Annotated in this window: 102 protein-coding genes (2 of these 102 only partly in view); 60 read left to right on the forward strand and 42 right to left on the reverse strand. The window is 59.5% G+C overall.

Annotated features, from left to right (window positions below; translation table 11 throughout):
* Together QZR14_RS02285 and QZR14_RS02290 are read right to left on the reverse strand one after the other, a co-directional pair.
* On the reverse strand, positions 1–580 hold the 5' portion of the coding sequence (locus tag QZR14_RS02285; RefSeq protein ID WP_311995796.1) for a homoserine kinase. It extends 374 nt beyond the left edge of the window; 580 of the gene's 954 nt are visible here — the first part of the coding sequence; it begins with the start codon at positions 578–580; its stop codon lies off the left edge, out of view.
* 61 nt (positions 581–641) lie between these two features.
* Complete coding sequence (locus tag QZR14_RS02290; protein ID WP_311995797.1) at positions 642–938, reverse strand: DUF2782 domain-containing protein; 297 nt, start codon at positions 936–938, stop codon at positions 642–644.
* Positions 939–1,012: 74 nt separating this feature from the next.
* Between QZR14_RS02290 and polA the strand changes: the two genes are divergently transcribed.
* Positions 1,013–3,817 carry a DNA polymerase I gene (gene polA, locus QZR14_RS02295; protein ID WP_311995798.1) on the forward strand — a complete coding sequence of 935 codons (2,805 nt, stop codon included), beginning with the start codon at positions 1,013–1,015 and terminating at the stop codon, positions 3,815–3,817.
* A 425-nt stretch (positions 3,818–4,242) separates the two neighbouring features.
* On the opposite strand, the gene yihA is transcribed toward polA, so the two are convergent.
* Positions 4,243–4,887: a ribosome biogenesis GTP-binding protein YihA/YsxC gene (gene yihA / locus QZR14_RS02300; protein ID WP_123455004.1), complete on the reverse strand. Its 645-nt coding sequence runs from the start codon at positions 4,885–4,887 to the stop codon at positions 4,243–4,245.
* A 191-nt stretch (positions 4,888–5,078) separates the two neighbouring features.
* Here yihA and QZR14_RS02305 point away from each other — a divergent pair, with 191 nt between their 5' ends.
* The 7 genes from QZR14_RS02305 (at position 5,079) to QZR14_RS02335 (ending at position 12,396) form a co-directional block, all read left to right on the forward strand.
* Positions 5,079–5,384 carry a c-type cytochrome gene (locus QZR14_RS02305; RefSeq protein ID WP_250605525.1) on the forward strand — a complete coding sequence of 102 codons (306 nt, stop codon included), beginning with the start codon at positions 5,079–5,081 and terminating at the stop codon, positions 5,382–5,384.
* 30 nt (positions 5,385–5,414) lie between these two features.
* A complete protein-coding gene (locus tag QZR14_RS02310; RefSeq protein ID WP_311995799.1) occupies positions 5,415–6,026 on the forward strand; it encodes a c-type cytochrome in 612 nt (203 codons plus the stop codon).
* A 189-nt stretch (positions 6,027–6,215) separates the two neighbouring features.
* A complete protein-coding gene (locus tag QZR14_RS02315) occupies positions 6,216–6,857 on the forward strand; it encodes a thiol:disulfide interchange protein DsbA/DsbL (protein WP_311995800.1) in 642 nt (213 codons plus the stop codon).
* A gap of 14 nt (positions 6,858–6,871) precedes the next feature.
* Positions 6,872–7,750: an endonuclease/exonuclease/phosphatase family protein gene (locus QZR14_RS02320; protein ID WP_311995801.1), complete on the forward strand. Its 879-nt coding sequence runs from the start codon at positions 6,872–6,874 to the stop codon at positions 7,748–7,750.
* Complete coding sequence (locus tag QZR14_RS02325; protein ID WP_311995802.1) at positions 7,747–9,822, forward strand: GGDEF domain-containing protein; 2,076 nt, start codon at positions 7,747–7,749, stop codon at positions 9,820–9,822. The genes QZR14_RS02320 and QZR14_RS02325 overlap by 4 nt, the downstream gene beginning before the upstream one ends.
* Before the next feature lie 101 nt (positions 9,823–9,923).
* Positions 9,924–10,706: an N-acetylmuramoyl-L-alanine amidase gene (locus QZR14_RS02330; RefSeq protein ID WP_311995803.1), complete on the forward strand. Its 783-nt coding sequence runs from the start codon at positions 9,924–9,926 to the stop codon at positions 10,704–10,706.
* 76 nt (positions 10,707–10,782) lie between these two features.
* Positions 10,783–12,396: an EAL domain-containing protein gene (locus tag QZR14_RS02335; protein ID WP_250605896.1), complete on the forward strand. Its 1,614-nt coding sequence runs from the start codon at positions 10,783–10,785 to the stop codon at positions 12,394–12,396.
* Here QZR14_RS02335 and QZR14_RS02340 read toward each other — a convergent pair.
* Complete coding sequence (locus tag QZR14_RS02340) at positions 12,393–14,183, reverse strand: KinB sensor domain-containing domain (RefSeq protein WP_311995804.1); 1,791 nt, start codon at positions 14,181–14,183, stop codon at positions 12,393–12,395. The two genes, QZR14_RS02335 and QZR14_RS02340, sit on opposite strands and share 4 nt — an antisense overlap.
* 10 nt (positions 14,184–14,193) lie before the next feature.
* Positions 14,194–15,540 (reverse strand): sigma-54-dependent response regulator transcription factor AlgB, encoded by a 1,347-nt coding sequence (gene algB / locus QZR14_RS02345; protein WP_047297450.1) that lies wholly within the window; start codon positions 15,538–15,540, stop codon positions 14,194–14,196.
* 428 nt (positions 15,541–15,968) lie between these two features.
* Here algB and QZR14_RS02350 point away from each other — a divergent pair, with 428 nt between their 5' ends.
* The 5 genes from QZR14_RS02350 (at position 15,969) to QZR14_RS02370 (ending at position 20,436) form a co-directional block, all read left to right on the forward strand.
* Entirely contained in the window at positions 15,969–16,253 is a 285-nt protein-coding gene (locus tag QZR14_RS02350) for a hypothetical protein (RefSeq protein ID WP_127925304.1), read from the forward strand.
* A gap of 72 nt (positions 16,254–16,325) precedes the next feature.
* Entirely contained in the window at positions 16,326–16,490 is a 165-nt protein-coding gene (locus tag QZR14_RS02355) for a DUF1328 domain-containing protein (protein ID WP_003177151.1), read from the forward strand.
* Between the two features lie 2 nt (positions 16,491–16,492).
* Entirely contained in the window at positions 16,493–16,957 is a 465-nt protein-coding gene (locus QZR14_RS02360; protein ID WP_250605531.1) for an inhibitor of vertebrate lysozyme family protein, read from the forward strand.
* Between the two features lie 701 nt (positions 16,958–17,658).
* On the forward strand, positions 17,659–18,990 hold the full coding sequence (gene gltP, locus QZR14_RS02365; RefSeq protein WP_034152229.1) for a glutamate/aspartate:proton symporter GltP: 1,332 nt from the start codon (positions 17,659–17,661) through the stop codon (positions 18,988–18,990).
* A gap of 216 nt (positions 18,991–19,206) precedes the next feature.
* A complete protein-coding gene (locus tag QZR14_RS02370) occupies positions 19,207–20,436 on the forward strand; it encodes a nucleoside recognition domain-containing protein (protein WP_311995805.1) in 1,230 nt (409 codons plus the stop codon).
* A gap of 115 nt (positions 20,437–20,551) precedes the next feature.
* Here QZR14_RS02370 and QZR14_RS02375 read toward each other — a convergent pair whose 3' ends face one another.
* The 10 genes from QZR14_RS02375 to QZR14_RS02425 all read right to left on the reverse strand — a co-directional run bounded on the left by QZR14_RS02375 (position 20,552) and on the right by QZR14_RS02425 (position 31,859).
* Positions 20,552–21,175 carry an ABC-type transport auxiliary lipoprotein family protein gene (locus QZR14_RS02375; RefSeq protein WP_250605533.1) on the reverse strand — a complete coding sequence of 208 codons (624 nt, stop codon included), beginning with the start codon at positions 21,173–21,175 and terminating at the stop codon, positions 20,552–20,554.
* Positions 21,172–22,110, reverse strand: a complete 939-nt coding sequence (locus QZR14_RS02380; RefSeq protein WP_250605534.1) for an MlaD family protein — start codon at positions 22,108–22,110, stop codon at positions 21,172–21,174. The genes QZR14_RS02375 and QZR14_RS02380 overlap by 4 nt, the downstream gene beginning before the upstream one ends.
* Position 22,111: 1 nt before the next feature.
* A complete protein-coding gene (locus QZR14_RS02385) occupies positions 22,112–22,915 on the reverse strand; it encodes an ABC transporter ATP-binding protein (RefSeq protein ID WP_007911797.1) in 804 nt (267 codons plus the stop codon).
* Positions 22,912–24,060, reverse strand: a complete 1,149-nt coding sequence (locus QZR14_RS02390; protein WP_311995806.1) for an ABC transporter permease — start codon at positions 24,058–24,060, stop codon at positions 22,912–22,914. The genes QZR14_RS02385 and QZR14_RS02390 overlap by 4 nt, the downstream gene beginning before the upstream one ends.
* 54 nt (positions 24,061–24,114) lie before the next feature.
* Positions 24,115–25,143 (reverse strand): DUF5924 family protein, encoded by a 1,029-nt coding sequence (locus QZR14_RS02395; RefSeq protein WP_311995807.1) that lies wholly within the window; start codon positions 25,141–25,143, stop codon positions 24,115–24,117.
* A gap of 183 nt (positions 25,144–25,326) precedes the next feature.
* Complete coding sequence (locus tag QZR14_RS02400) at positions 25,327–26,706, reverse strand: M16 family metallopeptidase (RefSeq protein WP_311995808.1); 1,380 nt, start codon at positions 26,704–26,706, stop codon at positions 25,327–25,329.
* A 177-nt stretch (positions 26,707–26,883) separates the two neighbouring features.
* On the reverse strand, positions 26,884–28,542 hold the full coding sequence (locus QZR14_RS02405; protein ID WP_311995809.1) for a Na/Pi cotransporter family protein: 1,659 nt from the start codon (positions 28,540–28,542) through the stop codon (positions 26,884–26,886).
* Positions 28,543–28,911: 369 nt separating this feature from the next.
* Positions 28,912–29,679 carry a TerC family protein gene (locus tag QZR14_RS02410; protein WP_007911817.1) on the reverse strand — a complete coding sequence of 256 codons (768 nt, stop codon included), beginning with the start codon at positions 29,677–29,679 and terminating at the stop codon, positions 28,912–28,914.
* Positions 29,680–29,764: 85 nt separating this feature from the next.
* Positions 29,765–31,072 carry a CitMHS family transporter gene (locus QZR14_RS02415; RefSeq protein ID WP_007911819.1) on the reverse strand — a complete coding sequence of 436 codons (1,308 nt, stop codon included), beginning with the start codon at positions 31,070–31,072 and terminating at the stop codon, positions 29,765–29,767.
* A 460-nt stretch (positions 31,073–31,532) separates the two neighbouring features.
* On the reverse strand, positions 31,533–31,859 hold the full coding sequence (locus QZR14_RS02425) for a DOPA 4,5-dioxygenase family protein (protein WP_311995810.1): 327 nt from the start codon (positions 31,857–31,859) through the stop codon (positions 31,533–31,535).
* An 83-nt stretch (positions 31,860–31,942) separates the two neighbouring features.
* Here QZR14_RS02425 and QZR14_RS02430 point away from each other — a divergent pair, with 83 nt between their 5' ends.
* Complete coding sequence (locus tag QZR14_RS02430; protein WP_250605539.1) at positions 31,943–32,608, forward strand: NAD(P)-dependent oxidoreductase; 666 nt, start codon at positions 31,943–31,945, stop codon at positions 32,606–32,608.
* A 72-nt stretch (positions 32,609–32,680) separates the two neighbouring features.
* Here the strand turns inward: QZR14_RS02430 and QZR14_RS02435 are convergent, their stop codons facing one another.
* Positions 32,681–33,631 carry a choline sulfate utilization transcriptional regulator gene (locus QZR14_RS02435; RefSeq protein WP_311995811.1) on the reverse strand — a complete coding sequence of 317 codons (951 nt, stop codon included), beginning with the start codon at positions 33,629–33,631 and terminating at the stop codon, positions 32,681–32,683.
* Between the two features lie 114 nt (positions 33,632–33,745).
* Between QZR14_RS02435 and betC the strand changes: the two genes are divergently transcribed.
* The 3 genes from betC to QZR14_RS02450 all read left to right on the forward strand — a co-directional run bounded on the left by betC (position 33,746) and on the right by QZR14_RS02450 (position 38,018).
* The gene (gene betC / locus QZR14_RS02440) at positions 33,746–35,260 is read left to right on the forward strand and encodes a choline-sulfatase (RefSeq protein WP_311995812.1); all 1,515 of its coding nucleotides are present in this window, start codon (positions 33,746–33,748) and stop codon (positions 35,258–35,260) included.
* 16 nt (positions 35,261–35,276) lie between these two features.
* Positions 35,277–36,197 carry a choline ABC transporter substrate-binding protein gene (choX, locus tag QZR14_RS02445; protein ID WP_311995813.1) on the forward strand — a complete coding sequence of 307 codons (921 nt, stop codon included), beginning with the start codon at positions 35,277–35,279 and terminating at the stop codon, positions 36,195–36,197.
* A 252-nt stretch (positions 36,198–36,449) separates the two neighbouring features.
* A complete protein-coding gene (locus QZR14_RS02450) occupies positions 36,450–38,018 on the forward strand; it encodes a SulP family inorganic anion transporter (protein ID WP_250605542.1) in 1,569 nt (522 codons plus the stop codon).
* Positions 38,019–38,134: 116 nt separating this feature from the next.
* On the opposite strand, the gene aroE is transcribed toward QZR14_RS02450, so the two are convergent.
* Positions 38,135–38,956 (reverse strand): shikimate dehydrogenase, encoded by an 822-nt coding sequence (aroE, locus tag QZR14_RS02455; RefSeq protein WP_311995814.1) that lies wholly within the window; start codon positions 38,954–38,956, stop codon positions 38,135–38,137.
* A 9-nt stretch (positions 38,957–38,965) separates the two neighbouring features.
* Positions 38,966–39,880, reverse strand: coding sequence for an oxygen-dependent coproporphyrinogen oxidase (hemF, locus tag QZR14_RS02460; protein WP_250605544.1), 915 nt, complete (start codon positions 39,878–39,880; stop codon positions 38,966–38,968).
* Positions 39,881–40,030: 150 nt separating this feature from the next.
* Here hemF and QZR14_RS02465 point away from each other — a divergent pair, with 150 nt between their 5' ends.
* Positions 40,031–41,008: an NADPH:quinone reductase gene (locus QZR14_RS02465; protein ID WP_250605545.1), complete on the forward strand. Its 978-nt coding sequence runs from the start codon at positions 40,031–40,033 to the stop codon at positions 41,006–41,008.
* Between the two features lie 64 nt (positions 41,009–41,072).
* Here the strand turns inward: QZR14_RS02465 and QZR14_RS02470 are convergent, their stop codons facing one another.
* The 4 genes from QZR14_RS02470 to QZR14_RS02485 all read right to left on the reverse strand — a co-directional run bounded on the left by QZR14_RS02470 (position 41,073) and on the right by QZR14_RS02485 (position 44,807).
* Positions 41,073–41,747 (reverse strand): hypothetical protein, encoded by a 675-nt coding sequence (locus tag QZR14_RS02470; protein WP_311995815.1) that lies wholly within the window; start codon positions 41,745–41,747, stop codon positions 41,073–41,075.
* 240 nt (positions 41,748–41,987) lie between these two features.
* The gene (locus QZR14_RS02475; protein ID WP_250605547.1) at positions 41,988–42,545 is read right to left on the reverse strand and encodes an L-threonylcarbamoyladenylate synthase; all 558 of its coding nucleotides are present in this window, start codon (positions 42,543–42,545) and stop codon (positions 41,988–41,990) included.
* A 55-nt stretch (positions 42,546–42,600) separates the two neighbouring features.
* A complete protein-coding gene (dprA, locus tag QZR14_RS02480) occupies positions 42,601–43,701 on the reverse strand; it encodes a DNA-processing protein DprA (RefSeq protein ID WP_250605548.1) in 1,101 nt (366 codons plus the stop codon).
* 80 nt (positions 43,702–43,781) lie between these two features.
* Positions 43,782–44,807 carry a LysM peptidoglycan-binding domain-containing protein gene (locus QZR14_RS02485; RefSeq protein WP_311995816.1) on the reverse strand — a complete coding sequence of 342 codons (1,026 nt, stop codon included), beginning with the start codon at positions 44,805–44,807 and terminating at the stop codon, positions 43,782–43,784.
* A 160-nt stretch (positions 44,808–44,967) separates the two neighbouring features.
* Here QZR14_RS02485 and def point away from each other — a divergent pair, with 160 nt between their 5' ends.
* The 5 genes from def to QZR14_RS02510 all read left to right on the forward strand — a co-directional run bounded on the left by def (position 44,968) and on the right by QZR14_RS02510 (position 49,679).
* Positions 44,968–45,474 (forward strand): peptide deformylase, encoded by a 507-nt coding sequence (gene def, locus QZR14_RS02490; RefSeq protein WP_016984087.1) that lies wholly within the window; start codon positions 44,968–44,970, stop codon positions 45,472–45,474.
* A gap of 57 nt (positions 45,475–45,531) precedes the next feature.
* On the forward strand, positions 45,532–46,491 hold the full coding sequence (fmt, locus tag QZR14_RS02495) for a methionyl-tRNA formyltransferase (protein WP_311995818.1): 960 nt from the start codon (positions 45,532–45,534) through the stop codon (positions 46,489–46,491).
* On the forward strand, positions 46,488–47,798 hold the full coding sequence (gene rsmB, locus QZR14_RS02500) for a 16S rRNA (cytosine(967)-C(5))-methyltransferase RsmB (RefSeq protein WP_311995819.1): 1,311 nt from the start codon (positions 46,488–46,490) through the stop codon (positions 47,796–47,798). Before fmt ends, rsmB begins: the two co-directional genes overlap by 4 nt.
* Before the next feature lie 22 nt (positions 47,799–47,820).
* On the forward strand, positions 47,821–49,197 hold the full coding sequence (gene trkA, locus QZR14_RS02505; protein WP_007911861.1) for a Trk system potassium transporter TrkA: 1,377 nt from the start codon (positions 47,821–47,823) through the stop codon (positions 49,195–49,197).
* A gap of 167 nt (positions 49,198–49,364) precedes the next feature.
* Positions 49,365–49,679, forward strand: coding sequence for a tetratricopeptide repeat protein (locus QZR14_RS02510; RefSeq protein WP_311995820.1), 315 nt, complete (start codon positions 49,365–49,367; stop codon positions 49,677–49,679).
* 1 nt (position 49,680) lies between these two features.
* On the opposite strand, the gene QZR14_RS02515 is transcribed toward QZR14_RS02510, so the two are convergent.
* The 3 genes from QZR14_RS02515 to QZR14_RS02525 all read right to left on the reverse strand — a co-directional run bounded on the left by QZR14_RS02515 (position 49,681) and on the right by QZR14_RS02525 (position 51,479).
* On the reverse strand, positions 49,681–49,920 hold the full coding sequence (locus tag QZR14_RS02515) for a PilZ domain-containing protein (RefSeq protein ID WP_311995821.1): 240 nt from the start codon (positions 49,918–49,920) through the stop codon (positions 49,681–49,683).
* Between the two features lie 73 nt (positions 49,921–49,993).
* Positions 49,994–50,881: a lysophospholipid acyltransferase gene (locus QZR14_RS02520; RefSeq protein ID WP_064389687.1), complete on the reverse strand. Its 888-nt coding sequence runs from the start codon at positions 50,879–50,881 to the stop codon at positions 49,994–49,996.
* Positions 50,882–50,921: 40 nt separating this feature from the next.
* Positions 50,922–51,479 carry a DNA-3-methyladenine glycosylase I gene (locus QZR14_RS02525; protein ID WP_250605554.1) on the reverse strand — a complete coding sequence of 186 codons (558 nt, stop codon included), beginning with the start codon at positions 51,477–51,479 and terminating at the stop codon, positions 50,922–50,924.
* Between the two features lie 81 nt (positions 51,480–51,560).
* On the opposite strand from QZR14_RS02525, the gene glyQ reads away from it, so the two are divergent.
* From glyQ to QZR14_RS02545, 4 genes are all read left to right on the forward strand, one after another.
* Entirely contained in the window at positions 51,561–52,514 is a 954-nt protein-coding gene (glyQ, locus tag QZR14_RS02530; RefSeq protein WP_003187265.1) for a glycine--tRNA ligase subunit alpha, read from the forward strand.
* On the forward strand, positions 52,511–54,565 hold the full coding sequence (glyS, locus tag QZR14_RS02535; RefSeq protein ID WP_311995822.1) for a glycine--tRNA ligase subunit beta: 2,055 nt from the start codon (positions 52,511–52,513) through the stop codon (positions 54,563–54,565). The genes glyQ and glyS overlap by 4 nt, the downstream gene beginning before the upstream one ends.
* A gap of 4 nt (positions 54,566–54,569) precedes the next feature.
* A complete protein-coding gene (gene gmhB, locus QZR14_RS02540; protein WP_311995823.1) occupies positions 54,570–55,109 on the forward strand; it encodes a D-glycero-beta-D-manno-heptose 1,7-bisphosphate 7-phosphatase in 540 nt (179 codons plus the stop codon).
* A gap of 83 nt (positions 55,110–55,192) precedes the next feature.
* Positions 55,193–55,972, forward strand: coding sequence for a lysophospholipid acyltransferase family protein (locus QZR14_RS02545; RefSeq protein ID WP_250605557.1), 780 nt, complete (start codon positions 55,193–55,195; stop codon positions 55,970–55,972).
* 169 nt (positions 55,973–56,141) lie between these two features.
* Here QZR14_RS02545 and QZR14_RS02550 read toward each other — a convergent pair whose 3' ends face one another.
* The gene (locus QZR14_RS02550) at positions 56,142–57,674 is read right to left on the reverse strand and encodes a sensor histidine kinase (protein ID WP_250605558.1); all 1,533 of its coding nucleotides are present in this window, start codon (positions 57,672–57,674) and stop codon (positions 56,142–56,144) included.
* A 169-nt stretch (positions 57,675–57,843) separates the two neighbouring features.
* On the opposite strand from QZR14_RS02550, the gene QZR14_RS02555 reads away from it, so the two are divergent.
* The gene (locus QZR14_RS02555) at positions 57,844–58,563 is read left to right on the forward strand and encodes a response regulator transcription factor (RefSeq protein WP_250605559.1); all 720 of its coding nucleotides are present in this window, start codon (positions 57,844–57,846) and stop codon (positions 58,561–58,563) included.
* A 70-nt stretch (positions 58,564–58,633) separates the two neighbouring features.
* On the opposite strand, the gene gyrB is transcribed toward QZR14_RS02555, so the two are convergent.
* From gyrB to dnaA, 4 genes are read right to left on the reverse strand one after another with little or no spacing between them, the layout of a single operon-like run.
* Positions 58,634–61,051, reverse strand: coding sequence for a DNA topoisomerase (ATP-hydrolyzing) subunit B (gene gyrB, locus QZR14_RS02560; RefSeq protein WP_007960764.1), 2,418 nt, complete (start codon positions 61,049–61,051; stop codon positions 58,634–58,636).
* Positions 61,052–61,056: 5 nt separating this feature from the next.
* Entirely contained in the window at positions 61,057–62,160 is a 1,104-nt protein-coding gene (recF, locus tag QZR14_RS02565; protein ID WP_038359568.1) for a DNA replication/repair protein RecF, read from the reverse strand.
* 14 nt (positions 62,161–62,174) lie between these two features.
* Positions 62,175–63,278: a DNA polymerase III subunit beta gene (gene dnaN / locus QZR14_RS02570; RefSeq protein ID WP_007911887.1), complete on the reverse strand. Its 1,104-nt coding sequence runs from the start codon at positions 63,276–63,278 to the stop codon at positions 62,175–62,177.
* A 39-nt stretch (positions 63,279–63,317) separates the two neighbouring features.
* Complete coding sequence (gene dnaA / locus QZR14_RS02575) at positions 63,318–64,844, reverse strand: chromosomal replication initiator protein DnaA (RefSeq protein ID WP_250605565.1); 1,527 nt, start codon at positions 64,842–64,844, stop codon at positions 63,318–63,320.
* A gap of 566 nt (positions 64,845–65,410) precedes the next feature.
* Between dnaA and rpmH the strand changes: the two genes are divergently transcribed.
* From rpmH to glmU, 19 genes are all read left to right on the forward strand, one after another.
* Positions 65,411–65,545 carry a 50S ribosomal protein L34 gene (rpmH, locus tag QZR14_RS02580; RefSeq protein ID WP_003213577.1) on the forward strand — a complete coding sequence of 45 codons (135 nt, stop codon included), beginning with the start codon at positions 65,411–65,413 and terminating at the stop codon, positions 65,543–65,545.
* 16 nt (positions 65,546–65,561) lie between these two features.
* Positions 65,562–65,963 (forward strand): ribonuclease P protein component, encoded by a 402-nt coding sequence (gene rnpA, locus QZR14_RS02585; RefSeq protein WP_042704971.1) that lies wholly within the window; start codon positions 65,562–65,564, stop codon positions 65,961–65,963.
* On the forward strand, positions 65,956–66,201 hold the full coding sequence (gene yidD / locus QZR14_RS02590) for a membrane protein insertion efficiency factor YidD (RefSeq protein WP_010465488.1): 246 nt from the start codon (positions 65,956–65,958) through the stop codon (positions 66,199–66,201). Before rnpA ends, yidD begins: the two co-directional genes overlap by 8 nt.
* Before the next feature lie 2 nt (positions 66,202–66,203).
* A complete protein-coding gene (gene yidC, locus QZR14_RS02595) occupies positions 66,204–67,886 on the forward strand; it encodes a membrane protein insertase YidC (protein ID WP_250605566.1) in 1,683 nt (560 codons plus the stop codon).
* 81 nt (positions 67,887–67,967) lie between these two features.
* Entirely contained in the window at positions 67,968–69,338 is a 1,371-nt protein-coding gene (gene mnmE, locus QZR14_RS02600; protein WP_250605567.1) for a tRNA uridine-5-carboxymethylaminomethyl(34) synthesis GTPase MnmE, read from the forward strand.
* A gap of 551 nt (positions 69,339–69,889) precedes the next feature.
* Positions 69,890–71,788, forward strand: a complete 1,899-nt coding sequence (mnmG, locus tag QZR14_RS02605) for a tRNA uridine-5-carboxymethylaminomethyl(34) synthesis enzyme MnmG (protein ID WP_311995824.1) — start codon at positions 69,890–69,892, stop codon at positions 71,786–71,788.
* On the forward strand, positions 71,785–72,429 hold the full coding sequence (gene rsmG / locus QZR14_RS02610; RefSeq protein WP_311995825.1) for a 16S rRNA (guanine(527)-N(7))-methyltransferase RsmG: 645 nt from the start codon (positions 71,785–71,787) through the stop codon (positions 72,427–72,429). Before mnmG ends, rsmG begins: the two co-directional genes overlap by 4 nt.
* An 18-nt stretch (positions 72,430–72,447) precedes the next feature.
* On the forward strand, positions 72,448–73,245 hold the full coding sequence (locus QZR14_RS02615; RefSeq protein ID WP_007911909.1) for a ParA family protein: 798 nt from the start codon (positions 72,448–72,450) through the stop codon (positions 73,243–73,245).
* A 9-nt stretch (positions 73,246–73,254) separates the two neighbouring features.
* A complete protein-coding gene (locus QZR14_RS02620) occupies positions 73,255–74,127 on the forward strand; it encodes a ParB/RepB/Spo0J family partition protein (protein WP_311995826.1) in 873 nt (290 codons plus the stop codon).
* 148 nt (positions 74,128–74,275) lie between these two features.
* Positions 74,276–74,683, forward strand: coding sequence for a F0F1 ATP synthase subunit I (locus QZR14_RS02625; RefSeq protein WP_003229783.1), 408 nt, complete (start codon positions 74,276–74,278; stop codon positions 74,681–74,683).
* 16 nt (positions 74,684–74,699) lie between these two features.
* Positions 74,700–75,569, forward strand: coding sequence for a F0F1 ATP synthase subunit A (atpB, locus tag QZR14_RS02630; RefSeq protein WP_007911917.1), 870 nt, complete (start codon positions 74,700–74,702; stop codon positions 75,567–75,569).
* 133 nt (positions 75,570–75,702) lie between these two features.
* A complete protein-coding gene (gene atpE, locus QZR14_RS02635) occupies positions 75,703–75,960 on the forward strand; it encodes a F0F1 ATP synthase subunit C (protein ID WP_003097235.1) in 258 nt (85 codons plus the stop codon).
* Positions 75,961–76,019: 59 nt separating this feature from the next.
* Positions 76,020–76,490, forward strand: coding sequence for a F0F1 ATP synthase subunit B (locus tag QZR14_RS02640; protein WP_003229781.1), 471 nt, complete (start codon positions 76,020–76,022; stop codon positions 76,488–76,490).
* Between the two features lie 12 nt (positions 76,491–76,502).
* Entirely contained in the window at positions 76,503–77,039 is a 537-nt protein-coding gene (locus QZR14_RS02645) for a F0F1 ATP synthase subunit delta (RefSeq protein WP_007911956.1), read from the forward strand.
* Positions 77,040–77,060: 21 nt separating this feature from the next.
* Positions 77,061–78,605 (forward strand): F0F1 ATP synthase subunit alpha, encoded by a 1,545-nt coding sequence (gene atpA, locus QZR14_RS02650; protein ID WP_007911958.1) that lies wholly within the window; start codon positions 77,061–77,063, stop codon positions 78,603–78,605.
* Positions 78,606–78,655: 50 nt separating this feature from the next.
* Complete coding sequence (gene atpG, locus QZR14_RS02655) at positions 78,656–79,516, forward strand: F0F1 ATP synthase subunit gamma (protein WP_008084419.1); 861 nt, start codon at positions 78,656–78,658, stop codon at positions 79,514–79,516.
* Between the two features lie 27 nt (positions 79,517–79,543).
* A complete protein-coding gene (gene atpD / locus QZR14_RS02660) occupies positions 79,544–80,923 on the forward strand; it encodes a F0F1 ATP synthase subunit beta (protein ID WP_016772406.1) in 1,380 nt (459 codons plus the stop codon).
* Between the two features lie 45 nt (positions 80,924–80,968).
* Complete coding sequence (locus QZR14_RS02665; protein ID WP_007954164.1) at positions 80,969–81,394, forward strand: F0F1 ATP synthase subunit epsilon; 426 nt, start codon at positions 80,969–80,971, stop codon at positions 81,392–81,394.
* A gap of 118 nt (positions 81,395–81,512) precedes the next feature.
* A complete protein-coding gene (gene glmU, locus QZR14_RS02670; RefSeq protein WP_311995827.1) occupies positions 81,513–82,880 on the forward strand; it encodes a bifunctional UDP-N-acetylglucosamine diphosphorylase/glucosamine-1-phosphate N-acetyltransferase GlmU in 1,368 nt (455 codons plus the stop codon).
* Between the two features lie 141 nt (positions 82,881–83,021).
* On the opposite strand, the gene idi is transcribed toward glmU, so the two are convergent.
* Together idi and shc are read right to left on the reverse strand one after the other, a co-directional pair.
* Entirely contained in the window at positions 83,022–84,578 is a 1,557-nt protein-coding gene (gene idi / locus QZR14_RS02675) for an isopentenyl-diphosphate Delta-isomerase (RefSeq protein WP_311995828.1), read from the reverse strand.
* Positions 84,571–86,511, reverse strand: a complete 1,941-nt coding sequence (gene shc / locus QZR14_RS02680) for a squalene--hopene cyclase (RefSeq protein WP_311995829.1) — start codon at positions 86,509–86,511, stop codon at positions 84,571–84,573. Before shc ends, idi begins: the two co-directional genes overlap by 8 nt.
* Before the next feature lie 195 nt (positions 86,512–86,706).
* Between shc and QZR14_RS02685 the strand changes: the two genes are divergently transcribed.
* The 5 genes from QZR14_RS02685 (at position 86,707) to QZR14_RS02705 (ending at position 93,128) form a co-directional block, all read left to right on the forward strand.
* The gene (locus QZR14_RS02685; RefSeq protein WP_064116539.1) at positions 86,707–87,483 is read left to right on the forward strand and encodes a DeoR/GlpR family DNA-binding transcription regulator; all 777 of its coding nucleotides are present in this window, start codon (positions 86,707–86,709) and stop codon (positions 87,481–87,483) included.
* 2 nt (positions 87,484–87,485) lie between these two features.
* Positions 87,486–89,318 carry a glutamine--fructose-6-phosphate transaminase (isomerizing) gene (gene glmS, locus QZR14_RS02690; RefSeq protein ID WP_311995830.1) on the forward strand — a complete coding sequence of 611 codons (1,833 nt, stop codon included), beginning with the start codon at positions 87,486–87,488 and terminating at the stop codon, positions 89,316–89,318.
* Between the two features lie 75 nt (positions 89,319–89,393).
* Positions 89,394–90,320: a LysR family transcriptional regulator gene (locus QZR14_RS02695; protein WP_311995831.1), complete on the forward strand. Its 927-nt coding sequence runs from the start codon at positions 89,394–89,396 to the stop codon at positions 90,318–90,320.
* 105 nt (positions 90,321–90,425) lie between these two features.
* Positions 90,426–91,052: a glutathione S-transferase family protein gene (locus QZR14_RS02700; protein WP_250605573.1), complete on the forward strand. Its 627-nt coding sequence runs from the start codon at positions 90,426–90,428 to the stop codon at positions 91,050–91,052.
* A gap of 45 nt (positions 91,053–91,097) precedes the next feature.
* The gene (locus QZR14_RS02705; protein ID WP_311995832.1) at positions 91,098–93,128 is read left to right on the forward strand and encodes a pyridoxamine 5'-phosphate oxidase family protein; all 2,031 of its coding nucleotides are present in this window, start codon (positions 91,098–91,100) and stop codon (positions 93,126–93,128) included.
* A gap of 62 nt (positions 93,129–93,190) precedes the next feature.
* Here the strand turns inward: QZR14_RS02705 and QZR14_RS02710 are convergent, their stop codons facing one another.
* Genes QZR14_RS02710 through QZR14_RS02745 form a run of 8 tightly spaced genes read right to left on the reverse strand, consistent with a single transcriptional unit; the run spans position 93,191 to position 102,179 of the window.
* A complete protein-coding gene (locus QZR14_RS02710; protein WP_311995833.1) occupies positions 93,191–94,321 on the reverse strand; it encodes a glycosyltransferase family 4 protein in 1,131 nt (376 codons plus the stop codon).
* Positions 94,322–95,452: a glycosyltransferase family 4 protein gene (locus tag QZR14_RS02715; protein WP_311995834.1), complete on the reverse strand. Its 1,131-nt coding sequence runs from the start codon at positions 95,450–95,452 to the stop codon at positions 94,322–94,324. It abuts the gene before it with no gap.
* Positions 95,436–96,803 carry a glycosyltransferase family 4 protein gene (locus QZR14_RS02720; RefSeq protein WP_311995835.1) on the reverse strand — a complete coding sequence of 456 codons (1,368 nt, stop codon included), beginning with the start codon at positions 96,801–96,803 and terminating at the stop codon, positions 95,436–95,438. Before QZR14_RS02720 ends, QZR14_RS02715 begins: the two co-directional genes overlap by 17 nt.
* Positions 96,800–98,053 (reverse strand): ABC transporter ATP-binding protein, encoded by a 1,254-nt coding sequence (locus QZR14_RS02725; protein ID WP_250605578.1) that lies wholly within the window; start codon positions 98,051–98,053, stop codon positions 96,800–96,802. Before QZR14_RS02725 ends, QZR14_RS02720 begins: the two co-directional genes overlap by 4 nt.
* A complete protein-coding gene (locus QZR14_RS02730; protein ID WP_134176489.1) occupies positions 98,053–98,850 on the reverse strand; it encodes an ABC transporter permease in 798 nt (265 codons plus the stop codon). Before QZR14_RS02730 ends, QZR14_RS02725 begins: the two co-directional genes overlap by 1 nt.
* Positions 98,851–100,293 (reverse strand): mannose-1-phosphate guanylyltransferase/mannose-6-phosphate isomerase, encoded by a 1,443-nt coding sequence (locus tag QZR14_RS02735; RefSeq protein WP_311995836.1) that lies wholly within the window; start codon positions 100,291–100,293, stop codon positions 98,851–98,853.
* Positions 100,294–100,296: 3 nt separating this feature from the next.
* Positions 100,297–101,268, reverse strand: a complete 972-nt coding sequence (gene gmd, locus QZR14_RS02740) for a GDP-mannose 4,6-dehydratase (RefSeq protein WP_250605581.1) — start codon at positions 101,266–101,268, stop codon at positions 100,297–100,299.
* Positions 101,265–102,179 carry a GDP-mannose 4,6-dehydratase gene (locus tag QZR14_RS02745; RefSeq protein WP_250605582.1) on the reverse strand — a complete coding sequence of 305 codons (915 nt, stop codon included), beginning with the start codon at positions 102,177–102,179 and terminating at the stop codon, positions 101,265–101,267. Before QZR14_RS02745 ends, gmd begins: the two co-directional genes overlap by 4 nt.
* 427 nt (positions 102,180–102,606) lie before the next feature.
* Here QZR14_RS02745 and QZR14_RS02750 point away from each other — a divergent pair, with 427 nt between their 5' ends.
* The 6 genes from QZR14_RS02750 (at position 102,607) to QZR14_RS02775 (ending at position 110,910) form a co-directional block, all read left to right on the forward strand.
* Positions 102,607–104,184, forward strand: coding sequence for a glycosyltransferase (locus tag QZR14_RS02750; RefSeq protein WP_311995837.1), 1,578 nt, complete (start codon positions 102,607–102,609; stop codon positions 104,182–104,184).
* Complete coding sequence (locus tag QZR14_RS02755; protein WP_311995838.1) at positions 104,178–105,479, forward strand: glycosyltransferase; 1,302 nt, start codon at positions 104,178–104,180, stop codon at positions 105,477–105,479. The genes QZR14_RS02750 and QZR14_RS02755 overlap by 7 nt, the downstream gene beginning before the upstream one ends.
* Positions 105,476–106,630 (forward strand): acyltransferase family protein, encoded by a 1,155-nt coding sequence (locus tag QZR14_RS02760; protein WP_311995839.1) that lies wholly within the window; start codon positions 105,476–105,478, stop codon positions 106,628–106,630. The genes QZR14_RS02755 and QZR14_RS02760 overlap by 4 nt, the downstream gene beginning before the upstream one ends.
* Positions 106,624–107,463 carry a class I SAM-dependent methyltransferase gene (locus QZR14_RS02765; protein ID WP_311995840.1) on the forward strand — a complete coding sequence of 280 codons (840 nt, stop codon included), beginning with the start codon at positions 106,624–106,626 and terminating at the stop codon, positions 107,461–107,463. Before QZR14_RS02760 ends, QZR14_RS02765 begins: the two co-directional genes overlap by 7 nt.
* A gap of 137 nt (positions 107,464–107,600) precedes the next feature.
* Positions 107,601–108,785 carry a DUF3142 domain-containing protein gene (locus QZR14_RS02770; protein ID WP_311995841.1) on the forward strand — a complete coding sequence of 395 codons (1,185 nt, stop codon included), beginning with the start codon at positions 107,601–107,603 and terminating at the stop codon, positions 108,783–108,785.
* Positions 108,772–110,910 (forward strand): hypothetical protein, encoded by a 2,139-nt coding sequence (locus QZR14_RS02775; RefSeq protein ID WP_250605588.1) that lies wholly within the window; start codon positions 108,772–108,774, stop codon positions 110,908–110,910. Before QZR14_RS02770 ends, QZR14_RS02775 begins: the two co-directional genes overlap by 14 nt.
* Here the strand turns inward: QZR14_RS02775 and QZR14_RS02780 are convergent.
* Positions 110,907–111,536 carry a LysE family translocator gene (locus QZR14_RS02780; protein WP_311995842.1) on the reverse strand — a complete coding sequence of 210 codons (630 nt, stop codon included), beginning with the start codon at positions 111,534–111,536 and terminating at the stop codon, positions 110,907–110,909. The genes QZR14_RS02775 and QZR14_RS02780 overlap by 4 nt on opposite strands.
* 144 nt (positions 111,537–111,680) lie before the next feature.
* Between QZR14_RS02780 and QZR14_RS02785 the strand changes: the two genes are divergently transcribed.
* Entirely contained in the window at positions 111,681–112,154 is a 474-nt protein-coding gene (locus QZR14_RS02785) for an Lrp/AsnC family transcriptional regulator (protein ID WP_007960832.1), read from the forward strand.
* Positions 112,155–112,331: 177 nt separating this feature from the next.
* On the opposite strand, the gene lpdA is transcribed toward QZR14_RS02785, so the two are convergent.
* Entirely contained in the window at positions 112,332–113,732 is a 1,401-nt protein-coding gene (gene lpdA / locus QZR14_RS02790) for a dihydrolipoyl dehydrogenase (protein ID WP_311995843.1), read from the reverse strand.
* 211 nt (positions 113,733–113,943) lie between these two features.
* On the opposite strand from lpdA, the gene hflK reads away from it, so the two are divergent.
* Positions 113,944–115,343 carry the 5' portion of a protease modulator HflK gene (gene hflK, locus QZR14_RS02795; protein WP_311995844.1) on the forward strand. The gene runs 562 nt beyond the window's last position, so 1,400 of the gene's 1,962 nt are visible here — the first part of the coding sequence; the start codon lies at positions 113,944–113,946; its stop codon lies beyond the right edge, outside the window.

The raw sequence follows: 115,343 nt of genomic DNA on the forward strand, positions 1-115,343 counted from the left end.
ACAGGTCGGCGTGAATGTTCGCCCGAGGCAGCGCGAGAATCTTGTCTTTGCGCTCGGTGATCTCCTCCAACGCCTTGTGCAGCAGCGCACGCGGCTCATCGCTCAGGTGCGAGAGCAATTCGCAGCCCTCCTTCAACATCCAGTCCAGGCCACGATCGGTCTTGCGCTTGATCATGCGCTCGCCCTGGGTCGCCAGGTGCAGATGTGCCTGCAACTCGCCGACCTGCGCGCAATGCTGAGCATTGGCGACCTTGATGTGCTTGCCGGACAGGCGCGGCTGCAGCAGCGCCGGTTTGCCCTTCAGCTCACGCAGCGCCACGCCGTCGGTGGTGCGCAGCGCGTACGGCACCGGCAGATCGGCTTCGTGGAGCACATCGAGCAGCTCGATGAAGAACGGCATCTCCTGCACCGGGCCGCGTTCGACCAGGGTCAGGACGAACTCGCCCTGCTCCAGGCTGATAAAAAAATTGGTGTTTTCGCTGCCGGCGGCGATCCCCTGGAAATCAAGCAGACGGCCAAGCCCGTAAGGGGCGAGAAAGGTTTCCAGCTCGGGCCGAGCCAGGGGAGTGAACACAGACATGGTTAAAAACTGCTCAGTTCAGGCGTCGCGCTCAGGCGACGCCGATTAAAAGTCGGGAAACTTACTTCCAGGTAAAGATTTCCCACGACGGAATACGCAGATCCGGCTGGTCGGAGCGGATGTAATTCGCATCCGTACCATCGGCGCGCACCAGGAAATACGGTTTGCCACCCTTCGGCGTGACCTTGATCGCATAGACGAAGCCACTGCGGCTGTATTCCTGGATGACCTTGTCACCTTCCGTGTGCGTGTTGATAGTAACTTCTGGCTCCGAAGCGGGCGCATCATCCGCCGCCATCGCGGCCAACGGTGAGGCAGCAATCAGACCGACCAGCAGCAAGCGATTTAACGTACGCATGATAACCTTGTCCCTTTGTCGTCAACGGTCCCGCTATTCTAGCGCCGGACCCGCCGAAAAGGTTGATCCTGCTCATGAGCCAAGCCCCCCTCGTCCTGGTGGACGGTTCGTCTTACCTGTACCGCGCTTTTCACGCGCTGCCACCACTGACCACCTCCAAAGGCCTGCCGACCGGTGCGGTCAAAGGCGTGCTGAACATGCTCAAGAGTCTGCGCAAGCAGTACCCGGACAGCCCGTTCGCCGTGGTGTTCGACGCCAAGGGCGGGACATTTCGCGATGAGATGTACGCCGACTACAAAGCCAACCGCCCCAGCATGCCCGACGACATGCGCGTACAGATCGAGCCGCTGCACCAGAGCGTGATTGCCCTCGGTTTCCCGCTGCTGTGCGTGGAAGGCGTCGAAGCCGACGACGTGATCGGCACACTGGCGCGCAGCAGCGCGGCGGCGGATCGCCCGGTGATCATCTCCACTGGTGACAAGGACATGGCGCAATTGGTCGACGGCCACATTACCTTGGTCAACACCATGTCCGGTAGTTCGATGGATGTGGAAGGCGTGAAGGAGAAATTCGGCGTCGCTCCCGAGCAGATCATCGATTATCTGGCGCTCATGGGCGATTCTTCCGACAACATCCCGGGTGTTCCGGGCATCGGCCCGAAGACTGCGTCCGGTTTGTTGGTCGGGGTCAATGGCGGCCTGACCGAGCTGTACGCCAATCTCGACATCGTTCCGACCCTGCCGATTCGCGGCGCGAAAACCCTGCCGGCCAAGCTCGAAGAGCACAAGGAGATGGCCTTCCTCTCCTATCAACTGGCGACTATCAAGGTCGACGTGCCGTTGGACATCGAACTCGACGACCTGCAGATGGGCACAGAAGATCCGGCCAAGCTCTACGAGTTGTACACCCTGCTGGAATTCAAGAGCTGGCTGAACGACCTCGATCGCGACGCCAAGCGCCTGGAGCTGAGTGCAGCCGCTGAGCCTGCGCCGGCTGGCGATCTGTTCAGTGCACCCGCAGAAGAAGCCCCTGCCGTTCCGACCGAAGCTGCGTATGAAACCATCCTTGATCAGGCGCGTTTCGACGTCTGGCTGGAAAAACTGAAGAACGCCAAGCTGTTCGCCTTCGACACCGAAACCACCGGTATCGACGCGCAGCAGGCGCAACTGGTCGGTCTGTCGTTCGCCGTGCAGGCCAACGAAGCCGCGTACATCCCGCTGACCCACTCGTACATCGGCGTGCCGGAGCAGCTGGATCGCGACACCGTGCTGCGCGCGCTCAAGCCGATTCTCGAAGACCCGAACAAACTCAAAGTCGGCCAGCACGCCAAGTTCGACATGAACATCCTGGCCAACTGCGCCATCGGCGGCGACCAGAACAACGGCATCACCGTGCGCGGCATCGCCTTCGACACGATGCTTGAGTCCTACGTGCTCAACTCCACCGCCACCCGCCACGACATGGACAGCCTCGCGCAGAAGTACCTGGATCACACCACCGTGAGCTTTCAGGACATCGCCGGCAAAGGCGCCAAACAGCTGACTTTCGACCAGATCGCGCTGGAACAGGCCGGGCCATATGCCGCTGAAGACGCCGACATCACTCTGCGTCTGCATCAGACCCTGTTCGAAAAACTCAGCGCGATCCCGAGCCTGGCCAGCGTGCTGACCGATATCGAAATCCCGCTGGTGCCGGTGCTGGCGCGCATCGAGCGCCAGGGGGCGTTCGTCGATGCGGAACTGCTCGGCATCCAGAGTATTGAGCTGGGTAACAAGATGGTGGCGCTGGAGCGTGAAGCGTTCGAAATCGCCGGCGAAGAGTTCAACCTTGGCTCGCCGAAGCAACTGGGCGTGATCCTCTACGAAAAGCTCGGTCTGCCGGTGCTGAAGAAAACTGCCAAAGGCCAGCCGTCGACCGCCGAAGAAGTGTTGGCGAAACTCGCCGAAGACGATCACCGCTTGCCGAAGGTGCTGATGGAGCACCGCTCGATGAGCAAACTGAAAAGCACCTACACCGATCGCCTGCCAGAGCAGATCAACCCGCGCACCGGACGTATTCACACCTCTTATCATCAGGCTGTGGCGTCGACCGGGCGCTTGTCTTCCAGCGATCCGAACCTGCAGAACATCCCGGTGCGCACCGCTGAAGGCCGGCGCATCCGTCAGGCGTTCGTCGCGCCAAAAGGCTACAAACTGCTGGCGGCGGACTATTCGCAGATCGAACTGCGGATCATGGCGCACCTGTCCAAGGACGAAGGCCTGATGAACGCCTTCCGCAACAACCTGGACGTGCACACCGCCACCGCTGCCGAAGTGTTCAAGGTCGAGCTCAACGAAGTGACTTCCGACCAGCGCCGTGGCGCCAAGGCGATCAACTTCGGCCTGATCTACGGCATGGGTGCGCAGAAGCTCGGCAAGGACATCGGCGTCGACACCAAGACTGCCAAGGCTTACATCGACACCTACTTCGCCCGTTATCCGGGCGTGCGCGAGTACATGGATCGCACGCGCGCCCAAGCGGCGGATCAGGGGTATGTCGAGACGTTCTTCGGTCGTCGCCTGTACCTGCCGGAAATCAACTCGAACAAGCCGCAGGAACGCGCCGCCGCCGAACGTACGGCGATCAACGCGCCGATGCAGGGCACGGCCGCCGACATCATCAAGAAAGCCATGGTGGCGGTGGATAACTGGCTGGCGACGTCCGGGCTGGACGCCAGAGTCATCCTGCAAGTACACGATGAATTGGTGCTGGAGGTTCGTGAGGACCTGGTTGAACAGGTCAGTGCCGAGATCCGCGTACACATGAGCGAAGCGGCGAAACTGGATGTACCGCTGCTGGTCGAAGTGGGTGTGGGCAACAATTGGGATGAGGCTCACTAAGCCATTTGAAGACGGTTTTGCCGCGATACAACGTCGCGGCAACGCAGGTAAAACCTGCTTATTTCGAAAAGCGCTTGGGATTATTCCAAAGCTTTTTGAAAAAAATCTGAACTAATCTGGAAGGACACTACTCAGAGATACTGAATGGCTGGTGAAGCCCTTCGATGCTCCTATGTTGTGTTAAGTGTTGGCAGATATCTGAACCCCGCCCTAGCGGTTCGGAACTTAAACCCCGGAATTTCTCCCTCCCCAATGAAATCCGGGGCTTTTTTTGCCCAAAATTTGTCTGTAGCGCGTTCATGCTGCCTTGAAAGCACAGCTCAAATGCTCATTTAGGTCCCCTAAAGTCGAGCGCGACCCCGGCCGCTTTTCACTGCCCTTTCGCCTTGCCTGAACACACTACAAACAAATTTCCATATCCCGACTTACTCGGCTGCCGCCTCGGCGCCTTTGTCTGCCAGTTCCATCCAGCCTGCCAACACAGTGTAGGCCTCTTCCAGGCCCATGCGTTTTGGCGCGGAGAAGAGCTGGATGGTGACCAGGTCACCCCAACCCTTGCGGATTTCCGACTGCACTTTGAGCAGGGTGTTCTTGGCTGCGCCGTAGGTCAGCTTGTCGGCCTTGGTCAGCAGGATGTGCATCGGCATGCCGGCAGCTACGGCCCAGTCGAGCATCAACAGGTCGAAGTCGGTCATTGGATGACGGATGTCCATCATCAGAATCAAACCCTTCAAACTCTCCCGGCCACCGAGGTAAGCCTCGAGGTGACGCTGCCAGTGTTGCTTGAGCGGGATCGGTACTTTTGCGTAACCGTAGCCCGGCAGGTCGACCAGACGCCGATCATCGTCTAGCTTGAAGAAGTTCAACAGCTGTGTGCGACCCGGGGTTTTCGAGGTGCGCGCCAGGCTGGCGTGAGTCAGGGTGTTCAGTGCGCTGGATTTGCCGGCGTTGGAACGACCGGCAAACGCCACTTCGAAGCCTTCGTCGTCAGGGCATTGATCGACTTTGGCGGCACTGAGCATGAACGTGGACTGTTGGCACAGGCCGAGGATGGGATTCTTGAGTTGCATAGGATTTCCGATGTGGGCGGCGCCGGGATTGGGCGCGGAACGCGGTGTCGCTTCCGTTTCAGTGACGCCAGTATATAATGCCGCAGATTTTGTGTGTGCTTTGTCCCAGCGAAGGATGAAGTTCACGAGAGCGACAGACCTTGATTGCGCATTAGAACGCAGAACGCTCTCAACCCTGAAAAGGTCGTTTTATGACGAAATGGCTGCTGGCTGCCGGAGTCTTGATGCCGCTTTACAGCGCACAGGCTACACAGGATCCGGAAGCTGTGTACAACCGTGTTTGTGGTGCCTGTCATTCCGGCCAACTACCCATGGCGCCCAAAAGAGGCGATCAGGAAGCTTGGACGCCGAGGTTGGCGAAAGGTATGGGGACGCTGGTGCAACACGTGACCCAGGGTTTCAAGGCGATGCCGCCGCGTGGTTTGTGCATGGACTGCAGTGCCGAGGATTACCAAGCCATCATCCTGTGGATGAGCGCGAGTAAGCCCGGTCCATAACTTAACCCTTAGCCGTAGTTGGATTAGCTGATGAACAAATTGATCGTGAGTCTGCTGTTGACCGTGGGAATCTCGGGCTTCGCCCATGCTGCCGGTGATGCCGCAGCAGGCCAGGCAAAAGCCGCCGTCTGCGGAGCCTGCCATGGCCCGGACGGGAACAGCATGGCGCCAAACTTTCCGAAACTGGCCGGCCAGGGTGAACGCTACCTGACCAAGCAGTTGCACGACATCAAGTCGGGCAAGCGCACTGTTCTGGAAATGACCGGCCTGCTGACCAACCTGAGCGATCAGGACCTGGCCGACATCGCCGCCTACTTCGCCAGCCAGAAAGGCAGCGTCGGCGCCGCCGATCCGAAGCTCGTCGCACGCGGTGAAGCTTTGTTCCGTGGCGGTAATCTGGACAAGAAAGTGCCAGCCTGCACTGGCTGCCATTCGCCGAATGGCGCTGGCAACGCCGCCGCCGGCTTCCCGCACCTGGGTGGTCAACACGCTCAATACATCGCCAAGCAACTGACCGACTTCCGCAAGGAAGAAGGCGGCCGCACCAACGATGGCGACACCATGACCATGCAGACCATCGCCAAACGCCTGAGCGACGAAGACATCGCCGCCGTCGCCAGCTACATTCAGGGTCTGCACTAAGACCGCACTGGGCAGCGACGGATCTCGCGCAACGTTAACGCTCGATTAATCCGTCGCAGCAAGTATAAAAAGGGTGGCTTTGGCCGCCCTTTTTTGTGGCCGCTGCCGTTACACTACAGAACTCATGCCCGCCAGGATCTGTCTGAAAACAGGTCGCGCGAGGCGACCCAAATTGTCCAGGAGTAAAGCATGCGTAATCTGATCATCAGCGCCGCTCTCGTCGCTGCCAGCCTGTTCGGCGTGACCGCTCAAGCCGCCGAAGCCCCAGCCGCCCCTTACGTCGAGCTGGCCAACCCGGTACCGGTTGCAGAGCCTGGCAAGATCGAAGTGGTCGAGCTGTTCTGGTACGGCTGCCCGCACTGCTACGCCTTTGAGCCAGTGATCAACCCTTGGGTTGAGAAACTGCCGTCCGACGTCAACTTCGTACGTATTCCGGCCATGTTCGGCGGCCCATGGGACGCTCACGGCCAGATGTTCCTGACCCTCGAAGCCATGGGTGTCGAGCACAAGGTTCACGCAGCCGTTTTCAACGCGATCCAGAAGGAACACAAGAAACTGACCGACAAAAACGACATGGCTGACTTCCTCGCCACACAAGGCGTGGACAAGGACAAGTTCCTCGCCACTTTCGACTCGTTCGCCATCAAAGGTCAGATCGTCAAGGCCCGCGAACTGGCCAAGAAGTATGAGATCACTGGCGTGCCAACCATGATCGTTAACGGCAAGTACCGTTTCGACATCGGCTCTGCCGGTGGTGCCGAGCAAGCGCTGAAACTGGCTGATCAACTGGTCGCCAAAGAACGAGCGGCAACCAAGGCTGCGACCAACTAAGCGCGGCAGCCGCCATGCGCCGCTGGAAGTCTGAACGCACCGTTGGCCTGCATGATCCGCAGGTCAACGAGCATCACCTGGCATCGACGGGCCTGCCCGCAGACCAGCGTCTGCGCTTGCTCAGTTTCAATATCCAGGTCGGCATCAGCACCGAGCGCTATCGGCATTATCTGACTCGCAGCTGGCAGCACCTGCTGCCGCACAACGGGCGCTCAGGCAACCTGCAAAAGATTGGTGACTTGTTGGGTGACTTCGATCTGGTCGCCCTGCAGGAAGCCGATGGCGGCAGCCTGCGTTCAGGCTACGTCAATCAGGTCGAACATCTGGCGCAGCTCGGCTCCTTCCCTTATTGGTATCAACAACTCAATCGCAACCTCGGTCGACTGGCCCAGCACAGCAATGGCGTGCTCAGTCGCCTGCGCCCGTGGGCGATCGAAGATCACCCGTTGCCCGGCCCGAAAGGTCGCGGCGCGATCCTCCTGCGTTTCGGCGAAGGCCCGGAAGCGCTGGTAGTGGTGATGATGCACCTGGCCCTTGGCGCGCGAACGCGCAGCCTGCAACTGGCCTATATTCGTGAGCTGATCGGTGGTTATAAACATCAGATTTTGATGGGCGACATGAACACCCATGCCAGCGATCTGCTACAACAGTCACCGTTACGCGATCTCGGCTTGCTCGCCCCGCAGGTGGAAGCGACATTCCCCAGCTGGCGCCCTCAGCGTTGCCTTGATCATATTTTGCTCAGCCCGACCCTCACCCTGGAAAAGGTCGAAGTGCTGGCACAACCGATTTCCGATCACCTGCCGGTCGCGGTAGAGATTCGTCTGCCGGGTTCGCTCACGGCCGATGCATTGCCCGCGTTGAGTCCTGCCCCTCGCGGAACCCCTGAATGAGCGACGACGCCCAGCGCTGGAAAGAGAAGTACCTCAAAAGCATCGAACAGCAAGACAACCTTGAACGGCGCTGGGCCGCCAGGCTCGACTTGCTGCGGCGCGGCCTGGTGCGCAGCACACTCGCGGCTGAGGGCACCGACAAGGTCGTGGATCAATGCATGAAAGAGATGCGCGATGTGGTGCGCACCGACGACATGGACGCCGGCCTCGCCGCCCTGCTACCGCGCCTGGAAAAAGCCGTGCTCGATTCCGAGCAGCGCCGCGAAACCCGCATCGATCAAGTCAGCACCGCGCTGACGTCGCTGGTCACGCAGTTGCAGGCGTTGCCGCTGCCCCGTGAGGTCGCCCAGCCACTGAAGAAATTCGCCAAACAGCTGGATAGCCGCGTCGGCTCGGCGCGGGAAATGCCGCTGTTGCTGAGTGAACTCAGTGGTTTGCAGGGCAAGGCATTGAGCCAATTGGAGACGCCGGCAGAACCGGGACGTCCGGGATTGTTGCAGCGCCTGTTTGGCAGTCGCGATAGCGAAGAAGCACAAGTGACAGAATCGCCCGCGCAGGTTCCAGCCGCGCCGACGGCGCAACCGCTGGCTGCACCGCCCCCCGCACCGGAAACCGCACCGCCCGCGCCTGTCACGGCGATGGAGCCGGTATCGGCAGCTCCCGCCATCCAAGCAGCTGCACCTGTTGTCGAGCCAACAACGCCAGCCGCCCCAACACAGTTGGAACAGGCAGACGTGGTTGCCTTTGTGCCGCCCACGGTCGTCAATGAAGTCATCAGTGAACCGGCCGAACCGGCGGCAGAGCGCTTCGAACCCGAACCTGTTTTCGCCCCGGCTTCAGCGCCGGCTCAACCGCCGACCGCTGAGGCGATCAACCCCGATGAACTGATCTACCCCGGTGATCCATCGCCACTGATCCTCGACAGCCTGCCCCTGCCCGAACCCATCGCGCAGGCGCTGGCGGCCATTGACCCGGAACAAGCCGAACACGACATCCTGTTCGCCCTGCCGGACACTCCGGAGCCGTCCTACAGCTCCGTGGCCAAACACATCGAAGATACCCTGATCGGCCTGCTCGACGACCTGACCCTGCCTGAACGCCACCGCCCGCAAGCCGAAGCCATGCGCGAACGGCTTAAACACGGGTTGAACTGGTACGAACTGATCCCGATCCTCGACGATCTGGCGACGTTGATGCTGGCGATCACCGACAGCGGCCAACACGAATTCGAAGCCTATCTGCAGCAACTCAACGAACGCCTTGAAGCGTTCCAGAGCAATCTGCAAGCCGCCAGTGCAGGCCATGCCGACAACAGCTCGGCGGCGAAAGCCATGGACACGCAAATCCGCGAGCAAGTCGACGGCCTGCAGACCAGCGTGCAGGAAGCGGCGGACCTGGAAGACCTCAAGCACGTGCTGGAGAATCATCTCGAGGGCCTGCTCGGCACCATGGACCAGCACCAGAAACAGCGCGACGCCCGCGAGCAGGAAGTCGCCACGCGACTGAAAAGCCTGTCCGAGCGCGTGGCGCATATGGAGCAGGAAGCTCAAGGCTTCCGCGAACACCTGGAAGTACAACGCCAGAAAGCCCTGATCGACCCGCTCACCGGCCTGCCCAACCGCGCCGCGTGGAGCGAACGCCTCGAGCATGAAATCAAGCAGTGGCAACAGCACGGCAATACCCTGAGCCTGGCCATGCTCGACCTTGATCACTTCAAGCGGATCAATGACAACTATGGCCATCTGGCTGGCGACAAGGTGCTGAAAATCATCGCCACCGTGCTGCGCAAACGCCTGCGCGGCTCGGATTTCATTGCCCGGTTCGGTGGTGAGGAGTTCGTTCTGCTGATGCCGGCGACGCCACCAGCGGTCGGCGCCAAGCTGCTGGAAACCCTGCGCGCGGCTATTGAAGCCTGCCCGTTCCACTTCAAGGGTGAGCGCGTGACAATCACGATCTCCATGGGGCTGGCGACATTCCGTGCGGGAGAACACAGCGATCTGGTGCTCAAAAGAGCCGATCAGGCGCTGTACCGGGCGAAAAACGCCGGACGCAACCGAGTCGAGCTGGGCTGAGCAAATTGTTCCATTTTGTTTAAATCCGCCCGCTGACCGTCGACGCGCAAGGCAGTACGTTACACTGTTGCATTACTGTCTTGCGTGTACTGCCCTTTGCCATGAAATTATTTGCCCTCCTCACGTCGCTGCTCGTTCTGGCCGGTTGTGCCAGTGGCCCGCGTTACAACACCAGCCATCCTTCGGCCAATTACGACAGCCGCATCCAATTCGTGATCGTGCATTACACCTCGGCCTCACTGGAGCGCTCGCTGCAATTGCTGACCCACGGCGAAGTCAGCAGTCACTACCTGATCGGCGACGACAAGGGCGGCACCGTTTACAAACTGATGGACGAAAACCAGCGCGCCTGGCACGCCGGCGAAAGCCAGTGGCAAGGCCGCACCTGGCTCAACTCCAGCTCGATCGGCATTGAAATCGTCAATCCGGGTTTCAAGGACACCCCCACCGGGCGCCTGTGGTACCCGTATAGCGAAGCGCAAATTCAATCGCTGATTGCCCTGCTCAAAGACATCAGCAAACGCAATGGCATCAGCCCGCGCCATATCATCGGCCACAGCGACATCGCGCCACTGCGCAAACTCGATCCAGGGCCATTGTTTCCATGGAAGCGACTCGCCGCCGAAGGCTTGGGCATATGGCCGAACGAACAGGCCGTTGCGCGCCAGCAAATGCTGTTCAACAACAGCGAACTGCCGAGCATTGGCTGGTTCCAGGCGCAGTTGGCGCACTTGGGGTATGACACGCCGCAGACCGGCGAACTTGACGTTGCGACGCGTCATGTCATCGCCGCCTTCCAGATGCACTTCCGCCCTGCGCGCTTCGACGGCACGCCGGATGCACAAACGGCCGCGTTGCTGCTGGTACTCAATCAGACAAAATAATGACGCCCGCCCGACGGTCAGGGCGAAATTGCAATCAGCAGCTATAACTCATTGGTAATTCTTCGGATATTCCATGATGGTTGCTACCCGAGAGACGCTGCGTAGCTGGTTTTATCGCCCCTGGTTTTTGGCGATGATCGCGGCTGTCCTCAGTGCCAGCCTGCTGATCGCCGGCGGTATGTTCGTGGCGATGCGTCAGGTCGAGCAAAGCGAAAGTCAGCAAATGAACGCGCAAGGCGAACGCTTCCTCGCCCGCCTCGAACAGTTGTTCGGCCAGTTGCGTGAAAGTCTCGATGACCTGGAGGCGCAGCCATTGCGCAGTTGTGACGATGAAATGATCGCCACGCTGCAGCAAGTCACCTTCAACTATCGCTTCGTTTACGAAGCGGCTTATATGGACGCTTCGCGGATCTGCTCCAACCGTCCGCGCCAGGAAGGCCTGTCGGGCGTTCGAGCGCCTGATATCAAAGGCCCGACCTACAGCTATTGGCTGAACACCACCACCGAACCCGATGAAAACCGTGCGGCGTTGATGCTGGGGCGCGGCAATTTCCGCGTGGCCACCTCGCGCGGACACCTGACCGACATGGTCGACCTGTCGCCCGGCAGCAGCCTGCTGGTGGTGCTCGACCATGGCACCCGCGCCATCCCGGTGCTGGGCACGGCGCAAGCCTGGCCGCCCACAGAACACTGGCCCCCGAAGAGTCGCGATGCCCTGCAAGTCACGCAGACCCGGCTGATCTACCGCATGCCCACCGACAACCCGGAATATCAGCTGGTGCTGATCACCCCCAGAACCGGCATGCACATTCCGGCTGTCTGGTGGTGGATCATCCCGGCGTGTCTGCTGCTCGGCGCCTTTGTCGGGTTTTTCGTGTTTTTACTGGTGCGCCAGCGTCAGTCTCTGGATGCCGAACTTCACGGTGCGATCCGCCGCGGCGAGCTGCAGGTGCTCTATCAGCCGATCTTCGACCTCGACAGCCGCAACTGCGTCGGCGCCGAAGCCCTGCTGCGCTGGCGTCGCCCCGACGGCACGCTGACCAGCCCCGACCTGTTTATCCCCATGGCAGAAAACACCGGGCAGATCCGGCAGATGACCGACTTCGTCCTGCAGCGCTTGCTCGAGCAACTGGGCCAGTTGCTGCGGGCCAATCCGCAGTTGTACATCTCGGTCAACCTGGCGGCCTGCGACGTGATGGTGCCGCGCATCGGCCAGGTCATGGCGCGGCTGCTTACCCTGCATCGCGTGGCCGCGAAACAGATTGCCTTCGAGGTCACCGAACGTGGCTTGATTGATGTGGTGGTGGCACGGGAAAACCTGCAAGCCTTGCGCGACGTTGGTCATCAGGTGTTGATCGACGACTTCGGCACCGGCTATTGCAGCCTCGCCTACCTGCAAACCTTGCCGGTCGATTGCCTGAAAATCGACAAAGCGTTCATTGATGCACTGGGCCATGACGCGGCCAGCAGCGGCGTCGCCCCACACATCATTCACATGGCCCAAGCGCTGGATCTCAAGGTGATTGCCGAAGGCATCGAACTCGAATCCCAAGCGCAATTGCTGCGCAGTGAAGGCGTGAAATTCGGTCAGGGCTGGCTATTCGCCCATGCGCTGAGCGCGGTGCAGTTCATCGAACTGATCACCCGTGGCCGGCGCCTCGCCGGACGGCGCATGGATGATGAAGCCTAGACGGCGAGCGCCATATAAAACTGCGTGCCCTGCCCCGGCCGCGAGTAAACGCCCATGCGTCCGCCATGCAGCTGGACGATTTCCTTGCACAGCGCCAAGCCCAGGCCGGCACCGCCCTTCTTGCGTCCAACCTGCACGAACGGCTCGAATATCCGCCCCTGCTGGCCGTAGGCAATACCTTCGCCGTTGTCTTCGACGCTGATAATCACCCGCTCGCCATGCCGACGTGCCTGCAAGCGGATCTGACCGGCGCGGGCGGTATGGCGCAAGGCGTTGTCGATCAGGTTGTCGAGGACGCGATCAAGCTGCGCCTGATCAGCCTGCAAACGCGGGAGTGGCCCCTGAACTTCGACATTCAGGACGATGCCCTTGGCTGCCGCCGAATCGGCAAAGCGCAGCTGCGCCTGCTCCAGCAAATCTTCGATGGAACACGGCGCCAGTGTGAGCTTCTGCAGACCGTTCTGATAACGCGAGAAGTTGAGCAAGTCGTTGATCAATTGCATCAGGCGCTGCATTTCTTCATTCACGGTGTCGAGCAAATCGGCTTCGCGGGAGTCTGCAGGAAACTTCGCCCGTTCGCGGAACAGGCCGAATGCCATGTGCATGCCGGTGACCGGCGTGCGCAGTTCGTGTGAGGCTCGCAAGACGAATTCACTGCGTACCCGTTCGAAGGCGCGCTGCTCGGTGACATCGTGCAACACCATCACCGCGCCGAGGATATGGCCCTGGGTGTGGCTGACCGGGGTCAGGCTGTAGGTCAGCAGGCGGGATTCGCCGTCGACCTCGATACTCAGATCTTCCGGCGCCCGCTCCAGGGTGCCCCCGCGCAGTACAAGTTGCAGCTGCGCATCCAGCTCCGGGCGCTCCAGCGCCGTCCCCAGTCCTTGGCCGAGACGGTCATCTTCCCAGCCCAATTGCCGCTGAGCGACAGGATTGAGGTGCTCCAGATGCCCTTGCCGGTCGATCATCAGCAAGCCGTCATCGATGCTGTCGAGTACCGCCTGCAAGCGCTGCTGACCGGCGAGCAATTCGTCGACATTGGTCGCCTGATGCTCGCGCAGTGCCTCGGCCATCAGGCCAAAACGTTTAGTCAGCAGGTTCATTTCCATCGCCGAGGATATCGGCAGGGTCACTTCAAAATTGCCTTGGCCGATATTGTCCGCGGCTTTCGCCAGCGCCTCGATCGGAGCGCCGAAACGCCGGGCAATGCCGTGAGCCGTGATGAAACCGATGATCAGCACCGCCAGCCCGACAAAGCCCAGCAGACCGGCGATCAGCAACGCGCGGTCGCGTGCCTCATGCTGTACCGCGTTGATGTTATCCAGTGCATGTTTGTGTTCGGCGATCAGCCCGTTGCGCAGTGTATTGAAGCGCTCTCTGAAGTCGGCGCTGCTGCTCATCGAACTGGCGGGGTCACGCGACAGATCGAACGATTGCAGGAAGTTCAGGTAATCCGCTTTGGCCTGACTGAACCCGTACTGCCGACCATCACCTTCTTGCTCTTGGGCAATGCCTTCGTCGAGCAGTTGGAAGTAATGCTGTTTCGACGCTTCGAACGCTACCGGGTCGGGCTTTTCAGCCATCATGATGATCAGTTGATCACCCAGGGTCTGGCGCAATTTGAGCCCCAGATCCAACGTGACGAAGTTGCTGCGCACCAAGGTTTCTTGCGTTCCCGCCATCTGCATCACGCTGACCAGCCCGAGCAGCAGCCCGAGCAAGGCCACGGTGATGAGCGCGGAAATACTCAGGAACAAACGGGTCCGCAACTTCATCGCCAGTTTCATCGTCGGGCGCTCACAGGTTGTACTGCTTGCGCTTGCGATACAGGGTCGAGGCGTCGATGCCCAGAGTTTTCGCCGCTTGATCCAGGGTGCCGGCGGTGGCGAGCACCGCGCCGATGTGAGCTTTTTCCAACTCGTCGAGACTCAACGCCGCACCGACTCTTGGCGCATTGTTGGCCGGTTGTTCGGCCATGCCGAGGTGGCTGATTTCCACGCGTTCCTGCGGGCAAATGATGCTTGCTCGCTCGACCACGTTGCGCAGCTCACGAATGTTGCCCGGCCAGCGGTAGCCGAGCAGCGCCTCGCGTGCCTCGTCGCTGAAGCCGCGCGCCGGACGTGCGTACTCTTTAACGAAGCGGGCGAGAAAGCGATCGGCCAGCGTCAGGATGTCCTCGGCACGCTCGCGCAGAGGCGGCAGGTGCAGAGTGATCACATTGAGGCGATAAAGCAGATCTTCACGGAATCGGCCGTCACGGACCATGTCTTCGAGATTGAGGTTGGTCGCCGCGAGGATGCGCACATCAGCGCGGCGTGTAACCGGATCACCTACCCGCTCGTATTCCTTGTCCTGAATAAAACGCAGCAACTTGGGTTGTAATGTCAGCGGAAAATCGCCGATCTCGTCAAGAAACAGCGTACCGCCGTCAGCCTGATTGACACGACCGAGCGTGCTTTCGCTGGCACCGGTAAACGCCCCTCGACTGTGGCCAAACAGCTCGCTTTCCATCAGCTCAGCGGTCAACGACGGGCAATTGATGGTCACGCAGGATTTTTTCTCGCGCTTGCTCCAGCCGTGAATCGCTCGAGCCAGCTCACCTTTACCGGTGCCGGACTCGCCGAGGATAAGGATGTTGGCGTCGGTGCCGGCGACTTGGCGAGCAGTTTCGAGCACGACTTTCATCGCCGGGCTGTGGGAATCGAGACCGTCCTTCGGTTTGCGGATCTCGCCTTCGAGGGCTTCGAGGCGCGCCGACAGTTGGCGCACTTCCAGTTGCTTGGCAGTAGCCAGACGCAACTGGTCCGGGCTGCACGGTTTGACCAGATAGTCGGCGGCGCCGGCCTGGATCGCATCGACAGCGGTATCCACGGCCGAATGCGCGGTGACGATCACTACGCGCATCCACGGCGCCTGAATGCGCATTTGCGCCAGCACGTCGAGACCGTTGTCTTCGCCCAGACGTAAATCAAGGAAGCACAGGTCGAAGACCTGGCGTTGCAGCAGCGCCTCGGCTTGAGCCGCGCTGTTAGCAGTGGCGACCGTATAGCCCTCGTCTTCAAGGCAATAACGGAAGGTACGCAGGATGGCGGATTCGTCGTCCACCAGCAGAATGCGGCCTTGATGCTCAGTGGCAGATTCCATTTTTCCTACGCTCCATAGTGATTGGTCTTGGGTTAGTCCCGGAAAAATCGGGCAAGTTGCATGGTTGATTCTGAACGATGCCAGCCATAGGAGGGTAGCTCTCTCCTGCCTTTACGGCCAATACGTTGATTTTGTTGTTTTTTTAAACAAATGCCGATTTGCAGGGCATTCCCTGCGTACTTTTCTGACATCTGCGCCCTGCTCTCAATTCCATAAGAATGAAATCTCCTACGAAAAAATCGTGCATTGCGCACGATCCCGGATGCCCCATCGTGCAGGATGCGTCGCAAACGTTTTTTCCATCACACATAAATTATTGATTTTATTGAATATTTTTCAAATAAAAACCTGGCATGCAGGCTGCAATACCTCATTCAGCCCGGGCAGAAATGAATTGCCCAACCCAACAAGAGAGTGAGGAACCCAGGATGACTCGCCAACGTGCCGCCCAAGTGCGTATCTCGCCACTGCACATCCAGCAAGGCCTGTTTGGCGTACTGGCGCTGTTGATCACTCTGATTGCTTGCCAGCAATACCTGCGCTGGGAAAACAGTCAGCAGGTTGAGCCGTTGATCTCGATCCAGCACAGCACGCAAACGCACTTCAGCGCCGTCAGCAGCAGCCAGGCCGAGAGTGCCTCGATGCGCATGATGGATGTCGATCAGGCACAGCCACTGGATCAGCTGCCGCGTGAAGAGCGCTGGGTTTTCTAAAGAACACATGAATTCGGGCGCGCGGCGCCAGAACACGTAACACCCCTAAATAGAGAAGTAAGGAGAATCACCATGTTGAGCTGGGCAATTACATTCTTGATCATTGCCATCATCGCTGCAGTACTGGGCTTCGGTGGTATCGCGGGCACCGCCACGGGTATCGCCAAGATTCTCTTTGTCGTGTTCCTGGTGATGTTCATCGCTTCCTTCTTCTTTGGCCGTCGCGGCCGAGGTTAACGATGACTGTGTTTAAGACACTGGCAGCCGCCTTGCTTCTGGGCGGTAGTGCCATGGCGATGGCGGCCAATGATGGCCAGGCGCGGGTCAACGAGCTGCTTGCGTCTGACGCGCAGTACCGTGAAACCTGGGAAGGTGTGATCAAAAAGGAAGAGCGGGTACCGGAATGGGTAGTCAATCTATCCGGCACATCCGAGCAACAAATGAACGCGGTTACTGAGGATGGTGACCAGTATCTGGTGGGCCCGCTCTGCGAGAGTCAGGACAAATGCCTGAACCACCGCCTCATCGTGGCGTTCAGTTTCGACAAGGATGATGCCTACGCCATGCTGGTTGATGTGCCGGAAGGCCTGCCGCAAGACAAGTCGCCGACGCGACATGCGACTTATCGCTTCTTCGGTAAACCCGACCAAGGCATGCAGGATCTGCTGATGGAAACCCTGAAGAAAGATCCGAAGTGGTACTGATTTGAACATGAAGGCAGCAGCCCTGCTGCCTTCCATTGCGCCCACCTGAGGAAGGAAGGCGCATGACCAAGGGGCCGGGACGTTCTGACTGTTGCAGGGTCGGAGTGACCTACGGGTACAGGGAGTGCCTGCGCAAGGGCCGGGTCAGGGTAAAAGCTGCGTCGCAGGTTCGCCGACCCTCAGTGGCTCGACGGACTTGCGCTGAGCTTTCCAACACGCAAAACATTGATCCAGAGCGTCCAGCTCACCCTTTCTATCGCTGACACTGCGCGCGAAAACATTACGCGGTGTTTCATGGCGACCGTATATCGACAAAGAGACCGCTTAAACAGTAGGACTTCTAGTCTTGCTTCGTAGGCTTTTTCCTAAAAATTTCGTCGATTTTTCTCGTTCAAAAAACAACCAATCTACGCTGTGATGGCCGGTTCACGGCACTTATGCCGGCCGAAATGTCACAATCGAACCGGTTGGGACGCCAGTTTCATTTAAAAAAGCTCATGCCGATTCGGCATAGGGTAGGCGTTTACGGCATTAGACGGCGCAACCTTGCATCGGAATAGTTGCGCCTTTTTTCGCCTGCCGAAGAGCCGTAAATACGCGCTTCGGGGCACCTTATACGGAGGCAGATGCATAGACTTTTCCGCTAAGAGCGTTCCAGTTCCTGCATGTGCCTGAGTCAAACGCAAGTAAGGGTAAAGATAATGAAGAAGGCAAAAATCAGCCTCGCCTGGCAGATCCTCATCGGTCTGGTTCTGGGTATTGCAATTGGTGCGTTGCTCAACCACTTCAGTGCCGAGAAGGCCTGGTGGATCAGCAACGTCCTGCAACCGGCAGGCGATATCTTTATCCGTCTGATCAAGATGATCGTGATCCCGATCGTCATCTCTTCCCTGATCGTCGGCATCGCCGGCGTGGGCGACGCCAAGAAACTCGGGCGGATTGGCCTGAAGACGATCATCTATTTCGAAATCGTCACCACCATCGCCATCGTTGTCGGCCTGCTGCTGGCCAACCTGTTCCACCCGGGCACCGGCATCGACATGAGCACCCTGGGTACGGTCGACATCTCCAAGTACCAGGCGACCGCCGCCGAAGTACAACATGAACATGCGTTCATCGAGACCATCCTCAACCTGATCCCGTCGAACATCTTCGCGGCCATGGCCCGCGGCGAAATGCTGCCGATCATCTTCTTCTCCGTGCTGTTCGGTCTCGGTCTGTCGAGCCTGCAGTCGGACCTGCGTGAACCGCTGGTGAAGATGTTCCAGGGCGTTTCGGAAAGCATGTTCAAAGTCACCCACATGATCATGAACTACGCGCCGATCGGCGTGTTCGCGCTGATCGCGGTGACCGTGGCCAACTTCGGCTTTGCCTCGCTGCTGCCGCTGGCGAAACTGGTGATCCTGGTTTACGTCGCCATCGCCTTCTTCGCCTTCGTGGTGCTGGGCCTGATCGCCAAGCTGTTCGGCTTCTCGGTGATCAAGTTGATGCGCATCTTCAAGGATGAGCTGGTGCTGGCCTACTCCACCGCGTCTTCGGAAACCGTGCTGCCGCGCGTGATCGAGAAGATGGAAGCCTACGGCGCACCGAAAGCCATCTGCAGCTTCGTGGTACCGACCGGTTACTCGTTCAACCTCGACGGTTCGACCCTGTACCAGTCCATCGCCGCCATCTTCATTGCCCAGCTGTACGGCATCGACCTGTCGATCAGCCAGCAACTGCTGCTGGTCCTGACGCTGATGGTCACCTCCAAAGGCATCGCCGGTGTACCGGGCGTTTCCTTCGTGGTGCTGCTGGCCACTCTGGGCAGCGTTGGTATTCCGCTGGAAGGCCTGGCGTTCATTGCCGGTGTCGACCGCATCATGGACATGGCGCGTACCGCTCTGAACGTGATTGGTAACGCCTTGGCGGTACTGGTAATCGCGCGTTGGGAAGGTATGTACGACGACGCCAAAGGCCAGCGCTACTGGAACTCCCTGCCGCACTGGCGCAGCAAGGAAAAACTGCCGGCAGGCGAAATCTCCAAGAACTGACACCCCCCTGTAGGAGCTGCCGCAGGCTGCGATCTGTTGATCTTGCTGTTAAAAAACAAAATCAAAAGATCGCAGCCTTCGGCAGCTCCTACAGTAGATTGAGGCCACCCGGTAAATCGGGGGGCGGCAGATCCATACGAACCCCGGAGAAATCCGGGGTTTGTCGTTTCTGGCGACACCGCTATCATTCGCGGCATTCTTCGGGGGATTTGACTGATGCTTAATGGCCTGTGGCTTGGCTTCTTTGTCGTGGCAGCAATATCTGCGCTGGTGCAGTGGCTGGTCGGCGGTAACGCCGGGATTTTCGCAGCGATGGTGGAAAGCATTTTCGCCATGGCCAAGCTCTCGGTTGAAGTCATGGTGCTGCTGTTCGGCACCCTCACCCTCTGGCTCGGGTTTCTGCGCATCGCCGAGAAGGCCGGAATCGTCGAATGGCTGGCCAAAGTCCTCGGCCCGCTGTTTCTGCGGTTGATGCCGGAGGTTCCGCCAGGCCACCCTGCCCTTGGCCTGATCACCCTGAACTTCGCGGCCAACGGCCTCGGTCTCGACAATGCGGCGACGCCCATCGGCCTGAAAGCCATGAAGGCGCTGCAGGAACTCAATCCCAGCGCCACCATCGCCAGTAACGCGCAAATCCTCTTTCTGGTGCTCAACGCCTCCTCTCTGACCCTGCTGCCGGTGACGATCTTCATGTACCGCGCCCAGCAAGGCGCGCCGGATCCGACGCTAGTGTTTCTGCCGATCCTGCTGGCGACCAGTTGCTCGACGATCGTCGGCTTCCTCTCGGTGGCATTCATGCAGCGCCTGCGGATCTGGGATCCGGTGGTGTTGGCCTATCTGGTGCCGGGCGCGCTGCTCCTGGGTGGGTTTATGGCGTTGCTCGGCACCCTTTCCGCGACGGCTTTGGCGGGATTGTCGTCGATCCTCGGCAATCTCACGCTGTTCGGGTTGATCATGCTGTTTCTGATCATCGGCGCGTTACGCAAGGTCAAGGTTTACGAGGCGTTCGTCGAAGGCGCGAAGGAAGGCTTCGATGTCGCGAAGAATCTGTTGCCGTATCTGGTGGCGATGCTGTGCGCGGTTGGCGTGTTGCGCGCATCCGGGGCACTGGACTTTGGGCTGGATGGCATTCGGCATCTGGTCGAGTGGGCCGGTTGGGACACGCGATTTGTCGATGCGCTGCCGACGGCAATGGTCAAACCGTTTTCCGGCAGCGCGGCAAGGGCGATGTTGATCGAAACGATGAAGACCTCGGGCGTTGACAGCTTCCCGGCGCTGGTCGCGGCAACGGTGCAGGGCAGTACGGAAACGACGTTCTATGTGCTGGCGGTGTATTTCGGCGCGGTGGGGATTCAACGCGCGCGGCATGCGGTGGGATGTGCGTTGCTGGCGGAGCTGGCGGGTGTACTCGGCGCGATTGGCGTCTGCTACTGGTTCTTCGGCTAAGCAAAAATCCAATGTGGGAGCGAGCCTGCTCGCGAAGGCGTCGTGTCAGTAACATCAATGTGAATGACACACCGTATTCGCGAGCAGGCTCGCTCCCACAGGGGAATGTGTCCTGTCAGTGGCTCTTGGGGGCGAGTTTCTGGCCTTGTTCGACGGCCCAGGCCACGACTTTTGCGCTCAGGCGATCACTGGCCTGGCCAAATCCGGCCACTACCGCCGGCACTTGCACATCGCTCAACGGCTGACGCTCCTCAAACCGTCGACTGGCCAGAATCCGCTGGTCGTAACCGCGCACCAGCAACGCATCGACGCGCACCACGACGCTGGCCTGTGTGCCCTGATACTCGGCCTGAAACGCCTGCAAGCTCCCGCCCAATTCCAGATCTGCAGCAAAGTTGCTGTCATCGGTACTGAGCAACGTCACCCGACCATCACGCGTAAACCCGTCGAGCAAGCGATTACGCACCAGCACCGGCGCCGGATCACTCCAGCGCGAGCCTTTGTAGCTGCTGATCACGTCACCTTGTGGAATCACCGCAATCGTCGGCCGGTTCAACGCTTCGCTGGCCTGCAACTTGTTCAACCGCAGCGACCACGGCTGAGTCGCCGCCGGACTGGCCGAGGCGGGCGCCTGGGCGGTGGGCAGGCGATAGACATCCGACGGCTCTGACTGGGGCAGAATCGAACAGGCGCTGATCAGCGTGAAGCCGGCGAGGAGGGCAAGTCGAGTCAGCTTCATGGCGTGAATTCCTTGTTCTTGTCACGGCCCAGCAGGTAGCCGCTGGGGTTGGCCTCAAGGCGTTGCGAGATGGCGCGCAGCGAGGTCAGCGTCTCACGCAGTTCGCGGATCGCCGGGGCCAGGCCATTGAGGCCCTGCATGCCGTTGTCGAGGGAGTTTTCGTTTTTGCTGAGCAAGGTGCTGATGGTGGTTGTGCTTTGTTCCAGCGACTTCATGGCTTGCTCGGCGCTGCCCAGTGCCTGTTTGCCCTGGTCGTTGATCAAGCCGTTGGCGTTGCGCATCAGCAACGAGGTCTGCTCGAGCATGCTGCCGGCCTGTTTACCGACGGTCGCCAGTTGCTGCATGGCTTGCTTGATGTCGCCGCGCTGATCGTTGATGGTGCCGGTGGTCTGCTCCAGATGGGCAAGGGTTTTGCTCACACGCTCGACGTTCTCGGCCGAGAACATCTGGTTGGCGTTCTGCAGCAGCGCAGTGATGCCGGTCATCAAATCGTTGGAGTCATTGAGCAGCCGCGAAATAGGCGAGGGCGATGCGACGATGGTCGGCAGGTTGCCGTCATGGCCGCGCAGCTTCGGGCTTTCCGGTGTACCGCCGCTGAGCTGGATGATCGACGTCCCGGTGATCCCGGCCAGCGCCAGTTTGGCCTGGGTGTCTTCCTTGACCGGCGTATCGCCGCCGAGACGAATCCGCGCCAGCACGCGCCGTGGATCTTTTGGATCAAGGCGCAGGTTGATCACATCACCGACCTTGATCCCGCTGTACTGCACCGGGCTGCCCTTGGACAGGCCACTGACCGCCTCGCTGAAGACAATCTCGTAATCCTTGAACTCGGTGTCGACGCTGGACTTGGCCAGCCACAGACCGAAGAGCAGGGCGCCTGCCACCACAATCACGGTGAACAGGCCGATCAACACATGATGCGCTCGGGTTTCCATGTCAGACCTCGTTGAGCAATTTGGCGGCGTCCAGCGCCGAGCGGCCGCGCGGGCCGTGAAAGTATTCGTGAATCCACGCGTCGTCGGTTTCCGAGACGACGTCGATAGGCCCTGCGACCAAGACCTTTTTCTGCGCCAGCACCGCCACGCGGTCGGTGATGGTGTAGAGCGTGTCGAGGTCGTGGGTCACCAGAAACACGCTGAGACCGAGCGCATCGCGCAGGGTCAGGATCAATTGATCGAATTGCGCCGCACCAATCGGATCAAGGCCAGCGGTGGGTTCATCGAGAAACAGAATGTCCGGATCCAGCGCCAGGGCCCGGGCCAGAGCGGCGCGTTTGATCATGCCGCCGGACAGCGACGCCGGGTATTTGTCCGCCGCCGACAGCGGCAGCCCGGCCAGCGCCAGTTTCACCGCGGCCAGGTGCTCGGCGTCGTTGCGACTCAGGCCGGCGTGTTCGATAAGGGGCAGGGCGACGTTCTCGGTGACGGTCAGCGAGGAAAACAGCGCGCCTTTCTGAAACAGCACGCCAAAACGCCGCTCAACCAGCGAACGCTCATGTTCGGACAGGCTCGGCAGGTTCTTGCCGAACACTTTGACCATGCCTTCGCTGGGCCGGCGCAGGCCGACGATGCTGCGCAGCAACACCGATTTGCCGCTGCCGGAGCCACCGACCACGGCGAGGATTTCTCCCTTGTACAAATCCAGATCGAGGTTCTCGTGCACGCTCTGGCTGCCGAAGCGATTGCACAGGCCACGGACTTCGATCACCGCCTCCGAGGGCGCGCGCGGTAGACGACTCACCAGCCCATCTCCATGAAGAACAGCGCAGCCACCGCGTCGAGCACGATCACCACGAAAATCGACTGCACCACCGCAGACGTGGTGTGCGCGCCGACCGACTCGGCGCTGCCACTGACCTTGAAGCCTTCCAGGCAACCAATCGCGGCAATCAGGAAAGCGAAAATCGGGGCTTTGACCAGGCCCACCAGGAAATGCTGGATGCCGATGTCCGACTGCAGCAATGACAGGAACATCGCCGGCGAAATATCCAGCGACACCGCGCAGACCACGCCGCCGCCGATGATCCCGCACAGCATGGCGAGAAAAGTCAGCATCGGCAGGGCCACCAGCATCGCCAACACACGCGGCACCACCAGCAGTTCCATCGGGTCGAGGCCGAGGGTGCGGATCGCGTCGATTTCTTCGTTGGCCTTCATCGAGCCGATCTGTGCGGTGAAGGCACTGGCGGTGCGCCCGGCCATCAGGATCGCCGTGAGCAACACACCGAACTCACGCAGAAACGAGAAGCCCACCAGGTCCACGGTAAAAATCGTCGCGCCGAAACTGGCAAGCACCGTCGCGCCGAGAAACGCCACCACCGCGCCGACCAGAAAGGTCAGCAGCGCCACGATCGGCGCAGCGTCGAGGCCGGTCTGCTCGATGTGCGCGATCATCGGCGTGATGCGCCAGCGCTTGGGCCGCAACAGGTTGCGCGCGATGGTTTCCATGATCAGGCCGACGAATCCGAGCAGTTGCAGGGTGTCCTGCCAGACCGTATCGACGGCGCGACCGATGCGCGTCAGCAACTGCACGCTGACGCTGATTTCCGGCTCCTTGATCGGCACACAGAAATCGGTCAGCGAGCAATACACGGTTTGCAGCAACGCACGGTCGGCGGAGGAGAGGGTGCAATCGGGATGTTCGGCGGATTTGCCGAGGCGCTCGGAGCCAAGCAGCTCCACTAGCAACGACGCGCCAGCGGTGTCGAGGGCGCCGAGGCTGTTCAGATCAATCGGCGTGTTGGCGTCGTACTGGCCGTGGAGCTTTTCGCTCAGTTGCTTGAGCTCGGCGTAATGGGCAAGCGTCCAGTCCCCGGTGACCCGCAGGCGGGCAGGGGTTGTCGACGTGTCCAGTTGGGCATTACCGCTGATCGAGCTGCTGGTCATAAGCTCCGTGCTTGTTCGGCCTTTATGCGAACTAACGTAATAGCACGAACCGGATTACTTTTCTTTGATCGCTGTGCTGTCCGTAACTTCGAAGCGCAGCACGCCGATCACCTGGCCATCCTCGGTCAACACCCGCACCTGCCACTTGCCCGCCGGGTTGCCGGGGAAGTTCTGCTTGTGCGTCCAGGCCCGGTAGCCTTCCTTGCGCCCGCCGTGAATGTCGAGGGCGATGCGGTCGACCTCTTTGCCGTTGAATTGCCAGACGTGATAAATCCGCTCATCCAGCCCGCGCGGCGCGTTGATTGCGGTGTAGGCGTAGAGGCCATCGCCACGAATCTGCTCGGCGCTGACCGTGTCGAGGCTGGCGCCGGGGGTGCGGTCCTGCATTTGCGTGCTGATCGCCACGTCGGTCATCCACAGCGTCGCCGGCGGCACCCACGAGCGCAGCACCCAACCGACGCCACCGATACCGACCGTGATGCACAGGATCGCCAAGGCATTGCGCACCGTGCGGATCGGGAAGATCGACGCCAGACTCGGGAACGACAACAGCACGGAAATGCCCAGCGCCCATTTGAAGCTCTGCGCGGTGGTCAGGTGCATGATCACCGGCAACGCGGTGAGCAGGGCGGCGAACAGGGTCAGGGTGTGCAACGCAAGAAACGCCCAGCGCCGTGGCGCCAGCCATTTGTAATAGAGCGGATCGACGATGGAGATCAGTGCGGCAACGCTGAGCAGGCCGGTGAAAAACAACTGGCCGCTGTTCCAGGTGGTGGTGATGAAGAAAAACGGCAGGACGAAAAACAGGCTTTCCTGATGGATCATCTGCGTCGCGTAACGCAGCAGCGGCTGGGGAATCTCGCGTTTGAACACGCGGGTGAAGAGGCCGGTGAGGGTGTTTTCCAGCATCAGCCAGATCCAGCTGAGCAGCATGATCACGGTGATCCAGCTCGCCAGGCCCTGCTGACGATCGACCATGATGAAACTGCCGACCCCGGAGATGAACCCGCCAAGCGCAATGACCCCGGGATAGCGCTTCATCAGTTCGAGAATGCGCTGGATCAGGAGCTGTATTTTCGGCATTTGGGCGGTTCACAATTTGATAGGAAAAAACCTCGACAGAGTAGCGCCCGCCGGGCGCTGTGGCGAGGCTGCCGGTCACTTTCGGTGCATTTCAGGGCCTCAAAAGATCGCAGCCTTCGGCAGCTCCTACATTTGGAACGCAATCCCCTGTAGGAGCTGCCGCAGGCTGCGATCTTTTGATCTTCAACCCCGCTTGCGGTGCAGGCGCCAGCCGATCAGGATCAGCAACACCAGGCCCAACCCACCCGCACTCAGCCACAACACTTGGTCATCACTGATCAACGGCTTCTCGATCCGCAGATACCCCGGTTGCAACAGCAACTCGCGCATCGCCTTGTTCGCTGCTTCCAGAGTCACTCCTTGCAGCTCACGCGCCGGGTTGGCGAAGCGGCCGTCCTGGTAATCGCCGAGGGCGCTCCAATAATAATCCGCCAGCGCACTGTTACCTTGCACCGCCCACGCCTGATGGGCGATCGAGGCCTGTTTGATCCGCGCGAAAGTATCCGGATCCAGGCCGTTTTTCAGCAGATCGGCCTTGAGGTCTTCGAGTACCTGAATGGCTTCGTCGACATCATCGCGATCCAGGTCGGCGTTCAGGCTCATGAAACCGACGCCGCCAAACACTTCGCGCTCGGCCCACGGCCCGTAGGACAAACCGTGGTTGAGGCGAATCTGCCGGTACAGCGCCCAGTCCAGATAATCCTTGAGAATGTCGAAGGTCTGATCGTACTGATCATCGATCACCGGCTCTGGCACCAGCCAGTGCAGCTTGGCGCTGTCGCCGATAAAGCCCCGGGTGAGGGTGCGCTGATGGGCGGCGCGGGTGCTGATGTCCGGCAACGCACGGTGTTCGCTCGGTTCCACTGCGTCGAGCGCGCCCCAGGTGCGTTCCAGATAGGCCGGCAGCAGTTTGTCGAGTTCGCCGACGACGATCAGGGTCATGTTGTTCGGCGCGTACCAGGCCTTGCGCACCTTCTCCAGTTGCTCTTGAGTCAGGTGGCCGACTTCGGCGCGTTGCGGGCACTTCAGGCCCAGTTCGACCGCGAGTTGATTACTCGCGGTGTGGCCGAGATCCTGCCGATCAAGGAAGCGTTGCAGGCGTGTGTAATGGCCGCCGTCCTCACGCTCGACCACACGTTTGGCGGCGTTGATCGCGTTGTCGTCGATGCGCGTTTGTGTGAGCAGAGCGAGCAGCAGGTCGAGCACTTTGCGCTGGTTTTTTGCCGGCGCTTCGATGACAAACGTGGTGTCAGCGTTGCTGGTGAAGGCGTTCCAGTCACCGCCCAACGCCTGCATGCGTTCTTCCAGCCCCCCTTCACCAGTGGCGTCGATGCCGCTGAACAACAAGTGTTCGAGCAGGTGCGGCAGCTCTTTGTCATCGCAGTCGAAATCGTCGAGGCCAACGCCGACCACCAGCCGGATCGCCACATGCCCGCGCTCGGTGCCGGGTTTGAGCAGCAACTGCAAACCATTGGGCAGCGCATAGCCTTCAACCTGAAAACGATCCAGGGCGAAGGCGGGCAGGGAACCGAGCAACAGACAGGCGAACAACAGGCAACGCATAACAGGCTTCCGTACGGCTGATTTGGAGATCCGTGTCGTCAGTCAGGGGCCCATCGCTGGCAAGCCAGCTCCCACAAGGATTTGCGGCGTTCACAAAACCCTGTGGGAGCTGGCTTGCCAGCGATGGGGCCCTTGAGGCTGAACTCTGTGTTACTGACTGACCCTAGCCCCAGACGTTCAAGGCGAATGCGTAATGTCGGCAATATCATCCGCCGCCAGCGCCCCGGTATCCGCCGTTTCCAGCACCACATACGCACTGCCGCAAAACAGCGAGTTGAGCCGCTTCATGTCGGCAATCAACTCCAGGTGCAGCGAACTGGTCTCGATACTCTGCACGATCTTGCGTTGCAAACGGCTGACATGCGCATGGGCCAGACGACGTTCCTGCGCGCGAAAGCGGCGTTTCTCGCGGAGCAATTGCCGGGCACTTTCGCGGTCACCGCTGAGAAAGACCGAAAGCCCCAAACGCAGGTTAGCGATCAATTGCTGCTGCAATCCGGCGAGATCCTCCAGGCCTTCTTCGGAAAACGACCGTCGCTGGGAGGTTTTCTGCTGCTGGATCTTGCGCAGCATGCGTTCGATCAGGTCGGCGGCCAGCTTCAGGTTGATAGCCAGCTCGATGATCTCGGCCCAGCGCCGGCTGTCCTGCTCGCCGAGGTCTTCGCGGGGCATCTGCGCCAGGTAGAGCTTGATTGCGCTGTACAGCGCTTCGACGTCGTCGGTCAGTCGGCGCATTTCCTGGGTGACGGCGGTCTGCTTGCCGTGCAACACATCGAGCGAGGCGTCGAGCATGTTGTCGAGCAGATCGCCCATGCGCAGGGTTTCCCGCGCGGCGTTGGCCAGCGCCAGGCTCGGTGTGACCAGCGCGGTCGCGTCGAGATGGCGTGGTTTGGCGGTGCCGTTGACCTCCTGCCGCTCCGGTAGCAGCCACGCGCAGAGGCGCGCCATCGGCCCCACCGACGGCAGCAGAATCAGGCAGCGCGCGGTGTTGTAGAGCAAGTGGAAGCCGATGACCATTTCCTGCGGGCTGAAATCGAGGCTGTCGATCCAGTGCACCAACGGGTCGAGCACCGGGATGATCAGCAGCAGGCCAATCAGCTTGTACAACAGACTGCCCAGTGCCACTTGCCGGCCGGCGGCGTTCTGCATGCTGGTGCTCATGAACGCGAGAATGCCGCTGCCGATGTTGGCGCCAATCACCAGACCAATGGCGACCGGCAAACTGATGACCGCAGCGCCAGCCAGCGTCGCGGTGAGCAGCACAGCAGCGAGGCTGGAGTAGGAAATCATCGCGAACAACGCGCCGACCAAGGCGTCGAGGAGGATGTCGCCGGTCAGCGAGGCGAAGATCACCTTCACCCCTTGGGCGTGGGTGATCGGTGCGGCGGCCTCGACGATCAATTGCAACGCGAGAATGATCAGCCCGAGGCCAATGGACACCCGGCCCATCTGCCCGAGCCGCGTCTGTTTGCGCGACAGAAAGAAAATCACCCCGAGAAAAATCAGCAGCGGCGACAGCCACGACAGGTCGAATGTCAGTACCCGCGCCATCAGCGCGGTACCGACGTCGGCCCCAAGCATGGTCGCCAGCGCCGGAGTCAGCGCCATAAGGCCCTGACCAACGAAGGAGGTGACGAGCATGGCCGTGGCATTGCTGCTCTGCACCATCGCCGTCACGACGATGCCGGCGACAAAGGCCAGCCAGCGTCTGGACATGTTCTGGCCGATCACATGGCGCAGGTTGGTGCCATACACCCGCAGGATGCCGGTTCGGACGATGTGCGTGCCCCAGATCAGCAGGGCGACGGCGGAAAGCAGATTGAGCAGGGTGAGCATGCAGACCCCCTGTAATAGCAGCGCCCCAGAGGGGCAAGTTGACGGTACCGCGCGGTTTCTACGTTTTTGATACTTAAGCTGTAGTTGGCTAACGGTCTGGGCGCCAGCATTGCACAGCTAAAGTGCTGATTGAAACAAAAGTGTCATGAACAGCGCTTCATACACTCCCATTTAAATCAACGCCGCCCCTGTGGGAGCTGGCTTGCCAGCTCCCACAGGATCCGCGGTGCCTGAATGCTGCACAAAAAAATGTGGGAGCGAGCCTGCTCGCGAAAGCGGTGGATCAGCCAACATGGTTGTCGACTGACACTCCGTTTTCGCGAGCAGGCTCGCTCCCACAGGGGTATTGCCTGCGTCTGGATTACCCGGTTATTGGCCCGGGATGTCCTTGCGCAGTTTTACCGGATCCTGCTGCTGTCTCTTCTTGGCCATTGCACCGCGCAGCTTGATGTTGATCGCTTCCACCGCCAGCGAGAACGCCATGGCGAAGTAGACGTAACCTTTCGGCACATGCACGTCGAACGACTCGGCGATCAACACGGTACCGACCACCAGCAGGAACGACAGCGCGAGCATCTTCAACGACGGGTGCTTGTCGATGAATTCGCTGATCTTGCCCGACGCCAGCATCATCACCAGTACGGCCACGACAATCGCCGCGACCATCACCGGCACATGGGACACCATGCCCACCGCCGTGATCACCGAATCCAGCGAGAAGACAATGTCGATAATCGCGATCTGGATGATGGTGTAAAGGAAGTTGCCACCCTTGCCGCCCGGGGTTTCGTCGCTTTCGTCTTCGCCTTCCAGCGCGTGGTACATCTCTTGCGAGCTCTTCCACAGCAGGAACAGACCACCGAAGAACAGGATCAGGTCACGGCCGGAAATGCCTTGGCCGAACACCTCGAACAGGTCGGCGGTGAGGCGCATGACCCAGGTGATCGACAGCAGCAACAGGATGCGGGTGATCATGGCCAGGCCAAGACCGAAGATCCGGGTGCGCTGCTGCATGTGTTTGGGCATGCGGCTGACCAGGATCGAAATCATGATGATGTTATCGATGCCGAGGACGATTTCCAGGGCGGTCAGGGTGAAGAAGGCAACCCAGATTTCGGGGTTGGTCAGCCATTCCATGTGTATTCCTTTGAGCGATTGTTAAACCGAAAAAGGTCCGGGCTTCAAACAGCGAAGCCAGGACCCGAAACGGTGAGTCGTGGGCTTATAGAGTGCTGAACACCGGGAAAGTCCCCAACAGCAGTGCAGCAATCAGGATGCAGATACAAACCAGGATCGCCCATTTCAGGGTGAAACGCTGGTGGTCACCAAAATCGATGCCGGCCAGGGCCACCAACAGATACGTCGATGGCACCAACGGGCTCAGCAAGTGGACGGGCTGACCGACGATCGAGGCACGGGCCATTTCCACTGCGGTAATCCCATAGTGGCTGGCAGCTTCGGCCAACACCGGCAACACGCCATAGTAAAACGCATCGTTGGACATGAAGAAGGTGAACGGCATGCTCACCAGCGCCGTGATCACGGCCAGGTACGGGCCGAGGAAATCCGGAATCACCGCCAACAGGCTCTTCGACATCGCATCGACCATGCCGGTGCCCGACAGGATACCGGTGAAGATACCCGCCGCAAAGATCAGCCCGACCACTGCCAGCACGCTACCGGCGTGAGCCGCGACGCGATCCTTCTGCATCTGCAGGCAAGGGTAGTTGACGATCATGGCAATACTGAACGCCACCATGAACAGCACCGGCAACGGCAACAGGCCGGCGATCAGGGTGCACATCAGGCCGAAGGTCAGGGCGCCGTTGAACCAGATCAGTTTCGGACGGCGCGCATCCGGGAATTGCGACACGCTGATTTCGCTGTGATCGATGTCGTCGCCGACCAAGTGCAATTCACCCAGACGCGCACGTTCACGTTTACCGTAGAAATAAGCGATAACCAGGATCGCGACCACACCCGCAGCCATGGCCGGGATCATCGGCACGAAGATGTCCGACGGGTCGACATGCAGCGCACTCGCGGCACGGGCAGTCGGGCCACCCCACGGGGTCATGTTCATCACGCCACCGGCGAGAATGATCAGGCCGGCCATGATTCGCGGGCTCATGCCGATGCGGCTGTACAGCGGCAGCATGGCGGCCACGCAGATCATGTAAGTGGTCGCGCCGTCACCATCGAGGGACACCACCAGCGCCAGTACGGCGGTGCCGACCGACACCTTCAGCGGGTCACCCTTGACCAGTTTGAGGATCTTGCGCACGGCCGGGTCGAACAGGCCGGAGTCGATCATCAGGGCGAAATAGAGAATGGCGAACATCAGCATCACGCCAGTCGGCGCGAGCTTGGTGATGCCTTCGAGCATCATCGGGCCGATCTTCGGTGCAAAACCGCCGAACAGGGCGAAAACGATCGGGATGATGATCAGAGCGATCAGCGCGGACAGGCGCTTGGTCATGATCAGGAACATGAACGTGATGACCATGGCGAAGCCAAGGAAAGTCAGCATGGGAATACTCCAGGCGTAGCGCGGCTAGTTAAATGAGCGGATCGGACGGGATCAGCGCAGAACGGGAAGCACCAGACGTACGGGCGGAGTGACAGCGGAGAGGCGGGCTACAGAGGACATCAGAATCACCATTGTTGTTGTTAATTGGGCCGTTCGTGCGAGGTATCACACGCGTTGGCCAACCGGTCTGTTGCCGGAAGTGGAGGCGATCCTAATCGGGGAAGCTTTCAGCTACCTTTCGCTGCAGAAAGCTTTGAATGAACGGTCAACCGGCCGTCGGATGCGAACCAGAGTCAATGAACACGGGAAGGAGAGCTCTGAGCATGAGCCAAGTGCACGGCGGCGGTTGCCATTGCGGACACATTCATTATCAGTTCAGCGGGGCGTTGCAGGACATCGCCCATTGCCCTGGCTGCATCTGGATAAGCATCTGCCGGGTGAACCCGAAGAAAAGATCTGATCAGAAAACAGACAGATTCAGCGGTCGGATCGTGCCCATCCAGATCGCGTGTTCGGTGTGGTCGAGCAAATCATCCCCGGTGTCCGGGTGCAGAAATACCACCAGGCCTTTGCGATTGAGCGCCAGCCAAGGCAACACGTCGCCGATCAACTCTGGGCCGAAGGCCAACTGGCAACTCCAGTCCGGATGCGGCCCAACCGGGCGTTCGTGAACGCGGCCCATTTTAAGTGGAAACAATTGCGCAGCCTGCTCACACAAGGCCCGCGCCTGTTCAATGGTGCCGGCGTCGAAATAGACGTGGGCGTGGTAACCCTTGATCGTTTGCATCTGAAAGCCTCGGAAATCGGTTCGAACCCTCGGCGTCGCCCGTATGTCACACGCCATACAAGGGATAACAAAAGGGATCAGCCATGAAAAATGCCGAAACCCCGGCGGTAAAAGTGGTGCTCTATGGTGCCATGAGTAGCCTGGGCAGCGCGTTGATGGCTGAACTGCTGCGCCGTCAGCATGAAGTCATCGCCATTCTCGACGATCTGACCGCACTTGCGCCGCGTCCGGGTTTGCGTACCAAAACCGGTGATTTGTTCGACCTGGAACGGGTCAACCAGAGTGTGGCCGGCAGTTCGGCGGTCATCTGCTTACTGGATGCACCGGGACTACCGTTCAGTAGCGATCAGGTTGAACGCTCGGTCGTGCTCGGACCGGTCGAACAGGTTCTGGCCGTCGACGCACTGGTCGATGGACTGCAAGCGGCGAATGTGTCGCGGCTGTTTCTGGTGGGCGACTTTGCCGTGCTCGATGAGCCGGATGTCGATGATCGCCTGCAACGCCACGCTGCCGAAGAAATCCGTGAGGCCCTACAAAGCAGTCCGCTGCACTGGACGCTGGTGAATGCGCCGCACGGCGTGGCCGGGCTGACCATCGAACATTTCAGTCAGGTCGGCGGCAATCTGGAACCAGGTCTGGCAGAACCCCTGGAGCGCTTGAATCGCGTGGCGGTAGGGATTGCCGATGAGCTGCGGCTGAATTTGCATGTGGGACAGCATGTGAATTTCGTTGCGGCTTCAGATTCGTAAAAGATCGCAGCCTTCGGCAGCTCCTACATGAGATTGGTGTAGGAGCTGCCGAAGGCTGCGATCTTCTGATCTTCAAACCGCAATCGAAGGCAATGCCAAGCCATTGAGCGATTCAGCGCTACTCGCCTGCTCCGCCATCAACCAATCGACAAACTGTTGAATCAACGCACCCCGGCGTTTGCGCTGCGGCAACACCACGTAATAACCGAGACGCGAAAGGGTCGTTTCAGCGATGGGCCGGCACAGCAACCCCTGACTCAGCAAGTTATCCACAAGGTGCCGCCAGCCAATTGCCACGCCTTGGCCGCCAATTGCCGCTTGAATCAACAGCGTGTAATTGTCGAAGCGCAATTGCCCCGGCGCCGGCGGCGAAGTAATGCCCAACTGGCGAAACAGACCGCTCCAGTCAAACCAGTTGCTGCTGTTTTCCCCACGCAGGTGCAGCAGCGGAAACTCCAGCAACGCCTGAGCGGGCAAGGGCAGGGCGCGATCCTTGAGCAATTGCGGGCTGCACACCGGGAACACTTCTTCGCTGAACAACCAGTGGCTTTCGCCTTGCTTGAAACGCCCGTCGCCAAACAGGATCGCCACATCGATATCGGTGCGCAGCATGTTGTGGTTGCGTTCACTGGTCACGAGGCTGACGTCGACCTGCGGATTGGCTTCGTGAAAGCGGTGCAGGCGTGGCATCAGCCAATAAGCGGCGAAGGCGAAATCGGTAGCGACCTGCAGCACCTCATGTTGCTGTTGTGCACTGATTGCACTTAATCCTGCATCGATATTCTGCAAACCGAGGGTCACTTGCTCGAACATGATCGCGCCCACTTCCGTCAGTTCGATGCCCCTGTAGATCCGATCAAACAGCCGTGTGCCGAGCTGTTCCTCCAACCGCTTGATCTGCTGACTGATCGCTGGTTGCGTGGTGCCAAGCTCTACCGCCGCTGCGGTAAAGCTGCGCTGGCGGGCTGCCGCTTCGAAGGCGCGCAGCAGGTCGAGGGACAGATCTCCCAAGGCGTCATACATAAGCGGTGCTTATCCTAGTCATTGTCCGGCGCGGGCTTTACCGGATACAGCATGGACTCCATGCTGGATCGCAGCAATGTCGCATAAATATTCACTATGGAATGCCGCGATCACATGAAGCGCAAGAATATTCTTTTCATCATGGCCGATCAGATGGCCGCGCCAATGTTGCCGTTCTACGGCCCTTCGCCGATCAAACTGCCGAATCTTTCCCGTCTCGCCGCCCAAGGCGTGGTGTTCGACGCCGCTTACTGCAACAGCCCATTGTGCGCGCCGTCGCGTTTCACCCTGGTCAGCGGCCAGCTACCGAGCAAGATCGGCGCCTACGACAACGCCGCCGATTTCCCCGCCGACATTCCCACCTACGCGCACTACCTGCGCCGCCTCGGCTACCGCACCGCGCTGTCCGGCAAGATGCACTTCTGCGGCCCCGACCAGTTGCATGGCTATGAAGAACGACTGACCAGCGACATCTATCCGGCCGACTACGGCTGGGCCGTGAACTGGGATGAGCCGGATGTACGGCCGAGCTGGTATCACAACATGTCTTCGGTGCTGCAGGCCGGGCCGTGCGTACGCACCAATCAACTGGATTTCGACGAAGAGGTGGTGTTCAAGGCGCAGCAATATCTGTTCGATCACATCCGCGAGGAGGGCGACCACCCGTTCTGCCTGACCGTATCGATGACCCACCCACACGACCCGTACACCATTCCCAAGGCGTTCTGGGATTTGTACGACGATAACGATATCCCGTTGCCTACAACCCCGGATCAACACGAACTCGATCCGCACTCGCAGCGTTTGCTCAAGGTGTACGACCTGTGGGACAAGCCGCTGCCTGTGGATAAGATCCGCGATGCGCGCCGGGCGTATTTCGGTGCCTGCAGCTATATCGATGCCAACGTCGGCAAACTTCTGCAAACGCTGGAAGAAACCGGGCTGATCGATGACACCATCATCGTGTTCTCCGGCGACCATGGCGACATGCTCGGCGAAAAGGGCCTTTGGTACAAAATGCATTGGTACGAAATGGCGGCCCGCGTCCCCCTGTTGATAAGTGCCCCAGGCCAGTTCGATGCCGGGCGGATTAGCGCAGCCGTGTCCACCGCTGACCTGTTGCCAACCTTCGTTGAACTGGCCGGCGGCACCTTGGAACCAGGGCTGCCGCTGGATGGCCGTTCGCTGGTATCACACCTGCAAGGGCAGGGCGGTCATGACGAAGTGTTCGGCGAATACATGGCCGAAGGCACCATCAGCCCGCTGATGATGATCCGCCGCGGCGCCTTTAAATTTATCTACAGTGAAAGCGACCCTTGCCTGCTCTTCGACGTAGATAACGATCCGCGTGAACTGGAAGAACTCAGCCAATCGCCACAGCATCGCCAGCTTTTCGACGATTTTCTCGCCGAAGCACGGGCCAAATGGGATATTCCGGCGATTCACCGGCAAGTCCTCGCCAGCCAGCGCCGTCGCCGATTTGTCGCCGACGCGTTGACCATCGGCAAGCTGAAGAGCTGGGATCACCAGCCACTGGTGGACGCCAGTCAGCAGTACATGCGCAACCACATCGACCTCGATGATCTGGAGCGCAAAGCACGTTATCCACAACCCTGCCAAAACCAATAATGTTAAGGGGAAGTCCATGCGTAAGTTATCCACAGTAGTGACGGTTGGCCTGCTCGCGCTGAGCAGCGCCTCGGCCTTCGCCGAGCCAAGCTGCGACACGGTGAAAATGGCCGACCCGGGCTGGAGCGACATCGCCGCGACCAACGCCATCACCGGGTTTCTGCTGGACGGCATGGGCTACAAGGCCAAGGTCGACACCCTCGCGGTGCCGATCACCTTTGGCGGTTTGAAGGACGGCCAGGTGGATGTGTTTCTCGGTAACTGGATGCCGGCGCAGCAGGGCTTCTACGACAAGTTCGTCGCCACCGGCGATGTCACGCAACTGGCGAAAAACCTCGACGGCACCGAATTCACCCTCGCCGTGCCGGACTACGTGTGGGACGCGGGTGTGCATAACTTTGCCGACCTGAACAAATACGCGGACAAGTTCGAGCGCAAGATCTACGGCATCGGTTCGGGCGCGCCGGCGAATATCTCGTTGCAGGAAATCATCAAGAAGAACGACTTCGACATGGGCCAGTGGAAGCTGATCGAGTCCAGCGAACAGGCGATGCTGGCTGAAGTGTCGCGAGCGGTGAAGAAACAGAAATTCGTCACCTTCCTCGGCTGGACCCCACACCCGATGAACGTGCAGTTGAAGATGCATTACCTGAAGGGTGGCGAGAAATACTTCGGCGACACCGGCAGTGTGTTCACGCTGACCCGCAAGGGCTACGCCGAGGCCTGTCCGAACGTGGGTAAATTGCTGACCAATCTGTCGTTCACTCAGGACATGGAGAACAGCATCATGGCCGATGTGGTGAACAAAAAAGTCAGCAATGCCGAGGCGGCGAAGGCGTGGATCAAGGCGAATCCGGCGGTGTTGGACAAGTGGCTGGATGGGGTGAAGACCGTCGATGGCAAGGATGCGTTGGCGGCGGTGAAAGCGAAGCTTTGATCGTGGAGCTGTTGGAATTGTGCCCGGCTTGAGATTTTTGCCCCCTCACCCCAGCCCTCTCCCCCAGAGGGGGCGAGGGGGAGCCGATATTTGTTGGATTCAAAACTGGCATTCAACTCTGAAATTGCAGGTCGGTGAATCTTGAATAAACACCTCGGTCAGTCCCCTCTCCCTCCGGGAGAGGGCTAGGGTGAGGGGCTTTTTCCCATGACACCCTGATAACCTTGAATAAAACCCCAACCGCGAGGACCCATGGCCTTTCCCAGCCGCCACTCTCTCTTCCCCTTCCTCACCTGGCTGCCGCGACAAACCCGCGCCAGCGTCGGACGGGATCTGATCGTCGGTCTCAGCGGGGCGATTCTCGCGTTACCCCAGTCGATTGCCTATGCGTTGATCGCCGGTCTGCCACCGGAATACGGCCTCTACGCCGCAATCATTCCGGTGCTGATCGCCTGCCTGTGGGGATCCTCGTGGCATTTGATCTGCGGCCCGACGGCGGCGATTTCGATTGTGCTGTTTGCCAGTGTCAGTCCTTTAGCGGTTCCGGCCTCGCAGGACTACATCACCCTGATCCTGCTGCTGACCCTGCTTGCGGGGATATTCCAGTGGCTGCTCGGTTTGCTGCGCTTCGGCGCATTGGTGAACTTCGTTTCGCATTCGGTGGTGCTGGGGTTCACCCTCGGTGCGGCAGTGGTGATCGCCATCGGGCAGTTGCCTAATCTTTTGGGACTTGAGCTGCCGGCCAAAGCCACGGCGCTGGCCAGTTTGATGGATCTGCTGCAACACCTGCGGGCTGTGGATAAACCTTCGCTGGTATTGGGTTTGGCCACGGTGGTCGTCGGTCTGCTGCTCAAACACCTGCTGCCGCGCTGGCCGACGCTGTTGATCACGCTGGTGCTGGCCAGTTTGCTGGTGTGGTTGTGGCCGGGCATGTTCGGCCACGTGCATCGGGTCAGCGCGTTTGTCGGACGCTTGCCGCCGTTCAGCGCGTTGCCGCTGGATCTGGACTTGATCCTGCGATTGCTGCCCAGTGCCGTGGCGGTGGGCATGCTCGGGCTGGTCACCAGTCTGTCTATTGCACGCTCGATTTCGGCACGGTCGCAGCAATTGCTCGATGCCAATCAGGAAGTCCGTGCGCAGGGCTTGTCGAATATTGTCGGCGCGTTCTTTTCCGGATCGCTGTCGGCCGGATCGTTTACCCGTTCGGCCCTCAGTTACGAAGCGGGCGCGTGTTCGCCATTGGCCGGGGTGTTTTCAGCGATCTGGGTGGCGTTGTTTGCGATTTTCGGCGCGGCGCTGATTGCACACATTCCTATCCCGGCGATGGCCGGCAGCATTCTGCTGATTGCCTGGGGACTGGTGGATCATCGCGGCATTCGCTCATTGCTGCGCGTCAGCCGCGCCGAATTCGTGGTCATGGCCCTGACCTGCCTCGCGACCTTGTTGCTGGAATTGCAGACGGCGATTTATGCCGGTGTGCTGGCTTCGCTGTTCTTCTACCTCAAGCGCACCTCGCAACCGCGCGTGCAGCATTGGCGTGACGGCGAAGACGATGTGTTGCGTGTCGGCGGGTCGATCTTTTTCGGCGCCAGCCATTACCTGCAAGTACGCCTGCAGCGCATGCACGGCGCACGCGTGGTGATCGAGGCGCAGCAGATCAACTTCATCGACTATTCAGGGGTGGAGATGCTGCATCAGGAGGCGCGACGCTTGCTCAGTCAGGATCGCAGCCTGACCTTGCGCCGGGCGCGGCCGCAGGTCGTGGAGGAGTTACGCAAATTGGAAGGGCCGGAGAAATGTCCGATCCGGTTTGAGGATTGACTGGCGATCGAGGTAATCCTTGTGGGAGCGAGCCTGCTCGCGAAGACTGCGGCACATCCAACATTAATGTGTCAGACAGACCGTTTTCGCGAGCAGGCTCGCTCCCACATGGGTATTTATTGGGCCAACTGGCGGCGTAGCTCGGCCAGCACGGGCGCAGTATCCGGGCGCACGCCGCGCCACAGGTAAAATGCCTCAGCCGCCTGCTCCGCCAACATCCCCAAGCCATCCATCGCCACCGCCGCGCCATGCTCACTGGCCCAGCGGCAGAATGCGGTCGGCTCTTTGCCGTACATCATGTCGTAGCACAGGGTCTTGCCCGGCTCGATCAGGCTCGGCGCAATCGGCGGCACGTCGCCGCTCAGGCTGGCCGAGGTGGCGTTGATGATCACGTCCACCGGCTCGCGCAACCAGTCGAAACCACTGGCCGACACAGGCCCGAGGTCGCAGAACAACTCGGCCAGCAGTTCAGCCTTGTCCACCGTGCGATTGGCGATGATCACCGAGGCCGGTTTCTCCGCCAGCAACGGCTCCAGCGCACCGCGCACCGCGCCACCGGCGCCGAGCAGCAGAATGCGTTTGCCGGTCAGGCTGAACCCGGCGTTCACCGTCAGATCACGCACCAGCCCGGCGCCGTCGGTGTTGTCACCGAGCAGTGAGCCATCGGCCAGTTTGCTCAAGGTGTTGACCGCACCGGCACGCTGCGCGCGCGCGGTCAGGCTGTTGGCCAGGCGATAGGCATCCTCCTTGAACGGCACAGTGACGTTGGCGCCGCGCCCTTCCCGGAAAAACGCCGTGGCGCAGCCGGCGAAATCATCGAGCGGGGCCAGCAGCGTGCTGTAGTCGAGGTGCTGGCCAGTCTGTTCGGCGAACAGCTTGTGAATCATCGGCGATTTGCTGTGGCCGATCGGGTTACCGAAAACGACGTAACGATCCATCAGATGTCCTCAGGCTTCTGCCAGCCAGTCGCGGTCTTGCAGAAAGTACTCAGTCAGGCGCGCCTCTTCGCTGCCTGGCGCAGCCTTCCAGTCATAGCCCCAACGCACTTGCGGCGGCAGCGACATCAGGATCGACTCGGTACGCCCGCCCGATTGCAGACCGAACAAGGTGCCACGGTCGTAGACCAGGTTGAATTCGACGTAACGGCCACGGCGGAATTCCTGGAACTCACGCTGCTGAGCCGTGAAGGCATCGTGTTTGCGGCGCTGCACGATCGGCAGATAGGCGTCGATGTACGCGTCACCGATGGCACGCATGAAAGCGAAACTGGTGTCGAAGTCCCACTCGTTCAGGTCATCGAAGAACAGACCGCCGATGCCGCGCGGTTCGTGGCGATGCTTGATGTGGAAGTAGGTGTCGCACCAGGCTTTGTAACGCGGGTAGACGTCCGCACCGAACGGTGCGCAAGCCTGTTCGGCGACGCGGTGCCAGTGGATGCAGTCTTCTTCGTTGCCGTAATACGGGGTCAGGTCGAAGCCGCCGCCGAACCACCAGACCGGCTCTTCGCCTTCTTTCTCGGCGATGAAAAAGCGCACATTGGCGTGGGACGTTGGCACGTGCGGGTTGTGCGGATGGATCACCAGCGACACGCCAAGGGCTTCGAAACCACGGCCGGCCAATTCCGGGCGATGGGCGCTGGCCGACGGTGGCAGACCGCTGCCGAAGACGTGGGAGAAGTTGACGCCACCCTTTTCGATCAGCGTGCCGTTCTCGATCACGCGGGTGCGACCGCCACCGCCAGCAGGCCGGGTCCAGGCGTCTTCAACGAAGCGCGTGCCGCCGTCTTCGGTTTCGAGCGCCGCGCAGATGCGGTCTTGCAGGTCGAGCAGATAGGCCTTTACGGCGTCGGTGCGGGTCGTCATGGCTTCACCTTGAATCGGGCGGCGCCCCGGCAGACGGGCGACGCAAATGGGCGCGTAGCATACCACCGCACAACAACCCGCCGCAGTTGACGAAGATCAAGCATGGGAGTTGGATAGGGGGCTTACAAAAGACCCAAGGAGAGCAGGCAGATGGCAAAGCGTATCCAGTTCCGCGCCCACGGCGGCCCCGAAGTGCTCGAATATGTTGACTACCAACCCGCCGCGCCCGGCCCCAATCAAGTGCGCGTGGCCAACAAGGCGATCGGCCTGAACTTCATCGACACCTATTACCGCAGCGGCCTGTACGCGCCGCCCGCCTTGCCGTCCGGTCTGGGAGCGGAAGGCGCGGGCATCGTCGATGCCGTAGGCAGCGACGTCACCCGGTTCAAGGTCGGTGATCGAGTGGCGTATGGCAGCGGCCCGTTGGGTGCCTACAGCGAATTGCATGTTTTGCCCCAAGACAATCTGGTGCACCTGCCCGACGAAATCAGTTTCGAAACCGCTGCCGGGGTCATGCTCAAAGGCCTGACTGTGCAATATCTGCTGCGCCAGACCTACGAGCTCAAGGGTGGCGAAACCATCCTGTTCCACGCGGCGGCCGGCGGTGTCGGTTCGCTTGCCTGCCAATGGGCCAAAGCCTTGGGCGTGAAGCTGATCGGCACCGTCAGCTCCAGCGAGAAAGCCGAACTGGCCAAGGCCAATGGCGCTTGGGCAACCATCGATTACAGCCATGAAAACGTTGCGCAACGCGTGCTCGAATTGACTGACGGCAAGAAAGTCCCGGTGGTCTATGACGGCGTCGGCAAGGACACCTGGCTGACCTCTCTCGACAGCGTGTCGCCACGCGGCCTGGTCGTGAGCTTCGGTAATGCTTCCGGCGCGGTGGACGGGGTGAACCTGGGCATTCTTGCCGCCAAGGGCTCGCTGTACGTGACCCGGCCGACACTGGCCACCTACGCCAACAATGCCGAGAACCTGCAGCGAATGGCCGATGAGCTGTTCGAGATGATCATCAGCGGCAAGTTGAAGGTGGATGTCAGCCAGCGTTATCCATTGGCTGATGCGGCGAAGGCACAAACCGAACTGTCCGCTCGACGCACCACTGGTTCCACCGTCCTGCTGCCTTGATACCTCCCGGCATCTTGCCAGTCAGGGTTTCACCACCCTGGCTGGCAGGACGGTTCGAGCGTGTTCAAAACCTTGGTGGATGATTCGCCAACGGTTTTTGCGCCCAATGACCGACAGCCGTGGGATCAGGCTGTTGAACCGCTGCGAGGACTTGCCGCCACTCGGCTGATAACACCCAGTAATCACCACGTGCGCGCTGTTCTATAGGCAAGGGGTTGGAGGCGACCGGCATCAGACCGAAACGCTGGTACAGGCGCAACTGCGAGGCCCTGCACAACGCAGTGACACCTTGATAGCCCTGTTTTATAGCCCACTCGGCAGCGGCCGCCAGCAGACTGTTGACGGCAATGGGTTGTTGGCTGGGTGCAAGCGAGATCAAGCGACTGAATTCGACATGGCGTGACAACGCCACCGTGGGCGAAACATGTTGCTGCGCCAGCGATGCCCACTCGAACGGCGCCGGAGTGGCCCTCAATACCGCCTGCAGTTGCTCGTGCCGATACAGCAGAAAGTGGGTACTGCGCGACCGTGTCGCCAGCCGGGTTTCGAGCATCCGCGCCCTGGATGTCAGCATGTAATGCTGCAGCCGAAGCCGAAATTGCCGTTCGATAAACCGATCGAACACCTGGGTATCCGACCCCGCTTCAAGCATCACGATACGACATCCTTCCTGGTGACTGTTTAACGTCACCTGGAGCGCCTGCAGGTAATCCGTGAGTTGCAAATCCGTAGTGTCCATTCTTTCTCCGCAGACCTTAACTTATCGAAGTGTTTCGAGTGCAGGGAAAGGATGGTTGTTTTTGGCGATACCGCCACGAAACGCGGTCTGATAATCAGGTGGGAAAATTCAGTTAATTCAGCCAGTTGAGGATTCTTCCGACGCAACAAACAGCGTCACTGCAGGATAAATCGCAGGCACGTGTAGTACTCCTCGCCGTCAAGGCGAGGAGTACTCTCGTTACAAATGTTCGAGGCTGGATCAGTCGGGACGAATGACTTTGCCGGTCGCCAGATCGCGGATCACGCTGGGGTTCTTGCGCCCACCCAGTTGCCCGCCCAGTATCAGATCGATCTGCCCACGGAAATACTGCTCGACACGCAATCGGGTGCGCGCCGCCGGGCGTCCCTGCGGGTTCGCAGAGGTCGAAATCAATGGCCCGACCATCGAGCACAGATCGCGCACTTGCGGATGATCACTGACCCGCAGCGCCACGGTGTCATGCACCCCGGTCACCCATTCCGGCAACAGATTCTGGTGCGGCACCAGCCAGGTATTTGGCCCCGGCCAGGTGCTGGCCATGCGGTCGATCCATTCTTGCGGGAAGTCTTCGAACAGGAAGTCGAACTGGCGAATGTTGTCGGCAACCAGAATAAGGCCTTTGACCACCGAACGATTCTTGATCGCCAGCAACCGATCCACAGCCTCTTCGTTCCACGGGTCGCAACCCAGCCCCCAGACGGCTTCGGTTGGATAGGCAATCACCGCCCCGGCGCGAATCTCTCGTGCGGCTTGTTGCACACGCCAACTGTTAACCATGAAAAAACTCTCCGCAAACAGGTTTCGCGCAGTTTACCGATCTTCCTTGTAAAACCTAGCGTGTCCTGGCCAACCAGCGACCGTTTTCGCACACCGCACGGCCATCCATTTCCAGTTCGGTGAGTGCCGCCAGCACTTTGGGCAACGCCCAGCCGCTGCTGTCGGCCAAGCCTTCGCTGGTGTGCGGGGCGGCGTGGAGCAGGCTGAGCAACGGGTGATCAACGTTCGCCGTGTCAGTGGATAGCGGCAGATGCTGCCAGCCGCGCAGGGCTTCAAGGATGTGCTCGATGGTTTCCACCAGCACCGCGCCATCGCGAATCAATTGATGGCAACCGCGCGCCCCGGGGTGATGAATCGAACCGGGAATGGCATAAACCTCACGCCCCTGTTCGGCCGCCAGCCGCGCGGTGATCAGTGAACCACTGGCCACGCTGGCCTCAACCACCAACACACCGAGGGACAAACCGCTGATAATGCGGTTACGCCGAGGGAAGTTGCTCGCCGTCGGCCCGGCATCCAGCGGAAACTCCGAAAGCACTGCGCTGCCGGACGCAATCATCGCTTCAGCCAGGTGCCGATTGCGCTGTGGATAAAAATTTTCCAGGCCCGTGCCGAGCACACCCACCGTCAACCCGCCAACATCCAGCGCAGCCTGATGCGCAGCGGCATCAATGCCCAGCGCCAGACCGCTGGTGATGACAAAACCGGCCCCGGCAAGACTGCGGGAAAACGCCGCCGCCGTGTCCATGCCCGGACGCGAAGCGCGACGGCTGCCAACCATCGCCAGTTGCGGTTTTTCCAGAATCTGCGGGTCTCCGGCAACGAACAACAGGGGTGGCGGGTCGGGAATCTGCGCCAGCAGCGCCGGGTAATCCGCCTGGTCCCACATCAACAAATGATGCCCCGGCCGCTCTAGCCAGCGCATTGCGTGGCTAGCGCCATCGCGAACCGTGGGACAGCGCCGCGCTTCAGCACTTGCCACGGGCAAACCCAGCGAGCGCCAGGCACTGGCCGGTGCGCTGATGGCTTTGGAAGCCGAGCCGAAGGCTTCGAGCAATTTGGCAAAACGCTTCGGACCGACATCCGGCAAGCGATGCAGGCGCAAACGCGCTTCCAGTTCCGCCGGGGAAACCGGCGTACAGACAGGCAACATCATGGATCTTCCTTGATCGTTATAAGCCCCGAACCATTCGGAACAAGCTGTGGATAACTCTGTTGGTAACTTGTGAAGCAAGCTTACGGATTGCGAACCTTGTCGAGCACCGCCAGCGAGCGCGATGCGTTGAGGACGAGGCCGTAGCTGAGTTTGTCGTAAGTGCGGAACACCATCAGTAAACCGGCGCGTTCATCGGGAATTTTCAGCGGCTGGCCGGTGATGCGGTCACGCACGGTTTCACCGGTTTTCATCACCGCCAGTACGTTGCCCTCGGCCAGACCATCGCGCTTGCCTTTGTTCAGGGTGACCACGTCCATCACGCCGATCTGGGTGACACCGCGCGGGACATCGATGATCACACCGTTGATGCTGGTGGTTGGCGCGCTGGGCATGAAGGTCGAATTGATCGAGCGCTCCTCGCCACTGAACAAGCGGTCGCCGAGGCGTACTTCCTGAGTGGTGCGTTGCAGGGCGAGGGTGGCAACGTCGCCTTCAGTGGCGACGATTTCGCCGCCGCCGATGTCATCGGCGTTGATCCCGAGGAACTCCTTGGTCTGCGGATCGGTGTAGACCTTGCCCTGACGGAAGATGCCGTAGACGGGTTGATCCGGGTCGAAATGGCCGCGCGCGAAGATCCGGTCGCCAGTGCCGCTGAGCACGCGTTCGGCGTCACCCGCGACGATGTACGGCGCCTTGTCGAAATCCTCGACCTTGTCGACGATGCGGTTGCTCAGCAGGAAACTGTTGATCGATTTCAATGGAATGCTCGGAATCGCCTCGGCCACCGGGCTGGTGCGAATACGTGGCGAGAGCTTGATGGTGCCGCGCGACTCGCCGCGATTGAGCGTCAGTTGCGGCTGGCCGTTGACGTAGCTGAGGGTCAGCGTGTCGCCGGGATAGATCAGATTGGGGTTTTCAATCTGCGGATTGGCCCGCCACAGTTGTGGCCACTCCCAGGGCTCGCGCAGGTATTTGCCGGAAATATCCCAGAGGGTGTCCCCCGAAACCACCGTGTATTGCTGTGGAAAACCATCCCTGAGTTGCACTTGCCCTTGCGCCACGCCGGCCGAAGCCAACAGCAGCAGGGCGAGTAGTGTTTTCCTCATGCAGTGAATCCCTTTATCATGTGCGTTCGCGTGAACCGTCAGAGCCCCCGTGGCTCGCTTGTGCAAAATGCACAAGCTACGCTTCACAACGGTAGCCTGCATCTTCGGACCTGCCAGGCCATCGCCCGACTTTACTCAACGTGTGCAGCAATCAAAGCCTATGGCCATTTTAAACATCCTCGAATTCCCGGACCCGCGTCTGCGCACTATCGCCAAGCCTGTGGCTGTAGTGGACGACGAAGTGCGTCAGTTGGTCGATGACATGTTTGAAACAATGTATGAAGCGCCGGGCATCGGCCTTGCCGCGACCCAGGTCAACGTGCACAAACGTATCGTCGTGATGGACCTTTCCGAAGACCGTACCGAACCGCGGGTGTTCATCAACCCCGAGTTCGAATCGCTGACCGACGAAATGGACCAATACCAGGAAGGCTGCCTGTCGGTACCGGGTTTCTACGAAAACGTCGACCGCCCGCAAAAGGTCAAAATCAAGGCGCTGGACCGCGACGGCAAGCCCTATGAACTGATCGCCGAAGGCCTGCTCGCGGTGTGCATCCAGCACGAATGCGACCACCTCAACGGCAAATTGTTCGTCGATTACCTGTCCACGCTCAAACGCGACCGGATCAAGAAGAAACTGGAAAAGCAGCACCGCCAGAACGCTTGATGCCCCTCTTCAAAGGCTTGCTGCGGCAAGCCTTTTTCTTTTTATGAGACGCCCTTCATGACTGAGCCACTGCGCATCGTTTTTGCCGGCACCCCGGAATTCGCCGCCGAACACCTCAAGGCCCTGCTGAACAGCCCTTACGAGATCGTTGCGGTCTACACCCAACCGGATCGTCCGGCCGGTCGCGGGCAAAAACTGATGCCCAGCCCGGTCAAACAGTTGGCCTTGGAAAACAATATCCAGGTGTTGCAGCCGCCGACGTTGCGCAACCCTGACGCGCAGGCTGAACTGGCCGCACTGAAGCCGGATTTGCTGGTGGTGGTCGCTTATGGCCTGATCCTGCCGCAAGTGGTGCTGGATATCCCGCGTCTGGGCTGCATCAACAGTCACGCCTCGTTGCTGCCACGCTGGCGCGGTGCGGCGCCGATCCAGCGCGCCGTGGAACACGGTGACGCGGAAAGCGGCGTCACTGTGATGCGCATGGAAGCCGGCCTCGACACCGGACCGATGCTGCTCAAGGTCGTCACCCCGATCACTGGCGCAGACACCGGCGGCACGCTGCACGACCGCCTCGCCGAAATGGGCCCGCCTGCCGTGGTGCAAGCGATTGCCGGTCTGGCTGCTGGCACCCTGGAAGGCGAAGTGCAGAACGATGAGCTCGCCACTTATGCACACAAGCTGAACAAAGACGAAGCACGCATCGACTGGAGCCGTCCGGCGGTTGAGCTGGAACGCCTGGTGCGCGCCTTCAACCCATGGCCGATCACCCACAGCACCCTCAACGGTGAAGCGCTGAAAGTCCTGGCGGCAACACTTGCCGACGGTAAAGGCGCACCGGGTGAAATCCTCAGCGCCAGCAAGGATGGTCTGATCGTCGCCTGCGGCGAACAAGCGCTGTGCCTGACCCGCCTGCAATTACCCGGCGGCAAGGCGCTGAACTTCAGCGACCTGTTCAACAGCCGCCGGGAGAAATTCGCCGTCGGCACGGTGCTCGGCGCAGCGGTGGACGCGCAATGAATCCGCGTCTGGCCGCCGCCAAGGCACTCGCCGCCGTGCTCAGCGGCAAGGCTTCGCTGAACAGTTCTCTGCCGACGCAACTGGACAAGGTCGAGGATCGCGATCGCGGTTTCACTCAGGATCTGGCGTTCGGCACTGCGCGCTGGCAGCCACGCCTGTCGGCGCTGGCGGAAAAACTTCTGCAGAAACCATTCAAGGCTGCCGACGCCGATGTCGAGGCGTTGCTGCTGGTCGGCCTCTACCAATTGCTCTACACCCGCGTCCCGGCCCACGCTGCCATCGGCGAAACCGTCGGTTGCGCCGACAAGCTGAAAAAGCCTTGGGCCAAGGGCCTGCTCAACGCCGTGCTGCGCAATGCCCAGCGCGAAAGCACGACGATTTTCGCCGAGCTGGAACGTGACCCAGTGGTGCGCACCGCTCACCCGCGCTGGCTGCAAAAGTCCCTGAAAGCCTTCTGGCCAGAACAGTGGGAAACCATCTGCGAGGCGAACAACGCGCATCCGCCGATGATTCTGCGGGTCAACCGCCGCCATCACAGCCGCGACGCCTATCTCGCTCTGCTGACTGAGGCTGGAATTGCCGCGACGCCATGTGTGTACAGCCGCGACGGCATCATCCTCGAAGCGGCTGCCGACGTGCGCAGTCTGCCGGGTTTCGCCGAAGGCTGGATCAGCGTGCAGGACGAAGCTGCGCAACTGGCTGCCGATCTGCTCGATCTGGCGCCGGGCCAGCGCGTGCTCGATGCCTGTTGCGCGCCCGGTGGCAAGACCTGCCACATCCTCGAAGCCGAACCGGCGCTCGCCGGGGTGGTGGCGGTGGACCTCGAAGCCAAACGTCTGGTGCGGGTCAAAGAGAATCTTGAACGCCTCGGTCTGAGCGCCGAACTGATCGCCGCCGACGGTCGCGACACCGAGAAATGGTGGGACGGCAAACCGTTCCAGCGCATCCTGCTCGACGCACCGTGCTCGGCCACCGGCGTAATCCGCCGTCATCCGGACATCAAGCTGACCCGTCAGCCGGACGACATCGTCGCCCTCGCGCAGCTGCAAGGCGAACTGCTCGACGCGATGTGGAAAACCCTCGACGTCGGCGGCATCCTGCTTTATGCCACCTGCTCGACGCTGCCGACCGAGAACACCGAAGTCATCGCTGCGTTCCTTGAGCGTACCCCCGGCGCCCGCGAACTGGATCTGGCCACGTCGGCCGGGCTCAAACAGCCCCATGGTCGCCAATTGCTGGCCCAGCAGGGTGGCCATGACGGGTTCTACTACGCCAAGCTGATCAAGATCGCTGCCGCGCGCAGCTAAACGGATTTAACGGAGTGACTGGATGAAAATCATCATCCTCGGTGCGGGACAGGTCGGCGGTTCGCTGGCAGAACATCTGGCCAGCGAGGCCAACGATATTACGGTAGTCGACACCGACGGTGAGCGCCTGCGCGACCTCGGCGACCGCCTCGACATCCGCACCGTGCAGGGCCGGGGCTCGCTGCCGTCGGTGCTGCGTCAGGCCGGCGCCGACGACGCTGACATGCTGGTGGCGGTGACCAACAGCGACGAAACCAACATGGTCGCCTGCCAGGTCGCCCACACGCTATTCCACACGCCGACCAAGATCGCCCGGGTGCGCGAAGCGTCTTATCTGAATCGCGAAGAGCAACTGTTCCAGAACGAAGCGATTCCGGTCGACGTGCTGATCAGCCCCGAGCAAGTGGTGACCAACTACATCAAGCGCCTGATCCAGCATCCGGGCGCCTTGCAGGTGATCGACTTCGCCGAAGGCGCGGCGCAACTGGTAGCGGTGCGCGCCTATTACGGCGGGCCGCTGGTGGGTCAGCAACTGCGCCAGTTGCGTGAACACATGCCGAATGTCGAAACTCGTGTGGCAGCGATTTTCCGCCGTGACCGACCGATCCTGCCCCAGGGCGATACGGTGATCGAGGCCGATGACGAAGTCTTTTTCATCGCCGCCCGTGAGAATATTCGCGCGGTGATGAGCGAAATGCGCCGCCTCGACGAAACCTACAAACGCATCGTTATCGCTGGCGGCGGGCAAATCGGTGAACGTCTGGCCGAGGCCATCGAAAGCCGTTATCAGGTGAAGATCATCGAGATGAGCCCGGCGCGCTGCCGTTATCTCTCCGATACGCTCGACAGCACCGTGGTGTTGCAGGGCAGCGCTTCGGACCGGGATTTGCTGCTGGAAGAGAACATTGCCGACGCCGACATCTTCCTCGCCCTGACCAACGACGACGAAGCCAACATCATGTCGTCGCTGCTGGCCAAACGGCTGGGGGCGAAGAAGGTCATGACGATCATCAACAACCCCGCCTACGTCGATCTGATTCAGGGCGGCGATATCGACATTGCCATCAGCCCGCAACTGGCGACCATCGGCACCCTGCTGGCGCACGTGCGCCGTGGCGATATCGTCAGCGTGCACTCATTGCGTCGCGGTGCCGCAGAAGCGATCGAGGCGATTGCCCACGGTGATGCGAAGTCGAGCAAGGTGATCGGCAAACCGATCGAGAAGATCGGCCTGCCGCCCGGCACCACCATCGGCGCGGTGATCCGCAACGAACAAGTGATCATCGCCCACGATGACACCGTGATCGAAGCGGGCGACCATGTGATTCTGTTCCTTGTGGATAAAAAGCATATTCGCGATGTGGAGAAGCTGTTTCATGTGGGGTTGAGCTTCTTCTGATCCTGAATGAGCGGTGCCTTCATTGGCCCCATCGCTGGCAAGCCAGCTCCCACAGGTTTTTCGGTTGTTCACAAATGTGATGTGCACCCGAGATCCTTGTGGGAGCTGGCTTGCCAGCGATGGCGGTACCGCAGATCTTTCTGACGCACTAGAAAAGGAACCCACCGATGCTCGAATCCCTGGAAAAAATGCTCGCCAAGGGTGTGGATAACTCGCTGCTGCGCTTCGGCCTGGGCAAGGGCTATCTGGATCTTGGGGAAAACGCCAAAGCCGCCGAGCACTTCCAGCGCTGTGTCGGCTTCGATGCGAAGTACTCGGCAGCCTGGAAGCTGTTGGGCAAGGCGCATCTGGCGCTGGGCGAGCACGCCGCCGCACGGCAGGTGTGGGAACAGGGTCTGGAAGCGGCCCGCGCCCATGGCGACAAGCAGGCCGAGAAGGAAATGTCGGTGTTTCTGAAGAAGCTCGATCGTCAGGCGCAATAAGTCAAAGGTAGCGGAGACCGATACCGTCGGCATCCACCGTCACCACTTCCATCCGCACCCGCGGCGCGCTTGTGGGTAGCCCCTGCACCTGACCGTAAACCACTGCGCCCTTGGGCAAAGAAGCCAGAACCGGATGCTGCACAAACACCCCGGTAGGCGACAGGTTGCGCGTCTGCCCAAGGCATTCGCCGAAGCTGTCGTGGGTGATCTTGATGCGGAAGGATTTGCGTTGTTCGGACATCTTGTTGCGCCCTTTGATGAACGGTTGTGGATAACCTCAGCAGAGAAGTTATCCACAGATCATGCCAATCAGCTCAATACCAGCGTTCTTCGCCTGGCGGACGCTTCTTGAAGCGCTTCATGCTCCACATGTACTGGCTCGGATACGCCGCGACATAACGCTCGACGACTTTACTCATCGCTGCGCAGGATTCGGCGGTGTCAGTGCTGTACATGGCTTCTGGCGCGGCTTCGAGGATCACTTTGTAGCCAGAACCGTCGGGCAGGCGCAGCGCATGCAGAAACACGCCAACCGCTTTGCCACCGGCCAACATGTTCGGCACGAATTTGCTGGTCAGCGCCTGAGTGGCGAAGAACGGCACAAAGATCCCGGCGGATTCGGCCGGTTCCGGGTCGGCAGGAATGCCCACTGCACCACCTTTGCGCACTTCCTTGATGACGCTGAGGATGCCTTCTTTGGTCGACGCGGCGACTTTGTTGCCCAGTTGCACGCGCTGCTTGCGCAGTAACTCATCCACAGCCTTGAGTTTCGGTGGACGGTAGAAAATGATCGGTTTGCACTGGCTGCAATAGAAGTGGTTGAGCACTTCCCAGTTGCCCAGGTGGCTGGTGATGCCGACCACGCCTTTGCCTGAAGCCAGTGCATCCTTGAGGATGTCGAGGCCTTCGACTTCGCGCACCAGATCAATGGAACGCTGTGCCGGCCAGATCCACGCGCAGGCGCTTTCGGTCAGCGACTTGCCGATGTCTTTCAGGCTCTGCCCGACCAGACGCTCACGTTCGGCCGGGTCCATCTGTGGAAAACATTTCGCAAGGTTGATCCGCACCACGTCGCGGGAGCGGTTGGGGGTTTTCCACATGATCCAGCCGATTGCCGAACCGACGGCCTGCACGGCCCGCCATGGCAGCAAGGCAAACAGCCGCAGAGCGCCTACCAGCAAGGCGCCTTTAAACTTTTCCACAGGTCACTCCTGATCTTGTGCGGTGCGCGAGGCGGCCATTCTAACCGCCGTTGGCGAGCTGCGCGTAGCGGTCGCAGTCCTGGGTGTGGTCCATGACCATGCCCGAGGCCTGCATCAGTGCGTAGCAAATGGTCGGGCCGACGAACGTGAACCCGGCCTTTTTCAGGCCTTTGCTCATCGCCAACGCTTCGGGGGTGATCGCCGGAACTTCGCTGCGATCCTTGAAATGATTGATGACCGGTTGGTCGCCGACAAACGACCAGAGAAACGCCACCGGGTCCTCCAGCGCCAGCCAGGCTTGGGCATTACGGCGGGCGGCGTTGAGTTTGAGGCGGTTGCGGATGATACCGGGGTCGAGCATCAATTCGTCGATTTCGGCGTCGCTCATCTGCGCCACGCGCTGTACGTCGAAGCCGAACAGCACCTCGCGGTAACGCTCGCGCTTACGTAGCACAGTGATCCAGGACAGCCCGGCCTGGAACCCTTCGAGCAAAAGCAACTCGAACAAACCCTGCGCATCGCGTAGCGGCGTGCCCCACTCCTGGTCGTGATAAGCCATGTACAGCGGATCTTCGGTACACCAAAAGCAGCGTGGCATAAGGCTCCAGGGGGCGTGCGCAGCAATGAATCGGGTATACTCCCGCTCTTTAAATCGCAGCCCAAGAAACAGGTGAATTTCGTGAGCCAGCCTACGCCAGCCGTGCGTACCTTCCAAGACTTGATCCTCGCGCTCCAGCAATACTGGGCCGAGCAAGGTTGCGTGGTACTTCAGCCCTACGATATGGAAGTAGGCGCCGGCACTTTCCACACCGCGACCTTCCTCCGCGCCATCGGCCCGGAAACCTGGAACGCCGCCTACGTGCAGCCAAGCCGCCGTCCGACTGACGGCCGTTACGGCGAAAACCCGAACCGTCTGCAGCACTACTATCAGTTCCAGGTCGTGCTCAAGCCGAACCCGGACAACTTCCAGGAACTGTACCTGGGCTCGCTCAAGCATGTTGGCCTGGACCCGCTGGTCCACGACATTCGCTTCGTCGAAGACAACTGGGAATCGCCAACCCTCGGCGCCTGGGGTCTGGGCTGGGAAGTCTGGCTCAACGGCATGGAAGTGACTCAGTTCACTTATTTCCAGCAAGCCGGCGGCATCGAGTGCTACCCGGTCACCGGTGAGATCACCTACGGTCTCGAGCGTCTGGCCATGTACCTGCAAGGCGTGGACTCGGTCTACGACCTGGTCTGGGCTGACGGCCCGTTCGGCAAAGTGACCTACGGCGACGTGTTCCACCAGAACGAAGTGGAGCAGTCCACCTACAACTTCGAACACGCCAACGTCGACAAACTGTTCGAACTCTTCGACTTCTATGAAAGCGAAGCCAAGCGCCTGATCGAACTCGACCAGCCGCTGCCGTTGCCGAGCTACGAAATGGTCCTGAAGGCTTCGCACACCTTCAACCTGCTGGATGCGCGCCGGGCAATCTCGGTGACCGCGCGTCAGCAATACATTCTGCGCGTACGCACCCTGGCGCGTTCCGTTGCGCAAGCCTACCTGCTGGCACGCGCCAAGCTGGGCTTCCCGATGGCGACCCCGGATCTGCGTGACGAAGTACTGGCCAAGCTGGAGGCTGCACAATGAGTGCGCAAGATTTTCTGGTTGAACTGGGCACCGAAGAACTGCCACCGAAAGCCCTGAACACCTTGGCTGAAGCGTTCCTCGCCGGTATCGACAAGGGCCTGCAAGCCGCTGGCCTGAGCTACGAAAGCAAAACTGTCTACGCCGCACCACGTCGTCTGGCTGTATTGATCACCGCGCTGGCGACCCAGCAACCGGATCGCAGCATCAACCTCGACGGCCCGCCGCGTCAGGCCGCGTTCGACGCAGAAGGCAATCCGACTCAGGCAGCCCTGGGCTTCGCCAAGAAGTGCGGCGTCGATCTGAGCGAAATCGATCAGAGCGGCCCGAAACTGCGTTACAGCCAGAGCATCGCCGGCAAGCCGACCGCGAGCCTGCTGCCGACCATCGTCGAAGATTCGCTGAACGACCTGCCGATCCCGAAACGCATGCGTTGGGGTGCGCGCAAGGAAGAGTTCGTGCGTCCGACCCAATGGCTGGTGATGCTGCTCGGTGACCAGGTCATCGACTGCACCATCCTCGCGCAAAAGGCTGGCCGTGATTCCCGTGGTCACCGTTTCCATCATCCGGAAAGCGTGCGCATCGGTTCGCCGTCGAGCTATCTCGCTGACCTGCGTGCCGCTTATGTATTGGCCGACGCCAACGAGCGTCGCGAAATCATCAGCAAGCGCACCGAAGAACTGGCGACCCGTCAGGAAGGCACGGCAATCGTTCCGCCGGCACTGCTCGACGAAGTGACCGCGCTGGTTGAATGGCCGGTGCCGCTGGTGTGCTCGTTCGAGGAACGCTTCCTAGACGTGCCGCAAGAAGCCCTGATCACTACCATGCAGGACAACCAGAAGTACTTCTGCCTGCTGGATGCCGACGGCAAGTTGCTGCCACGTTTCATCACTGTGGCCAACATCGAAAGCAAAGACCCGCAGCAGATCATCGCCGGTAACGAGAAAGTGGTTCGCCCACGTCTGACCGACGCCGAGTTCTTCTTCAAGCAAGACAAGAAGCAGAAGCTCGAAGCCTTCAATGATCGCCTGAAGAACGTGGTGTTCCAGGAAAAACTCGGCAGCGTCTACGACAAGGCCGAGCGCGTATCGAAACTGGCTGCGTACATCGCCGCGCGCATTGGTGGCAACGCCTCGTGGGCGGCTCGCGCTGGCCTGCTGTCGAAGTGCGACCTGGCCACCGAAATGGTCGGCGAGTTCCCGGAGATGCAAGGCGTCGCCGGCTATTACTACGCACTGAATGACGGCGAGCCGGAAGACGTCGCGCTGGCGCTCAACGAGCAGTACATGCCACGCGGTGCCGGTGCTGAACTGCCGGCGACCCTGACCGGTGCAGCCGTCGCGATCGCTGACAAGCTCGACACCCTGGTCGGTATTTTCGGTATCGGCATGCTGCCAACCGGCAGCAAAGACCCATATGCCCTGCGTCGTGCAGCACTGGGTGTGCTGCGTATCCTGATCGAGAAAAAACTCGACCTGGACCTGAACGACGCCGTGGCTTTCGCCGTGACTGCGTTCGGTGCCAAGGTCAAGGCTGCCGGCCTCAACGAAGCCGTGCTGGAGTTCATCTTCGACCGTCTGCGTGCGCGTTACGAAGACGAAGGCGTCGATGTCGCCACCTACCTGTCGGTACGTGCCCTGAAGCCGGGTTCGGCGCTCGACTTCGACCAGCGTGTGCAAGCGGTGCAAGCTTTCCGCAAACTGCCGGAAGCGGCAGCGCTGGCGGCGGTGAACAAGCGTGTGTCGAACCTGTTGAGCAAAGTCGAAGGCTCGGTGCCGACCGTGGTCGAAGCCAAGTATTTCGACAATGCCAACGAGTTCTCGCTGTACTCGGCGATCCAGCAAGCGGATCAAGCGGTGCAGCCAATGGCCGCCGCGCGTCAGTACAACGAATCGCTGGCACGTCTGGCTGCCCTGCGCGAGCCGGTGGACGCGTTCTTCGACGCCGTCATGGTCAATGCCGAAGACGCCAAGGTCCGGGCCAACCGTTACGCGCTGCTGGCGCGTCTGCGTGGCTTGTTCCTCGGTGTTGCCGACATCTCGCTGCTGGGTTGAGGGATTGCTGTTGAAACTGCTGATTCTCGATCGGGACGGAGTGATCAATTACGACTCCGACGCTTACATCAAGTCGGTGGAGGAGTGGATTCCACTGCCCGGCTCGATCGAGGCGATTGCGCAGTTGAGCAAGGCCGGCTGGACGGTGGCGGTGGCCACCAACCAGTCGGGCATTGCTCGCGGTTACTACGACCTCGCCATCCTCGACGCCATGCATGCGCGTCTGCGTACGCTTGTAGCGGAGCAGGGCGGTGAAGTCGGTTTGATCGTGTATTGCCCGCATGGGCCGGACGAAGGTTGCGATTGCCGCAAGCCGAAACCGGGGATGTTGAAAACCATTGCGGCGCATTACAACGTGACGCTGGCCAATGTCTGGTTCGTTGGCGACAGCCTTGGTGACCTGGAGGCTGCCAAAGCCGTCGATTCACAGCCAGTTTTGGTAAAGACCGGAAAAGGCGCAAAGACTCAGGGCAAAACCCTGCCGGTTGGCACTCTGATTTTTGACGATCTGGCGGCGATTGCCGCAGAACTTATCCACAACTAGGGTACTTCTGAAATTCCTGACCAGGGATTGATCGGGAGTGCGCTTGAACACTCGGGCATTGCCCCGTAACGGTAAACGTCACTATGTCGATACTGCGGGCCATCAGAATTTTTCTCTTTTACCTGCTGCTGGGCACCACCTCCCTGCTGTGGTGCACCTTGAGTTTTTTTATCGCGCCGTTTTTGCCATTCAAGGCGCGTTATCGTTTTATCAACGTGTACTGGTGCCGTTGCGCCTTGTGGTTGACCAAGGTGTTTCTCGGTATCCGTTACGAAGTCAAAGGCGCGCAAAACGTGCCTGACCGTCCCTGTGTGATTCAGTCGAACCACCAGAGCACTTGGGAGACGTTCTTTCTCTCTGCCTATTTCTCGCCGTTGAGCCAGGTGCTCAAGCGCGAATTGCTTTACGTACCGTTCTTCGGCTGGGCCATGGCCATGCTGCGGCCGATCGCGATTGATCGCGACAACCCGAAAGCGGCGCTGAAACAAGTCGCCGCCAAAGGTGATGAGCTGCTCAAGGACAACGTTTGGGTGCTGATCTTTCCGGAAGGTACTCGCGTTCCTTATGGCACTGTCGGCAAATTCTCCCGCAGTGGCAGCGCATTGGCGGTAAATGCGACGCTTCCGGTACTGCCGATTGCACACAATGCCGGCAAATTCTGGCCGAAAATCGGCTGGGGCAAGAAGTCTGGCGTGATCACCGTGGTCATCGGCGAGCCGATGTACGCTGAAGGCACTGGCCCTCGTGCCATCGCCGAGCTGAACGATCGCGTGCAAGCCTGGAACGAGAAGACCCAACGGGAAATGGGTTCACTGCCACCAGCCCCACAAGCACCGGCAGCAAGCGATCAGATCGCTGTCTGAGATTTTGTGGATAACCTGTGTACGGTTTTGTTGAAAAAGCCTGAATATTTAAATTAACTTATTGATTTACTTATATATTTCTCAAGCTAATAAAACACCGTAAAAGGTGCATAAGTTTTTTTTCGGATGTAAAAAAACCGGCTCATATAGCCGGTTTTTTTGTGCCTTTTCACTCGGGGATCAGCGGTAACTCGAGCAAAAATGTGGTGCCTTGATCGACCACGCTCAGGCATTCGATTTTGCCGCCATGGTGATCGACCACCGCTTTGACCATCGACAAGCCAAGGCCCACCCCGTCGATCCCTTGTGCCGAGGAAAAGCGTCGGTACTGGCTGAACAGATCAGGCAACTCATGTTCGGCGATGCCTTTGCCCTGGTCGGTCAGTTCGCAACGTAGCCACTCTTCGTGACAACTGACCCGCAGTTGAATCGTCGTGTCTGCCGGGCTGTACTTGATCGCATTCTCCAGCAGGTTGAACAACGCACGCGTCAGTAATCCCTGATCAGCCATGATCAGCCGCTCCTGGGATGGCTCATCCATGTCATGCAGCAGTTCGATGCGTTTCTGTTGGGCGATGGGCAATGCCTGATCCAGTACGTCCAGCACCAACATCGCGAACAGGCTGGGCTGGAACTGATAGGCCTCGGACTCGGCTCGCGCCAGCAGGACGAAACCGTCGGTCAGATCCAGTGCGCGACGCACTTGCCGCTCAATCTGTTCGAACAACGGCGAATCTGCCCCGGCCTGATGGCGGTGAACGTCAAGCAGGGCAAGGATGGCCGAATGCGGGGCACGCAGATCGTGGGAAAGAAAGCGCAGCAACACTCCACGTTGTTCCTCGGCAGCACGTTCGGCACTGAGATCAGTGAGGCTGAGCAGCCAACCAATCGGCGTGTCTCCGTCCACCGGGAGCAGGGCGGCACGCTCCAGACGCAGGCTGCGCTCCTTGTGATCGCGAAACTCCAACAGCGGAATGGCCGACAATGACGGGCGCGGCTCTGTGGACAACTCCGGGTAACCGAGGCGCGCCAGTTGCTCGAGGACATCATCCCCCACCAGGTTGTGATCGAATAGCTGGCGAGCCTTGCGATTGCCCAGCAGGATCTGGCCTTTGGGATCGCTGATCAGTGTGGCGACGGGTAAGTATTCCAGACCGTCGGCAATAAAGCGCCGGGTATCACGGGTGCGACTCATGGCCTGTTCCAGTGCCATGATCTGGCCCTGCAAGCGATCAGCCCCGGTGAATTGCGCGCGACGCCGTTCGGGAAACACTTTCGGCTCGCTGTCCAGCCGCGCCAGCTCCCAGCCGAAATATGTCAGCACCACACTGAGACGCCGCCAGTTCCAGATCAAATAGCCGAACAACATCCCCAGCACGGCCGGTGTCGGCGACCACCAGCGGCGCATTTCCGCCAGTCCGGCACTGATCAGAAGCGCGCACGCCATGCCGATCAGCGTTAACCAAAGTGCCCATCGTGGTCGCCACAGCAACAACCCGAGTACACAGGCCACCAACCCTACCGATAACAGCGCCCCGGTCATGGGCGACACATCGTGCAAGTTGAACTGCGCGCGATACGACAACAGCGCAGTCAGCGGCAACAGCACTAGACTTATCCACAACCACTCGCGCACCAACTGTCGAAACAGTCGCTGCACCTGGCTCGGCTCACGGCTTTCGCGCCGACGATGTTTGTTCATGGGGAAAAAGGGCAGGGCAGGGTGAATGGTTTCATGGGTCACAGGTCTGAGACGTAGACCTGAAGAATCATAGCGGACGTCGACCAATGGCGGACCGCTTACTTTCACGGCACTGGCCGAGCGACTATGGTTATCGCCCAACTGCCCAAGCAACAAGGAACTACCGCGAATGCGCGTTGCGATATTGGACGACGAACCCGCCGAGCTGCGCCGGGTCGAGCAAACCCTGCAGCAAATGGCCGACGCCGGCGATCAGCCGTGGTCGCTGCACAGCTTTGAGCGTGGCGAAGACTTGCTGCGCCAGTTGCGCCGGGAAACCTTCGACCTGCTGATCCTCGACTGGCAACTGCCCGACCTGACCGGCCTGGCCCTGCTGCGCTGGACCCGCGAACACATGGAAGCACCGCCGGCGGCGATCATGCTGACCAGCCGTGATGGCGAGAGCGATATCGTCCAGGCCTTGAACGCTGGCGCCGACGATTATGTGAGTAAACCGTTCCGCCCCAATGAACTGAAAGCCCGCGTCGCCGCAGTACTACGTCGCCATAGCCAGCCACGCAGCGCCGCGACCGAAGTGCTGAGCTTCAATGACCTGACGTTTGATGATGCAGAACTGACCGTCACCCGCGAGGGCAAGCCCATCGTTATGACAGAGCGTGAGTATCGACTTGCCCGCTGCCTGTTCAGCAATCTGGGCCGGCCGTTGTCGCGCGAATATCTGTACGAACGGTTCTGGCCGCATGAGGAGATGGCGTCGTCGCGACCATTGGATACGCATATCTATCGGCTGCGTAACAAGCTGGGGCTGACGGCGGATCGGGGTTGGCAGTTGCTGACGATTTATGGGTATGGGTATCGGTTGGAGAGTGTGGCGGCGGCGCCAGAATAAAAATCAAAGATCGCAGACAATAAAAAGGCCAACGCAATGCGTTGGCCTTTTTGTTTGGTGCAAACCGGGATCAGAAATCCAGGTTGGACACCGCCAGCGCATTGCTCTCGATGAAGTCACGGCGAGGTTCGACCGCATCACCCATCAGGGTGTTGAAGATCTGGTCTGCGCCAATGGCGTCTTCGATGGTGACCTTCAGCATGCGGCGCACGCTTGGGTCCATGGTGGTTTCCCACAGCTGATCCGGGTTCATTTCGCCCAGACCTTTGTATCGCTGAATGGTGTGGCGCTTGGTGCTTTCGGCCATCAGCCAGTCCAGGGCTTCCTTGAACTCGGTGACCGCTTTCTTGCGTTCGCCTCGCTGGATGTACGCGCCTTCGTCGAGCAGGGTGCTCAGTTGAGCGCCGAGGGTGACGACGGTTTTGTAGTCGTTGCTGCCGAAGAAGTCGCGGTTGAAGGTGACGTAGTTCGACAAGCCGTGGGAGATCAGTTCGACCTCTGGCAGCCACACACCACGTTCACGGTCTTCACGCAGGCTGGCCTTGTAGACCAGACCCGACTTCTCGACGGTGCGCAGACGGACTTCGTACTGGGCCAGCCAGTCCTGCATCTTGGCGTGATCGCCAAGCATTTCCAGACTCACGGCTGGCAGGTAGATGAAGTGCTCGGTCAGCTCCTGCGGGTACAGGCGCGACAGACGCTTGAGGGTCTTCATCACCATGCGGAAGTCGTTCACCAGACGCTCAAGCGCTTCACCGGAAATACCCGGGGCTTCTTCGTTCAGGTGCAGGCTCGCATCCTCCAGGGCCGACTGCGTCATGTACTCTTCCATGGCGTCGTCGTCTTTGATGTATTGCTCTTGCTTGCCTTTCTTGACCTTGTACAGCGGCGGCTGGGCGATGTAGATGTAGCCGCGCTCGATCAGCTCAGGCAACTGACGGAAGAAGAAGGTCAGCAGCAGGGTACGGATGTGCGAACCGTCGACGTCAGCATCGGTCATGATGATGATGTTGTGATAGCGCAACTTGTCGATGTTGTACTCTTCGCGACCGATACCGCAGCCCAGCGCGGTGATCAAGGTGCCCACTTCCTGGGAAGAGATCATCTTGTCGAAGCGTGCTTTCTCGACGTTGAGGATCTTGCCCTTCAACGGCAGGATTGCCTGGGTCTTGCGGTTACGTCCCTGCTTGGCAGAGCCGCCCGCGGAGTCACCTTCCACGAGATACAGTTCGGACAGTGCCGGGTCTTTTTCCTGGCAGTCAGCGAGCTTGCCCGGCAGGCCGGCGATGTCCAGCGCGCCTTTGCGGCGGGTCATCTCACGGGCTTTACGCGCCGCTTCACGGGCACGGGCAGCGTCGATCATCTTGCCGACGACCAGCTTGGCTTCGTTCGGGTTTTCCAGGAGGAAGTCGGAGAAGTACTTGCCCATCTCCTGCTCGACCGCAGTCTTCACTTCGGAAGACACCAGCTTGTCTTTGGTCTGCGAGCTGAACTTCGGATCCGGTACTTTCACCGAAATGATCGCGGTCAGGCCTTCACGGGCATCGTCACCGGTGGTGGCGACTTTGTGCTTCTTCGCCAGACCTTCCTGCTCGATGTAGTTGTTCAGGTTACGCGTCAGAGCGGAACGGAAGCCCACCAGGTGGGTGCCACCGTCACGCTGCGGAATGTTGTTGGTGAAGCACAACAGGTTCTCGTTGAAGCTGTCGTTCCATTGCAGGGCGATTTCCACGCCGATGCCGTCTTCACGCTGGATGTTGAAGTGGAACACCTGGTTGACCGCAGTCTTGTTGGTGTTCAGGTATTCAACGAACGCACGCAGGCCGCCTTCGTACTTGAACAGCTCTTCCTTGCCGCTGCGCTCATCCTTGAGGACGATGCCGACACCGGAGTTGAGGAAGGACAGTTCACGAATGCGCTTGGCCAGGATGTCCCAGCTGAAGTGAATATTCTTGAAGGTTTCGCTGGAAGCCTTGAAGTGGATCTGGGTACCGGTGGTTTCGCTATCGCCAACGATGGCCATCGGCGCCTGAGGTACGCCGTGGACGTAGGTCTGTTCCCAGATCTTGCCGCTGCGGCGAACGGTCAGTACCAGCTCTTCGGAAAGAGCGTTCACTACCGACACACCTACACCGTGCAGACCGCCGGATACTTTGTAGGAGTTATCGTCGAACTTACCGCCAGCGTGGAGGACGGTCATGATGACCTCGGCGGCGGAAACGCCTTCCTCTTTGTGCACGTCTACCGGGATGCCACGGCCGTTGTCTTTAACGGTGATGGACTCATCCGGGTGGATGATGATGCTGATGTCGTCGCAGTGGCCAGCAAGGGCTTCGTCGATCGAGTTGTCGACCACCTCGAACACCATGTGGTGCAGACCGCTGCCATCGTCGGTGTCACCAATGTACATACCGGGACGTTTGCGTACGGCATCCAGGCCTTTCAGCACTTTAATGCTCGTTGAGTCGTACGTATTTTCTTCGCTCAATGCCTTCACTCCCGATGGTCGTGGGTCTGGGTGATACGGCCCTGTTCCACGTGGAACAGAGCGACTGGCGTTTCCGTCTGCCAGCCTTCCCTCAATAATTCGTGATCTACACAGGTGATGAACACCTGGCAGCGTAAGTCTTCCAACAAGCGGCACAGCGCGCGACGGTGGCCCTCGTCCAACTCGGACGGCAAGTCATCCACCAGATAAATACACTGACCGCGGCGGGCCTGGCTGACCAGGTGCCCTTGAGCAATCCGTAATGCACAGACCACCAACTTCTGCTGACCCCGGGACAAAATGTCCGCGGCGTTGTGTGCGCCCAATCTAAGACGCAAATCAGCTCGTTGCGGTCCGGCCTGGGTATGGCCCATTTGCTGGTCCCGTTGCACGGAACCGGCCAGTACGGCGCTCAATTCCCGGTCTTTGTCCCAGCCTCGGTAATAGCTGAGCGTCAAACCTTCGAGCTCAACCAGTTCGCTCAAGGTTTGTTCAAAGACTGGTTTCAAGGCTTTGATGTAAGCGCGGCGGTATTCATCGATTTCAGCGCTGGCCTGGCACAGTTCCCTGTCCCAAACCGCTTGCGAAACGGCGTCAAGTGTACCATGCCGCAGCCAGGAGTTTCTCTGGCGCAAGGCCTTCTGCAAACGCTGCCAAGTGGCCATGAAGCGCGGCTCGACGTGGAACACGCCCCAATCGAGAAACTGACGACGAATCTTCGGCGCACCTTCAAGCAGGCGGAAGCTGTCCGGGTTAATCAACTGCAGGGGCAGGATCTCCGCGAGCTGCGCAGCACTGCGGGCGTTCTGGCCGTCGATGCGGATCTGGAACTCGCCCTGACGGTCTCGGGAAATCCCCAGCGCACTGTGTCCGCCTTCAGCCAGTTCAACCTGACCAAAAACGGTACAGGCGAGCTGTTCGTACTGAATGACGGGTAATAGCCGCGTGCTGCGAAACGAACGGGCAAGCCCCAGCAGATGAATGGCTTCCAGAACACTGGTTTTGCCGCTACCGTTGGCGCCGTAAAGAATGTTGATGCGGGGGGAGGGGGAGAAGGTCACCGGGTGCAGATTACGCACCGCGGTGACCGAAACACGACTTAAGGACATCCAGAGTCAGCTGATTACAGACGCATCGGCATGACAACGTAAGCCGAATCGTCGTTGTCGGACTCTTGCACCAGCGCACTGCTGTTGGAGTCGGACAGGATCAGACGAACCTGCTCGGTGGTCATCACGCCCAGCACGTCGAGCAAGTAGCTCACGTTGAAGCCGATCTCCAGGGAGCCGCCGTTGTATTCAACGCCCACTTCCTCTTCCGCCTCTTCCTGCTCCGGGTTATTGGCCTGGATCTTCAGCTGACCGCTAGCCAGCTGCAGACGGATACCGCGGTACTTCTCGTTGGACAGAATCGCGGTACGGCTGAACGCTTCACGCAAGGCCTGACGATCGCCCAGCACCAGTTTGTCGCCGCCCTTCGGCAGAACACGCTCGTAGTCCGGGAACTTGCCGTCGACCAGTTTCGAGGTGAAGGTGAACTCGCCAGTGGTCGCACGGATGTGGTGCTGACCCAACACGATGCTGACGTTGCCATCCGGCTCGGTGAGCAGGCGGGCCAGTTCAAGGATACCCTTGCGCGGCACGATCACCTGATGGCGATCCGGCTGGCCGATATCGGCTTTCATCGAGCACATGGCCAGACGGTGGCCGTCGGTGGCCACGGCGCGGATGATGCCTTCGGACACTTCCAGCAGCATGCCGTTGAGGTAATAACGCACGTCCTGCTGAGCCATGGCGAAGCTGGTGCGTTCGATCAGGCGACGCAGCTTGCTTTGCTCAAGGCTGCAAGTCAGCGAGCCCGGACCTTCTTCAACGGTCGGAAAATCGTTGGCTGGCAGAGTCGACAGGGTGAAGCGGCTACGCCCAGCCTTCACTACGAGCTTCTGCTCGTCGACCTTGATGTCGATCAGCGCGTCGTTGGGCAGGCTTTTGCAGATATCCATCAGCTTGCGCGCAGGCACGGTGATGGACCCTGTTTCAGCCGGCTCTTCAAGTTGCACACGACCGACCAGTTCGACTTCGAGGTCGGTACCGGTCAGCGACAGTTGCTGGCCTTCGACAACCAGCAGCACGTTGGAGAGTACCGGCAAGGTCTGTCGGCGCTCGACGACGCCTGCGACCAGTTGCAGGGGTTTCAACAGGGCTTCGCGTTGAATGGTGAAATGCATGGTCTAGTCCCTTGCCTTAATAAGCTGCGCTGGTGTTCATCAAGTGGTCAGTGTACGCAGCAGGTTCTTGTAGTCCTCGCGGATGTCCGCGTCGGATTCCTTAAGTTCGTTGATCTTGCGGCAGGCGTGCAACACGGTCGTGTGGTCGCGGCCGCCAAACACATCGCCGATTTCCGGCAGGCTGTGGTTGGTCAGCTCCTTGGACAAGGCCATGGCCACCTGACGCGGACGAGCCACCGAGCGCGAACGGCGCTTGGACAGCAGATCCGAGATCTTGATCTTGTAGTACTCGGCGACGGTGCGCTGAATGTTATCCACAGAGACCAGTTTGTCCTGCAGCGCCAACAGGTCTTTCAAGGATTCGCGAATCAGCTCGATGGTGATGTCGCGGCCCATGAAGTGCGAATGGGCGATCACGCGTTTCAGCGCGCCTTCCAGTTCACGGACGTTGGAGCGAATGCGCTGGGCAATGAAGAACGCGGCGTCATGCGGCAACTCGACTTTGGCCTGATCGGCCTTCTTCATCAAGATCGCCACGCGGGTTTCCAGTTCAGGCGGCTCGACGGCAACCGTCAGGCCCCAGCCGAAGCGGGATTTGAGGCGTTCTTCAAGGCCTTCGATTTCTTTCGGATAGCGGTCACTGGTGAGAATGACCTGCTGGCCACCTTCAAGCAGGGCGTTGAAGGTGTGGAAGAACTCTTCCTGCGAGCGCTCTTTACGGGCGAAGAACTGAATATCGTCGATGAGCAAAGCATCCACCGAACGATAGAAACGCTTGAACTCGTTGATCGCGTTCAGTTGCAGCGCCTTGACCATGTCCGCCACGAAGCGCTCGGAATGCAGGTACACGACCTTGGCATTCGGGTTCTTCTTTAATAGATGGTTACCCACCGCGTGCATCAAGTGGGTTTTACCCAGGCCGACGCCACCATAAAGGAACAGTGGGTTGTAGCCGTGCTTGGGGTTGTCCGCTACTTGCCATGCCGCTGCGCGGGCAAGCTGGTTGGATTTACCTTCAACGAAGTTTTCGAAGGTGAAGGTGCGGTTCAGGTAACTGGTGTGCTTGAGCGCACCCTCGACCTGCACGGTGCGTTGTTCGGCGCGAACCGGGGCTTGCTGCGAAGCGGCACCGGACATCGGATCGAAACTGTCGCGAGACGGTTCATCGCTGACTTCCGGGCTTTTCTGCGTCGAGCGCTTGGCCGCCGGCGCAGGCGTCTGCGTGGGTGCCGGCGTGCTGACAGGCGCGGCATTTGCCTGGGCCTGGGAAACCTGCGCGGCGGCGAGCGGAGCATTCGGCGCCGCACGCGGAGCCGAACTGCGTTTGCTGCCTATTAATAAGGAGAGCGCCGGCGCCATGCCGTTGCCATGCTCATCCAGCAGTTCAAGGACACGGCCCAGGTACTTTTCGTTGACCCAGTCCAGCACAAAACGGTTCGGTGCGTAGACGCGCAACTCGTCGCCTTCGGCTTCGACCTGTAGTGGACGGATCCAGGTGTTGAATTGTTGGGCAGGCAGCTCCTCGCGCAAAAGCTCCACGCACTGCTGCCAAAGTTCCACTGACACGGATATCCCCTAAGTTGAAAGCCGGTGAGGCAAAAACAAGCGGCCATTGTAGCGGCGAGCCGTCCACTTATCCACATGCAGGTTGCCCGGTGACCATGATTTATCAATGCGTTAAATCGAAAAAAGGCGACCAACGGTGTGTGAATAAGCTCTGTGGATAACCGCCTCTAAGGGCACTGGACAACTGGGGGTTGAACTCGGTGGATAACCTGCCTGTGGATAACACGCCTTTCCACACACAGGTTATCCGATAGCGCAGCACAGGCTGAGCACGGTTTTCCACTGTAGTTGTCATTCTCTGTACATCAGGCTGTATAAGGCGTGATGCCACTTATCCACAGAAGAGGGCAGGCCTAGCTTTTACAAGCTTTACAGAAAAGCTTTAAATAATTCCCTTCTTTATTTTTATGTTTGGCAGACAGCCGTTCAGTCAGATACAGCCTCGAGATCTATTTATAAGGAAACGTTGGTTGGAAATTGACCTGAAGGCATGCTTTCTCTAGAATCCCCGGTCTCTTAAAACGGGGGCCATTCCGGCCCGTTGTGGACGAACCAGGTAACACGACATGAAACGTACTTTCCAACCAAGCACTATCAAACGCGCTCGTACCCACGGTTTCCGTGCTCGCATGGCTACCAAGAACGGCCGCGCAGTCCTGTCGCGTCGTCGCGCCAAAGGTCGTGCGCGTCTGGCAGTTTGATAATCCGGTACTGGAGGTGAGTCAGGACTTCAGTCGGGAAAAGCGTCTGCTTACTCCCCGGCATTTCAAGGCAGTCTTTGACTCCCCTACCGGCAAGGTTCCGGGGAAAAATCTCCTGCTCCTTGCACGCAACAACGATCTTGATCACCCCCGTCTCGGGCTGGTTATCGGGAAAAAGAGCGTAAAGCTCTCCGTTGAGCGCAATCGTCTCAAACGTTTGATGCGCGAATCGTTCCGTCTGCACCAGGATTCACTGGTCGGCTGGGACATCGTTATCGTCGCGCGCAAAGGTCTGGGCGATGTAGAAAACCCCGAATTGATTCAGCATTTCGGCAAGCTCTGGAAGCGTCTGGCACGCAGCAAGCCAGTTCCAGAAGTCAAAACCGAAACTGTAGGGGTAGACAGTCCAGATGCGTAAACTGGCCCTCGTTCCGATCCAGTTTTATCGCTATGCCATTAGTCCTTTGATGGCCAGCCACTGTCGTTTCTACCCCAGTTGTTCCTGCTACGCGTATGAAGCCATCGAAAATCATGGCCTTCTGCGCGGTGGCTGGCTGACCTTTCGTCGTTTAGGTCGCTGTCATCCGTGGAATCCCGGTGGTTATGACCCGGTTCCACCTATCCCTACCTCCCGTTCTTCTTCGATGGCCGAGTAATCATGGATATCAAACGCACGATCCTGATCGTCGCCCTGGCAATCGTGTCCTACGTTATGGTTCTTAAATGGAACCAGGACTATGGCCAGGCTGCCCTGCCGACTCAGAATGTTGCTTCCAGTACGACTACATCCGGTTTGCCGGACACCGCCACTGGCAATAATGCTGCCGCCAGTGACGATATTCCGCGCGCCGCTAGCGATACCAGCGCACCTGCCGAAACTCCGGTAGCCGCCAGCAAGGATCTGATCCAGATCAAAACCGACGTGCTCGATCTCGCGATCGATCCACAGGGTGGCGACGTTGCGCAGCTGACCTTGCCTTTGTATCCACGTCGTCAGGATCGTCCTGATGTACCGTTCCAGCTGTTCGATAACGGTGGCGAACGTGTTTATCTGGCACAAAGCGGTCTGATTGGCACCAACGGCCCGGATGCAAACCCGGCCGGTCGTCCGGTTTACTCCTCGGAGAAGAAGACTTATCAACTGGCTGACGGTCAGGACCAACTGGTCGTCGACCTGAAGTTCAGCAAGGACGGCGTCAATTACATCAAGCGTTTCACTCTGAAACGCGGCCTGTATGACGTAGCCGTTTCCTACATTGTGGATAACCAGAGCGCTCAGCCCTGGAATGGCGCGATGTTCGCGCAGTTGAAGCGCGATGCTAGCGCTGATCCTTCGTCCACCACCGCGACGGGCACCGCGACCTACCTGGGCGCCGCCCTGTGGACAAGTTCGGAGCCGTACAAGAAAGTGTCCATGAAGGACATGGACAAGGCACAGCTCAAAGAAACCGTCACCGGTGGCTGGGTAGCCTGGCTGCAACACTACTTCGTGACCGCGTGGATTCCGGCCAAGGGCGAAAACAACATCGTCCAGACCCGTAAAGACAGCAAAGGCAACTACATCATCGGTTACACCGGTCCTACATTGACCGCTGCTCCGGGTGCCAAAGTTGAAACCAGCGCTGTGCTGTACGCCGGTCCGAAAAGCCAGGCTGTGCTGAAAGAGTTGTCCCCAGGTCTGGAACTGACTGTCGACTACGGCATTCTGTGGTTCATTGCCCAGCCAATCTTCTGGCTGCTGCAACACATCCACGCCATTGTCGGTAACTGGGGCTGGTCGATCATCTTCCTGACCATGCTGATCAAGGGTCTTTTCTTCCCTCTGTCGGCTGCCAGCTACAAATCGATGGCGCGCATGCGTGCCGTTGCGCCGAAACTGGCTGCTCTGAAAGAGCAACATGGCGATGACCGGCAGAAAATGTCGCAAGCCATGATGGAGCTGTACAAGAAAGAGAAGATCAATCCACTGGGCGGCTGCTTGCCGATCCTCGTGCAGATGCCGGTTTTCCTTTCGCTGTACTGGGTTCTGCTGGAAAGCGTGGAAATGCGCCAGGCGCCGTTCATGCTGTGGATCACTGACCTGTCGATCAAGGATCCGTTCTTCATTCTGCCGATCATCATGGGCGCAACCATGTTCATCCAGCAGCAGCTGAACCCGACTCCGCCGGATCCGATGCAGGCGAAGGTCATGAAAATGATGCCAATCATCTTCACCTTCTTCTTCCTGTGGTTCCCAGCAGGTCTGGTGCTGTACTGGGTTGTGAACAACTGCCTGTCGATTGCACAACAGTGGTACATCACGCGTAAGATCGAAGCGGCGACGAAAAAAGCCGAGGCGTAACTTGCACTGTGGATAACACCACTCAAAACGCCCCCTAGTGGGGCGTTTTGCTATCTGCCACTTTTGTCTGGATTCCGGTTTATGAGCACACCTCGTGAAACCATTGCCGCCGTCGCCACCGCTCAAGGTCGCGGCGGGGTGGGCATCGTCCGTATTTCCGGGCCGTTGGCCAGTGTTGCAGCGCAAGCCATCAGCGGCCGTGAACTGAAACCGCGTTACGCCCATTACGGGCCGTTTTTCAGTGACGACCAGCAAGTGCTCGATGAAGGTCTGGCGCTGTATTTCCCGGGGCCAAACTCGTTCACCGGCGAAGACGTGCTGGAACTGCAGGGCCACGGCGGCCCGATCGTGCTGGACATGCTGCTCAAGCGTTGCCTGGAATTGGGCTGTCGCTTGGCCCGTCCGGGGGAATTCAGTGAACGTGCCTTCCTCAATGACAAACTCGACCTGGCCCAGGCCGAGGCGATTGCCGATTTGATCGAGGCCAGTTCTGCACAGGCTGCGCGCAATGCCCTGCGTTCATTGCAGGGCGCGTTTTCCCAACGTGTGCATAACCTGACCGAACAACTGATCGGTCTGCGCATCTACGTCGAAGCCGCGATCGACTTCCCGGAAGAAGAAATCGACTTCCTCGCCGACGGCCATGTATTGAGCATGCTCGATAAAGTGCGCGATGAGTTATCCACAGTACTGCGCGAGGCCGGGCAGGGTGCCTTGCTGCGTGATGGCATGACCGTGGTAATTGCCGGTCGTCCGAATGCCGGCAAATCCAGCCTGTTGAATGCTTTGGCCGGTCGGGAAGCCGCCATCGTCACCGAGATTGCCGGCACCACGCGGGATATCCTGCGCGAACATATCCACATCGACGGTATGCCGTTGCATGTTGTGGACACTGCCGGTCTGCGCGACACCGATGATCAGGTAGAAAAGATCGGCGTCGAGCGGGCACTGAAGGCCATCGGTGAAGCGGATCGCGTGTTGCTGGTCGTCGATGCGACAGCGCCAGAAGCGTTGGACCCGTTCGCCTTATGGCCGGAATTTCTTGAAGTACGCCCCGATCCGGCGAAGGTCACTCTGATTCGTAATAAAGCTGATCTTACGGGCGAGGCCATTGCCCTGGAAGTCAGCGATGACGGCCACGTGACCATCAGCCTGAGCGCCAAATCTGCAGGTGAAGGACTGGAACTACTGCGTGACCATCTCAAGGCCTGCATGGGGTACGAGCAAACCTCTGAAAGCAGTTTCAGTGCTCGCCGCCGGCATCTGGAAGCCTTGCGCCACGCCAGTGCGGCGCTGGAACATGGTCGCGCACAGCTGACTTTGGCGGGGGCTGGTGAGCTTCTGGCCGAAGATCTGCGCCAAGCCCAGCACTCTCTGGGTGAAATCACCGGGGCCTTCAGCTCCGATGATCTGCTGGGGCGGATCTTTTCCAGCTTCTGCATCGGTAAGTAACCAGCCGATGTATTCAAACGGGCCCGTTCGTGGCCCGTTTTTGTTTCTTCTTTCTAAATATCAGCCTCAGTGCCCGACTGATTCTCCAGTTCGAGCGGTATTTTCGTGCCCGGAATTCATCCGATTATGAATTTTCTATGGATTAAGCCCTGTGAATAACTGCCACTAAGGTCAGTTGATAACAGGGCTTCAAAACTGGATATAACCTCCTCTGTGGATAACCACCCCTTTCATCCACAGGCTTACACCGGTTATCCAAGGGCCTCATTGGCACATGAGCACAGGGTTTTGAAACTCTGTACACATTGAATATAAAGGCTTCTAGCAATCTATCCACAGAAAGGCCGCTCAGTAAGAATAAACATAAAAACAAAGGTTTTATAAATTTCTCTCTTTTTTATTCTTTTAACCTCGAGTTCTCCACAGCTGGTTAAATTTTGTGCAAAGGGTTCTTTAGGAAGGGCGAAGTCCCTATACTTGTCGACCAGGTCCAGAAACCTGATCTCAAACTATTTCCTGAATGACCTACTTAAGCAGGCACGAGGTGCGTGGTGGATTTCCCTTCCCGTTTTGAAGTGATCGTCATCGGCGGCGGTCATGCCGGTACCGAGGCAGCACTGGCCTCAGCACGTATGGGGGCAAAAACCCTGTTGCTGACGCATAACGTGGAAACCCTCGGCGCCATGAGTTGCAACCCTGCCATCGGAGGCATTGGCAAAAGCCATCTGGTCAAGGAAATCGACGCCCTCGGCGGCGCGATGGCCATAGCTACCGATTTGGGCGGCATCCAGTTTCGCGTGTTGAACAGCCGTAAAGGCCCGGCCGTGCGTGCAACCCGTGCGCAAGCTGACCGCATTCTCTACAAAGCCGCTGTCCGCGAAATCCTCGAAAACCAGCCGAACCTGTGGATATTTCAACAAGCTGCTGATGACCTGATCGTCGAGCAGGAACAAGTCCGTGGTGTTGTCACGCAAATGGGTCTACGCTTCTTCGCTGATTCCGTGGTGTTGACCACCGGTACGTTCCTTGGCGGACTTATCCACATCGGTTTGCAGAATTTTTCCGGCGGCCGCGCCGGTGATCCGCCCTCGATCGCACTGGCTCACCGTCTGCGTGAGCTGCCACTGCGTGTCGGTCGGCTGAAAACCGGTACGCCGCCGCGTATCGACGGCAAGTCAGTGGATTTCTCGGTCATGACCGAGCAACCCGGCGATACGCCGATCCCGGTGATGTCGTTCATGGGCAACAAAGAACAGCATCCACGCCAGGTCAGTTGCTGGATTACTCACACAAACGCCCGCACCCACGAAATCATCGCGGCGAACCTCGACCGTTCGCCGATGTATTCCGCTGCCGGCGAGATTGAGGGCATCGGCCCGCGCTATTGCCCGTCGATCGAAGACAAGATTCACCGCTTTGCCGACAAGGAAAGCCATCAGGTGTTCATCGAACCGGAAGGTTTGACCACCCATGAGCTGTATCCGAACGGGATATCCACAAGCTTGCCGTTCGACGTGCAATTGCAGATCGTGCAATCGATTCGCGGTATGGAAAACGCACACATCGTGCGTCCAGGTTATGCGATCGAGTACGACTACTTCGATCCGCGTGACCTGAAGTACAGCCTCGAAACCAAAGTCATTGGCGGTCTGTTCTTTGCCGGACAAATCAACGGCACCACCGGTTACGAAGAAGCCGGCGCCCAGGGTTTGCTGGCCGGGGCCAACGCGGCACTGCGCGCCAAGGGCAAAGAAGCCTGGTGCCCGCGTCGCGATGAAGCGTACATCGGCGTGTTGGTCGACGACCTGATCACCCTCGGCACCCAAGAGCCGTACCGCATGTTCACTTCCCGTGCCGAGTACCGCCTGATCCTGCGTGAAGACAACGCCGACCTGCGTCTGACCGAAAAAGGTCGCGAGCTCGGTCTGGTCGATGACGTGCGCTGGGCGGCGTTCTGCAAGAAGCGCGAAAGCATCGAACTCGAAGAACAGCGCCTGAAAAGCACTTGGGTTCGCCCGAACACGCCGCAAGGCGACGCGATTGCCGAGAAATTCGGCACGCCGCTGACCCACGAATACAACTTGCTCAACCTCTTGAGTCGTCCGGAAATCGACTACGCTGGTCTGGTCGAAGTGACCGGCAACGGCGCCGAAGATCCACAGGTCGCCGAACAGGTTGAAATCAAGACCAAATACGCCGGTTACATCGACCGTCAACAGGACGAAATCGCCCGTCTGCGCGCCAGTGAAGACACGAAATTGCCTGTGGACATCGATTACACCAACATTTCCGGTCTGTCCAAGGAGATCCAGAGCAAGCTCGGCGCGACTCGTCCAGAGACGCTCGGCCAGGCTTCGCGGATCCCGGGCGTGACCCCGGCAGCGATTTCGCTGTTGATGATTCATTTGAAAAAACGCGGCGCGGGCCGTCAGTTGGAGCAAAGCGCTTGAGTTCTAAGGTCACTTCGCAACACGCCGAAGAGTTATCCACAGGAGCCCGCGAGCTCGGTGTCAACCTCACTGAAACCCAGCGCGAATTGCTGCTGGGTTATCTGGCCCTGTTGATCAAATGGAACCAGGCCTACAACCTGACCGCCGTGCGCGATCCGGACGAGATGGTTTCGCGGCACTTGCTCGATAGTCTGAGCGTGATGTCGTTTATCGAAAACGGTCGCTGGCTCGACGTCGGTAGCGGCGGCGGCATGCCGGGGATCCCGTTGGCGATCCTGTATCCGGACGCGCAAGTGACCTGTCTGGACAGTAACGGCAAGAAAACCCGCTTCCTGACTCAGGTCAAACTCGAACTCAAACTGGATAACCTGCAAGTTATCCACAGTCGTGTCGAAGCGTTCCAGCCTGCCCAGCCGTTCAACGGGATCATTTCCCGGGCGTTCAGCAGCATGGAAAACTTCACCAACTGGACTCGCCACCTCGGCGATGCCGATACACGCTGGCTGGCAATGAAGGGCGTTCATCCGGCCGATGAGCTGGTAGCATTGCCGGCAGACTTCAAACTCGATAGCGAACACGCCCTGGCCGTACCCGGTTGCCAAGGCCAACGCCATCTGCTGATACTGCGCCGCACGGCATGATTGGGAACACAAGCAAGAATGGCTAAGGTATTCGCGATAGCGAACCAGAAGGGTGGTGTGGGCAAGACCACCACTTGCATCAACCTCGCAGCATCGCTGGTCGCGACCAAGCGCCGGGTGCTGTTGATCGATCTCGATCCACAGGGCAACGCCACCATGGGTAGCGGTGTGGATAAACACGGCCTGGAAAACTCGGTCTATGACCTGCTGATCGGTGAATGCGATCTGGCCCAGGCCATGCACTACTCCGAGCATGGCGGTTATCAACTGCTGCCAGCTAACCGCGACCTGACGGCTGCGGAAGTAGTGCTGCTGGAAATGCAGATGAAGGAAAGTCGTCTGCGCAGCGCGCTGGCGCCGATCCGTGAGAACTACGATTACATTCTGATCGACTGCCCGCCGTCGCTGTCGATGCTTACGCTGAACGCTTTGGTGGCCGCAGATGGGGTAATTATCCCCATGCAGTGCGAGTACTTTGCGCTCGAAGGCTTGAGCGACCTTGTGGATAACATCAAGCGAATCGCTGAACTGCTGAATCCGAACCTGAAAGTCGAAGGCCTCCTGCGGACCATGTATGACCCGCGCCTGAGCCTGATGAACGATGTTTCGGCGCAGCTCAAGGAACACTTCGGCGAGCAGCTCTACGACACGGTGATCCCACGTAATATCCGCCTGGCCGAAGCACCCAGCTACGGCATGCCGGCGCTGGCTTACGACAAGCAATCGCGCGGCGCCCTGGCCTACCTGGCCCTGGCGGGCGAGATGGTTCGTCGGCAGCGCAAAAATTCACGCATCGCCGCCGCTCAGGCAACTTAAGGAATCCCCATGGCCGTCAAGAAACGAGGTCTCGGACGTGGACTGGATGCACTGCTGAGTGGTCCGACCGTCAGCGCGCTGGAAGAACAAGCCGTGCAGGCTGACACCCGCGAGCTGCAACACCTGCCGCTGGACCTGCTCCAGCGCGGCAAATACCAGCCGCGTCGGGATATGGATCCGCAGGCGCTGGAAGAACTGGCGGCGTCGATCAAGGCGCAAGGCGTGATGCAGCCAATCGTGGTTCGCCCGATTGGCGGCGGCCGCTTTGAGATCATTGCCGGTGAACGCCGCTGGCGTGCGAGTCAGCAGGCCGGGCAGGAAACCATCCCGGCGATGGTGCGCGATGTGCCGGATGAAACCGCGATCGCCATTGCGCTGATCGAGAACATCCAGCGCGAAGATCTCAATCCGATCGAAGAAGCGGTTGCCCTGCAGCGTCTGCAGCAGGAATTCCAGCTGACTCAGCAGCAAGTTGCCGAGGCTGTGGGTAAGTCCCGCGTCACTGTGGCTAACCTGTTGCGGCTTATTGCACTGCCGGAAGTCATCAAAACCATGCTGTCTCACGGCGACCTGGAAATGGGTCATGCCCGTGCCTTGCTCGGTCTGCCGGACAATCAGCAGGTTGAGGGGGCGCGACATGTTGTCGCACGCGGCCTGACCGTGCGCCAAACTGAGGCACTGGTTCGTCAGTGGTTGAGTGGTAAGCCGGAGCCTGTGGAAGCGGCCAAACCCGACCCGGATATCGCTCGCCTCGAACAGCGTCTGGCCGAGCGCCTAGGCTCTGCGGTGCAGATTCGCCACGGGAAGAAGGGAAAGGGTCAGTTGGTGATCGGTTACAACTCCCTCGATGAGCTTCAAGGTGTGCTCGCACACATCCGCTGAAACATTTCCTCATGTAGCGCGCAGTCGGAAATCACTACCTGACAGTTGAATAGGGGCAGAACCGCCCCTATACTCTGCGCGCATTTTGTCGGCACAAATTATGCCAAGTTATTGAATTCTGGCAGCCGACCATTGGAGAGCAAACGTGATGGAAACCCGCAAGCCAAACCGCCTGCCGTTCCATCGCCTGGCGGTTTTTCCGGTGTTGATGGCTCAATTTGTCATTTTGCTCATTGCCGCTTTGGCGCTCTGGCAATGGCACGGAGTCGTTGCCGGATACTCGGGACTTTGCGGAGGCCTGATAGCCTTGCTGCCCAATGTTTATTTTGCTCACAAGGCATTTCGGTTTTCCGGCGCCCGAGCAGCCCAGTCCATCGTCCGGTCTTTTTATGCCGGCGAGGCAGGCAAACTGATTTTGACGGCAGTGCTCTTTGCACTGGTGTTTGCAGGTGTGAAGCCACTGGCGCCGATAGCTGTATTCGGCGCGTTCGTGCTGACTCAGTCGGTCAGCTGGTTCGCTCCCCTGCTGATGAGAACAAGACTTTCGAGACCTTAGGGCGTTTGAGGCAACCATGGCAGAAACAACCGCTTCGGGCTATATCCAGCACCACTTGCAGAACCTGACCTTCGGTCAGCTACCTAACGGCGGCTGGGGCTTTGCCCATACCGCAGCAGAAGCCAAAGAAATGGGCTTCTGGGCTTTCCACGTCGATACTCTCGGCTGGTCGGTCGCGTTGGGTCTGATTTTCGTTCTTCTTTTCCGCATGGCGGCAAAGAAAGCGACTTCGGGTCAGCCGGGTGCTTTGCAGAACTTCGTTGAAGTATTGGTCGAATTCGTCGATGGCAGCGTGAAAGACAGCTTCCATGGCCGTAGCCCGGTGATTGCACCGTTGGCACTGACCATCTTCGTCTGGGTGTTCCTGATGAACGCCGTCGACCTGGTACCGGTCGACTGGATTCCTCAGTTGGCCATCCTGATCTCCGGCGACCACCACATCCCGTTCCGCGCCGTGTCGACTACCGACCCGAACGCGACCCTGGGCATGGCGTTCTCGGTTTTCGCACTGATCATTTTCTATAGCATCAAGGTCAAGGGCTTCGGCGGCTTCATCGGCGAACTGACCCTGCACCCGTTCGGCAGCAAGAACATCTTCGTTCAAGCCCTGCTGATCCCGGTGAACTTCCTGCTGGAATTCGTGACCCTGATCGCCAAGCCGATCTCTCTGGCTCTGCGTCTGTTCGGCAACATGTATGCCGGCGAGCTGGTGTTCATTCTGATCGCTGTGATGTTCGGCAGCGGCCTGCTCTGGCTGAGCGGCCTGGGCGTTGTTCTGCAGTGGGCGTGGGCTGTGTTCCACATCCTGATCATCACGCTGCAGGCGTTCATCTTCATGATGCTGACCATCGTCTACCTGTCGATGGCGCACGAAGAAAACCATTAAGGCCAGTCTCGACTAGTCTGATGTCCTTCCCGGTCAAACGGGAAGGGGCTCTTCACAGGGCACCTGAAACGATTTGTTTTACCGCTTTAATCTAAAAAACCTAAACCATACGACGTAAAAGTCGGGAGGAAAGATGGAAACTGTAGTTGGTCTAACCGCTATCGCTGTTGCACTGTTGATCGGCCTGGGCGCACTGGGTACCGCAATTGGTTTCGGCCTGCTGGGCGGCAAGTTCCTGGAAGGCGCAGCGCGTCAGCCAGAAATGGTTCCAATGCTGCAAGTTAAAATGTTCATCGTTGCCGGTCTGCTCGACGCCGTAACCATGATCGGTGTTGGTATCGCTCTGTTCTTCACCTTTGCGAACCCGTTCGTTGGTCAGATCGCTGGCTAATTACCCGGATTCTTCCGAGTAATTTGGTGTGATGGACAACGTAACTGCGAGGTGTTGGCGTGAACATTAATGCGACCCTGATTGGCCAGTCCGTTGCGTTCCTGATTTTTGTACTGTTCTGCATGAAGTACGTATGGCCTCCGGTCATCGCTGCTCTGCACGAACGTCAAAAGAAGATCGCTGATGGTCTGGACGCTGCCAGCCGTGCAGCTCGCGACCTGGAGTTGGCCCAAGAAAAAGCGGGTCAGCAACTGCGCGAAGCGAAAGCTCAGGCAGCTGAAATCATCGAGCAAGCCAAGAAACGCGGTAACCAGATTGTCGAAGAGGCCGTTGAAAAGGCCCGTGTCGATGCTGACCGTGTGAAGGTTCAGGCTCAAGCCGAGATCGAACAGGAACTGAACAGTGTCAAAGACAAGCTGCGTGCCCAAGTGGGCTTGCTGGCTGTCGGCGGCGCCGAGAAGATCCTGGGTGCCACAATCGATCAAAACGCGCACGCAGAGCTGGTTAACCAACTGGCTGCTGAAATCTAAGCGAGGGCGATCATGGCAGAACTGACCACGTTGGCCCGACCTTACGCTAAGGCGGCCTTCGAGCACGCTCAGGCCCACCAGCAACTGGCCAATTGGTCAGCCATGCTCGGCCTGGCTGCAGCGGTGTCGCAAGACGACACCATGCAGCGCGTGCTCAAGGCCCCGCGACTGACGAGCGCAGAAAAGGCCGCCACGTTTATTGACGTGTGCGGCGACAAGTTTGATGCCAAGGCACAAAACTTCATCAATGTCGTTGCCGAAAACGACCGTCTCCCGCTTCTGCCGGAGATTGCCGCTCTTTTCGACCTGTACAAGGCCGAACAAGAGAAGTCGGTAGACGTTGAAGTGACCAGTGCTTTTGCATTGAACCAAGAACAGCAAGACAAACTCGCCAAGGTTCTCAGTGCACGACTCAACCGGGAAGTGCGCCTGCAAGTTGCGGAGGATGCTGCCCTTATAGGTGGTGTCGTTATCCGCGCCGGCGACCTGGTTATCGATGGCTCGATTCGCGGCAAAATCGCGAAACTTGCCGAAGCATTGAAATCTTGAGTTTGAAGGGGCAGCAGAGCAATGCAGCAACTCAATCCTTCCGAAATAAGTGAAATTATCAAGGGCCGCATCGACAAGCTCGATGTGACCTCCCAAGCCCGTAACGAAGGCACTGTCGTCAGCGTATCTGACGGTATCGTGCGGATTCACGGTCTGGCCGACGTTATGTACGGCGAGATGATCGAGTTTCCGGGCGGCGTCTACGGTATGGCCCTCAACCTGGAGCAAGACTCTGTAGGTGCCGTTGTACTGGGCGCTTACCAGTCTCTGGCTGAAGGCATGAGCGCCAAGTGCACCGGCCGCATCCTCGAAGTTCCGGTTGGTAAGGAACTGCTGGGTCGCGTAGTCGATGCACTGGGTAACCCTGTTGACGGCAAAGGTCCACTGGGCAACACCTTGACCGACGCGGTCGAGAAAGTTGCACCGGGCGTGATCTGGCGTAAGTCGGTAGACCAGCCTGTACAGACTGGTTACAAGGCTGTCGATGCCATGATTCCTGTCGGCCGTGGCCAGCGTGAGCTGATCATCGGTGACCGTCAGATCGGTAAAACCGCTCTGGCGATCGACGCGATCATCAACCAGAAAGACAGCGGCATTTTCTGCGTCTACGTTGCAATCGGTCAGAAACAATCGACCATCGCCAACGTGGTTCGCAAGCTGGAAGAAAACGGCGCCCTGGCCAACACGATCATCGTGGCTGCCAGTGCTTCGGAATCTCCTGCGCTGCAATTCCTGGCACCGTACTCCGGTTGCACCATGGGTGAATTCTTCCGCGACCGCGGTGAAGACGCGCTGATCGTTTATGACGATCTGTCCAAGCAAGCAGTGGCTTACCGCCAGATTTCCCTGCTGCTGCGCCGTCCACCAGGCCGTGAAGCTTACCCAGGCGACGTGTTCTATCTCCACTCCCGTCTGCTGGAGCGCGCATCCCGCGTTTCGGAAGAATACGTAGAGAAGTTCACCAACGGCGCAGTGACCGGCAAAACCGGTTCCCTGACCGCACTGCCGATCATCGAAACCCAGGCTGGCGACGTTTCCGCGTTCGTTCCGACCAACGTGATTTCCATCACCGACGGTCAGATCTTCCTGGAATCGGCCATGTTCAACTCGGGCATCCGCCCTGCAGTGAACGCCGGTGTTTCGGTATCCCGTGTGGGTGGTGCCGCTCAGACCAAGATCATCAAGAAGCTGTCCGGTGGTATCCGTACCGCTCTGGCTCAGTACCGTGAACTGGCGGCATTCGCCCAGTTCGCTTCTGACCTGGACGAAGCGACCCGTAAGCAACTTGAGCATGGTCAGCGCGTTACCGAGCTGATGAAGCAGAAGCAATACGCACCAATGTCGATCGCTGACATGGCGCTGTCGCTGTATGCCGCTGAGCGTGGGTTCCTGACTGACATTGAAATCGCCAAGATCGGCAGCTTCGAACAAGCGCTGATTGCTTTCTTCAACCGCGATCACGCCGATTTGATGGCCAAGATCAACGTTAAAGGTGACTTCAATGACGAAATCGACGCTGGCATGAAAGCCGGTATCGAGAAGTTCAAGGCCACCCAAACCTGGTAAGCCGCAGCGGGAGCCGCGAGGCTCCCGCTTGCTAACCTGATAGGTGTTACATGGCAGGCGCAAAAGAGATTCGCAGTAAGATTGCGAGCATCAAAAGCACGCAAAAGATTACCAGCGCCATGGAAAAAGTGGCGGTCAGCAAAATGCGCAAGGCACAAATGCGCATGGCTGCTAGCCGTCCTTATGCGGAGCGTATCCGCCAGGTAATTGGGCATCTGGCCAACGCCAACCCGGAATACCGCCACCCGTTCATGATCGACCGCGCCATCAAGCGTGTCGGCTATGTCGTTGTGAGCAGTGACCGTGGTTTGTGCGGCGGCTTGAACACCAACCTGTTCAAGGCCCTGGTCAAGGACATGGCGGTAAACCGCGAAAACGGCGTCGAGATTGATCTGTGTGTTGTTGGTAGTAAGGGTGCGGCCTTTTTCCGCAACTTCGGCGGTAACGTCGTTGCAGCTATCAGCCACCTGGGTGAAGAGCCGTCGATCAATGATCTGATCGGCAGCGTCAAGGTGATGCTGGATGCCTACCTGGACGGCCGTATTGACCGCCTGTCCGTGGTGTCCAACAAGTTCATCAACACCATGACGCAACAGCCTACCGTGGAGCAGTTGATTCCACTGGTGGCCACCCCGGATCAGGATCTCAAGCACCACTGGGACTATCTCTACGAACCGGATGCCAAAGAGCTGCTTGACGGCTTGATGGTCCGCTACGTTGAGTCGCAGGTCTACCAGGCGGTGGTCGAGAACAACGCGGCTGAACAAGCTGCGCGGATGATCGCGATGAAGAACGCTACCGACAACGCCGGTGATTTGATCAGCGATTTGCAGCTGATCTACAACAAGGCGCGTCAGGCTGCGATCACCCAAGAGATCTCGGAAATCGTCGGCGGCGCTGCCGCGGTTTAACGGTTCAAATATTCAGAGGATCCAGCTATGAGTAGCGGACGTATCGTTCAAATCATCGGCGCCGTTATCGACGTGGAATTTCCACGCGACAGCGTACCGAGCATCTACAACGCGCTGACTGTACAAAGCGCGGCCGCAACCACCCTGGAAGTTCAGCAGCAGCTGGGCGACGGCGTGGTTCGCACCATTGCGATGGGTTCCACCGAGGGCTTGAAGCGCGGTCTGGAAGTTACCGACTCTGGCGCAGCCATCTCCGTACCGGTCGGTAAAGCGACCCTGGGCCGGATCATGGACGTCCTCGGCAACCCGATCGACGAAGCTGGCCCGATCGACACCGAAGAGCGCTGGGGCATTCACCGCGCAGCACCTTCGTTCGCTGAGCAAGCAGGCGGCAACGACCTGCTGGAAACCGGCATCAAGGTTATCGACCTGGTTTGCCCGTTCGCCAAGGGCGGTAAAGTCGGTCTGTTCGGTGGTGCCGGTGTAGGCAAAACCGTAAACATGATGGAACTGATCCGTAACATCGCCATCGAGCACAGCGGTTATTCCGTGTTCGCCGGTGTGGGTGAGCGTACTCGTGAGGGTAACGACTTCTACCACGAGATGAAGGACTCCAACGTTCTGGACAAAGTGGCACTGGTTTACGGTCAGATGAACGAGCCGCCGGGAAACCGTCTGCGCGTAGCTCTGACCGGCCTGACCATGGCCGAGAAGTTCCGTGACGAAGGTAACGACGTTCTGCTGTTCGTCGACAACATCTACCGTTACACCCTGGCCGGTACTGAAGTATCCGCACTGCTGGGCCGTATGCCTTCTGCAGTAGGTTACCAGCCGACCCTGGCTGAAGAGATGGGCGTTCTGCAAGAACGTATCACTTCGACCAAGGAAGGTTCGATCACTTCGATCCAAGCGGTATACGTACCTGCGGATGACTTGACCGACCCGTCGCCAGCGACCACCTTCGCCCACTTGGACGCCACCGTCGTTCTGTCCCGTGACATCGCCTCCCTGGGTATCTACCCAGCGGTAGATCCACTGGATTCGACTTCGCGCCAGCTGGACCCGAACGTAATCGGCCAGGACCACTACGACACCGCTCGCGGCGTTCAGTACGTTCTGCAACGTTACAAAGAGCTGAAGGACATCATCGCGATCCTGGGTATGGACGAGCTGTCGGAAGCCGACAAGCAGTTGGTAAACCGTGCTCGTAAGATCCAGCGCTTCTTGTCGCAGCCGTTCTTCGTGGCTGAAGTCTTCACCGGTGCTTCGGGTAAATACGTTTCCCTGAAAGACACCATTGCTGGCTTCAAAGGCATCCTCAACGGTGACTACGACCACCTGCCAGAACAAGCGTTCTACATGGTTGGCGGCATCGAAGAAGCGATCGAGAAAGCCAAGAAACTGTAATCCCGGCGCCCGGCAACGGGCGCTCATTTAGGTTGAGGCAATCAGATGGCTATGACAGTCCATTGCGATATCGTCAGCGCGGAAGGAGAAATCTTTTCCGGCCTGGTCGAGATGGTGATTGCGCACGGTGCACTGGGTGATCTTGGTATCGCTCTGGGTCACGCGCCGCTGATCACTAATCTGAAGCCAGGTCCGATCCGCCTGATCAAGCAAGGCGGGGAAGCCGAGGTGTTCTACATCTCCGGTGGTTTCCTCGAGGTTCAGCCGAACATGGTCAAGGTGCTTGCCGATACCGTGCAACGCGCCGCCGACCTGGATGAAGCTCAAGCCCAGGCAGCTCTCAAGGCTGCCGAAGCTGCTCTGCACGAGAAGAGCGCAGATTTCGACTACGGAGCTGCGTCCGCACGCCTGGCCGAGGCTGCAGCTCAGCTGCGCACCGTCCAGCAGATCCGCAAGAAGTTTGGCGGTTAATCCGTCAGCCGCTTGTTGTGCGATTGATAAAAAAGGGTAGCCTCGGCTACCCTTTTTTCTTTTCCGAATTCCCGAAACCCGGTCGCAGTTGCTGACCACCCAGGATTGGTAGCCAGTCATGTCTCTTGAAATCGTTATCCTCGCGGCCGGTCAAGGCACTCGTATGCGTTCGGCACTGCCGAAAGTGCTGCATCCGATTGCCGGCAACTCCATGCTGGGTCATGTTATCCACAGTGCCCGGCAACTTGATCCACAGCGCATTCACGTGGTCATCGGCCACGGTGCCGATGTGGTGCGTGAGCGTCTGGCCGCTGATGATCTGAATTTCGTCCTGCAGGACAAGCAACTTGGCACCGGCCACGCCACTGCCCAAGCGGTGCCGTTCATTACCGCCGACACCGTGCTGATCCTTTACGGTGACGTGCCGTTGATTGAAGTCGAAACTCTGCAACGTTTGCTCAAGCACGTAGTACCGGGACAGATGGGGCTGTTGACCGTTGAGCTGGACGACCCGACCGGTTACGGCCGTATCGTGCGTGACGCTGACGGCAAGGTCGCTGCCATCGTTGAACATAAAGATGCCAGCGAAGCGCAACGCGCGATCACTGAAGGCAACACCGGTATCCTCGCTGTTCCGGCCAATCGTCTGGCCGACTGGATGAGTCGCCTGTCGAATAACAACGCGCAGGGCGAGTACTACCTGACCGACGTGATCGAGATGGCAGTCAGTGATGGTCTGGTTGTCGCCACCGAACAACCGCACGACCCGATGGAAGTGCAGGGCGCCAACGATCGCAAGCAACTGTCCGAGCTGGAGCGTCATTACCAGTTACGCGCTGGCCGTCGGTTGATGGCACAAGGCGTAACCCTGCGCGACCCGGCGCGCTTCGACGTGCGTGGTGAAGTGACCGTCGGTCGCGACGTGCTGATCGACATCAACGTGATCCTCGAGGGCAACGTTGTCATCGAAGACGACGTGGTGATCGGCCCGAACTGCGTGATCAAGGACAGCACCCTGCGCAAAGGTGTGGTGATCAAAGCCAACAGTCATATCGAAGGTGCCGTTCTGGGCGAGGGCAGTGATGCCGGCCCGTTCGCACGTCTGCGTCCAGGCACCGTGCTTGAAGCGCGCGCACATGTGGGTAACTTCGTTGAGCTGAAAAATGCCCGCATGGGCGAAGGCGCCAAGGCGGGACACCTGACTTATCTGGGTGATGCCGAGATCGGAGCGCGTACCAACATCGGTGCGGGCACCATTACTTGCAACTACGACGGCGCCAACAAGTGGAAAACCGTGTTGGGTGCAGATGTGTTCATCGGCTCCAATAATTCCTTGGTCGCGCCTGTGGATATCTCTGCCGGTGCGACAACGGCGGCCGGTTCGACCATTACGCAGAATGTGGATAACGCGCAGTTGGCCGTGGGCCGAGCGCGGCAGAGAAATATCGATGGCTGGAAGCGGCCGGAGAAGATCAAGAAGAGCTGAGTTATCCACAGCGGCTTTTTAAAGATCAACAGATCGCAGCCTTCGGCAGCTACAGGATGTCCATAAATCCGTGTAGGAACTGCCGAAGGCTGCGATCTTTTTACGGGTTATCCACTGATATTTTTTCTACACCGGGGGTGATTACCACTCCGCTCCCAACGGGGTCTTTGGCAAATTGCGTGAAGCTATTTTGTACAACATGCGCAAACCCATGTCCGAGCGCTGAGACATTCGTGTCAGGCGCATGATCCACGCCACCTCGGCATGTGACACCTTGACCGTACTGGCGGGATTTTTATGGACATGACGCAACGTCAGCAATGCAAGGCCAATGGTCCACAGAACGAATCTCCGAATGCCCGTATGCCTGGCCGGGATGAGCAGGGTGTATTGCAGCGCCCGCTGCAAGTGGGAGTGGGCGGTGCCAATCAGTTCTGCAAGCGCCTGTGCATAATGCGGGTCGTCTTGCCCTGCGTTTAGCTGCGCGAGTTGGACGCCATATTTGGCAAGCAGGTCCCGAGGCAACCAGCAAACACCTTGCAGACGGTCGTCCCAATGATCCTTGACGATATTGGTCAACTGCAAACCTGCACCGAAGGAGAGGGCCAACCGATGCAGGCTCTCTCGCCGGGATAACAGGCTGGGGTCAAAATCGATGAAAAGCTCGGTCAGCAGCGTTCCAACGACGCCAGCCACACAGTAGCAATAACGATCCAGCTGCTGATGTGTTGCTAGACCTTGCAGGCCCGCCTGCTCCTGAAATTCGCTCATTCCCTGAGTCATCACGCTCAGGCAATGCAGGATGGCGTCTTGCTGAAAGGGGCTGAGCGTGCGGAATATCGTCAACACCTGTGGCAGATTGCGGACCAAGTCACGTTCAGCCTGAAGGGTTTGATCCGTCAGGCGCGGGCTCAGCTCGTCACTGAAACCCTGAGCATCCGCGTGGCCCGATACCACATTGAGATAAAGGTTTTCGTAATGGCGTTTTTGTCGGGCGCTATGCCCAGGTTCATCTTCGATGGTATCGGCTATCCGACAGAGCAAGTAGGCGTTGGTCACGAGGGGGCAAAGCTCGGCCGGCAACTCAGGGATGGTCAGGGCAAAGGTGCGCGACACTTGCGTGAGGATTTCATCCTGATAACGGGTAGGATCAATGGCGGGGTTGGTCTGGCTTCGTCGTCCCCAGTGTTCGAGCTGGCAGGAGGGGGCATCGAGGATCGCCTTGAACCAGACGGTAAAGGCTTGCGGCTCGGCGTCAATCCATCGCAATAACGCGTGCGTTTCAATCCATTGCCATTGCGAGACTTCATCGGTGTTCGCCAGCGGGTCACCGTCAAACCGGCCGATGAGAATATGATCGAGTTCATGCTCGATCAGATTGCCCGGTACATGTGCCTTGTAAATCAGGGTCGTGACTTCTTCCAAGGGGCAATCAAAACCCATTTCTTCTCCAAGCCGGCGGTGGGCGGCCTGGGCGGTGCTTTCGCCTGGGCGCGGGTGGCCACAACAGGAGTTGGTCCAATAACCCGCAGAGTGGTATTTGGTGAGTGCCCGTCGTTGCAGCAGCAAGTGCCCATGACGATTAAAGATGAATAGGGAAAACGCACGATGAAGGAGGCCTTCATGGTGGATTGGCAACTTGTGGCCGGTGCCGATTTGCTGGTCATTGTGATCCACCAGTATCAGTAACTCATCCATGGCTTCTTTCCACCTCAAGCGCTGAAATCGGGGCCTGGCTCAGTTTGCAGTAACGCGCCAAAGCCCACATCGGAAAGTACAACCCGTAGCCGTGGTACGTCATATAGAGCACTCGAGGTACGCCGGTGCCCGTGGCATGAGGGTCTGCCCAGGTACCGTCGCTTTTTTGCGTTTGGAGCAAGTATTCAATGCCCTTTTGGGTGGCCAGATGCTCCACGGCACCGGCAGCCATCAATCCCAACAAGGCCCATGCCGTTTGCGACGCCGTGCTGGCCGATGACTGCTGGCCTAGGTCATCCAGGGCATAGCTGCTGCTGTCTTCTCCCCAGCCACCGTCCTGGTTCTGTTGCTGAATCAGCCAGTGGCAGGCATTTTGAACGGCTATGCAATGCAGGTCGTAACCCGTGGCGGCAAGCCCTTCCAGGGCGGACCAGGTGCCATAAATGAAGTTGATGCCCCAGCGACCGTACCAACTGCCATCGGCTTCCTGCTCTGCCAGCAAGTAACACAACGCCTCGCGCGTAGTGCTATTGGAAGCCGGTGTTGCATTCAACTGCCCGAGCATGGCCAGACAACGGGCGGTTATATCGGCAGTGGGATGATCAATCATCATGCCGTGTTCGGCAAAGGGCGTGTTATTGAGGTAGTAATGGGTGTTGTCAGCCTCATAAGCGCCCCAACCACCCTGACGGCCTTGCATTCCCTGCACCCATTCCTGCGCCCTGGCGATCGTCTCACCGTAATGAGCGCCGGGTTCGAGTTGCATTGCCCTGTGCATGACGGTCGCGACCAAGGCGGTGTCGTCGACATCGGGATGATTGGGCAAGGAATATTGAAATGCCCAGCCACCGGGGCGCAGATGAGGCCTGGCAACTGCCCAGCCCCCATACACGTCGAGAACCTGCCGTTGTTTGAGCCAGTCGAGACCTCGCAATGCCGCCTCCAAATCGCGGCGATTCCCGGTGTCCAGCAACGCCTGGCAGGCCCATGCCGTGTCCCAAATGGGTGATACGCAAAGTTGGCAATACGCCTGTTGCTCCGTCTCCATCAACAGGTTTGCGCAGGCTTTGCGCGCCGTCTGCATGCTGTGATGGTCACGGGGGTAACCCAAGGCCTGAAGCACGACCAGGCTGATGGCGATGGTCGGCAGCGATGCGCCGTAGCCGTCTTCGCCATTGAGTTGATCGGTGACAAACTTTATCGCTGTCTTCAGCGCTTTTTTTCGCCGTCCCTTGAGACGCCACGGATCGATGCGGTGCAGTAAACGGTCTATCACGGTAAAAAATGCAAACCCTACCCTGTTCTGGTGAGGGGCTCGGGGCAACGGAGTGGTTTCGCTGGCCGGGTGGAGAAACAGTTCGGTGATCCCGGTGCTTTGGGGGTTACGCGCCGTGGGCCGCAAGACCTGCAACACGGAAAAAGCCACCGTGAACAGGCGTGGGACGCAGAATATCTTCGACAGGTGAAACGGAAACCAGCGTGGCAGCAAAATCACTTCCACGGGAATAAGGGGCAATACACGCCATGGAATGACGTTGTACAAGGCCAGCCAGATGCGGGTGACCACGTTGCAGTTCGCGGCCCCGCCGTGTTGGCGAATAAGCGTGCAAGCACGTTGCAAGTGCGGCTCGTCCTGCGCATCGCCGAGCAACTTGAGTGCAAAGTAGGTTTTGACACTGGCATTGAGGTTAAAACTGCCCCCTCTCAGTAACGGCCATCCACCGTCTGACTGTTGTTGGTCTCGCAGATAACGCGCGAGCTTGCCTTGCAAGGTTTGCTCAATGGGTTCGCCAAGGAAATGCATCAGCAACACGTATTCGGCGGTGATTGCCGCATCGGCTTCGAATTCGAATACCCAGTGGCCGTCGGGTTGCTGTTTGCTTAGTAGGGCGGTCGAGGCGTTGTTCAGTACATCCCTGACGCGAGTGCTCACTCTCATGACAATCCCCAAGTCTTATCTACAGAGATTAAAAACGTCATTAGCCACACTTTTCTACTGTCAGAAATGACAGTTGCGATGAGTGGTCATCCTCGAAGTAGCCCTCAACCTCTAAAAGCCCCCTTGACGAAGTTCCGTCAATAGGTTTTGATTACTTCCGTTATATTTCGAAACGAAACTTACCTCGCCATGTCAAAACGCAATACGCCGCAACGCCGCCACAACATCCTTGCCTTGCTCAACGAGCAGGGTGAAGTCAGTGTGGATGAATTGGCCAAGCGCTTCGAAACCTCCGAAGTTACGATTCGCAAGGATCTGGCTGCGCTGGAAAGCCACGGCTTGTTACTGCGCCGCTACGGCGGGGCGATCACCATGCCGCAGGAACTGGTCGCTGAGACTGCCCAGAGCGTTTCCAAATACAAACAGGCGATTGCCCGCGCAGCGGTGAAACGTATCCGTGAACACGCGCGAATCATCATCGACAGCGGCAGCACCACCGCTGCAATGATTCCGGAGCTTGGCCAACAGCCTGGTCTGGTGGTGATGACCAATTCCCTGCACGTCGCCAACGCCTTGAGCGAACTCGAGCACGAACCGGTGCTGTTGATGACCGGCGGTACCTGGGATCCGCATTCGGAATCCTTCCAGGGCCAGGTTGCCGAGCAGGTACTACGCTCTTACGACTTTGACCAGTTGTTCATTGGTGCCGACGGCATCGATCTGGTGCGCGGCACGACCACCTTCAACGAGTTGCTCGGTTTGAGCCGGGTCATGGCCGAGGTCGCGCGGGAAGTCATCGTCATGGTCGAGGCCGACAAGATCGGCCGCAAGATTCCCAATCTGGAGCTGCCGTGGAGCAGCGTTCATACCCTCATTACCGATGATCGTCTGCCTATCGATGCACGCGATCAGATTCAGGCCCGCGGTATCACCGTGATTTGCGCGGCTGTCAGTCAGGAGAAATAAGCATGTGTGGAATTGTCGGCGCAGTTGCTGAACGTAATATCACCGCCATCCTGCTCGAAGGCCTCAAGCGCCTTGAATACCGCGGCTATGACAGCGCCGGTGTCGCGGTTTTCACCAACGACGAAACCCTCGAGCGCATGCGTCGCCCGGGCAAGGTCAGCGAACTCGAAGCGGCGCTGGCCGAACACCCGCTGGTTGGCCGTCTCGGCATCGCGCACACCCGTTGGGCCACCCACGGCGCACCGTGCGAACGTAACGCCCACCCGCATTTCTCCGGCGATATCGCCGTGGTGCACAACGGCATCATCGAAAACCACGAAGCCCTGCGTGAACAACTGAAAGCGCTGGGTTACGTGTTCACCTCCGACACCGACACCGAAGTCATCGCCCACCTGCTCAGCCACAAACTCAAAGACCAGCCGGACCTGACCGTCGCGTTGAAAGCCACCGTCAAAGAATTGCACGGTGCTTATGGTCTGGCCGTGATCAACGCCAAACAACCGGATCGTCTGGTTGCTGCGCGCAGTGGCAGCCCGTTGGTGATCGGTTTGGGTCTGGGCGAGAACTTCCTCGCTTCCGACCAATTGGCCCTGCGTCAGGTCACCGACCGTTTCATGTACCTGGAAGAGGGCGATATCGCCGAAATTCGCCGCGATACCGTGCAGATCTGGGACGTCAACGGCAATGCCGTCGAGCGCCAGACTGTGCAGTACAGCGATGGCGCGGAAGCGGCCGACAAGGGCGAGTTTCGCCACTACATGCTCAAGGAAATTCACGAGCAACCGACGGTGGTTCAGCGCACCCTCGAAGGTCGCCTGAGCAACGATCAGGTGCTGGTGCAAGCGTTTGGCCCACAAGCGGCCGAACTGTTTACCAAAGTCCGCAACGTGCAGATCGTCGCCTGTGGTACCAGTTATCACGCCGGCATGGTCGCCCGTTACTGGCTCGAAGAACTGGCCGGTATCCCTTGCCAGGTCGAAGTTGCCAGCGAATTCCGCTACCGCAAAGTGGTGGTGCAGCCGGACACCCTGTTCGTGACCATCTCGCAGTCCGGCGAAACCGCCGACACCCTCGCTGCGCTGCGGAATGCCAAGGAGCTGGGTTTCCTCGCCAGCCTGGCCATCTGCAACGTCGGCATCAGTTCGCTGGTGCGCGAATCCGACCTGACCCTGCTGACCCAGGCCGGCCGCGAAATCGGTGTTGCCTCGACCAAAGCTTTCACCACGCAATTGGTCGGCCTGTTGCTGCTGACCCTGTCGCTGGGTCAAGTGCGCGGCACGTTGGCCGAGGGTGTTGAAGCGCGTCTGGTTGAAGAGCTGCGTCGCCTGCCCAGCCGTCTCGGCGAAGCGCTGGCCATGGACAGCACGGTGGAAAAAATCGCCGAGCTGTTCGCCGAGAAAAACCACACCCTGTTCCTCGGTCGTGGTGCGCAATTCCCGGTGGCGATGGAAGGTGCCCTGAAACTCAAGGAAATCTCCTACATCCACGCCGAAGCCTACCCTGCCGGTGAGCTGAAACACGGCCCGCTGGCGCTTGTGGATAACGACATGCCGGTGGTGACCGTCGCACCGAACAACGAACTGCTGGAAAAGCTCAAATCCAACCTGCAGGAAGTCCGCGCCCGTGGCGGTGAACTGATCGTGTTCGCCGATGAAAAAGCCGGGATGACCAACGGCGAAGGCACCCACGTGGTGCAGATGCCACATATCCACGACATCCTCTCGCCGATCCTTTACACAATCCCACTGCAGTTGCTTTCGTACTATGTGGCGGTGCTCAAAGGCACGGACGTCGATCAGCCGCGTAACCTGGCGAAGTCGGTGACGGTGGAATAAGTTATCCACAGCTGATATCGGCACAAAAAAATCGCAGCTTCGGCTGCGATTTTTGTATCTGACTCGAGAGGCATCATGGACCGCTTCCAGGAAATGCACATCTTCACCACAGTCGCCCAAGAGCAAGGCTTCTCCTCTGCCGCGCGGCGTCTGGGTCTTTCGGCGGCCAGCGTCACGCGGGCGGTGGCGGCGCTGGAGTTGCGCATCGGCACGCAATTGCTGATTCGCACCACGCGCAGTGTGCATTTGAGCGAAGCCGGGCAGCGTTATCTGGAGGATTGTCGGCGGATTCTCGCTGAGGTGCAGGAGGCCGAGGATTCGGCGGCGGGCAGTCATGCCGAGCCGCGTGGGCAACTGACGGTGACGGCACCGGTGTTGTTCGGTGATTTGTTTGTGACGCCGCTGATGGCGCGTTATCTCGCGCAGTATCCGGACGTCACGATCAACGCGGTGCTGGTCGATCGGATCGTCAACATGGTCGAGGAGGGCATCGATGTGGCGGTGCGCATCGGTGATCTACCGGACAGCAGTCAGCATGCTGTTCGCGTGGGTGAGGTGCGTCGGGTCATTTGCGGCTCGCCGGACTACTTTGCCAAGTATGGCCGACCGGCTCATCCCAGCGCGCTGGCGGGCGCGCCAGTGGTGGCGACTTCAGCAATTGGCCAGCAACGCAGTTGGCCGTTTCTCGACGCTGGCGAACCGCTCAGCGTGCGTCCAGAGCCGCGGCTGATTGTTACCGCCAATCAGGCAGCGATTACCGCAGCCTGCATGGGGCTGGGTTTGACCCGGGTGCTGTCTTACCAAGTCGCCAGCAAAATCGCCACCGGCGAGTTGGATATCGTTCTCGCCGAATTCGAACTGCCGCCATTACCGATCCACGTGGTGTACCAAGGTGGGCGCAAGGCGCCGGCGCGAATCCGCAGTTTCGTCGATTTCACCGCCAAGGCTTTACGTGAGCACCCAGCGCTTAAAGATGCTGCGTTATTGCATGAGATGAAATAATCGATTGCACTTGCTGGTGATTCTGTTGTTTTCGCGATCGGCGCAAGATGGCCTCCATCGGCGCTCTCATCCCCGCAGCGGCGCCCCTGTTCAGCGGAGTCGACCATGCAAGCGATCAAACTCTACAACTTCCCACGTTCCGGCCACGCCCACCGTGTCGAGCTGATGTTGTCCCTGCTGCAATTGCCGACCGAGCTGATCTTCGTCGATCTGGCCAAGGGTGAGCACAAGCAGCCGGCGTATCTGGCGATCAACAGTTTTGGCCAAGTGCCGGCCATTGATGACGGCGGCGTGGTGCTGGCCGATTCCAACGCGATTCTGGTGTACCTGGCGCAGAAATACGGCCACGGTCGTTGGTTGCCAACCGATCCGGTCGGTGCGGCTCGGGTGCAGCGCTGGTTGTCCGCCGCTGCCGGGCCGATTGCCTTCGGACCTGCTGCGGCACGATTGGTCACGGTGTTTGGCGCACAGTTGAATGCTGAAGAAGCAATTACCCGGGCGCACAACCTGCTCAAGGTGATGGACATCGAGTTGGGCAAAACGCCGTATCTGGCCGGCGACGAGCCGAGCATTGCCGACGTTTCTGCCTACAGTTACATCGCCCATGCACCGGAAGGTAACGTGTCGCTGGACGACTACGGCAACGTCCGCGCCTGGCTGGCCCGGGTTGAAGCCTTGCCTGGTTTCGTCGGCATGCCACGCACGGTTGCCGGTCTGCAAACCACTGCCTGATTTTCGCAATCCACACTGTGCCGTCGGTGCAGGGGAGAGGTCGTGATGGAACGTTCACCGTGGCACGCTGGCGAACAGCAATTGCAGGCCCATGTCGGCGTTGCCGAACGCATGGAAGCCTTCGGGCGCAAGGTGATTCGCACCTGGATGCCGGATCAGCACCGTGAGTTCTATCAGCAATTACCCTTCATGTTGTACGGCGCAGTTGATGCAGATGGGCGGCCGTGGGCCAGTGTGCTCGAAGGCGCGCCGGGGTTTGCCCATTCGCCGGATCCCGAGCATCTGCATTTCGCCACTCAGGTCGCTGCCGATGACCCGGCGCAACTGCGTGACGGCGAGCCGATCGGGTTACTCGGCATCGAATTGCACACCCGCCGGCGCAATCGCCTCAACGGCCATGTCGGCAATCTGAGCGCTGATGGTTTTGACGTGAGCGTGGATCAGGCCTTCGGCAACTGCCCGCAATACATCCAACTGCGCCAGTTTCAGCGGGTGCCGCTGACGGATCCGCAGACACGCCCGGCCGAGCATCTGCACGGCCTCGATGACGCAGCCGTCGCGCTGATCACGGGCGCCGATACGTTTTTTGTCGCCAGTTATGTGGATGTCGACGGCCAGCGTGCGGTGGATGTTTCCCACCGGGGTGGCCAAGCCGGTTTCGTCCGCGTGGAAGGCAATCGTCTGACCATCCCTGACTTCGCCGGCAATCTGCATTTCAACACCCTCGGCAATCTGCTGCTCAATCCCAAGGCAGGCTTGCTGTTCATCGACTTTTCCACAGGCGATCTGCTGCAACTCAGCGGGCGTACCGAGATCCTTCTTGATGATCCGCAGATCGAGGCCTTCCAAGGCGCGGAACGGCTGTGGACATTTGAAGTGGAGAAACTGGTGCGGCGTCCGGCCGCCCTGGCGTTGCGCTGGCGCTTCGACGGCATGTCGCCGACCAGTCTGTTGACCGGTAACTGGGCAGAAGCCGATGCGCGTTTGCAGGCGCAGGCACTGGGTAATCAATGGCGGCCGTTGCGTGTGGCGAGGATCGAAGCGGAGAGCCGCAACATCCGTTCAATCTATCTGGAGCCAACCGATGGTGCCGGTTTACCGGTATTTCTCGCCGGCCAGCATCTGCCGCTGCGTTTCACCCTCGACGGTGAGGTGCACATTCGCACCTACAGCCTTTCGAGTGCGCCGTCGGATGGTTTTTACCGGATCAGCGTCAAGCGCGAAGGGCTGATTTCCTCGCACCTGCATGAGCAGATTCGCATCGGCGATGTACTGGAAGCGCGGGCACCGCAAGGGCATTTCACTGTCGCGCCACTGGAGCGCAGGCCGTTGGTGCTGTTGGCCGCCGGGGTCGGCATCACGCCGTTGCTGTCGATGCTGCGCGAGGTGGTGTACCAGGGCTTACGCACGCGGGGGATTCGTCCGACGTTGTTGCTGCAGAGTTCGCGCAGTCTGGCGGATCAGCCGTTTCACAAGGAGCTGGATCGATTGCTCGAAACCGCAGGTGACTCTGTACGAGTCCTGCGCTTGCTCAGCCAGCCGGAAGCTGATCTGCAAGAGGGCGAGGATTTCGATGTGCGTGGGCGCATCGACGGCACTGTGCTGAGAAACCTGCTGGAGGCCGAGGATTTCGATCAGCTCGACTTTGTGCTCTGCGGCCCGGGTGGTTTTACCCAAGGGTTGTACGACACTTTGCGCGAGCTGGATGTGCGCGACGCGCAGATTCATGCGGAAACCTTTGGCCCGTCGACGCTGAAACGTCAGGCCGATGCGGACGCGATCGTGATCGAACAACCGCCCGCAGCGACCACTTCGGTTGCGGTGGTGTTCGAGCGCTCGGCGAAAGAGGCGCGCTGGCAGCCCGATGGCGGCAGTTTGCTGGAGCTGGCGGAAAGTCGCGGATTACGCCCCGAGTTCAGTTGCCGCGGTGGTTCGTGCGGTACCTGCAAAACCCGACTGGTCAGTGGCGCGGTGAATTATCCACAGGTGCCGGCGGATATTCCGGAAGCGGGGCATGTGCTGATTTGCTGCGCGGTCCCGGCGCAAAGCAATCAGCCACTGGTCTTAGACCTGTAACCCGAACCCCTGTAGGAGCAGCCTTCGGCAGCTCCTACAGGGGATCGGTGTTCAACCCACGCTCAGGCGTAGGACAGAGATTTCTCTTCCAGCAATTCCTGATACAGCTCCGTCCACTTGCGCCCCATCTCATCGGCTGTGAATAACTGCCGATAGCGCGCTTCGGCTTTGACACCCATGGCGGCGGCGCGCACCGGGTCTTCCCAGAGCGTGCGCATCGCTTCACGAAACGCCTGTGGATGACTTGGCGGTACAACAAGACCGGTTTCGTTGTGGATATTGATGTAACTGGTGCCAGTGCCAATCTCGCTGGAAATCATCGGTTTGCCGTACATCGCACCTTCCAGCAAGGAAATGCCAAAGGCTTCCGAGCGCAGGTGCGAAGGGAAGACGATGGCGTAACTCAGTTCCAGCAGCGCCACCTTGTCTTCGTCACCCAGACGCCCGAGGAAATGAATGTTGCGCAGGCCCAAAGCCTGCGCTTGAGCGTGCAGCTCCCGCTCCAGCGGCCCGGCGCCGACAATGACCACGGGATAGTCCACGTCTTTCATCGCATCGAGAAGGATGTGCAAGCCCTTGTAATAACGCATCACCCCGACAAACAGGAAAAACTTATCCCCAAGCTGTTGGCGCCAGCGGTTCATCCGCTCGGCATCGGGCTGTGGATAACCAGCCTTGTTCAACCCGTAGGGAATCACCCGGGTCTTGTCCTGGAACTGCTGCAGCACATCGCTGGTGTGCAGGTAGTTCGGCGAAGCGGCAACGATGCGGTCAGCGCTGGCGAGGAAGCGGTTCATCAACGGGCGATAGAGTTTGAGCAGGTGCTTCTGGCGAATGATGTCCGAGTGGTAAGTCACCACACTCGGTTTATTCGTCGCGCTGGCGAAATGTACCAGGTCCATGAACGGCCACGGGAAGTGGTAGTTGACCACGTCGGCCTCGGCGGCCAGCTCGCGAAACTGTTTGAACACACTCCAGGAAAAACCGGTGGAGGCGAACTGGATGTCGAGTTTGGCGCGGTGCACTTCGTGCTGACCCAAATTCACCACGGGCGGTGTCGGGTCAGCGCTGAGCGTCAGCACCTGGCCGTCGATGCCGTGTTGGGCGCCGCTTTCGCAGAGTTGGAAGATCACTTGCTCAATGCCGCCGACCGAGTCGGGCAGGTACGTCTTGAAAAAATGAAGAACTCGCATTCAACCTCCCATGGCCTGACGGTAGGCACAGGCCGTGGCCTGTGCACAACGCTCCCAGGAAAAAAGCCGTGACTGCTGCAACCCGGCCTCTTGGCATGCCTGCCAATGCGCTTGATCGTCGATCAGTCGGCTCAGCGCATCACGCAGGCCTTCTGCATCGTCAGCTTCAATATAGTTGCCCGCCGCGCCCGCGACTTCCGGCATCGCCGAAGAGCGCGTGAGTACTACGGGGGTGCCGCTGGCCATGGCCTCCAGTACCGGCAGACCAAAACCTTCATACAACGACGGAAAAATCAGCGCGCGGGCGCCGGCCAATAACTGCGCCACCTGTTCATCGGGCAGATAACCGAGCAGGCACACGTGCCCGCTGGCCAGCGCCTGACGCAAGGGTTCGCTGAACTGCTCGCGCTCCCACCCGGCCATACCGACGATCAACAGCGGAAAGCGCTGGCGCACAGCCTCCGGCAACAGGGCATGGGCACGCAGGGCCAGGCCCAGGTTCTTGCGCGGCTCTAGCGTGCCCACACACAGGAAATATTCCCGCGCCTCGACCGCGTGCGCCTTGAGTACCGCGTCAATGGCGCTCGCCTCGCGCGGATGAAAGCGCGCGGCAACGCCCAGTGGCGCCACCACAAAACGCTCGGCCGGCAGGGCGAAATAGGCCTGGGCCTCGTCAGCTATGGCTTGCGAGTCGGTGAGAATCACCTGCGCCTGTTGCACACCCTGAGCCAATCGACGCTCGATCTCCTTGAGCCGTGCCGGGGGCTGGGTCTCGGGGAAATGCAGGTGAGTCAGATCGTGCAGGGTGATCACGGTCGGGCCATCGAAGGCCAGCGGCCACAGGCTCGGTTCGTGATAGAGGTCGATACCTTGCGCGCGCCCCTGATCGAAGCGTTTCTGCTCCAGCCAGCGGCGCGCCTGATAGGCCCCGGGAATCAGCCGCAAAAGTGGCGTCAGGCGTGAGTAACCCGGCATGGCCGCTTCCGGCAGCGCCGAGCTCCAGCCCCAGCCGTGGAACAGCGTCACGTCAACGTCCGGCTCGCTGCGCAAGGCGTTGACCAGTTCGGCAACGTAGTGGCCGATGCCGGTGCGTGGTGCCTGGAGAATGCGTGCGTTAAGAGCAATGCGCATGCTGCCTCGCTGGCGCCGCCGGCGCTTGCACAATATTCAGCACGCTGCGTTCAGCCAGTTGCAGACTGGCTTCACGCCAGCCGATCCACTGCCAGTCCGCGACATCGCGAGCGGCGGGGAACTGGCCGCTGCGCTGGAATTGATTGATCAGGTCGGCAAGGCTTTGCGGATCCTGCAGATCAAAGTACGCCATGAACTCGCCGCCGATTTCGCGGAACACCGCGATATCGCTGCCCATCGCCGGCAAGCCACGCTGCATGGCTTCCACCAAGGGCAAACCAAAGCCTTCGACGAATGAAGGGAACACCAGCGCACTGGCGTGGGCGTAGGCGTGTTCAAGGCTGGTGTCAGTGAGGTCGTTGAACAGGAACAGACGCTGGTTCAGTTCGGGATGATTGCGCACCCGGGCGAGCAGGGCGTCGCATTTCCAGCCGACCCGCCCGACGATGCACAACCGTGCCGTTGAGCCAGTGGCCCAAGCGCGTTCGAAGGCATCGAGCAGATACGCGTGATTCTTGCGTGGTTCGATGGTGCTGACCATCAGGTAAATCGGGTCTGTGGTCGTGAACAATTGCTTCAGGCGCGTATCGACCGTGGCCTGGTCGTTGTGCAGATCCAGTTCGGAACCCAAGTGAAAGAAATCGAACCAGCGCTTGTTGGTTTGCTCGGCACCGATTCTGCGCTGCAACTCTTCCCGCACCTGATCGCGCACCGTGGCGGAAATCGCCATGTAGCCATCGGCTGTGCGGGTGATCCAGTCGAACCATTCGTTGAAGACCTCGACCAGACGCGTGTCGTAAAACTGTGGGTGAGTCAGCGGGATCAGGTCGTAGATCACCGCAATCATGCCGACGCCGTCGCGTTTGAGCCGCTCGACGTGGGCAAAGAAATCCGAGTGCCAGGATGAATCCAGCAGCACCAATTGATCGCCCGGCTGATGTTGCAGTGGTGAGCAGCGTTTGAGCAATTGCCTGCGGTTGATTCGTCGGATCAGGCGGATCGGCAGGCCGAACGCGCCGAAGAGGGTCAGCCGATAGCCGACATACAAAATCCGTCGCGCCAGTTTCGAGGTGCATTGTGCATCGCGCCGCTGATGCCATTGCCAGAAGCGGTGGGCGAGGCGCTCCAGGCGTCCACCGAAGGTTTCCAGCGCGTTGAAAAAAGGCGTATCGCACGGTGCCAGTTGCAGTACACGATAAAGTTCGCCATTGAGCACCACCACCGGCATGCACTCGACGCCTTCGGCATCTGCAGGCAGTTGCTTGATGACGTTGCGCACCACACGCTGAATCCCCGAGTTGACCGTCGGGTGCTGGAACACGTGAGTGCATTCGACGAGCAAGCGGGTCATGGCAAGCGCTCGACAGGCCGGACTTCCGTGTCGCGGGTGATGGTGGTCTTGGCGCCAAGCCATGAACAACCGACGAAATCTTCCTGACGGTTGTTGATCACGTGGAACACCAGCCCGTAGTCACGCCATTCGAAATTGCGATCGAGGTGAGAGTCCAGGCGCGACAGGCTCAGCGATACGGAATAATTACCTTTGCCCAGCCCCATGACGAAGGCAAAGCGATAGGTGAAACGCTCGCCGGCGTGCAGGTCGGTCAGCGCCTTGTCCAGACGATGGGTGTTGATGCCGTACATCATCTGGCCCAGGCGATCCTTGAGGATAAAGCCCAGCACCAGTCGTTCGATGTCCTTGCGTACTTCGACTTTGACTTCGAGTACCACCGGCTGACCGACTTCGGCGGCATCGATGCTGCGATCGTTTTCATCGAGCAGGCGCACGCCGAGAATGGCGGCTTCGCCAGTGCCTGATACCGTTTGCACTTCGCCCCCGGCGAGCATTTCCTGGCGGACGATCTGGCCTTCGCGTTCAGCCATCAGCGCGTTGTAGTAATCGAGTACCGGTTCCGGTTTGCCGTACATGGCCATGCGGCCATCCTTGAGCAGGATCGCCGAATCGCAGATCGATTGAATGGCTGAACGGTCGTGGGACACGATCAGCAGCGTGGTCCCGGATTTGCGGAAGCTGCGGATGCGTTCGAAGCTTTTGTGCTGGAAGTAGGCGTCGCCCACTGACAGCGCCTCGTCGACGATGAGGATGTCCGGGCGTCGAGCCGTGGCGACGCTGAACGCCAGACGCATTTGCATGCCGCTGGAATAGGTGCGCACCGGGTGGTCGATGGCGTCGCCGATTTCGGCGAAATGCTCGATCTCGGGTAGCAGTGCTTCGATTTCTTCGAGCTGCATCCCCAACAGTTGACCGGCCATGATTGCGTTCTGACGCCCGGTGAAATCCGGGTGGAAGCCCATACCCAGTTCCAGCAGCGCGGCCACGCGGCCTTGCAGTTCGATCGTGCCGCTGGTGGGTTGGGTGGTGCCGGTGATCATCTTCAGCAAGGTGCTTTTGCCAGCGCCGTTGGCGCCGACGATGCCCACGGCTTCACCGGGGGCGATTTCGAATTCGACGTCTCGCAGTACCCAGTGCTGGTGGTGACGGATCGGCGAAAACGGGATCAGCCACTCGGCCAGGCGGCTCCAGCGGTTGGGGTATTGTTTATAGGCCTTGCTCAGGCCGGTGACGCGAATATGTCCCATCAGAGTTCATCCACCATTTCGCCGACGCGCTGGCGAAACAGCCGCAGACCGATCAGACAAAACAGCACACCCGTGATGAAGATCGGCAGCAGCGAGCTCCAGACCGGCCACTGACCGTAGAGAAACAGGTTCTGATAACTGCTGAACAGGTTGGTCAGCGGGTTGAGTTGCAGCAGGCGCTGCACCCATTCCGGCAGGATCGTGATCGGGTACACGATCGGCGTCAGCCAGAACCAGAATTGCAGGCAGATGCCGAAGAGCTGGCCGACATCGCGGAAGAACACATTCAATACGCCCAGCACCATGCCCAGTCCGGCGCAGAACATCATTTGCAGGGCGATCAATGGAATCAGCGCCAGCAACGCCATGCCTGGCCAGCGTCCGGTGATCAGCAGAAAGCCCAGGAACAGGCTGATGATGATCGCGAAGTTGATCCCGGCGTTGCACAGCACAATCACTGGCAGGCAGATGCGCGGGAAGCTGATTTTCTTCAGCAGGTTGGCGTTTTCCAGAAACATGTTCTGGCTGCGCAAGGTGATTTCAGAGAAAAGTCCCCATGCCAGCAGCCCGGCGCAGAGGTAGACGCTGTAGGCCATGCTGTCATCCACCCCGGGTAAACGGGCGCGCATGATGTGGGAAAAAATCACGGTGTAAACGACGATCATCGACAGTGGATTGAAGATCGGCCACAGGGCACCAAACAAAGAGTTGCGGTACCGCGCTTGAAACTCTCGCTGCACGCTGCCGAGGATGAAACCCCGGTAGCCAAGCAGCGAGCGGAACAGGGAAAGCAGCATTTAATCCGTCCTGCCGTACTGGTCTTCGAAGCGGACGATGTCGTCCTCTCCCAGGTATTCGCCGCTTTGCACTTCGATGATCACCAGATCGATCACCCCGGGATTTTCCAGGCGATGCTTGTGGCCGGCGGCGATGAAGGTCGATTCGTTCTTGGCCACCAGCGTCGTACCGCTGCCGTTGTTGGTGACTTTGGCCATGCCTTCGACCACCACCCAGTGTTCGTTGCGGTGATGGTGCATTTGCAGCGAGAGCTTGCCGCCAGGCTTGACCACGATCCGTTTGATTTTGAAGCGCGGGCCCTCCTCGAGCACGGTGTAAGTGCCCCATGGACGGCTGACGGTACGATGCAGCCGATAGGCTTCGTGGGATTTTTCCTTGAGTTGCTTGGCCACGCGGCGGACGTCCTGCGCACGGTCGGCGTGGGCCACCAGTACGGCGTCGGCGGTGTCGACCACGATGAGGTTATCCACACCCACCGTCGCTATCAGTCGGCCTTCGCTCTGGACGAAGTTGTTGTGGCTGTCGATGAAAATAGCCTCGCCGCTGGCGCGGTTGTTGTCGGCGTCGGCTGGCACCAGCGCCGCCACGGCGCCCCACGAACCGATGTCGCTCCAGTCGAAACCGGCGGGCACGACCACGACTTTTTCCGAGCGCTCCATCAGTGCGTAGTCGATGGAGATGTCGGTGATTTCAGCGAACAGCGCCGGCGACAGTTCCTGTTGCAGGCAACCGACGGTTTCGATCGGCGCGCTGGCGGCCATGCAGGTGCGGGTCTGCTCCAGCAGCTCAGGCGCATGCAATTGCAGTTCGGCAATGACGGTGGCGGTGGTGAAGCAGAACATGCCTGAATTCCACAGGAAGTTGCCGCTTTCCAGATAGTGCGTGGCGGTTTGCAGGTCGGGTTTCTCGACGAAACGCTGCACCTTCGCCGCGCCTCTGGCATCCAGCGGCGCGCCGGTTTCGATATAGCCGAAGCCGGTTTCCGGCGCGGTCGGGATCACGCCGAAGGTCACCAGATAGCCGTCTTTGGCCAGATTGACCGCATGCTCGACTGCGGTTTTCAGTGCGTCCTGATTGACGATCAAATGGTCAGCGGGCATCACCACCATGATCGCGTCGTCACCGTGCAACGCCTGCAGCGACAACGCGGCGGCAGCAATGGCCGGCGCCGTGTTGCGCCCGGTCGGCTCCAGCAGAAAGTGCCCGCGATGGCGCGACACATGAGCGGCGCAATAGTGATCCTTGCTCTGGAAGTAGTACTCGCGGTTGGTCACCGTGACAATGTCGCCCCAGCCGTCCAGCAGCGCTGCCGCACGCTGGTAGGTCTTGCCCAGCAGCGACTGGCCGTCGGGCAAATGCATGAATGGCTTGGGATGGCCCTCGCGGGACACTGGCCACAAACGGGTGCCGGCGCCGCCGGACAGAATCACGGGGATCAGCATGACCTACTCCTTGGCGACGCGTTTCATGTCCGCATCCATCATCATGCGGATCAAGGTATCCAGGTCGGTTTTCGGCTTCCAGCCCAGCACACGCTGAGCCTTGGCCGGATTGCCGAGCAGCACTTCAACTTCGGCCGGGCGGAAGAACGCCGGGTCAATCTTCACGTAATCGCGGTAGTTGAGGCCGACGTGATCAAAGGCGATGCGGCACATTTCCCGCACGGTGGTGGTGACGCCCGTGGCCACCACGAAATCGTCAGGCTTGTCTTGCTGCAGCATCAGCCACATGGCTTCGACGTAATCGCCGGCAAACCCCCAATCGCGTTTCGCATCGATGTTGCCCAAGGCCAGCTCCTGCTGTTTGCCTTGCTTGATGCGTGCGGCGGCGTCGGTGACCTTGCGGGTCACGAACTCGATGCCGCGCAGCGGCGATTCGTGGTTGAAGAGGATGCCGCTGTTGGCGTGCAGGTTGAAACTTTCGCGGTAGTTGACGGTGATCCAGTGACCGTAAAGTTTGGCCACCCCGTAAGGGCTGCGCGGGTAGAACGGCGTGTTTTCATCCTGCTGCTCGGCCTGGATCAGACCGAACATCTCGCTGGTCGAGGCCTGATAAAACCGGGTGTGCGGGCTGAACTGGCGGATAGCTTCGAGCAAGTGGGTAACGCCCAGGCCATCGACGATGCCGGTGGTGACCGGTTGATCCCACGAGGCGGCGACGAAACTTTGCGCGGCGAGGTTATAGACTTCGTCGGGCGCCGACTTGATGACTGCACGCTGTACCGAACAGGCATCGGCCATGTCACCGTCCAGATAGACGATGTCGGCTTCGACACCCATTTCGCGCAGACGCCAGCGTGAGTCGCTGCTGCGTCGTGCGACGAGGCCGTGAACCTTGTAGCCCTTGTCGAGCAACAACTTGGCCAGATACGCGCCGTCCTGGCCGGTGATCCCTGTGATGAGTGCACTTTTTGTCATTCTTGTCGTACTCGCGTCTCCCAGTCGGACAGGATCGCCCGCAGGGATTGTTGTGTGGTGATGGCTGGCGACCATCCGGTGGCTTTGGCCAGTTTTGCGTGGCTGCCGCAAACGCGCCGTTGATCGGCGCGACGCATGCGTGCCGGATCTTGAACCAGACGCATCTCGACTTCAGCCAGATCGCCGAGCTGCTCGATCAGGCTGCGAATGCTTTGCTCACGGCCTGAGCAGATGTTGTAGACCTGCCCGGGAGTGCCTTTTTCCAGCAGCGCGAAATAGGCCGAAATAACATCGCCGACATCGAGAAAATCTCGCGTTACGTCGATATCGCCGACTTCCAGTTGCGGTGCTTGCAGGCCCTGTTTGATGCGGTTGATCTGGCGCGCGGCACTGGCGATGACAAAGCCGTCTTTCTGACCGCTGCCGATGTGATTGAACGGGCGCGCCACCAGCACCGGCCAGCCTTCGCTCAGGCCCCATTGCAGGCTGAGAAACTCTGCCGAGAGTTTGCTCACTGCATAGGGATTGCGCGGGCAGGGCGGTTGTTGCTCGGTGATCGGCAGGTTGCTTTCGCTCACCTGGCCGTAGACGTCACCGGAACTGACATACAGGAACGTGCCGGCGAAGCCGCGCGCCTTGAGGGCTTGAAGCAGGTTGAGCGTGCCGAGCAGATTGATCTCGAGTGTGCGTGACGGATCGCGGAAGGCTTCGGGGACGAAAGTCTGCCCGGCCAGATGAATGACCGCGTCAGGCAGTTGCGGCCACAGATCGGTGAGGCTACGCGCATCGCAGAGGTCGTAGGGCGAAGCGGCAGGCAGCAGCTCCCACGACGAATCCGGCAACGCTAGACGCGACTGAATATGTTGTCCCACGAATCCACTGAGGCCCGTGACGAACAGACTTTTTTTCAAACAGCGACCCCTTGGTCTTGAACTTGCGCCACTTTCCCACATGCTTCAGGGAAGGGTCTGACAGACCGAAAGAAAAACCGGCTAAAAGACAGGCGAAGTCAGTTGTTGTAGTTGTTTGTAGCCAATCTGTGCCAATTGCTCGGCAATTTCAACAGGCCATACCGTGACCGGTCAGTTCTCGTAAGCCTAGTACGATTTATTCCCGTCGGGCGGTTCCCGGATCCCGGATGGATGTGTTTAGAATGGCCCTCGTCGCTATTTCCTCCGGTCTGCCGTGGGCGTAGCGCAACGGGGTGAAACTGACCACTAAAACAAAAACGAAGACGGGTCTGAGGTTGCTGGACAAGTCGCGGTACTGCCGACTTGATCCAACGCCCGGTCGTCATAGCATGAGGTTGCCAGGACGGCTGCTTCATCGTGGGATGCCATGAATTTCATTCTTTACTCGGACGTCAATGACAGTTCCATCGGCCAGAGTCTCGGGCGTCCGGAATACAGTTACTACTTCGTGCTCAAAGCCTATCGCCCGGTGCTGGAAAGTCTTGGGCATGTGCACGTGGTGTCGTCCACCGCCGATGTCGATCCGCTGTATCGACAACGGCTTGCCGCCGGCGAAGACAGCCTCTTCCTGTCGTTCACTCCGCCGCAGAAAACCCCGGTCGACCTCGAATGCCCGACCGTGTGTGTGGTGGCGTGGGAGTTCGACTCGATTCCTGACGAGCAATGGGACAACGACCCGCGCCAGGACTGGACGCAGATGCTCGCTCGCCATGGGCGGGTTATCACCCTGTCGAGCCACACCGCCCGGGCCATTCGCCGCGCCATGGGCGAAGACTTCCCGGTGTTGGTATTGCCCACGCCGCTATGGGAAAACTTCGCGGCGATTCGTCAGCAGACGCTCAGTCTGCCGGTCAAGTCAGGCACGTCGCTGGCGATCAAAGGCTGCATTTTCGATACCCGTACCCTCGGTCTTTGCGCCGATGCGCTGATTCCGACGCCGATCACGCCTGAAGAGGAAGCCGCGCTGGCGGCCGAAATCGAAGCCGCACGTCCGCCGCCACTGACCCTCAAACGCCGCTTCGTCATTGCCCGGCATTATCTGCGTCTATGGGCGCTGGATCTGGGACACGCGCAGGCAGAGCCGGTGCCGCGGGTCAAGTTTCTCTATCACTGGTATTGGGAAGGCATTCGCGATCTGGTGCCGGACACGCTGCATGGCTGGCTCGAACAGCGTCTGCCGGCTGTGTGCGGGCCGCTGCCGGTGCCTGTAGTCGAACCGGTGACGCTGGACTTGCCGGACACCACATCGGTGGTCGAGACCACAGTCGACGGTGTGGTGTACGTCACGGTGTTCAACCCCAAGGACGGGCGCAAGAACTGGCATCAACTGATTACCGCATTCTGTTGGGCGTTTCGCGAAACGTCCGACGCGACGCTCGTGTTGAAGATTACCCAGAACGATCTGGCCTCCTACTACAGCGAGTTGATGACATTGCTTGCGCAACTCACGCCGTTCGCCTGCCGGGTGGTGGTGATGCACGGTTACCTCGACGACGCGCAATATGCCAGGCTCTATCAGGCCGCGAGTTTCTATGTGAACGCCTCACGCTGTGAAGGGCTGTGCCTGCCACTGATGGAGTTCATGTCCAGCGGCAAACCGGTGATTGCCCCCGATCACACGGCGATGGAAGACTACATCGATGACTCGGTGGCCTTCGTGATCAAGTCCAGCGAAGAGCTGACGATCTGGCCGCAGGACACCCGCATCATCTACCGCACATTGCGTCATCGCCCGGACTGGGGCTCGTTGAAAAACGCCTACGAACACAGCTATCGGATGGCCAGGACCCAGCCTCAGGATTATCAGCGGATGTCCATCGCCGCCATCGATCGCATGCACGATTACTGCGCGTTCGCCCCTGTGCAAAAACGCATGGCGGACTTTTTCGCGCTGGTACCCAGGGCTGCCGATGCCGCGACCGTGACGGATAACGCCTCATGCTGATCATCATTCACTCGGAAACCAACCAGCACACCATCGCGCAGAACCTCGGGCGTTCGGAGTACAGCTACTACTTTGTGCTCAAGGAATATCGTCCGGTACTCGAACGACTCGGGCGGGTGGTGGAAGTGCTCGATCCGCAGGTTGAGGTCGATGCGCTGTACCTGGAGTGCCTGAGCCGCGGCGAGCCGTGTGTGTTTCTGTCGTTCTCGCCGCCACATCGCACCCCGGTGCACCTGGCGTGTCCGACATTGCCGGTGTTTGCATGGGAATTCAGCACCATCCCCAACGAGCCGTTTGCCGGTGAGCCGCGCAACGATTGGCGCACGGTGCTGGCTGCCTGTGGCGCGGCGATCACCCATTCCAGTTACACAGTGAACGCTGTGCGCGAAGCGATGACGGATGACTACCCGATAATTGCGGTGCCGGCGCCGGTGTGGGATCGCTTTGCCGCACGCGGTTCACAGTTGCAGGCGCAAACCACGACGGAGCCGTTGCGCCTGACGATCAAAGGGCTGGTGGCGGACAGTCGCACGCTCGATCTGAATGCGTTCGGCCCGGCCCATTTGCGCAGTGGCGTAGGCATCGATTTCACCGCGCCGGTCACCGCGCAGGAACTGTTGCTCGACGGTGTGGTGTACACCTCGGTGTTCAATCCCGGCGACGGGCGCAAGAACTGGGAAGACATGCTCAGCGCTTTCTGTGTGAGTTTTCGCGACGTCGAAGATGCCACGCTGGTGCTGAAACTGACCCACCACGATGCCGAAGAAGCCCTCAGCGACATCCTCCACCACCTGTACAAAAACCAGTCCTACCGCTGCCGCATCGTGTTGATCTACGGCTATCTCGCCGACCCGGATTACGAACGGTTGGTGCAGGCCACCCGTTACGTGGTCAACACGTCGTATGGCGAAGGTCAGTGTTTGCCATTGATGGAGTTCATGTCCTGCGGCAAACCGGCGGTGGCGCCGCGCACCACGGCAATGATCGATTACCTGAGCGCCGACAATGCCTTTCTGATCGAGTCCACCGACGAACTGACCGCCTGGCCGCACGACCCGCGTCGGGCCTTTCGCACGTTGCGTTATGTGACCAATTGGGCGTCGTTGTGTGCAGCCTATAAAGCCAGTTATGAGGTGGCGAAAAACCACCCGGCGCGTTACGCACAGATGTCGGCGCAAGCCGTCAACAGCCTGCAAGGTTTCTGCAGTCAGGCCGTGGCTGAACAGCGTCTGCAGGTATTCCTCGCACAGTTGTTCGAACAGCGCTGCATGGCCATGGAAACTCCCCAAGCATGAGCAGCAAACGGATCATGGACATTGAAGTCCTGCGCGCCATTGCCGTGCTGGGCGTGCTGTTCCACCATCTGCAGGGCAGCCTGTTCACCGACCCGGTGCCGTTGCTGGAGAAGATTCATGGCTGGGCGCAGCCGTGGTGGGGCGTCGATCTGTTCTTCGCGATTTCCGGTTTTGTCATCGCCCGTAGCCTGATTCCGACGCTGCAAGGCTGTACGACTCGCCGGGAATATTGGCAGCAAACGCGCAATTTCTGGCTGCGCCGGGCGTTTCGCCTGTTGCCGTCGGCCTGGTTGTGGCTGGCGCTGATGCTGCTGGCCTGCGTGTTTCTCAACCGTTCCGGCGCGTTCGGGACGTTGTCCGCGAACCTGCAAGCGACGCTGGCCGGGGTGCTGCAGTACGCGAACTTCCGTTTTGCCGACAGCTTCTTTCATTACGAGTACGGCAGCAGTTTTGTCTACTGGAGCCTGGCGCTGGAGGAGCAGTTCTATCTGCTATTCCCGCTGTTGATTGTGCTGTTTCGCCAGCGTCTGGTCTGGGCGTTGCTGGCTCTGGTGGCGGTGCAGATTCTGAGCGTGCGCACGCCGTTGCTGATGTTCGTGCGGACAGACGCGCTGGCACTCGGCGTGTTGTTGGCGATGTGGAGCGCGCAGCCGGGTTATCAACGCTGGGAGCCGACCTTCTTGCGTCGACCGTGGGCCGCAATTGCGACGTTTATCGCCATCGGATCACTGTTGAGCTTCATGGCCACCGACCGTTTCACTTTTGCCCCTTACCGTATCGGATCGATTGCCGTACTCGGCGCCTTGCTGGTGTGGATCGCTTCGTACAACCGCGACTACCTGATGCCTGCCGGTGCTGTGCAGCGTGTGCTGGCGTGGGTCGGCAGTCGCTCCTACGGTATGTACCTGATCCACATTCCGGCCTATCAACTGGTGCGTGAACTGATCTTCCGTTTGCAGAACGCCGGGTTGCCCAGCCCCGCCGGGCATCCGATCGTCACCCTGTTGCTCGCGTTCGGCCTGATCGTGCTGCTCAGCGAACTGAATTACCGCGTTATCGAAATGCCGATGCGCAACCGTGGCGCAGCATTGGTCAAACGCCTCGGCACGTCCCGAACCGCCATCCCATCCCCTGGAGCCACCTCATGCTGAGCCTTTTGAAGAAACTCACGGCGGGCACGCCTGCTCCGGCCGCCGCGCAGCCTGTCGCGGCGGTCGCCGAGAAGACCGATCCGTACATGCTCGGCCTGCACGATGCGATGCTCAGTGGCTGGTTCAACCAGGAAACCGGCGAGCTGTTCAAAGGCTTTCCGGTGACCGCCGATGACACCCTGCTCGACGTCGGCTGCGGTGATGGCGGCAACGTGCATTTCTGCGGCATGCGTGGGGCGAAGATCATCATTGCCGACATCGACTCAGCGAAGGTCGAAGCGACCCGTCAGCGCCTCAGCGATACCCCGGCGCGGGATATCGAATGCCACGTCACCGACTGCAACCCGCTGCCGATTGCCGACGGCACGGCCACGCGTGTGGTGTCCACGGAAGTCATCGAACACGTCGACGACCCGGCGCAGTTCCTTGCCGAACTGGTGCGCGTCGGCAAGCCAGGCGCCCTGTACTTGCTGAGCGTGCCGCACCCAAGCTCCGAAGACCTGCAAAAAGATATCGCCGCGGCTGAGTATTTCCAGAAGCCCAATCACATTCGCATCATCAGCGAAGACCAGTTCAAGGCGATGGTCAGTGAAGCGGGGCTGGAGATCATCAGCCACAGCCAATACGGGTTTTACTGGTCAATGTGGATGTTGCTGTTCTGGGAAGCCAAGGTCGATTTCAGTAACCCGGATCATCCGCTGCTCAATCACTGGGCCGACACCTGGCAAGCGGTGCTGGACTCGCCGCGCGGCGCGCAGATCAAACAGGCGCTGGATGCCGTTGTTGCGAAAAGCCAGGTAATCATTGCCCGCAAACCCGCCGCACCCCTGTAGGCGCTGCGGCACGCTGCGATCTTTTGATCTTGATCCTGAAAAACAAGATCAAAGGATCGCAGCCTCGTTTCACTCGACAGCACCTACAGGATTTTTGTGTAACCTTGCAGCCTTGTGGTGTCAGGGGGTTGGAAGGTATGCGATTTATTGTGGGTCTGTTCTTGGGCATCTTGCTTGTGGGTTGCAAGCAGCAAGACGCGCCACCCCTCGACCAACAACTCTACATCTGGCAACGCCAATGGACGCCAGCCCACGAGGCTGCGCTGCGTGACAGTCGCCAGGATTTCTCGACGCTACGCATCCTCGCACTGCAAGCCTTTCCTAATGCCGGATGGCGCCGGGCGCGAATCGATGCGCAATTATTGAAAGCCGATGGTCGTCCGTTGATTGCGGTGATTCGTCTCGACGGCCAACTCAAGTCGCTGGATCAGGATCAGGTCACCGCGCAGATTCTCCAGGTGCTTGCCGATTGGCAGGCGCAAGGTCTGACGCTGAACGGCGTCGAGATCGATCATGATGCGGGCAATGCGCGGTTGCCGGCGTACGCTGAATTGCTCAAACATCTGCGTGCGGCGTTGCCGACAAATATCCCGCTGAGCATCACGGCACTGCCGGCCTGGCTCGACAGTGCTCAATTGCCCGAACTCCTGCAAACCGTCGACAGCAGCGTGCTGCAAGTGCATGCCGTTAGCGATCCGCGCCGGGGGTTATTCGATCCTGAGCAGGCGTTGAAGTGGGCCAGGGCCTGGGCGCGTGTTACCGACAGATCGTTCTACCTGGCGTTGCCAGCTTACGGTGTCGCGCTGTTGCCCGATGACGGCGGGGCGCCGGTGGTGGAGAGCGAAGTGCAGCTTGAACGTGGCGGTGAGCGCCGCGAGCTGCTGGCTGATCCGCTGCAGCTGAGCCAGCTCGGTCAAGCATTGCGCGAAGATCCGCCGACGCATCTGGCCGGGCTGATCTGGTTTCGCTTGCCGCTGGCCAATGATCGCCGCGCCTGGAGCCTGACTACCCTGCGCGCGGTCGCCCGGGGTGAGCAACTGGCCAGTCAGCTCGGCGTGACGCTCAGTGAGCACGAAGGCCTCTACGACATCAGACTCGACAACCCCGGCAACCTCGACAGTGCCTGGCCGGCGCAGATCACGCTGAAGGCGAAAAGCTGCGAAGGCGCCGATGCGCTCGCCGGTTACTCGTTGCAACAAAGCCCGGATCTGCTTACCTTCACCCGCCTGCGCGACGGCCGCTTGCCGGCGGGTGGGCAGCGCGCTATCGGTTGGGCGCGTTGCGCCGATATTGATCAAGGAGGTTCGCATGTTGACCCGTAACTGGCCCCGCCATCTGCTCTGCCTGAGCCTCTGCCTGCCGCTGGGTTCGGCGCTGGCCTGCGGACCGGATTTCCCGATGCGCCTGCTCGACAATCGCGGCCAGACCCTGGCGGATCTGCCTGAGGGCAATTTCAGTTTCGAACTCAGTCGCCTCGGCAAAACCATCGCCGGGCTGAAGAACGTCACCGCTGCGACGCACAATCCCAACGATGTGTACGGCGAGGAAAACGCCGCCGCCGAGTCTCGGGAAATCGCCGAACAAGCCGGCCTGAGCGCCGAGCAACAAGGTTTGGTCAAGCAATTGCGCGGCCTGACCGATGCGCGTCAGGTCGAGGCGCAGGGTGCCAGTCTGCCGGCGGAGATCCGTTTGTACGTCGCCGGTGCGGTGGCATTTGCCACGGGCGATCATCAACTCGCGGTCGAGTATTTCAACAAGCTGCTGGCCTTGCCGGCGGACCAGCGTCCGTTGCGCAGCACGTGGGCGGCGTATTCGCTGGGCCGCAGCTGGTTCGCCATGAGCAGCGAAGGCGCGGATGCGGTCGAGGCGCTGGAGCAAGCGCGTGACGCCTTCCGCCAGACCCGGCAGATGAGCATCGACGGTTTCAGCGATCCGCTGGAGCTGGGTGTCGCCAGCCTCGGCGAAGAGGCACGGGTGCTGCGTTCTGGCGGCGACTGGAGCGGCGCCATCGAGTTGTATGAAGCGCAAAACCTTCATGGTTCGGGCGTGGGTTACACCTCGCTCAAGCAATTGATGAATGAACTGGCCGAGTTGCCCGAGGCCGAACTGGCCAGGTTGTTCCAGCATAAAGCGGTACAGCAACTGGTCACGGCATCGTTGGTCAGCCGTCAAGGCTGGTCGTATGGCGATGAACCACCGAACGAGAAAAAGCTCGTCAAGTTGCTGCAAAACAGCACGCGCGGCAGCCTCGAGAACGCCGATCGTCTGGCGGCGATGAGTTATCAACAGGGAGATTACGCTGGCGCCAAGGCCTTCCTTGAAAACGCCGGTGACGGTGGCCTGGCGTGGTGGCTGCGGGCCAAACTCGCGGTACGTGACGGCGATAAAAATGCCGCTGCGGCAGCTTATGCCAAAGCCGCGCAGGCCTTCCCGCAGAACGAGGACTGGGGTTACCGGCGCACGCCGGACTGGGCGTTTGAAAGTGTTCAACCGAAGTGCCGGGTCGAGGGCGAAAGCGCGATTCTCGCGTTGCAGCGTGGCGAATACCTGCAAGCCTTCGTGCAGTTGTATCGCAGCAACAGCACCTATTGGTTCGACGCTGCGACCGTGGCCGAGCGTGTGCTGACGGTTGAGGAATTAAAACGCTACGTCGATGAAAACGTGCCGGCGCCGCCAGCGTTGACCCAGCAGCAGCGCGACAACTACGTGCCGCTGCCGGTCGCCGCCAGCCTGCGCAATCTGCTCGGACGGCGCTTGCTGCGTGAAGGGCATTACGCCGACGCGGTCGCTTATTTCGACAATCCCGATCTGCAAAACAAGGCTCGACTCTACGGCGAACAACGCTTGAAGGCCGATGCCGCGTGGTGGCCGACCAAACGCGCCAGTGCCTTGTACAACGCCGCGTGGACAGCCCGCGAATGGGGCATGGATATTCTCGGTTACGAGATGGCGCCGGACTTCGCCACGTTCGGTGGCAACTACAGCCTGGAATCCACTGAACTGAAAGTCGGCCCGCTGGTGAGCGAGGCCGAAGTGCAACGTCAGGTCGCCAGTGAAGCGAAACCGGATCAGCGCTATCACTACCGTTTTGTTGCCACCGAGCTGGCCGGGCGTGCCGCCGACAATCTGCCGCACACCAGTCAGGCATTCGCTGCCGTGCTGTGCAACGCGGCCGGCTGGAACAGCAGCCTGGAAGATCAGAGCGCGTTGTATCAGCGTTACGTCAAGGAAGGTCCGTTCGTCCCGTGGGCCGTGGATTTCGGCAATCAGTGCCCGTACCCGGATTTCGAAAACGCCGACAAGCGTTACGTCACCCAAGTCACCGATGCTGTGCGCTCGTCGCTGCGGCCGTACAAGTGGCCGGTGCAGATCGGCGCGCTCGTGTTGGTCGCGGCCGCCGCGTTGCTGTTGATCAGCCGTCGCCAGCGCAAGGTCCGCAAAGGCTAAGCCTGCTGGACGAACGTCAGGCGCACGGCGAAACCGATCAGCAGGCTGCCGAACAGCCATTGTTGTACGCGTTGGGCCGTTGGACTGTGTTGCAGCCAACGACCCAGCGCGGCGCCGGTGAGGGCGTAAGCACTGTCGAACAGCAGGCCGACGCCGACCAGTAGCATGCCGAGCACGGCGAACTGGCTCAGTACCGGCGCGCCGTCATTGACGATGAATTGCGGCAGCAACACCGAGCAGAACAGCAACGCTTTGGGGTTGAGCAGGTTGGTCAGCAAACCGCGTCGGACGGCTTCGCGCCATTGCCCTTGTGCCTCGTTTGCCGCACCCGCATTCAGGTTCGGCAGCAGGGTGCTACGCAGGCATTGAATGCCGATACACAGCAGATACGCCGCCCCCGCCAATCGCACCACCTCGAATGTCCATGGCGCCGCTTTGAACAGCACCGCCAGCCCCAGCGCGGCCAGGGCTACGTGACAACCACGGGCGATGCCCAGACCGATCGCGGTGGCCAGCGCCGCGCCGCGTCCCTGCCGGGCACCGGTTTGCAGCAGCAGGATCATGTCCGGGCCGGGCAATAGATAGACCACTGCCAATGCCATGAAGAACAGCCAGAGACTCGCCATGTCGCAGTCCTTTCGTTGTCGATTCGGTGCGCCAAGTCTAGGGCCGAAAGGCGGGGCAGGTGCTTGCGTAGTCAGCTTCAAAAGCACGCCGGATTGGCATAACCTGCTGGTTTTCAGTGCCATGACTATTGGAATCTGCCAACCATGAAACTAGACGCCTTCGACCGCAAGATTCTCGCGGCCCTGCAACGCAACGGACGCCTGAGCAATGTCGAGTTGGCGGATGAAATCGGCTTGTCGGCCTCGCCGTGTCTGCGCCGGGTGCGGATGCTCGAAGAGGCCGGGGTGATTCGCGGTTATCAGGCCAATCTCGATCGCGATGAAGTCGGACTGGGGCTGACGGTGTTTGTCGGGGTCAAGGTCGAGCGCCACAACGATGAACAGGCCGAGGCGTTTTATGCCGCGGTGACAGCGTTGCCGGAAGTGATTTCGGCGTTTCTGGTGTCGGGGGAATCAGACTTTCTGCTGCAAGTGGTGGTGCCGGATCTGCGTGCGTATGACCGGTTTCTCAGTGGCTGCCTGCTGAAGCTGCCGGGGGTGAGTGACATCCGCAGCAACTTTGCGATTCACACGGTGAAGACGCCGGGGGCGTTGCCGCTGGGGCATCTTCCGTTATAGACCGAGTCGCATCCTTCGCGAGCAAGCTCGCTCCCACAGTGACCGCGTTCCTCCAGCAGGAGCACGGTCAACTGTGGGAGCTGGCTTGCCAGCGATAGCGGTGTGTCAGCGACCGCAACGGTTACAGGACTGACGCCATCGCTGGCAAGCCAGCTCCCACAGGGTTTGGGTGACCACCTACATCTGCGTCGCCATCCCCTCGACATTCATCGCCGCCTGGCGCAACGCTTCGGACCTTGTTGGATGCGGGTGACACGTCAACGCAATGTCCTCCGCCGAAGCACTGAACTCCATCGCCACGCAAAACTCGCCGATCATTTCACTCACGCTCGGGCCGACCAGGTGCACGCCGAGGATTTCATCGGTGCGCTCGTCGGCGATGACTTTGGCGAAACCCTCGGTCTCGTGATTGATCTTCGCCCGGCTGTTGGCGGTGAACGGGAATTTGCCGACCTTGTAGGCGCGTCCTTCAGCCTTGAGCTGTTCTTCGGTCTTGCCGACGCTGGCCAGTTCCGGTCTGGTGTAGATCACGTTGGGGATCAGGTCGTAATTGACCTCGCCGGCCTTGCCGTGGATCTGCTCGACGCAGGCCATCGCTTCGTCTTCAGCCTTGTGCGCGAGCATCGGCCCTGAGGTGACGTCACCGATCACCCAGACCCCGGCGGCTTCGGTGCGGTGCTGTTTGTTGGCGAGCATGCCGCGTTTGTCGGTGCTCAGGCCGACGTTCTCCAGACCGAGGCCCTGCGTATAAGGGCGGCGGCCGATGGCTACCAGCACGTAATCGGCTTCCAGCAACTCGGCAGTGCCGCCAGCGGCCGGTTCGACGCTGAGCTGTACTCCTGCGGCTGATGAGGTGGCGCTGGTGACTTTCGAACTCAATTTGAAAGCCATGCCCTGTCTGCTCAGCGAGCGTTGCAGGGCTTTGCCGGCCTCGCCATCGACGCCCGGGCAGATGCGGTCGAGGTATTCGACCACGGTGACCTGCGCACCCAGGCGCCGCCATACCGAGCCCAGTTCCAGGCCGATCACGCCGGCACCGATCACCACCAGATGCTTGGGCACTTCGCTCAGGGAAAGCGCGCCGGTCGAATCAAGGATACGTTTGTTGTCGATCTCGACGCCGGGCAGGGGAGTGGGCTCGGAACCGGTGGCGATGATGATGTCCTTGGCGGCCAGCTCGACTTTGCTGCCCTGAGCGTCGGTCACCGTGACCTTGCCGGGGCCATCGATGTGGCCCCAGCCCTTGATCCAGTCGACCTTGTTCTTGCGAAACAGAAACTCGATGCCTTTGGTCAGGCCGGCGACGCTCTCGTCTTTCTGTTTCATCATTTGCGCGAGGTTGAGTGTCGGTTTGACCTCGATGCCGAGGTTGGCGAATTCCGCACCCATCGCCGCGTCGTAAAGCTCTGATGCATGCAGCAAGGCTTTGGACGGCATGCAACCTACGTTCAGGCAGGTGCCGCCGAGGGTTGCCCGGCCTTCGACGCAAGCGGCCTTGAGGCCCAACTGGCCGGCGCGGATCGCCGCGTTATAACCACCGGGCCCGCCGCCCAGAATCACCACGTCATAGTTGCTCATGCGCTTGCTCCTGATGGATGGATGCGGATCGCTAAAAGTAGCTCTGGATAAAAATTACGAACGTAATATGTGCGTTCGCGGACATTTCGGTCAAGGCTTCAGGCAAGCGACAGGTTGGGCATCTTTGAATAAGCGTAATTGTGTACGAATATTTCACGATTTTCGTTATATCGTAACGATATGCAATGTGGACTAATGAATTTGGGGTGATATGCAAGTCGATCTGGAAGTGGATGGCACGCAAGTGACCGCACTGCCGCGCTTTCAGCAGGCGGCCGAGCAGTGCCGGCGTCTGCGCCGTTGGGCGATCGGCCTCGGCGGATTGGCCGGGGCAGGGTGGGTGCTGGCGTTTTTTGTCGGGCTGTTTGCCCCGCAGTCATTGTGGCTGCCGCTGCTGATCAATCAGAGCGCCGCGCTGCTGGTGCTGGTTGCCGGGCTGCAATCGGCGTGGTGGGTGACGCGATGGCGTGCGCGGGTGATCAATCCAGTTGTGCTGGCGCCGCTTGCCGTGGAGAAACAACCCGCGCCGCAAGGGTGGTATGAGCGGCTGCTGGATCGCTTGAGTCAGCGCGGTCTGCATCTGCTTGGTCAGATCGGCGCGGCGACGCTGTGGTTGGGTGGCTGGGCGCTGCTGGCGGTGCTGAGTATCGATCAAACGTGGAATCTGACGTTGCCGGCCGCTGCCACGGGTTTATCGGCAACGGTAGGCGCAGGGTTGGCGTTGTTGCTGGGGTTCGGTTTGTTGGTGCTGGAGCGGCAACTGGCCCAGGAGAACCCGGCGCAATGGCCGGAAGCAGCTTCACTGGCGCAACTGGCCCGTGTGGCGATCATCAGCCTGGTGCTGGGCGCGCTGTGTTTGCTGTTCGCTGGCGAGAACGCCGTGTGGCCAGTACGCGTCGCTGTGCTTATGGGTATCTTGCCGGGATTGGTTGCGATCGAGTTGTTATTGCGCTCCGTTCTTTCAGTTTTCAGTCCTCGTCGCGAGCAGCTTGAGCCGACCCTGCTGGCGCGCAGTTTTGTCGCTGATATGTTGCGCTGGCCGCCACAACCGTTGCTCGCTTTGCAGCATGAATTGCACAACCGGTTTGGTATCGATCTGCGTCAGATCTGGGCGTTCAGTTACATGCGTCGCGCCTTTTTACCCGTGCTGGCGCTGGTGGCGACAGTGGGTTGGTTGCTTACCGGCATCCACGAAATTCCGCTACAGGGACGCGGTATTTATGAGCGCTTCGGTAAACCGGTGCAGGTGTTTGGTCCCGGTTTGCACAGCGGTTTACCTTGGCCGCTGGGACGGGTGTTGATCGTCGAAAATGGCGTGGTGCATGAACTGGCGACCAGCGTCGGCGACAAGCCTATTCCGCTGCAAGCCGACCCCGCTGAAGGCCCTGCGCCGATCACCGCCAACCGTTTGTGGGACGCCAGTCACGTCAACGACAAGTCGCAAGTCATCGCCAGCAGCCGTGGCGAGCAGCAGAGCTTTCAGATCGTCAACATGGACGTGCGCTTCGTCTATCGCATCGGCCTCAGCGATCAGGCCGCACTGGCGGCGACGTACAACAGCGCGGATGTGCCAACGCTGATCCGCAGCACCGCCAGCCGGATTCTGGTGCA

The organism is Pseudomonas sp. rhizo66 (genome assembly GCF_031931925.1).
GTDB lineage: Bacteria > Pseudomonadota > Gammaproteobacteria > Pseudomonadales > Pseudomonadaceae > Aquipseudomonas.

Coding starts and splice junctions, on each gene's coding strand:
- atpD (WP_016772406.1), top strand. CDS start 79,544: ATGAGTAGCGGACGTATCGTTCAAATCATCGGCGCCGTTATCGACGTG.
- QZR14_RS02545 (WP_250605557.1), top strand. CDS start 55,193: ATGTCGATACTGCGGGCCATCAGAATTTTTCTCTTTTACCTGCTGCTG.
- QZR14_RS02645 (WP_007911956.1), top strand. CDS start 76,503: ATGGCAGAACTGACCACGTTGGCCCGACCTTACGCTAAGGCGGCCTTC.
- recF (WP_038359568.1), bottom strand. CDS start 62,160: ATGTCCTTAAGTCGTGTTTCGGTCACCGCGGTGCGTAATCTGCACCCG.
- QZR14_RS02550 (WP_250605558.1), bottom strand. CDS start 57,674: ATGAACAAACATCGTCGGCGCGAAAGCCGTGAGCCGAGCCAGGTGCAG.
- QZR14_RS02335 (WP_250605896.1), top strand. CDS start 10,783: ATGGTTGCTACCCGAGAGACGCTGCGTAGCTGGTTTTATCGCCCCTGG.
- QZR14_RS02435 (WP_311995811.1), bottom strand. CDS start 33,631: ATGTATGACGCCTTGGGAGATCTGTCCCTCGACCTGCTGCGCGCCTTC.
- QZR14_RS02515 (WP_311995821.1), bottom strand. CDS start 49,920: ATGTCCGAACAACGCAAATCCTTCCGCATCAAGATCACCCACGACAGC.
- rsmB (WP_311995819.1), top strand. CDS start 46,488: ATGAATCCGCGTCTGGCCGCCGCCAAGGCACTCGCCGCCGTGCTCAGC.
- QZR14_RS02400 (WP_311995808.1), bottom strand. CDS start 26,706: ATGCGTTGCCTGTTGTTCGCCTGTCTGTTGCTCGGTTCCCTGCCCGCC.
- QZR14_RS02405 (WP_311995809.1), bottom strand. CDS start 28,542: ATGCTCACCCTGCTCAATCTGCTTTCCGCCGTCGCCCTGCTGATCTGG.
- QZR14_RS02780 (WP_311995842.1), bottom strand. CDS start 111,536: ATGGCGAGTCTCTGGCTGTTCTTCATGGCATTGGCAGTGGTCTATCTA.
- atpE (WP_003097235.1), top strand. CDS start 75,703: ATGGAAACTGTAGTTGGTCTAACCGCTATCGCTGTTGCACTGTTGATC.
- QZR14_RS02370 (WP_311995805.1), top strand. CDS start 19,207: ATGCTTAATGGCCTGTGGCTTGGCTTCTTTGTCGTGGCAGCAATATCT.
- polA (WP_311995798.1), top strand. CDS start 1,013: ATGAGCCAAGCCCCCCTCGTCCTGGTGGACGGTTCGTCTTACCTGTAC.
- yidC (WP_250605566.1), top strand. CDS start 66,204: ATGGATATCAAACGCACGATCCTGATCGTCGCCCTGGCAATCGTGTCC.
- glmS (WP_311995830.1), top strand. CDS start 87,486: ATGTGTGGAATTGTCGGCGCAGTTGCTGAACGTAATATCACCGCCATC.
- QZR14_RS02760 (WP_311995839.1), top strand. CDS start 105,476: ATGAGCAGCAAACGGATCATGGACATTGAAGTCCTGCGCGCCATTGCC.
- gmd (WP_250605581.1), bottom strand. CDS start 101,268: ATGACAAAAAGTGCACTCATCACAGGGATCACCGGCCAGGACGGCGCG.
- QZR14_RS02310 (WP_311995799.1), top strand. CDS start 5,415: ATGAACAAATTGATCGTGAGTCTGCTGTTGACCGTGGGAATCTCGGGC.
- QZR14_RS02325 (WP_311995802.1), top strand. CDS start 7,747: ATGAGCGACGACGCCCAGCGCTGGAAAGAGAAGTACCTCAAAAGCATC.
- QZR14_RS02730 (WP_134176489.1), bottom strand. CDS start 98,850: ATGCTGCTTTCCCTGTTCCGCTCGCTGCTTGGCTACCGGGGTTTCATC.
- glyS (WP_311995822.1), top strand. CDS start 52,511: ATGAGTGCGCAAGATTTTCTGGTTGAACTGGGCACCGAAGAACTGCCA.
- QZR14_RS02695 (WP_311995831.1), top strand. CDS start 89,394: ATGGACCGCTTCCAGGAAATGCACATCTTCACCACAGTCGCCCAAGAG.
- atpA (WP_007911958.1), top strand. CDS start 77,061: ATGCAGCAACTCAATCCTTCCGAAATAAGTGAAATTATCAAGGGCCGC.
- QZR14_RS02315 (WP_311995800.1), top strand. CDS start 6,216: ATGCGTAATCTGATCATCAGCGCCGCTCTCGTCGCTGCCAGCCTGTTC.
- fmt (WP_311995818.1), top strand. CDS start 45,532: ATGACTGAGCCACTGCGCATCGTTTTTGCCGGCACCCCGGAATTCGCC.
- QZR14_RS02355 (WP_003177151.1), top strand. CDS start 16,326: ATGTTGAGCTGGGCAATTACATTCTTGATCATTGCCATCATCGCTGCA.
- QZR14_RS02350 (WP_127925304.1), top strand. CDS start 15,969: ATGACTCGCCAACGTGCCGCCCAAGTGCGTATCTCGCCACTGCACATC.
- QZR14_RS02665 (WP_007954164.1), top strand. CDS start 80,969: ATGGCTATGACAGTCCATTGCGATATCGTCAGCGCGGAAGGAGAAATC.
- rpmH (WP_003213577.1), top strand. CDS start 65,411: ATGAAACGTACTTTCCAACCAAGCACTATCAAACGCGCTCGTACCCAC.
- QZR14_RS02410 (WP_007911817.1), bottom strand. CDS start 29,679: ATGGAATGGCTGACCAACCCCGAAATCTGGGTTGCCTTCTTCACCCTG.
- QZR14_RS02395 (WP_311995807.1), bottom strand. CDS start 25,143: ATGCCGAAAATACAGCTCCTGATCCAGCGCATTCTCGAACTGATGAAG.
- def (WP_016984087.1), top strand. CDS start 44,968: ATGGCCATTTTAAACATCCTCGAATTCCCGGACCCGCGTCTGCGCACT.
- mnmE (WP_250605567.1), top strand. CDS start 67,968: ATGAGCACACCTCGTGAAACCATTGCCGCCGTCGCCACCGCTCAAGGT.
- QZR14_RS02735 (WP_311995836.1), bottom strand. CDS start 100,293: ATGCTGATCCCCGTGATTCTGTCCGGCGGCGCCGGCACCCGTTTGTGG.
- QZR14_RS02425 (WP_311995810.1), bottom strand. CDS start 31,859: ATGCAAACGATCAAGGGTTACCACGCCCACGTCTATTTCGACGCCGGC.
- QZR14_RS02360 (WP_250605531.1), top strand. CDS start 16,493: ATGACTGTGTTTAAGACACTGGCAGCCGCCTTGCTTCTGGGCGGTAGT.
- QZR14_RS02715 (WP_311995834.1), bottom strand. CDS start 95,452: ATGCGCATTGCTCTTAACGCACGCATTCTCCAGGCACCACGCACCGGC.
- QZR14_RS02755 (WP_311995838.1), top strand. CDS start 104,178: ATGCTGATCATCATTCACTCGGAAACCAACCAGCACACCATCGCGCAG.
- QZR14_RS02625 (WP_003229783.1), top strand. CDS start 74,276: ATGGAAACCCGCAAGCCAAACCGCCTGCCGTTCCATCGCCTGGCGGTT.
- QZR14_RS02710 (WP_311995833.1), bottom strand. CDS start 94,321: ATGCGAGTTCTTCATTTTTTCAAGACGTACCTGCCCGACTCGGTCGGC.
- QZR14_RS02720 (WP_311995835.1), bottom strand. CDS start 96,803: ATGACCCGCTTGCTCGTCGAATGCACTCACGTGTTCCAGCACCCGACG.
- yihA (WP_123455004.1), bottom strand. CDS start 4,887: ATGCAACTCAAGAATCCCATCCTCGGCCTGTGCCAACAGTCCACGTTC.
- QZR14_RS02700 (WP_250605573.1), top strand. CDS start 90,426: ATGCAAGCGATCAAACTCTACAACTTCCCACGTTCCGGCCACGCCCAC.
- QZR14_RS02685 (WP_064116539.1), top strand. CDS start 86,707: ATGTCAAAACGCAATACGCCGCAACGCCGCCACAACATCCTTGCCTTG.
- lpdA (WP_311995843.1), bottom strand. CDS start 113,732: ATGAGCAACTATGACGTGGTGATTCTGGGCGGCGGGCCCGGTGGTTAT.
- QZR14_RS02465 (WP_250605545.1), top strand. CDS start 40,031: ATGGCAAAGCGTATCCAGTTCCGCGCCCACGGCGGCCCCGAAGTGCTC.
- algB (WP_047297450.1), bottom strand. CDS start 15,540: ATGGAATCTGCCACTGAGCATCAAGGCCGCATTCTGCTGGTGGACGAC.
- QZR14_RS02555 (WP_250605559.1), top strand. CDS start 57,844: ATGCGCGTTGCGATATTGGACGACGAACCCGCCGAGCTGCGCCGGGTC.
- atpG (WP_008084419.1), top strand. CDS start 78,656: ATGGCAGGCGCAAAAGAGATTCGCAGTAAGATTGCGAGCATCAAAAGC.
- trkA (WP_007911861.1), top strand. CDS start 47,821: ATGAAAATCATCATCCTCGGTGCGGGACAGGTCGGCGGTTCGCTGGCA.
- QZR14_RS02775 (WP_250605588.1), top strand. CDS start 108,772: ATGTTGACCCGTAACTGGCCCCGCCATCTGCTCTGCCTGAGCCTCTGC.
- QZR14_RS02330 (WP_311995803.1), top strand. CDS start 9,924: ATGAAATTATTTGCCCTCCTCACGTCGCTGCTCGTTCTGGCCGGTTGT.
- choX (WP_311995813.1), top strand. CDS start 35,277: ATGCGTAAGTTATCCACAGTAGTGACGGTTGGCCTGCTCGCGCTGAGC.
- QZR14_RS02450 (WP_250605542.1), top strand. CDS start 36,450: ATGGCCTTTCCCAGCCGCCACTCTCTCTTCCCCTTCCTCACCTGGCTG.
- QZR14_RS02485 (WP_311995816.1), bottom strand. CDS start 44,807: ATGAGGAAAACACTACTCGCCCTGCTGCTGTTGGCTTCGGCCGGCGTG.
- QZR14_RS02750 (WP_311995837.1), top strand. CDS start 102,607: ATGAATTTCATTCTTTACTCGGACGTCAATGACAGTTCCATCGGCCAG.
- dprA (WP_250605548.1), bottom strand. CDS start 43,701: ATGATGTTGCCTGTCTGTACGCCGGTTTCCCCGGCGGAACTGGAAGCG.
- QZR14_RS02390 (WP_311995806.1), bottom strand. CDS start 24,060: ATGACCAGCAGCTCGATCAGCGGTAATGCCCAACTGGACACGTCGACA.
- QZR14_RS02705 (WP_311995832.1), top strand. CDS start 91,098: ATGGAACGTTCACCGTGGCACGCTGGCGAACAGCAATTGCAGGCCCAT.
- glmU (WP_311995827.1), top strand. CDS start 81,513: ATGTCTCTTGAAATCGTTATCCTCGCGGCCGGTCAAGGCACTCGTATG.
- atpB (WP_007911917.1), top strand. CDS start 74,700: ATGGCAGAAACAACCGCTTCGGGCTATATCCAGCACCACTTGCAGAAC.
- aroE (WP_311995814.1), bottom strand. CDS start 38,956: ATGGATCGTTACGTCGTTTTCGGTAACCCGATCGGCCACAGCAAATCG.
- QZR14_RS02380 (WP_250605534.1), bottom strand. CDS start 22,110: ATGGAAACCCGAGCGCATCATGTGTTGATCGGCCTGTTCACCGTGATT.
- QZR14_RS02470 (WP_311995815.1), bottom strand. CDS start 41,747: ATGGACACTACGGATTTGCAACTCACGGATTACCTGCAGGCGCTCCAG.
- QZR14_RS02765 (WP_311995840.1), top strand. CDS start 106,624: ATGCTGAGCCTTTTGAAGAAACTCACGGCGGGCACGCCTGCTCCGGCC.
- yidD (WP_010465488.1), top strand. CDS start 65,956: ATGCGTAAACTGGCCCTCGTTCCGATCCAGTTTTATCGCTATGCCATT.
- QZR14_RS02430 (WP_250605539.1), top strand. CDS start 31,943: ATGAAAAATGCCGAAACCCCGGCGGTAAAAGTGGTGCTCTATGGTGCC.
- hemF (WP_250605544.1), bottom strand. CDS start 39,880: ATGACGACCCGCACCGACGCCGTAAAGGCCTATCTGCTCGACCTGCAA.
- QZR14_RS02305 (WP_250605525.1), top strand. CDS start 5,079: ATGACGAAATGGCTGCTGGCTGCCGGAGTCTTGATGCCGCTTTACAGC.
- QZR14_RS02340 (WP_311995804.1), bottom strand. CDS start 14,183: ATGAAACTGGCGATGAAGTTGCGGACCCGTTTGTTCCTGAGTATTTCC.
- QZR14_RS02375 (WP_250605533.1), bottom strand. CDS start 21,175: ATGAAGCTGACTCGACTTGCCCTCCTCGCCGGCTTCACGCTGATCAGC.
- QZR14_RS02785 (WP_007960832.1), top strand. CDS start 111,681: ATGAAACTAGACGCCTTCGACCGCAAGATTCTCGCGGCCCTGCAACGC.
- QZR14_RS02415 (WP_007911819.1), bottom strand. CDS start 31,072: ATGCTGACTTTCCTTGGCTTCGCCATGGTCATCACGTTCATGTTCCTG.
- QZR14_RS02620 (WP_311995826.1), top strand. CDS start 73,255: ATGGCCGTCAAGAAACGAGGTCTCGGACGTGGACTGGATGCACTGCTG.
- QZR14_RS02320 (WP_311995801.1), top strand. CDS start 6,872: ATGCGCCGCTGGAAGTCTGAACGCACCGTTGGCCTGCATGATCCGCAG.
- dnaN (WP_007911887.1), bottom strand. CDS start 63,278: ATGCATTTCACCATTCAACGCGAAGCCCTGTTGAAACCCCTGCAACTG.
- QZR14_RS02290 (WP_311995797.1), bottom strand. CDS start 938: ATGCGTACGTTAAATCGCTTGCTGCTGGTCGGTCTGATTGCTGCCTCA.
- QZR14_RS02725 (WP_250605578.1), bottom strand. CDS start 98,053: ATGGGACATATTCGCGTCACCGGCCTGAGCAAGGCCTATAAACAATAC.
- QZR14_RS02525 (WP_250605554.1), bottom strand. CDS start 51,479: ATGCCACGCTGCTTTTGGTGTACCGAAGATCCGCTGTACATGGCTTAT.
- QZR14_RS02510 (WP_311995820.1), top strand. CDS start 49,365: ATGCTCGAATCCCTGGAAAAAATGCTCGCCAAGGGTGTGGATAACTCG.
- idi (WP_311995828.1), bottom strand. CDS start 84,578: ATGGATGAGTTACTGATACTGGTGGATCACAATGACCAGCAAATCGGC.
- QZR14_RS02615 (WP_007911909.1), top strand. CDS start 72,448: ATGGCTAAGGTATTCGCGATAGCGAACCAGAAGGGTGGTGTGGGCAAG.
- betC (WP_311995812.1), top strand. CDS start 33,746: ATGAAGCGCAAGAATATTCTTTTCATCATGGCCGATCAGATGGCCGCG.
- gltP (WP_034152229.1), top strand. CDS start 17,659: ATGAAGAAGGCAAAAATCAGCCTCGCCTGGCAGATCCTCATCGGTCTG.
- QZR14_RS02770 (WP_311995841.1), top strand. CDS start 107,601: ATGCGATTTATTGTGGGTCTGTTCTTGGGCATCTTGCTTGTGGGTTGC.
- QZR14_RS02475 (WP_250605547.1), bottom strand. CDS start 42,545: ATGGTTAACAGTTGGCGTGTGCAACAAGCCGCACGAGAGATTCGCGCC.